Raw genomic sequence first — 110,678 nt, forward strand, 5'->3', positions numbered from 1 at the left:
GCCGCGATGATCGCGACCAGCTTCGTCCGGTTGCCGCCACCGCCGCCCTGCGGGGGCTGCGGCGCGCCGGCCGGTGCGGGAGTGCCCCACTGCGGCTGCTGCCCATAGGGGTTGGGCTGCTGATAGCCCGGCTGCTGGTACGGATTCGGCTGCTGGTACCCCGGCTGCTGGTAGGGGTTGTTCGTCTGCGGGTTCTGCTCGCCCCCGGGCGGCTGCTGTCCTGGCCACATGGGCAGCAACCCTAGCCGCGCCCAGGACACGATTCGGTCACCGCCCGTGGACGGAGACGTAGCAACCCGGTGGCGGGGCGGCGTGGAACGGGTGCGCGGGGGCGGATGCGGTGGTGGTCACACGGGCCTGGTCAGCCGCGACTACTCGTGAGTAACATGCGGCCCATGAGCGCAGACCAGATGTCCATCGGCGAGATGCTCGCCGCCACGGTGCCCATGGCCCGGACCCTGAACCTCGAGTTCCTGGAGACCACACCGGAGCGTGCGGTGGTGTCGCTTCCGGACCAGAGCGAGTACCACAACCACGTGGGCGGGCCGCACGCCGGTGCGATGTTCACGCTCGGCGAGTCCGCGAGCGGTGCGATCGTGCTGGCCGCGTTCGGAGACCAGCTCTCGCGGGCCGTGCCGCTCGCCGTCAGCGCCGAGATCTCCTACAGGAAGCTGGCGATGGGCGCCGTCACCGCCACGGCCACCCTCGGCCGCCCGGCCGCCGAGGTCGTGGCCGAGCTGGACGCCGGTGAGCGGCCCGAGTTCCCGGTGGCCGTCGCCATCCGGCGCGCCGACGGGGCCGTCACCGGCGAGATGACCGTCGTGTGGACCCTGCGCCCCAACGGCTGACCGGTCCGTCCCCCGGCGCGGAGCCCCGGCGTGGTGCCGGGGTCGGCGCGCCCGGCGGCACCGCGAAGGGTTGTTGGTCTCCGGCGTGCCGGCGTGCCGGCGGGCGCACGCCGTGGCCGAGGCCGAGCGGGTCGCCCACCGCGTCCAGTCGCAGGGTGCCCCCTCGGCGGGGTCCGCTGCCGGGACGTCACCAGGCCGGGTGGGCACCGCACTGCCGTGGCAAGGGGCAAGCGCGGGGCGGGCAGCCGGGGGAGGGGCGTCCACTCGGGCGGTCGTGGGTTCACCCGAGCCGTCCGTGGTGTCCGGCGGGGCACCGGGCCCCGCCGGGCCCATAGTGCGGTGCATGACCGACACCGCCCCCCGGTACCCCCGGCGCTCCGCCCTGCGTCTGCTCGGCGGCGCGATCGCCGTCACGGCCGCGACGCCGCTCAGCGCCCACGCGCGCGCGGCAAACGCCGTCCCCGCACCCGAGGGACAGGGCCCGCGCGGCACCGCCCGGGTCGAAGGGCTGCTCGCCCGCCTCACCCTGGACGAGAAGATCTCCCTGCTGCACGGCGCCACCGACCCGCGGCCGCTCGGGCAGGCGGGCTACGTCCCCGGCGTCGGCCGGCTCGGCATCCCGCCGCTGCGGCTCGCCGACGGCCCGGCCGGTGTCCGCGTCACCCGGCACGCCACGGCCCTGCCCGCGCCCGTGATGCTTGCCTCCGCCTTCGACCCCGGCCTGGCCCGGCGCTACGGCCGCGTCATCGGACGCGAGGGCCGCGCCCTCGGCCAGGACGTGCTGCTGTCCCCGATGGTCAACCTCATCCGCACCCCGTACGCCGGACGCAACTTCGAGACGTTCAGCGAGGACCCGCTGCTCACCGCCCACCTGGTCGCCGCCGAGATCGACGGCATTCAGGGCGAAGGACTCGTCGCGACGGTCAAGCACTTCGCGCTGAACAACCAGGAGCGCGACCGCATGTCGGTCGACGTGCGCGTCGACGAGCGGACCCTGCACGAGACCGAGCTGCGCGGCTTCGAAGCGGCCGTCGCCGCCGGAGCGGGCGCGGTGATGGGCGCCTACAACAAGGTCAACGGCACCTACGCCTGCGAGAACGAGCCCCTGCTCACGGGTGTCCTGCGTGAGCGGTGGGGCTTCACCGGCTTCGTGATGACGGACTGGTCCGCCGCGCACAGCACCCGCGCGGCCCTGCTGGCGGGTCTCGACATGGAGATGCCCGACGGCACCCACTTCGGCGCGCCCCTCACCTCTGCCGTGCGGGACGGGGAGGTGGCCGAGGCCCACGTCGACCGGGCCGTCCGTCGCGTGCTGACCGTCATGGAGCGGTTCGGGCTGCTCGACGGCACCGCCCCGCGCCGCCCGGACCGGGACGCCACGTCCGGGGCGGCCGTCGCCCGGGAGGTCGCCGAGGCGGGCGCCACCCTCCTGCACAACGCGCACGGCACCCTGCCCCTCACGCCAGGCGGCAGCGTCGCCGTCATCGGGCCGACCGGCGTACGCCCCCTGGTCAGCGGCGGTGGCAGCGCGCACGTCGTGCCCGAGCACGCCGACAGCCCCCTGGACGTCATCCGGCGGCGCGCCGCACGGGTCACCCACGCGCTCGGCGAGGACGCCTTCGGCACACCGCTCCCGGCGGGTGCGCTCGACCCCGCCTTCGGCACCGAGGCGCAGCGCGTCGAGGCCCGGAGCACATGGCGGTACGACGGCACGCTCACCGTCGCCACGACGGAGACCTGGACCCTCGTGCTGCACTACTCCGGCGCACCTCCGCTCCGCCCGCGGGTCCTCCTCGACGGCGAGGAACTGTTCCCGCTGACGCCCGGCTGGGACGAGTACTTCACCGGCGGCCTGCTCACCCACGCGGACGACGGCCTGTCCGTACGCCGCGCGACCGTGACGCTCACCCGGGGCGGTCACCGGCTGTCCGTCACGGCGCGAGGCGGAGAGACCGGCCAGGTGTTCCGGCTGCGGCACATCACGGAGGCGACGCGCGCCCGGGACGTGCGCGAGGCGGTACGAGCGGCGCGCGCCGCCCGGGACGTCGTCCTCTTCGCCTACGAGGACGCCATCGAGGGCCGCGACCGCACGTCCGTCGCCCTGCCCGGCAATCAGGACCGGCTCATCGAGGCCGTGACCGCGGCCAACCCGCGCACCACCGTCGTCCTCAACACCTCCTCCGCCACGTCGATGCCGTGGCTGGAGCGAACGGGCGCCGTCCTCCAGATGTACTACCCGGGGCAGGAGGGTGCCGCCGCCACCGCAGCGGTGCTGTTCGGCGACCGCGACCCCGGCGGACGCCTCACCCAGACGTTCCCGGCCGACGACGAGCACCACCCCGTCGCCGGCGACCCGCGCCGCTACCCCGGCGTCGACGGCACCGAGCACTACACCGAGGGCGTCCACGTCGGCCATCGCTGGTACGACGCGGAAGGCGTGCGGCCGCTGTTCCCTTTCGGGCACGGCCTGTCGTACACCTCCTTCGCCTACCGGGAACCCGAGGCGCGCTGGACGGGGGACGGCCTCGACGTCGCCTTCACCGTCCGCAACACCGGCGCGCGCGAGGGCGTGGACGTGCCGCAGGTCTACGCCGGCCCCTCCCCGGACCTCCCGCTCGACCAGCCGGTGCGCGTCCTGGCCGGGTACCGGCGGCTCGTGCTGCGGGCGGGGGAGGAGCGCCGCGTCACCGTACGGGTCGAGCGGCGGACCCTGTCCTGCTGGGACCCGGAGCGCCACGACTGGGTGCTCGGCACCGGCCCGCGCACCCTGTGGATCGGGGCGTCGTCACGGGACCTGCGGCTGCGTACCGGCGCACGGGTGGGTGGCTGAGACCGTACGGGGCCGACGCGTGGCCGAGAGGCGGCCGGCATCGAACCGGACCACACTGGTACTCCTCCTGGAGCCGTCGCAGAACCCAGGGAGTCACCCATGCCCGAGGCCCCGCGCCTGGACAGCACGACCACACCGACCGACGACGAACTGCGCACCCTGGACGCCCACTGGCGCGCCGCGAACTACCTGGCGGCCGGCCAGATCTACCTGATGGCCAACCCGCTGCTGACCGAACCGCTGCGGCCCGAGCACATCAAGCCCCGGCTGCTGGGGCACTGGGGCACCTCGCCCGGGCTGAACCTCGTGCACACGCACCTCAACCGGGTCATCGCACGGCGCGGTCTGGACGCCCTGTGCATCTGGGGGCCCGGCCACGGCGGGCCGTCGGTCCTGGCCAACTCCTGGCTGGAGGGCAGCTACAGCGAGAAGTACCCGGACGTGCCGCGGGACGCTGAGGGCATGGCGCGTCTGTTCCGGCAGTTCTCCTTCCCCGGCGGCGTGCCCAGTCACGTCGCCCCGGAGGTGCCCGGCTCGATCCACGAGGGCGGCGAACTCGGCTACTCCCTCGCCCACGCCTACGGCGCCGCCCTGGACAACCCGGACCTGCTGGTGGCCTGCGTGATCGGCGACGGCGAGGCCGAGACCGGCCCGCTCGCCGCGTCCTGGCACGCCAACAAGTTCCTCGACCCGGTGCACGACGGTGCCGTCCTGCCGATCCTGCATCTGAACGGCTACAAGATCGCCAACCCGACGGTGCTGTCCCGGCTGCCCGAGGCCGAACTCGACGATCTCCTGCGGGGGTACGGCCACGAGCCGATCCATGTCTGCGGCGACGAGCCCATGGCCGTCCACCGGGCGATGGCACAGGCGATGGACACCGCGCTGGACCGTATCGCCGCCTTCCAGCGCGCCGCCCGCGAGGAGGGCGCGGCCGAGCGTCCCCGCTGGCCGGTGATCGTGCTGCGCACGCCGAAGGGCTGGACGGGCCCGGCCGAGGTCGACGGGCAACCGGTCGAGAACACCTGGCGTGCCCATCAGGTGCCGTTGTCCGGGGTCCGGGACAACCCCGACCACCTGCGGCAACTGGAGCAGTGGCTGCGCTCCTACCGCCCCGAGGAACTGTTCGACGCCGAGGGCCGTCCCGTCGCGGACGTCCTGGCACCGATCCCCGAGGGCGACCGCAGGCTGGGCGCGACCCCGTACGCCAACGGCGGGCTCCTGCTGCGCGACCTGCCGGTCCCCTCCCTGGACGACTTCGCCGTGCCCGTGGACAAGCCGGGCACCACCCTCCACGAGCCCACCCGGGTCCTCGGCGACCTGCTCCAAGCCGTCATGCGGGACACCGCCGACCGCCGGGACTTCCGCCTGGTCGGCCCCGACGAGACCGCCTCCAACCGGCTCCAGGCCGTGTTCGACGCCAGCGGCAAGGCCTGGCAGGCCGGAACACTGGACGTCGACGAGCATCTGGACCCGCACGGCCGGGTGATGGAGATCCTCTCCGAACACCTCTGCCAGGGCTGGCTGGAGGGCTACCTCCTCACCGGCCGGCACGGGCTGTTCTCCTGCTACGAGGCGTTCGTGCACATCGTCGACTCGATGGTCAACCAGCACATCAAGTGGCTGCGCACCTCCCGCCGCCTGCCCTGGCGCGCGCCCATCGCCTCGCTGAACTACCTGCTGACCTCGCACGTGTGGCGCCAGGACCACAACGGCTTCTCCCACCAGGACCCCGGCTTCGTCGACCACGTCCTCAACAAGAGCCCCGAGGTCGTGCGGGTCTACCTGCCGCCGGACGCCAACACCCTGCTGTCGGTCGCGGACCACGCGCTGCGCAGCCGGGACTACGTCAACGTGATCGTGGCCGGCAAACAGCCCTGCTTCGACTGGCTCACCATGGACGAAGCCCGGGTGCACTGCGCCCGCGGCGCCGGCATCTGGGAGTGGGCCGGCACCGAGAACGGCAGTGAGCCCGACGTCGTCCTGGTCTGCGCCGGCGACGTCCCCACCCAGGAGACCCTGGCTGCCGCGCACCTGCTGCGCCGTTACCTGCCCGAGCTGTCCGTCCGCGTGGTGAACGTCGTCGACCTCGCCCGGCTGCTGCCGCAGGAGGAGCATCCGCACGGGATGAACGACTTCGAGTACGACGGCCTCTTCACCACCGACAAGCCGGTGATCTTCGCGTACCACGGCTACCCCTGGCTGATCCACCGGCTCGCCTACCGCCGCACCGGCCACCGGAACCTGCACGTCCGCGGCTACAAGGAGGCCGGTACCACCACCACGCCCTTCGACATGGTCGTGCGCAACGACCTGGACCGCTATCGCCTGGTCATGGACGTCATCGACCGCGTCCCGGGCCTCGCGGTGCGGGCCACGGCCGTGCGCCAGCGGATGGCCGACGCCCGGACCCGTCACCACGCCTGGATCCGCGAGCACGGCACCGACCTGCCCGAGGTCGCCGAGTGGAGCTGGAACGCCTGAGGCACGAGAGACGTCCTCCCAGCCGGTAGGCTTCCCGGGGCTCGCAGGGAAGCACAGGGAGAGGAACCGGCGTTGCACGTGCAGGAGTGGCTCGAAACCGTACCCGCGGTCGCCGTCTACGCGCTGGTGGGCGTGGTGATCGGCCTGGAGAGCCTGGGCATCCCGCTCCCGGGTGAGATCATCCTGGTCTCGTCCGCGCTGCTCGCCTCCCAGCACGGCGACATCGACCCCGTCGTCCTCGGCGCCAGCGCCACGGCCGGCGCGATCATCGGCGACTCGATCGGCTACGCCATCGGCCGCAAGGGCGGGCGGCCCCTGCTGGCCTGGCTGGGGGCGAAGTTCCCCCGGCACTTCAGCGAGGGCCACATCGCCACCGCCGAGCGCTCCTTCGAGAAGTGGGGCATGTGGGCCGTCTTCTTCGGCCGCTTCGTCGCCCTCCTGCGCATCTTCGCCGGCCCCCTCGCGGGTGTGCTGCGCATGCCGTACTGGAAGTTCGCCGTGGCCAACGTCCTCGGCGGCATCCTCTGGGCGGGCGGCACGACCGCCGTCATCTACTACGTCGGCGTCGTCGCGGAGTCCTGGCTCAAGCGCTTCTCGTGGCTGGGCCTGGTGGCGGCGGTCCTGGTCGGCCTCACGTCCATGCTGGTGATCAAGCGCAAGGCGAAGAAGGCGGGCCGGAACCTGGAAGCAGCGGCGGAACCGCAGGTTCCCTAGGGGCGACGGCGCGCTCGGCCTCCCGGGTGCCGCACCCGGGAGGCCCCCCTACGCATGCACCTCGCGATGTGCCTTCGCCAGCTCTGCGTACATCGTGCCGTTGAGGGTGACGCCCTGCCGCTCCTCCTCGGACAGTTCCCGCCGGACCTTCGCTGGCACCCCGGCGACCAGCGACCCCGGCGGCACGACCATCCCCTGCGGCACCAGCGCCTGCGCGGCGACCAGCGACCCGGCCCCGATCACGGCCCCGTTCAGCACCGTCGCCCCCATGCCGACGAGGCAGTCGTCCTCGACCGTCGCCCCGTGCACCACCGCGTTGTGCCCGATCGACACCCGCTCACCGACGCGCACGGGAAAACCCGGGTCGGCGTGGAGCGTGCAGTTGTCCTGCACGTTGCTGCTCGCCCCGACGGAGATCGACTCGACGTCCCCCCGCAGCACGGCCCCGTACCAGACGCTCGCGCCGGCCGCCAGGGTGACGCCCCCGACGACCGACGCCGTCGGCGCCACGAACGCCGACTCGTCGATCTCCGGCTCCCTGCCGCCGATGCCGGTGATCATCGCCCGCTGTGCCATGCCCGCCTCCCAGAGTTGTCGTGAACACCCCGCACCGTACGCCAACGCGGTAGGGCGAAGATCACAGGCCCTCGCCCCTTCGCGGGGGCGGCGCGCTGAGTACGGTGAGCTGGTGCCGAAGCGCAAGAACACGTTCTCATCCTGGCGGCGGGGCCTCACGCAGCGCGCCGTCCACGCGGGCTGGGCCTGGCTGCAGCGCACGGCGTCCGTGACCGCCGAGCACCCGGGGCGCTACCGGTTCGGCGCGATGGGAACAGGTACCAGGCTCGCCTTCCCTCTCGGCACGGTCTTCGGCGAGCCCTGGATCCACCTCGGCTCCCACTGCATCATCGGCGAGCAGGTCACCCTGACCGCCGGTCTGATGCCCGACCTCGACCTCGGCCCGGACCCCATCCTGCGCATCGGCGACGGGGTCGTGCTGGGCCGCGGCAGCCATGTCATCGCGGACACCGCCGTCACGATCGGCAGCGACTGCTACTTCGGGCCGTACGTGTACGTCACGTCCACGAACCACTCCTACGACGACCCGCACCAGCCCATCGGCAAGCAGTGGCCGCGCATGGAGCCGGTGGAGATCGGCACCGGCTGCTGGATCGGCACCGGGGCGGTGATCCTGCCCGGGGCCCGGATCGGCCGGAACGTGGTGGTGGCCGCGGGCGCGGTGGTGCGGGGCGCGGTACCGGACCACGCCGTGGTCGCGGGCGCGCCGGCCCGCGTCGTACGGCGCTGGACCCCCGCCGACGGCTGGCAGCCGCCGCTGCGCACCCCGGCGCCGGTGCCGATTCCGGAGGGCGTGACCCCCGAGCAGTTGCGGGCGCTGTCGGACCTCGACGAGGAGACGGCGGCCCGTCTGGCCGAGCTGGACGAGGAGGCGGCGGCCGGGCTGGCCGAGCTGGAGCCCGGTTCCTGAAGCGCGGGTCCGGCCGGGTCGAGTCCGGCCCCGAGCGCGGGGTGGCCGAGTCGGGCCCTGTTCCTCGAGTGCGGGTCCGGCCGATGCGGGCCCGGGTCCTGGAGTGCGGGTCCTGCCGGGTCGAGCCCGGTTTCCGACGTGCCGGTCGGGAGGGGCGGTGGAGCCCGATGTCCGACGTGCCGGTCCGGGCGGGCGGCGCCCGGTTTCCGACGTGCCGGTGGGGCCTGCCGGAGCCCGGTGTTCGAGGCCGTCGGTGCTGAGCCGCCGGGCTCAGCCCGACGCCAGCAGGACCGTCCCGACCAGGGCCAGCCCCGCGCCCGCGGCCTGGATCGCCCGGAGCCGTTCGCGCAGGAACCCGCGCGCGGCCACCGCCGTCACCACCGGGTAGAGCGAGGCGAGCACGGCCGCCACCGTGACCGGGCCCTGCTGCGCCGCGATCGCGTACGTGCCGTTGGCAGCGACGTCCGCGAGGCCGACGAAGGCGAGGGCCGGCAGAGTGCGCCACGGGAAGCCGTCTGCCGGGAGCGCGGGCGTCCCGCGCCGCACCGAGACGTACAGGGCCAGCCCGCCGGCGGCGACGTTGGTCACCCGCTGCACGAACAGGGCGAGGAACAGCCCCGTGAGGGTGCTCGACGCCTCGGCGATCAGAGCCATCACCGCGCCGAAGCCGAACGCCGCGAGCAGGGTCAGCGCGATGGCCTGGCGCTGCACCGGAGCGCCCCGGAACTGCGGGCCGCCCGCGAGGCAGACCCCGGCGACGGCGACCAGGATGCCGACGAACTGCAGCAGGCCGGGCCGCTCGCCCAGCACCAGCCCCACCCCGACCGGTACGGCCACGCCGATCGAGCCGAGCGGCGAGACCACCCCCATGGGGCCCAGCGCGAGGGCCTTGTAGAAGGCCAGCATCGCCACCGGCCCGACGAGACCCGCCGCCACGGCGAACCACAGCTGCGCTCCCACCTCGCTCCAGGCGCCGGCCGCAACGACGACCGCGCCCAGCACGGCCACCGCGATCGACTGCGACACGACGACCACCGTGAGCGCGGGGGTGCGGCGGGTCAGCAGCCCGCCGCCGAAGTCGGCCAGACCCCACAGCACGCTGGTGGCCAGGGCGAAGAGCGCTGTCATGGGACTCCGGCCTCGCAGTACAGTGCAGTGAACGATCAGGTCAACCACACCATAGTGCATTCTGCTGCACTGTGTCATACAGAATATTGGACGGAATGTGTCGGACCTCGACCTGCTGACCCAGTCCCTGGCGCGCAGCGTCAAGCACTGGCGCGCGGTGCGCGGCTTCACCCTGGACGTGCTCGCCGCCCGGGCGGGTGTCAGCCGCGGCATGCTCATCCAGATCGAGCAGGCCCGCACCAACCCCAGCCTCGGCACCGTCGTCAAGATCGGCGACGCGCTCGGCGTCAGCATCACCACCCTGCTGGAACACGAACATGGCCCGAACGTCCGCATCGTCCCCGCCGATCAGGCCGTACGGCTGTGGCACACCGACGCCGGCAGCTACAACCGGCTGCTCGCCGGCACCGAGGCGCCCGGCCCGCTGGAGATGTGGGACTGGCGGCTCATGCCCGGCGAGAGCAGCGCCTCGGACCCGCACCCGGCCGGCACGGCCGAACTGCTCCACGTCACGGCGGGCGAGTTGACGCTCACCGTCGACGGCGTCGAGCACCGCGTCCCCGCGGGCGCGACCGTCCACTTCGAGGCCAGCGTGGCGCACACCTACGGCAACACCGGCGACGTGCCGATGGAGATGGTCATGGCCGTGTCGGTGCCGCCCGTGCCCTGAGACACCGGCCCGCGGGCGGCCGGGAGTTGTTAGCGTGCGGCCATGCGCGCACCCATCGGACACTTCGGCGACGCCCGGCCGGCCCCCGACTGCCTCGACGAGCTCACCGGCCCGGTCGCCGACGCCGTACGCCACTGGCGGGGAGCCGTCCCGGCCGAGCGGATCCTCTACGTCGACACCGAACCGGAATGGGCCGACACCGCGACCTTCGTGGAGCACTACGGCCGGGACCTGCTGGAGCAGTCCGCGAACTGCGTGGTGGTCTCCGGCAAGCGCGGCGGCGAGGCCACGCTCGCGGCCTGCGTCGTGCTGTCCACCACCCGGGTCGACGTGAACAACGTCGTGCGCCGCCGGCTCGGCGCCCGCAAGGCATCCTTCGCCCCCATGGACACCGCGACCGGCGAGACCGGCATGGAGTACGGCGGCATCACCCCGCTCGGCCTGCCGGACGGCTGGCCCGTGCTGGTGGACGCCGCCGTCGTCGACCTGCCCTACGTGCTCGTCGGCAGCGGCCGGCGGCGCGGCAAGCTCCTGGTGCCGGGGAAGGCGTTCGCGGAACTCCCGGGCGCCGTCGTCGTGGAGGGGCTCGGGGTGTCCTGACCTACGCGGCCGTGTGGTGCGCCAGCGGCAGATGGGGGTCCGTCTCGCCGGGTGCCGGTGCCGGGTCCGCGTGCACCAGGGCCGCGGTGAGGCGGGGCACCGCGTGCAGCAGGGCGTGCTCGGCGTCGACGGTGATCCGGTGGGCCTCGCGCACCGTCACCTGGCCGTCCACCACCACCGCGACCTCGGCGCGCAGCCGGTGGCCGATCCAGCGCAGCCGCAGCTCACCCACACCGCGCACGCCCGGCACCCCGGCCAGCGCCCGCTCGGCCCGGTCGACCAGAGCCGGGTCGACGGCGTCCAGTACCCGCCGGAACACCTCGCGGGCCGCGTCCCGCAGGACCAGGGCGATCGCCGCGGTGATGGCCAGGCCGACGAGCGGATCGGCCAGGTGCCAGCCCAGCGCCGACCCGCCGGCGCCCAGCAGCACGGCCAGGGACGTGAAGCCGTCCGTGCGGGCGTGCAATCCGTCGGCGACCAGCGCCGCCGAGCCGATCGCGCGGCCGACGCGGATGCGGTACCGGGCCACCCACTCGTTGCCCGCGAACCCCACGAGTGCGGCCGCGGCGACCGCCGGGACGTGCGCCACCGGGCGCGGATCGAGGAGGCGGTCGATCGCCGCCCATCCGGCGAAGACCGCCGACGCGGCGATCGTCAGGACGATGACCAGGCCCGCCAGGTCCTCGGCCCGGCCGTAGCCGTAGGTGAAGCGGCGCGTGGCCGCCCGCCGGCCCAGCACGAAGGCGATCCCGAGCGGCACGGCGGTCAGCGCGTCCGCGGTGTTGTGCACCGTGTCCCCGAGCAGTGCCACCGAACCGGAGGCGGCCACCACGAACGCCTGCGCCAGCGCGGTCGCGCCGAGCACCGCCAGCGAGACCCACAGCGCTCGCATGCCGCGCGCCGAGGACTCCAGGGCGGAGTCGACCTTGCCGGCGGTCTCGTGGGAGTGCGGGGTGAGCAGGTGACCCAGGCGGTGGCGCAGGCCGGGCCGGTGGCCGTGGCCCGGGCCGTGGTCGTGGCCGTGGCCGTGGCCGTGACCAGGGTCGTCGTCATGACTGTGGCCACGGTGACGGCCGTGGTCATGGTCGCGGGGGTGGGAGTGCTCGTGCCGGTCGCTCACGGGGTTCCCTTCCGGGTGCGGGGCGGGTGGACGCGCGCGCGTCCCTGGCGCCATTATGTGCGTATGAGCGCACGCATGCACCTGTCACCTGCGCACGATGCGCACCCGCGCAGCCCCGGCGAGGAGCAGTTCGCGCTCGCCGCCGAACTCCTCGCGCTCCTCGGGGACCGGACGCGCCTCGCCCTGCTGCATGCTTTGACCGGGGGAGAGGCCGACGTCACGACCCTCACCGAGGCGTGCGGGGCGGCCCGGCCCGCCGTCAGCCAGCACCTGGCGCGCCTGCGTCTCGCGGGCCTGGTGAACACGCGGAAGGAGGGCCGCCGGGTCGTCTATTCACTCCACGACGGTCATCTGCGCCGGCTCGTGGACGAGGCACTGAACGTGGCCGACCACCGGATCGGCGACCGGCCTCCGCACGACTGAGTCAGTAGCGCGCGGCCGTCCCGAGGTACTGCTCGGCGAAGGCCGCCGCCGCGACGGGTGAGGTGAACAGGCGGCGCAGCCGGGCCAGCGTGGTGCCCGCGCGGAACGGATCGCCCGCCGCCGTGCCGTGGTACACCTCGGACAGCCACTGCGAGAACTCCTGGTAGTCCCACACGCGCCGCAGGCACGCCTCGGCGTAGCCGGCCAGGCCGCCGTCCTCGCCCCGGGTCAGGTGGTCCACCAGGGCGTCACCGAGCAGGAAGGCGTCGTGCAGGGCGAGATTCATGCCCTTGGCGGCGATGGGGGCGACCAGATGGGCCGCGTCGCCCGCGAGGAACAGCCGGCCGTGCACCATCGGCTCGACCACGTAGTCGTGCATGTCCAGCACGCGCTTCTCGATCAGCCGGCCCTCCGTCAGCGGGGGCGCCCCGGACGCCCCGAGCCGCTCCCGCAGCTCCGCCCAGACCCGGTCGTGCGGCCAGTTGCCGGGGTCGTCGCCCGGCGGGCACTGGAGGTAGTAGCGGGTCACCTCGGGGCTGCGCGGCATCTGCCCGGCGAACCCGCGGGCGTGACAGCCGAACAGCACGCAGTCCGCGGACGGCGGGGCCTCGGCGAGCAGCGCCAGCCAGCCGATGCCGTAGTCGTGCCGGGCGATGCGCACCCGCTCCGGGGGCAGTGACGCCCGGCTCACCCCGCGCGCCCCGTCGCACCCGGCGACGAAGTCCGCCCGGACCACCCGCCGTTCACCCGTGTCGGGACAGACGTACGAGACCGACGGCCGGTCGGAGCCGAGGTCGTGGAGCCGGACGTCGCTCACGCCGAAGCGGATCCGCCCGCCGCGCACGTCGGCGTACTCCCGGACCAGGTCCGTCACCAGCAGCGGCTGCGGATAGACGAAGTGGTGGCTGCCCGTCAGCTCGCCGTAGGAGAAGCGGTAGCGCTCCCCGCCGAAGCGGAACTCGCACGCGCTGTGCAGCTCCGCCCGGTCGAGCAGGTTGCGGGCCAGACCGCGCTTCTCCAGGGCGCGCACGGCCCACTCCTCGATGACCCCGGCCCGGGGCCGCTGCTCGATGAACTCCCGGGTCTCCGTCTCCAGTACCAGGCAGTCCACCGAGGCGGCCCGCAGGATGTTGCCCACCGTCAGTCCGGCGGGGCCGGCGCCCACCACGACGACCGGAAAGCGTTCGGATGCGCCGGAGTTCGCGGGCAGGGGGAGGTCGGCCATGCCGCTCATTATGGAGGCGGCGTCAGGGGGCGGGCACCCCCGCCGCGGCCGGAAGGGCGCACCGCCTCAGGGCCCGGCGGCGAGCAGCCGCGCCGGTCACCGCCCGAGCCGCGGGATCTCGATCGCCGGGCAGCGGTCCATCACCATCTCGAGACCCGCGGCCCGGGTCCGCTCGTACGCCGCCTCGTCGAGGACCCCCAGCTGGAACCAGACGCCCTTCGCGCCCTTGGCGACCGCCTCGTCCGCGACGGCGCCCGCCAGCTCGCTGTTGACGAAGACGTCCACGACGTCCACGTCGAAGGGAATGTCCGCCAGGCTCGCGTAACCCTGCTCGCCGTGCACCGTCTCGGCCTTCGGGTGCACCGGCACCACCCGCTTGCCGAAGCGCTGGAGCACGGCCGCGACCCCGTACGCCGCGCGCTGCCGGTTCGACGACAGGCCCACCACGGCCCAGGTGTCGCCGAGCCCGGTGAGAATCCTGCGGACCGCTGCCTCGTCGCCGTACACCGGCGGCCTCCTCGAGAACGTCGTGGACAAAGGGTGCTGTCCCGGCAACCACGCGGCACGCGCGGTGATTCCCCGGAACCCGCCGTGATAGCTTGCCGAGGCCAGTCGAACCCATGTACGTGGGTCAGGGAATCCGGTGGAAATCCGGAACTGACGCGCAGCGGTGAGGGGGACGGGCGGGGCCTCGGCCACTGGACTTCCGCTACGGACGTCCGGGAAGGCGCTCCGATCCGGGTGAACCCGAGTCCGAAGACCTGCTGGCGGCCCCCGCGGCCGGTGCGCGGCGGGGGAGCACCGTACGACCGGGCTCCGCGATCGGGCCCTCGACGACTGAGGACTGGTTCCCCGTGCCCCTCGCCCCATCCGCCCGTGCCGCCGTGCTGCTCGCGGCCGGCTCCCTGCTCCTCACCGGCTGCGGCGACCCGCAGCCCGCCCCGGCGAAGGCCGCCGTCACCCTCGACAACTGCGGCCACGCGGTGCGCGTCGAGACCCCGCCCGAGCGCGCCGTCTCCCTCAACCAGGGCACCACCGAGATCCTGCTCTCCCTCGGCCTCGCCGACCGCCTCGCGGGCACGGCCACCTGGACCGACCCGGTGATGAAGGGCCTGGCGAAGGCGAACGCGACGGTGCCGCGCATCGCCGACGACAACCCCTCCTTCGAACGGGTCCTGGACGCGGACCCGGACTTCGTGGCCGCCTCCTTCGTCTCCACCCTCGGCCGGGGCGGCGTCGCCACCCGCGAGCAGTTCGAGAAGCTCGGCGTCCCCACCTACGTCTCCCCGTCCGACTGCGCAGGGAAGGACAACTCCGGCGGTGGCGACGGTGCCCGCGACAAGGCCCTCGGCATGGACGCCGTCTACGGCGAGGTGCGCGACCTGGCGGCCGTCTTCGGGGTGCGGGAACGCGGCGACGCCCTCGTGGACTCGCTGCGCCGGCGCATGCGGAAGGCCACCGCGGGCATCGACGCCTCCGACGTCACCCTCCTGTACTGGTTCGCCAACTCCGAGTCGCCCTACATGGCGGGCTGTTGCGGGGCGCCCGGCATCATCACCCGCTCCCTCGGCGCGCGGAACGTCTTCGACGACACGCACCAGGAATGGCCGCAGATCAACTGGGAGACCGTCGCCGACCGCGACCCCGACGTCCTCGTCATCGGGGACCTCACCCGCAGGTCGCAGACCGCCGAGTCGGCCGCGAAGAAGATCGCCTTCCTCGAGTCCAACCCGGCCACGAAGAACATGGACGCGGTCCGGCACAAGCGGTACGTGCTGCTCAGCGGGCAGGCCATGAACCCGACCATCCGCACGGTCGAGGGCGTCGAACGGGTCGCCGCGGGCCTGCGCCGGTTCGGGCTGGTGAAGTGACCGCCCGGGACCCGCTGCCGGAGACCGGGGGCCGCCCGGCGGCCGTCTCCCTGCCCCGCCGCGGTACCGGGCTCGCGCTCGGCGCGGCCGGAGCGGTCGCACTCGTCGCCTCCCTCGCCGTGGCCATCACCATCGGCCCCGCCGACATACGCGTCGGGGACGTGTGGTCCGTGGTGGCCGCCCACCTCGGCCTGGGCAGCTCGGAGCTGACGCCGATCCGGGACGGCATCGTCTGGCAGCTGCGGCTGCCGCGCACCCTGCTCGCGGCCGTGTGCGGGGCCGGACTCGCCGTGTGCGGGGCGGTGATGCAGTCGCTGCTGCGCAACCCGCTGGCCGACCCGTTCGTGCTCGGGGTCTCCTCGGGCGCCTCCACCGGCGCGGTCGCCGTGGTCGTGCTGGGCGCGGGCGGCGGAGCGGTCTCCGTCTCCGCGGGCGCCTTCCTCGGGGCCCTGGTCTCCTTCGCGCTGGTGCTGCTGCTCAGCCACACCCTGGGCGGCACCACCGACCGGGTGGTCCTCGCCGGGGTCGCCGCCATGCAGCTGTTCTCCGCGCTCACCTCCTTCATCGTGATGACCTCCGCCGACGCGGAGACGACCCGGGGCGTGCTGTTCTGGCTCCTCGGCTCCCTCGGCGGCGTGGGCTGGACCGACGTGTGGCTGTGCCTGGCCGCGCTGGCCGTGGCCCTGGTGGTGTGCCTCGCCCACGCCCGCACCCTCGACGCCTTCGCCTTCGGGCAGGAGGCGGCGGCCGCGCTGGGCGTGTCCGTGGCCCGCACCCGTCTGGTGCTGCTGTGCGTCACGGCCCTGCTCACCGCGGCGCTGGTCAGCTCGGCCGGGGCGATCGGCTTCGTCGGCCTGGTCCTGCCGCACGCGGCCCGCGCGCTGTCCGGGCCCGGGCACGCCCGGCTGCTGCCCGTCACGGCACTGGCCGGCGCGGTCTTCCTGGTGTGGGTCGACACGCTGGCCCGGACGGTGCTGGAGCCGCGGGAGGTGCCGGTGGGTGTGGTGACCTCGCTCATCGGGGTGCCGGCGTTCGTGGCCGTGCTGTACCGGACGAGGCGGACGCGGTGAGCGGGGAGCGGACAGCGGCGGACGCCGGGGGCCGGCCGCCCGGGCGAACCGGCCGGGGTGCCGGGGGGTCGGGGGCGGAGGGGGCCGGCGGCGATGGCGGCGGGCTGAGGGCCGGCCGGGATGCGGGCGGCGATGGCGGTGGGTTGCGGACCGGCCGGGATGCGGGCGGGTCGCGGACCGAGCGGGATGCCCGTGGGTCGCGGGCCGGCCGGGGGACCGGTGGGTCGCGGGCCGACCGGGGTGTCGGCGGAACGGCGGCCGTCCGGGGGACCGGTGGGTTGCGGGCCGAGCGGGTCGGGCGGCTTGCCGGCGGGCGGCTCGTCCTCGACGGTGTCGTCCTCGCGCCGGAACCCGGTTCCACCCTCGGCGTCCTCGGCCCCAACGGCTCGGGCAAGTCCACGCTTCTGCGGTTGCTGGCCGGACTGCTCACGCCGACCGCCGGGGTCGTCACCCTCGACGGCACGCCGCTGGACGACCTGCCCCGGCGCACGGTCGCCCGCCGCCTCGCCGTCGTGGCCCAGCAGTCGGACACCCAGACCGAGCTGACCGTCCAGGACGTCGTACGGCTCGGCCGCATCCCGCACCGGCGGCCCTGGACGCCCGCCTCGGCGGAGGACGAGCGAGCCGTGCGGGACGCCCTGGAACGCACCGGCCTCGCCGACCGCGCGGGCCGGCTCTGGCACACCCTGTCGGGCGGTGAACGCCAGCGCGTGCAGATCGCCCGCGCGCTCGCCCAGGAACCCCGCGAGCTCCTCCTGGACGAGCCCACCAACCACCTCGACATCCACCACCAGCTCGACCTGCTCGCCCTGGTCAACCGGCTGCCGGTCACCACCGTCGTCGCCCTGCACGACCTCAACCTCGCGGCGATGTACTGCGACCGGGTCGTCGTGCTGTGCGCGGGGCGGGTCGTCGCGGGCGGCACACCGGCGGACGTCCTCACGGAGGAGCTCATCGCCGAGGTGTACGGGGTGCGGGCCCGCGTCCAGGCGGACGGGCCCGACGGGGTGCCCCACGTGCGGTACCTGGGCACGCTGCACTGAGCGGCGTCCCGCTCGTGCGGCGTCCTGCCGGCGCGGCGTCCCGTCCATGCGGCGCGGCGCGGCGCCACCAAGGCACCGCCGCCCCCAGGCACCGCCGCCCGGCCGTGACCCGAAAGCAGCGCGCATGACTGCGCGTCCCGGCCCGTCCGCCTACGCTCGCCTCGTGCTGCGCATCATCGACGCCCGTACCGGAGAGCCGGCCGACGCCGCCCCGGCCCGCCGGGGACTGACGAGGGTCGAGGCCCACGTGCCCGGCTCGGACACCACGGACCTGAGGGTGCTGCTCGTCGCCGACCTCCTCGTCCGGGCCCTGGAGATCGGCGGCACGCCGGTGTGGGCCCTGCTGCCGGGCGGCGGGCATCGCCGGGCGGAGCTGCGGGCCCGGGCCACGGCACTCGGCATCCACCCCTTCGAGGACGGTCCGGACGCCGGAGCGGGCCTCGGGCGGGCCCAGGCCGTGCATGTCGCGGCCGAGGGCGGCCCCGCACCGGACGGGATCCGCATCGCCGTCGCACCGGTACGGCCCGATCCGCCCGATGTCGCGGACCCCGCCGACCCCGCCGTCCTGCGTCTGGCCCTGCTCGCCCGGCACCACAGCGCCGGCGTCCGGCTGGAGGCGGCCGCACTGCACGAGGCCGGCGCCACCCTCGCCCGCTGGCGCTCCGCGGTCGCGCGGTGGGCCCGCCACCCGTCGCGGCCGGTCCCCGACGACGTGCGGACACGACTGCGCGACGCCTGGGAGGACGACCTGGACCTGCCCGGGGTACTCGGCGTCCTGCGCCGCGTGGAGCACGACCCGGACCTGCCGGACGGGGCCCGCTTCGAGACCTACGCCTACGCCGACCGCCTCCTCGGCCTCGACCTCACCCGCGACCTGGGAACCTCCTCATGATCGAACGCACCGGCGCCGGCCCCCTGCGCCGCCTGGTCGTGCTGCGGCACGCCAAGTCCGCCTGGCCCGTGGACGTCGCCGACCACGAGCGCCCGCTCGCCCCCCGCGGCCGCCGCGACGCCCCCGCGGCCGGCCGGGCCCTGGCCGCGGCCGACTGCCTGCCGGACCTCGCCCTGTGCTCCACCGCCGTCCGCGCCCGCCGCACCTGGGAGCTGGCCTCCGCCGAGTGGGGCACGCCCCCGCCGGTCCGCCACGACCGGCGCCTGTACGCCGCCGGCCCCGCGGGCCTGCTGACCGTCGTGCGCGAGACGCCCGCCGAGGTGGAGACCCTGCTGCTGATCGGCCACAACCCGGGCCTGGAGGAACTCGTCCTGGCCCTGGCGGGCGACGGCCTCGACGACACCCTGGAACGGGTCCGCACCAAGTTCCCCACCGCGGCGATCGCCGTCCTGTCCTGGCGCGGCACCGCCTGGCGGGACCTCGCACCCGGCGCCGCGCTGCTGACGTCCGTGACCGTGCCCCGGGGCGCGAAGAAGTAGCCACGGGCCCGCGCATAGGCTGGCCCGATGCAGGACGAATACCGCACGGTCGCCCGCGCGGGCGTGCACGAGACCGAGGTCAACCGCTCCCGCTTCCGGTGCGCCCTCGCCCCGGCTGCCACCGAGCAGGAGGCCCAGGAGTTCATCGCCGCGGTCCGCCGCGAGCACGCCGACGCCAACCACAACTGCTGGGCCTACGTCATCGGCGCCGACGCCTCGGTCCAGAAGGCGAGCGACGACGGCGAACCCGGCGGCACCGCGGGCGTCCCCATGCTCCAGATGCTGCTGCGCCGCGACATGCGGTACGTCGTCGCCGTCGTCACCCGCTACTTCGGCGGGGTCAAGCTCGGTGCGGGCGGTCTCATCCGGGCGTACGGCGGGGCGGTCGGCGAGGCCCTGGACGCGGTCGGCACCCGCACCCGCCGCAGGTTCCGCCTCGGCACGGTCACCGTGGACCACCAGCGGGCCGGGAAATTGGAGAACGAGCTGCGCGCGACCGGACGCGAGGTGCGGGACGTGCGCTACGGCGAGGAGGTCACCCTCGACATCGCCCTCCCGGACGCGGACGTCGAGCCCTTCCGGGCCTGGCTGGCCGACGTGACATCCGGAACGGCCCGCTTCACCCCGGGCGGGGAGGCGTACGGGGACGCCTGACGTTCCGGATCGAATCGGTCATAACGTCTGCTTTCGTGGCGGGAGATGACGGTCGATACGGGAGTAACCCCCCGTGCTGTCGGGGTCGGCGGTTAGTCTCGGGGGATCATGCGACTGCTGCACACCTCCGACTGGCACCTCGGCCGGGCGTTCCACCGGGTGAACATGCTCGGGGCCCAGGCCGACTTCATCGCCCACCTCGTCACGACCGTGCGGGAGCGGGCCGTGGACGCGGTGCTGGTGTCGGGAGACGTGTACGACCGGGCGGTGCCGCCGCTCGCCGCGGTCGAGCTGTTCGACGACGCCCTGCACCGTCTCGCGGACCTCGGTGTGCCCACCGTGATGATCTCCGGGAACCACGACTCGGCCCGTCGGCTGGGCGTCGGCGCGGGCCTGATCGGGCGGGCCGGCATCCACCTGCGGACCGAGCCGTCGGCGGCCGGCACCCCGGTGGTGCTGTCCGACGCCCACGGCGACGTCGCCTTCTACGGGCTGCCCTATCTCGAACCGGCCCTGGTGAAGGACGAGTTCGGGGTGGAGAAGGCCGGTCACGAGGCCGTGCTCGCCGCCGCCATGGACCGGGTGCGCGCCGACCTCGCCGCCCGCGCCCCGGGCACCCGTTCCGTCGTCCTCGCGCACGCCTTCGTCACCGGCGGCGAACCCAGCGACAGCGAGCGGGACATCACCGTCGGCGGCGTCGCCGCCGTCCCCGCCGGCGTCTTCGACGGGGTCGACTACGTGGCGCTCGGGCACCTGCACGGCTGCCAGACCCTCTCCGAGCGCGTCCGCTACTCCGGTTCCCCGCTGCCCTACTCCTTCTCCGAGGCGGCGCACCGCAAGAGCATGTGGCTCGTCGACCTCGCCGCCGACGGCGCGGTGACCGCCGAGCGTGTCGACTGCCCGGTGCCGCGCCCCCTGGCCCGGATCCGGGGCACCCTGGAGGACCTCCTCGCCGACCCGGAGCTGGACCGGCACGAGCAGGCGTGGGTCGAGGCGACCCTCACCGACCCGATCCGCCCCGCCGACCCGATGGCCCGGCTCGCCGCGCGCTTCCCGCACACCCTCAGCCTCGTCTTCGACCCCGACCGGACGGAGGACGAGTCGGAGGTGTCGTACGCCCGCCGTCTCGCCGGGCGCAGCGACCAGCAGATCGCCGAGGATTTCGTCGCCCATGTGCGCGGCGCCGGACCCGACCCCCACGAACAGGGTGTGCTGCGCGACGCCTTCGACGCGGTGCGCTCCGACGAGGCCGTGCGGGAGGTGGCCCGGTGAGGCTCCACCGGCTCGCGGTCACCGCCTTCGGGCCCTTCGGGGGCACCCAGACCGTCGACTTCGACGCCCTGTCGGCGGCCGGGCTGTTCCTGCTGCACGGGCCGACCGGCGCGGGCAAGACGTCCGTCCTGGACGCCGTGTGCTACGCCCTGTACGGCTCGGTCCCCGGTGCCCGGCAGGGCGGCGGGCCGGGAACCACCCTGCGCAGCGACCACGCCGCGCCCGCCACCCGCACCGAGGTCAGCCTCGAACTGACCGTCGCCGGACGCCGCCTGGAGATCACCCGCCAGCCGCCGTGGGAGCGCCCCAAGAAGCGCGGCACGGGCACGACGGTGGACAAGGCCCAGACCTGGCTGCGCGAGTACGACGCCACGGCCGGGAGCTGGAAGGACCTCAGCCGCTCCCACCAGGAGATCGGCGAGGAGATCACCCAGCTGCTCGGCATGAGCCGCGAGCAGTTCTGCCAGGTCGTGCTGCTGCCCCAGGGCGACTTCGCGCGGTTCCTGCGCGCCGACGCCGAGGCCCGCGGCAAGCTGCTGGGCCGCCTCTTCGACACCCGCCGCTTCGCCGACGTGGAGAAGCGCCTGGCCGAACGCCGCCGGGTCACCGAGACCCGGGTCCGTGAGGGCGACGCCGCCCTGCTCGCCGACGCCCACCGTATGCAGCAGGCCGCGGGCGAGGCCATGGAGCTGCCGGAGCTGGCCCCCGGAGAACCCGGACTCGCCGAGGCCGTGCTGAGCGCGGCGGCCGTCGCCCGCAGCACCGCCCGGGAGCAGCTCGCGGTCGCCGCGTGCCGGCTCACCGCCGCCGAGTCCGCGCAGGCCACCGCCGCCCGCACCCTGGACGACGTACGCGAACTGGCCCGCCTCCAGCGGCGGTTCGCCGAGGCCCGCGAGAAGGCGGCGCGTCTGGAGGAGGGCGCCGGGGCGTACCGGGAGGCACAGGCGCTGATGGAGCGGGCCCGCAAGGCCGAGGCGGTCGCGCCCGCCCTGGAGCTGCGGGAAGCCGCCGAGGCCGAACACCGCCGGGCCGCCGGCGCCGAGGCGCGGGCGCGTGCCCGGCTGCCCGAGAGGTTCGCGGACGCGGGCGCGGCCGGGCTCGCCGCGGCCGCGCGCCGCGCCGCCGAGGAACTGGGCGGGCTGGACTCCGCCCGCCGCGCCGAGCGGCGCCTGGCCGAACTCCTCGACGAGCGCACCGGCCTGGACCGCCAGGAGCGCGCCGACGCCGAACTTCTCCAGGAGGCCGAGGCCTGGCTCGACGGCTGGGAGGAGACCCGCACCGCCCTCCAGGAGCGGGTCGACTCCGCGCAGCGCGCCGCCGCCCTCGCCGAACAGCTCGCCGTGCGGCGCGAACCCGCGCGGCAGCGCCTGAAGGCGGCCCGGCTGCGCGACCAGCTCGCCGAGGACACCGACCGGACCGTCGAGCAGGCGCGCTCCGCACGGGAGGAGGCGCTGGGCGCCCAGCAGCACTGGCTCGACCTCAAGGAACAGCGCCTGACCGGCATCGCCGCCGAGCTGGCCGCCCAGCTCGCCGACGGTGAGCCCTGCGCCGTCTGCGGCGCCACCGAGCACCCCGCCCCCGCGCGCAAGGTCGCCGGGCACGTCGACCGCGAGGCGGAGGAGCGGGCGCTCGCCGCCTACCGAGAGGCCGACGCCCGGCGCGCCGAACACGAGCAGCGCCTCGGTGCCGTGCGCGAGGCACTGGCCGCCGCCACCGCCGAGGCCGGTGACACCCCCACCGGGCAGCTCGCCCGTGAGGCCGGGGAACTGGAGGAGCAGTACGCGCAGGCCCGTGGCGCCGCCGCCGGGCTGCACGCCGCGCAGGAGCGGCTGCGGCAGGCCGGGCAGGAGCACGAACGCCGCCTCGCCGCCCGGCAGGAGGCCGCCGTGCGCAGTGCCGCCCGGGTCGGTCACCGGGAGCGGCTCGACCGTGAACGCGCCGCCCTCCAGGAGGAACTGGACCGGGCGCGAGGCGCCCTGGACAGCGTCGCCGCGCGGGCCGCGCAGCTGGAGCGGCGGACGACGCTGCTCACGGACGCCGCCGACGCCGCCCGCGCCGCCGAGGACACCGCCCAGCGACTCAAGGACGCCGACGCCCGGCTCGCCGACGCCGCCTTCCGCGCCGGCTTCGAGACGCCGCAGGCCGCGGCCGACGCCCTCCTGGACGCGGCCGCCCACCGCGAACTGCAGCGCCGGCTCGACGCCTGGCAGACCGAGGAGGCCGCCGTACGGGCCGTCCTCTCCGAGGCCGACACGGTCGCGGCGGCGCAGGAGCCGCCGGCCGACGTCGAGTCGGCGCACCAGGCCGCCGACCTGGCCACCGGGCGGCTGCGCGACGCCGCCTCCGCCCACGACGCGGCCGTCCGGCGCTGCGCCGAACTGGACCGGCTCTCCGCCCGGGCGGCCGAAGCCGTGCGGCGGCTGGCACCCCTGCGCGAGGAGCACGACCGGGTCGCCCGCATGGCGGGGCTCACCGCCGGGACCGCCGCGGACAACGAACGCCGGATGCGCCTGGAGTCCTACGTCCTGGCCGCCCGGCTGGAACAGGTCGCCGCGGCGGCGACCGTGCGGCTGCGCCGCATGTCGTCCGGCCGCTACACCCTCGTCCACTCCGACGACCGGACCGGACGCGGCCGCAGCGGCCTCGGACTGCACGTGGTCGACGCCTGGACGGGCCGCGAACGGGACACGGCGACGCTGTCGGGCGGCGAGACGTTCTTCGCCTCCCTCGCGCTCGCCCTCGGCCTCGCGGACGTCGTCACGGACGAGGCGGGCGGGGTGCGGCTTGACACCCTCTTCATCGACGAGGGCTTCGGCAGTCTCGACGACCAGACCCTCGACGAGGTCCTCGACGTCCTCGACTCGCTGCGCGAACGGGACCGCAGCGTCGGCATCGTCAGCCACGTGCCCGACCTGCGGCGGCGGATCCACGCCCAGCTGGAGGTCGTCAAGGGGCGGTCGGGTTCGGTGCTGCGGCAGCGCGGCACCGGCTGAGTCAGCGGCCCAGGGGGCGCCGGGGCAGGGGCGAGGAGTACACGACGCTCGTCGTCACCGAACCCAGTGCCCCGATCCTCCCGGACACCTCCTCCAGGTGGCGCATCGACCGGGCCGTCACCTTGATGACGAAGCAGTCGTCGCCCGTGACGTGGTGCGCCTCCAGGATCTCCGGGGTGGCGGCGACGAGGTCGTGGAAGGGCTTGTAGTTGCCGGTCGGGTACCGCAGCCGCACGAACGCGAGGATCGGCAGCCCGAGCCGTTCGGGATCCACCACCGCCGCGTAGCCCTGGATGACCCCGGTCTCCTCCATCCGCCGCACCCGCTCGGTGACCGCGCTCGCGGACATGGAGACGGCGCGGGCCAGCTCGGCGAAACTGGCGCGGCCCTCGCGCTGGAGGACGTCGAGGATGCGCCAGTCGGTGGCGTCCGGGGAATACGCGGTCATTCCCGAGCAATAGCAGGGGAATCCCCGGCGGATCAAGCCGTACGCAGCGGATCGCTCCTTCAGGGCGCCGGTCCGCGGCCGTAGCTTTGTGGTCATGACCACCACCGTGAACTCCGTCCTGCGGGTCGCGCCCGCCACCCCGGCCGAGGCCGCCGCCCACTTCCGCGCCGGGCTCGCCTTCCACACCGACGTGTCGGACGTGGCCGCCGCGCTGGCGTCCGGCGGCGATCCCGGCTTCGTCCTCGTAGACTCCCGCTCCACCGAGGCCTGGGACCAGGGCCACGTCCCCGGCGCCCTGCACCTGCCGACCGCGCTCATGGCCGAGCAGGCGGGGCAGCTCCTCGACCGGTCCGTACCGGTCGTGACGTACTGCTGGGGTCCGGGCTGCGACGGTGCCGCGCGGGCGGCCCTCGCCCTCGCCGAACTCGGCTACCGGGTCAAGGAGATGCTCGGCGGCTTCGAGTACTGGGTGCGCGAGGGCTTCGCGTTCGAGACCGCCCGGGGCCTCGAACGCCGGGACCCGGACCCGCTGACGGCTCCCCTGGACACCGGCGCCTGCGGCTGCTGAACCCCCGTGCTTCCAACGTGAGTTGACCCTGTAGGTTCTTGCGCCATGGTGCGATACGCGGATCCGGGCGTCGTGGAGTGGGTGGAATCGGGCGGCGGGCCGCTGATAGCGGTGCCCGAGACGGTCCTGCCGTTCTGGGCGGGCGCCGACGGCGAGGAGACGGCCTCCGACTACGACCGGGCCTGCGAGGTGGACGGGCACGTCGGTCTGCTCCCGGTGGGCGACTCCACGGCCCTCGTGCTGGGCGACGAGCCCGCCGCGACCGCGTACCTGCCCGACCAGGCCGCCTTCGTCCGGTGGCGGGCCGGCGACTCCGAAGCCGGCCTGCTGGCGGGTGTGCCCTCGGCCATGGCGACCGCGGAGTGGGGGCCGGAGGTGCTGTGGGAAGTGCCCGGCACCGTCCTGCTGTTCGACGCGGCCTGGCCCGGCACGGCCCCGGCCGGAACGGAGCAGATCCGGGTCGCCCTGGAGCCCGGCCGCTACGCGGTCCGCGCGGCGCAGGCCCAGCCGGGCCCCGAGACCTGGCTGGGCCTGGTCCAGCTCCGCCTGCTGGCGCCGCGCCGGACGACACCACACCAGTAGTGCTCGGTCAGGTTCCGGTGGGGGATGCCCGGCGACCCCGCCCGCCCCACCGCCCGCCTCATCGCCCGGCTCGGCGACCGACGAGGCGGGCTGGATCACCGGCGAGGTCATCCACTCCGACGGCGGCTTCCCGCGCTGATCACAGGGCGGACAGCTCGTCCACCAGGTCGTCCAGCCCCAGCGAGCCCTGCGACAGCGCCGCCATGTGCCACGCCTTCGCGTCGAAGGCGTCCCCGTGGCGCTTGCGGGCGTTCTCGCGGCCCAGCAGCCAGGCCCGCTCGCCCAGCTTGTAGCCGATGGCCTGGCCCGGCATCGACAGGTAGCGGGTCAGCTCGCTCTCCACGAAGTCCGACGGCCGGCTGCTGTGCGCGCCGAAGAACTCCTGCGCCAGCGCGGGCGTCCAGCGCTCGCCGGGGTGGAAGGGCGAGTCGCCGGGGATCGTCAGCTCCAGGTGCATGCCGATGTCGATGATCACGCGCACGGCCCGCATCATCTGGGCGTCCAGGTAGCCGAGCCGTCGCTCGGGGTCCGTCAGGAAGCCCAGCTCGTCCATCAGCCGCTCCGCGTACAGGGCCCAGCCCTCGGCGTTGGCGCTCACCATGCCGACGCTCGCCTGGTAGCGGGAGAGGTCCTGCGCCACGTGCTTCCACTGGGCCAGCTGGAGATGGTGGCCGGGCACGCCCTCGTGGTACCAGGTCGACACCAGGTCGTAGACCGGGAAGCGGTCCTTGCCCATGGTGGGCAGCCAGGTGCAACCCGGGCGGGAGAAGTCGTCCGACGGGGGCGTGTAGTACGGGGCCGCCGCGCTGCCGGGAGGCGCGATGCGCGACTCGACCCGGCGCACCCGCTCGGCCAGGTCGAAGTGGGTGCCGTCGAGCGCGTCCATCGCCTCGTCCATCAGACCCTGCAGCCAGTCGCGCACCTCGTCGACGCCCTCGATGTGCGTCCCGTGCTCGTCGAGGTGCGCCAGCGCCACCCACGGCGTGGCCGCGCCCGGCAGGATCTTCTCGGCCTCCGTCTTCATCTCGGCCAGGAGACGGTGGTACTCGGACCAGCCGTAGGCGTAAGCCTCGTCCAGGTCGAGGTCCGTGCCGTTGAAGTGGCGGACCCAGAGGGCGTACCGCTCCCGGCCCACCACGTCCGGCGCGCCCTCGATCGCCGGCGCGTACACGTCCCGCATCCAGTCGCGCAGCCGCACCACGGCCTCGGTGGCCCCACGGGCCGCCGTGTCCAGCTCCGTGCGCAGCGACTCGGGGCCGGCGGCCGCGTACTGCTCGAACCAGCCGTGTCCCCGGCCGTCCGCGTCGGCCCACTCGCCGAGCTGCTCCACGAACGTGGCCGTGGCGCGGGGGCCGGCGTACAGCTTCCGCTCCAGGCCTTGCGCCAGGGACTCCCGGTAGCCCTCCAGGGCGGCCGGGACCGCGCGCAGCCGCTCGGAGATCGCCGCCCAGTCCTGCTCCGACCGCGCCGGCGTCACGGTGAACACCTGGCGCACCGCGTGCGCGACCGAGCTCAGGTTGCTGACCGAGCGCAGGCTCTCGTCGGCCTCGTGCACGGCCAGTTCGGCGGTGAGCCGCTCGCGCAGCAGCCGGGCGCAGCGCCGCTCGATGTCGCTGTCCGCGCCGGGCCGCCGCTCCGCCTCGTCCAGCCGGGCCAGCGTCCGGCGTGCCAGCTCCGCGAGCGCCTCCTGGCCCGCAGGGGAGGTGTCGGGCAGCTTGCCGGAACTCTCGGAGACGCCGAGGAAGGTGCCGGTGATCGGGTCGAGGGCGACGAGCTCGTCGACATAGGCGTCGGCGACCTCACGGGGCAGCGGGCTCTTGATCTCAGACATGCGGCCATCCTCGTACGGGGGACCGCGCACGTCACGCGGATTGAGCCGAGGGCGAAGGCGGCAGCAGCGGCCCGCACTCCCACTGCTGGAAGATCAGCCGGGTCTCCACCCGGGCGACCTCCCGCCGCGCCGTGAACTCGTCCAGCACGAGCCGCTGCAGATCCGCCATGTCGGCGACCGCGACGTGGACCAGGTAGTCGTCCGGCCCGGTCAGGTGGAAGACCGTGCGCGACTCGGGCAGCGCCCGGATCCGCTCCACGAACGGCCCGACCAGCTCCCGCCGGTGCGGCCTGACCTGCACCGAGAGCAGCGCCTCCAGGCCGCGCCCCAGCTTGGCCGGATCCAGCTCCAGCCGGTGCCCGAGGATCACGCCCGAGCGGCGCAGCCGGGCCACCCGGTCCAGGCACGTCGACGGCGCCACCCCGACCTGCGCGGCGAGATCCCGGTAGGTCGCCCGGGCGTCGTTCTGCAGCAGCCGCAGCAGATGGAGATCCACCGGGTCCAGTACGACAGAGTCCGCCATGCGCCGAACGTAGCACGGGGTTCACCGCCGCAGACCCGGCCGGTGTTCACCCTTCGGTCATGGACACAGCGAGCATGGGCGCCCACGACGACGTACCCACCGCACCGCGAGCACTCGCCACCGAGGCCGTGCACGCCGGGCGGGACGACCTGGCCCGGCAAGGGCTGCACGCCCCGCCGATCGACCTGTCCACCACCTACCCGTCCTACGACAGCCGCGGTGAGGCGGCCCGTATCGACGCGTTCGCCGCGACCGGTGCCGAGCCGGACGGCCCGCCGGTGTACGGGCGGCTGGGCAATCCGACCGTCGCCCGCTTCGAGACCGCCCTGGCCCGTCTGGAGGGCACCGAGGCGGCGGTCGCCTTCGCCAGCGGCATGGCCGCGCTGAGCGCCGTCCTGCTGGTGCGCGGCTCGATGGGCCTGCGCCACGTGGTCGCCGTGCGCCCCCTGTACGGCTGCAGCGACCACCTGCTGACCGCCGGGCTGCTGGGCTCGGAGGTGACCTGGACCGACCCGGCCGGGGTCGCCGACGCGCTGCGCCCGGACACCGGCCTGGTCCTGGTGGAGTCCCCGGCCAACCCCACCCTCGCCGAGGTGGACCTGCGGGCGGTGGCGCACGCCTGCGGCTCGGTGCCGCTGCTGGTCGACAACACCTTCGCCACCCCGGTCCTCCAGCGCCCGGCCGGGCAGGGGGCGCGGCTGGTGCTGCACAGCGCCACCAAGTACCTCGGCGGGCACGGGGACGTGCTGGCCGGCGTGGTCGCCTGCGACGAGGAGTTCGCGGGCCGGCTGCGCCAGGTGCGCTTCGCGACCGGCGGCGTCCTGCACCCGCTGGCCGGCTATTTGCTGCTGCGGGGCCTGTCCACCCTGCCCGTCCGGGTGCGGGCCGCGTCCGCCACGGCGGCCGAGCTCGCCCGGCGCCTGGCCGCCGACCCGCGCGTGGGCCGCGTGCACTACCCGCGCATCGGCGGCGCCATGGTCGCTTTCGAGGTCCACGGCGACCCCCACGAGGTCATCACCGGGGTCCGCCTCGTCACCCCGGCGGTCAGCCTCGGCAGCGTCGACACCCTCATCCAGCACCCGGCGTCCATCAGCCACCGCATCGTGGACGCGGAGGACCGCAGGGGAGCGGGGGTCAGCGACCGTCTGCTGCGCCTGTCGGTGGGGCTGGAGGACGTGGAGGACCTCTGGTCGGATCTCGACCAGGCCCTGAAGCGCCTCGAGACGGGTGCGGGGAACGGCGCGACCGGCCACCGCGCCTCCGCACCCGCCCACTGAAGCACGCCCCTACGGTGCGGAGGCGCTCCCCAGTTCCTCCGCACCGGCCGGCACCGCGGACTCCTCCAGCCGCGCCGTGATGACCAGCGTCCCTTCCTCGACCTGGTAGTCGAGCGGCAGCCCGAGCCCCCGCATCGCGGCGACCATCCCCGTGTTGGACGCCTGTGTCACGGCGTACACGCTGGCGCACCCCGCCTCGACGGCCATGGTCACGAGCCGCGCGAGCAACTGTGCGCCCACACCACGCCGTTGCCACGCGTCCTCCACCAGCAGCGCGACTTCCGTCTCGTCGCCGTCCCACAGGAGGTGGCCGAGCCCGACGATCCGCCCGGACGCGGTCTGCACGGCGAGCGTGCGGCCGAAGCGCGGGCTCAGCAGGTGGTTCAGATACCGGTCCGCGTCCCCGACCGGCCCGTGGTAGCGCAGCTTCAGCGTTCGCGGCGAGCACCGCTCGTGCATCGCCCGGGCCGCCTCCAGGTCCCGGGTGTCGGCCCGCCGGACGGTGATGTCGCTGCCCTCGGCGAGGGTCAGCACGTCCCGGCCGCGCGGGAGGCGCGGCCCGAGCCGGGCGTCCAGTTCGACCAGGGCCCTGGCCCGGGCGAACTCGGTCGGGGTGAACGGCAGATAGGGCCGCTCCACGATGATCGCTCCGCCCTCGGGGGCGCGCAGCCGCATCACCGTCTCGTCGAGGGCGCCCTCCACCCCGAGGCCGCCGGGGATCCGCTCGCCGCCGACCGGTGCGGGCAGCGACCGGATGGTGCACCTGCCCAGCAACTGGCGCAGCGCCAGAGGTAGTTCCGCAGCGTCCAGGGCGGTGCGGGCGGCCAGGGAGAGGACCCGGGTCGGCGCGTCCACCAGGTCGTGCGCGTCGGCCCGCTCGATCCAGGTGTCGCTGCCGCCGGCCGACGAGACCGCCGTGGTGATCACGGCGGCCGGCAGCTCGCCCGGGGCCCGCAGCAGGAACTCGTCCACCGTGCCCTCGGCCAGCGGATGCGTCTGCAGGCTGAGGATGTCGACGCGGTGTCCGGCCAGGGCCGCGCACAGCGCGGCCAGCGAGCCGGGTTCGTCCTTCACCGTGGTCCGCATCCGCCACAGGGTGTTCGCCCCCGGCACCGGCTGCGGTGCCGGGGACTCGGTATCACTCGCCGGCGGCGCGTGGTCGTGTCGCCGTGTTCGCCGGGCCCGGAACGCCTCGGCGAGCCGCTGCCACGGCGTGGCGGCACGGCGGTCGTCGTTCGGGTGCGGCACCTGGGTCACTTCTCGCGTCATGCACCCACTGTGACGGAATGGTGTTGCGCGATCGAGAACGCTTTGTGACCAGAGGGTAAAGGGCCCAGTTTCCCCCCTTTGTCGACCCTTCAAACGTTGCGCTCCGTGCCTACTGCCCGACCCGGCCCGGCTGCAGGACCTTCGTGTAGAGCACGGTGCCGTCCTGCTCGCGCAGACGCACCGTCAGCTCCCCGCTGCCGCCGTCGATGTCGACCTCGCCGAAGAACTGGTAGCCGCCGGCCGGTGAGACGTTGGCCGTGGTGGGGGCCTTCACGAAGACGCGTTCCGGACCGAAGGTGCCGTCCAGGGCACTGGCCGGGAAGGCACCGGCGTTGAGCGGCCCCGAGACGAACTCCCAGAACGGCTCGAAGTCGGTGAAGGCGGCCCTGGACGGCTGGTAGTGCTGCGCCGAGGTGTGGTGCACGTCGGCGGTCAGCCACACCGTGCCCGTGATCCGCCGGTGCTTGACGAACCGCAGCAGCTCGGCGATCTGCAGCTCACGGCCCAGCGGCTTGCCGGGGTCGCCCTGGGCGACGGCCTCGAAGTTCGGCCTGCCGTCACCGGTGTCCGGGACGACCAGGCCGATGGGCATGTCGGAGGCGATCACCTTCCACACCGCCCGCGAGCGGGACAGCTCCCGCTTGAGCCACTCCAGCTGCTCGCGTCCGAGGATGCCCTGCGGGTCGGCCGGCTGGTCGTCGGGGGAGTTGGCGTTGCGGTAGGTGCGCATGTCCAGGACGAAGACGTCCAGCAGCGGGCCGTGGTGCTGCACCCGGTAGACCCGGCCGTCGGGGCGGCGCAGCGTGGAGATCGGGAAGTACTCCGAGAACGCCCGGCGGGCCCGGGCGGCGAGGACGTCGACGCGCTTCTCGGTGTAGCGGGTGTCGGTGAGGATCTCGCCGGGGTACCAGTTGTTGGTGACCTCGTGGTCGTCCCACTGGACGATGGAGGGCACCCGGGCGTTGAAGGCGCGCAGGTTCTCGTCGAGCAGGTTGTAGCGGAAGTTGCCGCGGAACTCCCCGAGCGTCTCGGCGACCTTCGCCTTCTCCTCGGTGGTGACGTTCCGCCAGGTGCGGCCGTCGGGCAGGGCGACGGTCCCGGTGATCGGGCCGTCGGCGTAGATGTTGTCGCCGCTGCACAGGAAGAAGTCGGGGTCCAGGGCGGCCATCGCGTTGTAGATCGTGTAGCCGCCGAACTCCGGATTGATGCCCCAGCCCTGCCCGGCCAGGTCGCCGGACCAGACGAAGCGCACGCCGTCACGGCGCTTCACGGAGGCCGTGCGGAAGGTGCCGGTGACCGGCTCGCCGGTGCGGCGGGGGTCGTCCGGGTCGGCGAGCAGCACGCGGTAGTGGATCTGCTCGCCGGGCGGCAGACCGCGCAGCCGGGTCGTGCCCGTGAAGTCCGTGCCGGAGCCCAGCAGCGGGCCGTGCCATCTGCGCGGGTTGCGGAACGACTCGGTGGCCGACGTCTCGACGATCATGCGGGCCGGCCGGTCGGAGCGCACCCACACGAGCCCGGAGTCGCAGGTCACGTCGCCTGCCTGGACGCCCCACGCCGCGTTCGGGCGGCCCGAGCGCGCGAAGGCCGGCGCCGCGCCGAGCGCGGTGGGCAGGGACAGGGCCGCCGACGCGGCGAGGGAGCCGCGCAGGACGCTACGGCGCCCGGGGAAGGGACGGTGGGACATGGATACGCCTCCAGGGACGGGATCCGGCCAGTGTGCAGAGCCACACCTACTGGCACGCCGCAGCGCGCACACGAACCCCAAGTGAACAACCGGCCGCGGGGCGGGGGAACCCATGGGCGCGCCGCCCCGCGGCCGGTGGCCGCCCGTGCCGTCAGCCGGTGGCCGCCCGCGCCATCAGCCGTACGCCCTCGGCGATCCGGGCGGGCGGCAGGTGCGCGTAGCCCAGCACGAGCCGTACCTCCTTCGCCCCGGCGTCCCGGTCCGGGGCGTGGGCGCAGTCCGACAGGGGGCGGACCGCCACTCCGTCCGCCGCCACGCGTGCGAGGAACCGCTCCTCGGGGCCGTACCGCTCCGGCAGCGTGGCGATGACGTGCAGTCCCGCGGCGATCCCGGACACCCGGGAGCCGGGGAAGTCCGCCTCCAGGGCAGCGACCAGCGCGTCGCGCCGCTCGCGGTAGGCGCGCTGGCAGCGTCGGAGCTGGCGGTCGTAGTCGCCGCGCTCCAGGAAGTGCGCGAACAGCGCCTGGTCGAGGGCCGGGTGGCCGAGGTCCATGGTGCGCTTGCGTTCGACGACGTCGTCCGTCCAGGACTCCGGCACCAGCAGCCAGCCCAGCCGCAGTCCCGGGGCGAGCGACTTGCTCACCGAGCCCGTGTAGGCGACGTGGTCCGGTCCCAGGCCCTGGAGGGCGCCGACGGGGGCGCGGTCGTAGCGGAAGTCGCCGTCGTAGTCGTCCTCCAGGACGAGACCGTCCACGGCCCGCGCCCAGTCCAGCAGCGCGGCACGGCGGCCGGCCGAGTAGGCGATGCCGGTGGGGAACTGGTGGGCCGGCGTCGTCACCACGGCCCGCACGCCCGATGCCCGCAACCGCTCCGGGACGATGCCCTCGCCGTCCACGGGCACGGGCACGGCGGTGACCCCGGCCGCTCCGTACAGCGCGTCGTGCTGAGGGCTGCCGGGGTCCTCGACCCCGACCGTGCGCATCCCGCGCGCGTGCATCGCGAAACCGAGCAGGGTCGTCGCCTGGGCTACCCCGGAGACCACCACGATCCGCTCCGGGTCGGCGACCACGCCCCGCCGCCGGGCGAGCAGTTCGGCCAGCGCGGTGCGCAGCCGGGGCAGTCCCCGCGGATCGGGGTAGCCCAGCTCGCGGTGCGGCAGTTCCGCGAGCACCCCGCGCTGTGCGGCCGCCCACGCCGAGCGCGGGAACAGCGCCAGGTCCGGCGTCCCGGGCACGAAGTCCGCGCGGGCGCCCGGCGTGCGCGGAGCGAGGTCGTGCGCACGCGGCGGCGCCGCACGTACGGCCGCCCCCACCCATGTCCCGGCGCCCCGGCCGCTGCGCAGGTAGCCCTCCGCCGTCAGTTGCTCGTACGCCTCCGTGACGAGCCCCCGCGACACCCCCAGGTCCGCCGCCAGGTCACGGCTGGACGGCAGCCGGGTGCCCGGGGCCAGCCGGCCCGAGCGGACCGCCTCGCGCAGCGCCGCCTGAAGGGAGCGCCCACGCGTGCGTGCCGGAACGGCGACGGCGGGAAGCAGCAGCTCCCACGCGGCGGACGCGGCAACCGCGCCCGGTTCGCTCTGCGTCGGCCTCATGAGCAGAGACCTTAAGGGCTTTTGGGCGCGGGCGGCCGCCGCCCCGGTGTCAGCGGCTGCCGTCGAGCACCACCCGGGCCACCAGGGCCGGGTCGTCGTTCATCGGGACGTGACCGCAGCCGGGCAGGCGCACCAGCCGGGCCCGCGGGATGACGGTCTTGGCGCGCACGCCCTGGCGGGGGACGAGCAGCCGGTCCCGGTCGCCCCACGCCACGGTGACGGGCGGGCCCACGATGTCGTCGGTGAACCGCACGGTCCGGCCCGATCGGAGCGTCTCCGAGAAGCCCTGGGCACGGGCCAGCGCGAGCGTCTCGGCGACGACCGCCTCGGGTGAACGGCGGCCGGGCCGGGCGTAGATGGTGCTCGTCAGCACCGTCCGGCCGAGCGCGGGGCGCGCCAGCCGCTCGACCACGGGCGGCGGGATCCGCCGGGCGATCCGCCGCATCGCCGCCAGCACGGTGAAGGCGTAACGCCGTTCGGCGTCGTTCCAGAAGCCGGCGGGGGACAGGGCCGTGACCGAGCGGACCAGTCCCGTCCGGGCCAGGTCCAGGGCCAGCAGGCCGCCCAGCGAGTTGCCCGCCACGTGCGGCCGTTCGATCCGCAGCGCCGCGCAGAGCGCCACCAGCACGGCGTTCATCGTCGGCAGGTCGTGCGCCATGCCGTCCGGGAGCGCCGGCGACTCACCGCACCCCGGCAGGTCCACGGCGATGACGTCGCGTTCGGCCGCCAGCGCGGACAGCACCGGGTCCCACGCCTGCCGGTGGTGACCGATGCCGTGCAGCAGCAGGAGCGGTTCGCCGCCGCCCCGGCGCGTGTAGGCGAGGGTCACGGGCCGCTCGCCGCGCGCGGTGGCGACGTCGAAGGTGACGGTGGTGGGCATGCGGTGCTCCTCGTCTGGGCTCTCCGGCGGACGCTGTAGACAGCTTGTCAGCAAGTGCTACCGGTGGGTAGCCCCCGGAGCCCGCCGCCTTCACGGCCCCGACACGGCCCCCGGACACACGCAACGCGACCGGTCTGTCCGGGAAGGAGGGATTCCGCCTGGACAGGGCCACGGCCGTGGGCTGGGATGGGGCCGTGACCACCGAGACCGCCACCGACGTCTTCGAAGCCCACCGTCCCGTCCTGCTGGGCGTCGCCTACCGCATGCTGGGCCGCGTCGCCGACGCGGAGGACGTCGTCCAGGACGCCTGGCTGCGCTGGTCCGGCGCCGACCGCGCGGACGTGCGGGAACCGCGCGGCTATCTCGTCCGGATCACCACCCGCCTCGCCATCGACCGGCTGCGCCAGATCAAGTCCCGCGGCGAGACCTACGTCGGCCCCTGGCTGCCGGAGCCCTACGTCACGGACTTCGGCGCCACCGTGCCGGACACCGCGGAGCGGGCCGTGCTCGCCGACTCCGTCTCGTTCGCCGTCCTCGTCGTCCTGGAATCGCTGTCGCCGCTGGAGCGGGCGGTGTTCGTGCTGCGCGAGGCCTTCGGGTTCCCCTACGCCGACATCGCCGCCATGCTCGACCGCGGCGAACCGGCCGTCCGGCAGCTCGCCGGACGCGCCCGCAAGCACGTCGAGGAGGGCCGGCCCCGCTACGAGGTCGACCCCGCCCAGCGCCGGGACCTCACCGAACGCTTCCTCGCCGCCGCGGCCGGAGGGGACCTCGAAGGGCTGATGGAGCTGCTCGCCCCGGACGTCCGGCTGGTCGGCGACAGCGGCGGCAAGGCACGCGCCCCGCTGCGCGTGCTGGAGAGCGCCGACAAGGTGGGCCGCTTCCTGATCGGCGCCGCGCGCAAGGGCGTCCAGGACCTCTCGGTGCGGTTCCTGGAACTCAACGGCGGCCCGGCCGTGCTGATGCTGTCCGGCGGCACACCCGACGCGGTGTTCCAGCTCGACGTGGCCGGGGGACGCGTCCAGGCCGTCTACGTCGTCCGCAACCCCGACAAACTGCGGTCCCTGGCCCTCTGACGGAGGCCGCCCCGGCGTTCACGAAGCCCGCGTTGCCGTCCCGTGAACGTTCCCGGCATTGGTCTTGACCAAGGATCAGGGCCGCCCTATGGTCGCAGAGAAGTGAAACAACCTTTAATAAACAAGGGCGCTGAATCGCCGCCGACCACGGCTCTTGCGGAGGACAGGGTGGGGACCACGCAGCTGGAATCGGTGCCGGAACCGAAGTACTGGCATCTCAAGACCGTGCTCAGCCAAGCGCTCGACTCGGAGTTCTCGGTGGGGGAGATCCTGCCCAACGAGCGTGATCTGGCGGCCCGCTTCGGCGTCGCCCGCGCCACCCTCCGCCAGGCCCTGGAACAGCTCGAACTGGAAGGCAGGCTGCAGCGCCGCCGCGGCGTCGGGACCACCGTCGCCCCGCCCCGCATGGGCGTCTCCCTCGGCACCGGCCCGCACACCTGGCCGGGCGGCCCCGACGACGCCTGGCAGCCGGTCGACTGCACGGCGGCGGTGCCGCCCGCGGCCGTCGCCGACGCGCTGGAGACGGGCCGCGACGAGCCGGTGCACATCGTGCGCCGCTCGCGCGTCTCGCACGGCCGCCCGGTGGCCGCCGAACTGCTCTACGTCCCGGAGTTCTCGGTGCCCGAGCTGACCGGCATCGACGCGCCGTCGGGTGCGGCACGCGCGCGTGCGGTGCTGCGCGAACTGCAGCGCCGGGACCTGGAGCGGCAGGAGAACGCGGTCGAACTCGGCTCCGCCGGGGCGGACGACGCGAAGGAGCTGGACCGCCTGCCCGGGGCGCCCGTCCTGGTCGTCACGACCCGGTTCGTCGCCGCCGGGCGCACGGCAGCGCTGTCGGTGGCGACGTACCGCGCCGACACGTGCCGGCTGACCTTCGGTGACGCGGGAGGCGTGGAGATCCACGCCGGGCCGCAGCGGAAGGCGTCCTGAGCCGCCGCCGGAAGCGCCGGGGGCGCTGATACGCCGGCGGCGCCGATGTGCCCGGGGCGCGACAGGCCGGGAGCCTCAGAAGGGCGTCGCCCGGCCTTCCACCGTGAAGAGCTGCTCCTCGACGTGGTCCAGGGCGAGGCGCAGGGCGCCCGTCGCCACCGCCGCGTCGCCGAGGCGGGAGAGGGTCACCTGCGGCGGGCGCAGACAGTACCGGGCGAGCTCCCGGCGCAGGGGGTCCAGGACGCCGTCCAGGCCCGCCGCCCAGCCGCCGACGACGACGAGCTCCGGGTCCAGGGCGAGGGCGAGGGCCGCCACGTCGTGGACCAGGCGCTGGAGGAAGCGGTCGACGGCCGCCCGGGCCCGCTGGTCGCCCTCCCGGGCCTGGGCGAAGACCTCGGCGACCGCCTGCTCGTCGAGGGGGTGCAGGGGCTCGTCCGTGGTCGACAGCAGCGTCTCGGGCGTCACCTCCCGGCCCAGCAGGTGCAGTGCCCCGATCTCGCCGGCCGCGCCGCCGTAACCGCGGTGCAGCCGCCCGCCGATCAGCGAACCGGCGCCCGGGCTGAGCCCCGCCAGCACGAACACCACGTCGTCCGACTCGGTGGCCGCGCCCTTCCAGTGCTCGGCGACGACCGCCGCGTTGGCGTCGTTCTCCACCAGCACCGGGCACTTGAAGGACCGGCTGAGCCGCTCGCCCAGCCGCAGCCCAGTCCACCCCGGCAGCGCGGTCCCGAGCCGCACCGTGCCGTCCGCCTCGACGATCCCGGGCGTCGCCACGCCCACGGCCCGCAGCGAGCCCCGCGCGACCCCGGCCCGGCGCAGCAGTTCGGCGACGGCCCCGCGCAGCCGCTCCAGCCGCTCGTCGGCCTCCGCCGTCTCCGCCACGTCCTTGGCCTGGGAGCCGATCACCCGGCCGTCCAGGTCGGACAGGAGCACGGCCACCCGGCGCGCCCCGACCTCCACGCCGAGCAGATGCCCGGCCTCCGCCCGGAACCGGAACCGCCGCGCCGGCCGCCCCTGCCGCCGGGCCGCCCCCTCCTCGGCCGCCTTCTCGACGACCAGGCCGGCCTCGATGAGCCCCTCCACGACGCCCTCGACCGTCGGCCTCGACAGCCCCGTCACCCGGGTGATCTCGGTCAGCGTCGCGCAGTCCGTGGCACGCAGCGCGTGCAGCACCACCGCGGAGTTGATCCTTCGCAGCAGCGAGGGATCCCCGCCGGTCAGCCGCCCCACCGTCCGTCCTCCCAGGTCGTGCGCGTGTTGGCCGGATCGTACTTCGGCACGGCGCGCCCCGGCGAGGGGCGGGCACCGCGCCCCCGGGATCAGTCCGGTGCGACGAAGCCCGACTCGTAGGCCGCGATGACCGCCTGTGTGCGGTCCCGCGCCCCCAGCTTCGCCAGCACCGAGCTGACGTGCGACTTCACGGTCTCCGTCCCGACGGCCAGCCGGTCCGCGATCTCCGCGTTGGACAGGCCCCGTGCCATCAGCCGCAGCACCTCCTCCTCACGCCCGGTCAGCCGGGCCCGCTCCAGCACCGCCCGCGCCGCGCGGTTCCCGCCGCTGTCGCCGTACTCGGCGGCCAACTGCCGTACGGAGGCCGGGAACAGCAGCGACTCGCCCTCGGCGATCAGCCGCACCGCGTGCACGATCTCGGCGGGCCGGGCCCGCTTCAGCAGGAAGCCGTCGGCACCCGCGCGCAGCGCCTCGTAGACGTACTCGTCGTTCTCGAAGGTCGTCACCACGAGGATCCGCGGCGGTTCCGCCACCGTCCGCAGCAGCGCCCGGGTGGCCTCGATGCCGTCCAGCAGCGGCATCCGCACGTCCATGGCGACCACGTCCGGCCGCAGCCGCCGCACGAGCGGGATCACCGCCGCCCCGTCGGCCGCCTCTCCGACGACCTCGATGCCGGGCTGCGCCTCCAGCACGGCCCGCAGACCCGCGCGCACGAGGGGTTCGTCGTCGACGAGGAGAACGGTGACCGGCATCCGGCCAGCCTAGATCAACTCAGCGGCAGCTCGGCGTGAACCTGCCAGCCGCCCCCGTCGGGCCCGGTCCGGGCCCGTCCGCCGAGCAGGGCCGCGCGTTCGCGTATGCCCCGCAGTCCGCTGCCGCGACCGGGGACGGGTGTGCCGGCGGGCAGCGGATTGCGGACCGCGAGGACGAGCGTGCCGTCGGCGACCCGCACGCGGACCCGGACCGGGACCGCGCCCGCGTGCCGCAGGACGTTCGTCAGCGCCTCCTGCAGGATCCGGTAGCCCTCCCGGGACACCGGGCCGGGCACCGCGTCGAGCGGCCCGGTCACCTCGGCGTCGACCTCCGCGCCCGAGGCGCGCGCGGACTCCAGCAGCCGGCCGGCGTCCGCCAGCGTCGGTCTGCCGCTCACCGGCCTCTCCGACGCGCGCAGGACGCCCAGCACCCGCTCCAGGTCCTCCAGGGCGGCACGGCCGGTCTCCTCGATGGCGCTCAACGCCCGGTCGGTGAAGGCGGGATCGCCCGCCGCCCGCGCCGCGCCCGCCTGCACGACGGCGAGGGTCAGCGCGTGGCCGATCGAGTCGTGCAGTTCGCGGGCGATCCGGGTGCGCTCCAGGAGCTGCTCGGTGCGCTCCTCCAGCGCGGCGAGCCGCTCGGCCGGGGAGGGGCCCAGGAGCCGCACGGCCAGCGCGGTGACGAGACGGCCCGACCAGACGACGACCACGGGCAGCAGCAGCAGGGGAACGGGCGCGAGCAGGGCGTACCCCCAGCGGGGCACGCCGGCGGGCAGCGGCGCGCCGCCCACCGGCCCGGCGCCGAGCGCCGACGTCACCAGGTCGATCGCGAGGAGCGGCAAGTGCAGGGAGAGCAGAACCACGGCGTAGCCGACGACGAGCCGGGCCTCCAGCCACACCACGGTCCGGCCGCGGTCGGACCAGGTGGCCGACGGGGCCGCCACGATCTCCGCGCTCGCGCTGTCGTGCCGGTGACCGGTCAGCAGCAGCCGGGCCTGCAGTCCCTCCACGAGCCGCATCGCGGGCACCAGACCGGCCAGACCGAGCAGCACGGCCGCCGTGGCCTGCGTCCACCACGACTCCTCGACGAACAGCCACAGCGACGGCCACACGACGGCCATGGCGAGATGCAGCCATCGCGTGTACGTCACCGCCCGGGTCAACGGGCGCAGCACATGCACCATGACCTCATCGTGCCAACCCCCACTGACAGGCCACTTCGCGAACCCCCGCTCGTCTTCCGCGCCCTGCGGCCGGATCAGGCACTGACGGCCCGCCAAGTGTCAGTGGCGGCCGGTTTACTGAAGCCATGAACATCGCACAGCACATCGCCCTCATCGACGAGCTGTGCCACCGCCCCTTCCCGGCGGAGCACGGCCCGTCGGACGCCGGCGCCTCGGGGCCCGGCCGGCACGTCGCCGTGCTGGACGCCGCGGCGGACGACGACCCGGCGCGGTGGGGGGAGGTGGTGGACCAGTTGGAGAAGGAGCGGGACGCGGTCTGCGAGCTGCTGGCCTCGCGGTGGGGCGACACCCCGCCGTACAACCTGCAGACCGTCCTGCTGCGCGCGGAGCGGGAGGAGATACCCGTGCCGTGGCGCGAGTTGAGCGAGCGCGCGAGCCTCGCGTACGTGTGGGACGTCGAGGGCACCGGCCGCTGGGTCGCCGTCGCGGTGACCGACCGGGACGCCACGCAGGACGTCCGGCTGCTCGCCGTGGTGACGGAGACGGCCCCGCCGTGAGGGCCGGGGTGACACCCGCCGCCCTCTCCGGGGCCTTCAGCCCCCCGCAGCGCTCAGCCCTCGGCCGCTTCGCGCAGGCGGGCGAACTCCTCGGCCATCGTCTCGGCCGTCCAGTGCGCGTTCAGTCCGCTCGGATTGGGCAGCACCCACACCCGCGTGTCCCCGATCGTCCGCTCCTGCGGCCCCACCCGGGCCTTGCGGTCGTCGAACGCGGCGCGGTACGCGGTCACGCCCACGACCGCCAGCCAGCGCGGTCGCAGCCGGCTCACCTTCAGGGCGAGCAGCCGCCCGCCCTCCCGGTACTCCTCGGCGCTCAGTTCGTCGGCCCGGGCGGTCGCCCGCGCCACGACGTTGGTGATGCCGAGCCCGTACGACAGCAGTTCCCGCTGCTCGGCGGGCTTCAGCAGCCGCGGCGTGAACCCGGACCGGTGCAGCACCGGCCAGAAGCGGTTGCCCGGGCGGGCGAAGTGATGGCCCGTCGCGGCCGTCATCAGCCCGGGGTTGATACCGCAGAACAGCACCCGCAGGCCCTCCGCGACCACGTCGGGGACGACGCGGCCGCGGGCGGCCTGAAGCTCCTCGGGAGTGAAACGGGGCATCGCCGGCGGCGCGTCAGAGGATCGCGCCGGGCGTGTAACCGGCGGCCCGGGGATGCTGCTTGACGATCTCCTCGACCCGGGCGACGACCGTGGCGACCTGATCGCCCGCGGCACCGGTGAACGACAGCTTGTCGGCCATCAGCGCGTCCAGCCGGGCCCGGTCCAGCGGGATGCGGGTGTCGGCGGCCAGCTTGTCGAGCAGTTCGTTGCGCTCGGCGCCCTGCTCGCGCATGGCGAGCGCGGAGGCGACGGCGTTCTCCTTGATCGCCTCGTGCGCGAGCTCCCGGCCGACGCCCGCGCGCACGGCGCCCATCAGCACCTTGGTGGTGGCGAGGAACGGCAGGTAGCGGTCCAGCTCCCGGGCGACGACCGCCGGGAACGCGCCGAACTCGTCGAGCACCGTCAGGAACGTCTCCAGCAGGCCGTCCAGCGCGAAGAACGCGTCCGGCAGCGCGACCCGGCGCACCACCGAGCAGGACACGTCGCCCTCGTTCCACTGGTCGCCCGCCAGCTCGCCGGTCATCGAGGCGTAGCCGCGCAGGATCACCATCAGGCCGTTGACGCGCTCGCAGGAGCGGGTGTTCATCTTGTGCGGCATCGCCGAGGAGCCGACCTGGCCGGGCTTGAAGCCCTCGGTGACCAGTTCGTGCCCGGCCATCAGGCGGATCGTCTTCGCCAGCGAGGAAGGCGCCGCCGCCAGCTGCACCAGCGCGGTGACGACCTCGTAGTCCAGCGAGCGCGGGTACACCTGGCCGACCGAGGTGAAGGCCTGCGAGAAGCCCAGGTGCGCGGCGATCCGCTGTTCCAGGTCCGCGAGCTTCGCGGCGTCGCCGCCCAGCAGGTCCAGCATGTCCTGGGCGGTGCCGACCGGGCCCTTGATGCCCCGCAGCGGGTAGCGGCCCAGCAGCTCCTCGACGCGGCCGTAGGCGACCAGCAGCTCGTCGGCGGCGGTCGCGAAACGCTTGCCGAGGGTGGTGGCCTGCGCGGCCACGTTGTGGGACCGGCCGGCCATGACCAGCTCGCCGTACTCGCCGGCCAGCCTGCCGAGACGGGCCAGGACCGCCACCGTGCGGTCGCGCATCAGCTCCAGCGACAGCCGGATCTGCAGCTGCTCGACGTTCTCGGTGAGGTCGCGAGAGGTCATGCCCTTGTGCACGTGCTCGTGCCCGGCGAGGTCGTTGAACTCCTCGATCCGCGCCTTCACGTCGTGGCGCGTGACCTTCTCGCGCTCGGCGATGGAGGCCAGGTCGACGGTGTCGAGGACGCGCTCGTAGTCGGCGAGCGCCGCGTCCGGCACCTCGATCCCGAGGTCCTTCTGGGCGCGCAGCACGGCGAGCCAGAGCTGCCGCTCCAGCCTCACCTTCTGCTCGGGCGACCAGAGCGTGGCGAGCTCGGCGGAGGCGTAGCGTCCGGCGAGGACGTTCGGGATGCGGGGCTTGGCGGGAGCGGAAGTCACGTGGACGGATTCTACTGGCGATTCGTGCAGGCCAGCGCAACGGGTGCCTTCGTCGGAACCTACGAGACGCGGGCCACAGGGCGCCGGACGCGCCGCGGCGACCCCGGGCCCGGGAAGGCTACGCCAGCTCCTCGAAGGGCAGCAGGTCCGGCCGCTTCGGGGGCAGGCCGTCGCCCGAGGAGCGGCCCGTGAGCCGGCGGCCGATCCAGGGGAGCAGGTGCTGCCGTGCGAAGCGCACGTCCGCCACCCGGCGCATGACCCAGCCGGGCGGCAGCGTGGCCGGCATCGGCGCGTGCCAGTCGGCGTCCTCCGGCTCGTAGCCCAGCGCCTGCCACACCGCCTCCGCGACCCGGCGGTGACCCTCCGCCGTCAGGTGCAGCCGGTCCACGTCCCACAGCCGCGGATCGCTCAGCGAGGGCGCGCCGTACAGGTCCACGACGAGCGCGCCGTGCCGTGCCGCCAGGTCGTCGACGCAGGCGAACAGCTCCTCCATGCGCGGGCGGAACCGCTCCAGGACGGGCCCCTGCCTGCCCGGACTGCGCATCAGCACGAGCTGCCTGCACGCGGGGGCCAGCTTCTCCACGGCCTCCTCCAGCAGGGCGCGTACCCGGCCCATGTCGCACTTGGGCCGCAGGGTGTCGTTGAGCCCGCCGACCAGGGTGATCACGTCGGCGCCCATGGCCGCCGCGACGTCCACCTGCTCGTCGACGATCTGGCGGATCAGCTTGCCGCGCACCGCGAGGTTGGCGTACCGGAAGCCGGGCGTGCGGGCGGCCATGCGCGAGGCGAGCAGGTCGGCCCAGCCTCGGTAGGTGCCGTCGGGCAGCAGGTCCGACATGCCCTCGGTGAAGGAGTCGCCGAGGGCGACCAGGCTGCTGTAGGTGGGGTTCGTGTCCATGGCGGCGGAAATGATATCCCGTGCACATACCCAGCAGTCGGTCACCCGCCCCCGTCCCGGGCGGTGCCGGGGGCCGGGGGCGGGTGCCCGCCGGCTCAGGTCCGCTGCCCGAACAGCTCCCGCAGCACGTCCTCCATCGTCACCAGCCCGGCCAGCCGTCCGTCCGACCCGAGGACGGCCGCGAGGTGCGTCCGGCTGCCCCGCATGGCCGTGAGGACGTCGTCCAGGGGCGTGTGCTCCCGCACGCGCGCGATGGACCTCATGTCGCGCGGCCGGAACGGCACGTCACGCCCGAGGGCGTCCAGCGCGTCCTTCACGTGCAGATAGCCGACGATCCGCCGCCCCTCGTCCACCACCGGGAAACGGGAGAACCCGGACTCCGCCGACAGCCGCTCCAGTTGCTCCGGGGTGACGCCCACGCGCGCGTAGACCACGCGTTCCAGCGGCATGACCACGTCCCGCACCGGGCGCCGGCCCAGCTCCAGGGCGTCGTGCAGCCGCTCCTGGGCGCGGTCGTCGATGAGCCCCGCCTCGCTGGAGTCCTTCACGATCTGCGCGATCTCGGCGTCCGAGTAGGAGGCGGCGACCTCCTCCCGGGCCTCCACGCGCAGCAGCTTCAGCAGCGCGTTGGCGAAGGCGTTCACCGTGAAGATCACCGGCCGCAGCGCCCGGGACAGCGCCACCAGGGGAGGACCCAGCGCCAGCGCGCTGCGCACCGGCTCGGCGAGCGCGATGTTCTTCGGCACCATCTCACCGAGCAGCATGTGCAGATACGTCGCCAGGGACAGCGCGATGACGAAGGACACCGCGTGCCCTGCGCCCTCGGGCACGCCCATCGCGTGGAACGCCGGCTCCAGCAGGTGCGCGATCGCCGGCTCGGCCACCACGCCCAGTACCAGCGTGCACAGTGTGATGCCGAGCTGCGCGGCCGCCATCAGCGCGGACACGTGCTCCAGACCCCACAGGACGCTTTTCGCACGCCGGTCGCCCTGGTCGGCGTAGGGCTCGATCTGGCTGCGGCGCACCGAGATCAGCGCGAACTCGGCGCCGACGAAGAAGGCGTTGACGAAGAGCGTCGCCAGACCGATCAGCAGCTGCACGACGGTCACAGCTCCACCTCCTTCTCCGCGCGCCCGGCGCCCGGCTGCTCGTCGTCGAGGGGCGCGCGCAGCAGCACGCGGGCGGCCCGGCGGCCGGTGGCGTCCAGGACCTCCATCCGCCAGCCCGCGACCTGGAGGGTGTCACCGGCGGCCGGTATCCGGCCGAGTTCCGTCGCCACCAGTCCGGCGAGCGTCTCGTAGGGCCCCTCCGGTGCGCGCAGGCCGACGCGCTCCAGATGGTCCACGCGCGCGGAGCCGTCGGCCGAGAACAAGGGGTGCCCGGTCTCGTCCGTGCCGGCCGGGGCGAGGTCCGGCAGCTCGTGCGGGTCGTGCTCGTCGCGCACCTCGCCGACGACCTCCTCGACGATGTCCTCCAGGGTGGCGACGCCCGCGGTGCCGCCGTACTCGTCGATCACGACCGCCATGGTGCGCTTGCCGGAGAGCCGGTCGAGGAGCCGGTCGACGGTGAGCGTCTCGGGGACCAGCAGCGGCTCGCGCATCAGCTCGGAGACCGGGGTCCGGGGCCGGCGTTCGGCCGGCACCGCGAGCACGTCCTTCACGTGCGCCGTGCCGACGACCGAGTCGAGCGTGCCGCGGTAGACGGGGAACCGGGACAGGCCGGTCGCCCGGGTCGCGTTCGCCACGTCCTCCAGCGTCGCCTGCACCTCCAGGGCGACCACCTGCACGCGCGGGGTCATCACGTTCTCCGCGGTGAGGTCGGCGAGGTTCAGCGTCCGCACGAACAGCTCCGCGGTGTCGGCCTCCAGGACGCCCTCCTTCGCGGAGTGCCGGGCGAGGGCGGCCAGCTCCTGCGGTCCGCGCGCCGAGGCCAGCTCCTCGGCGGGCTCGACACCGATCCGGCGCACGACCCGGTTCGCCGTGTTGTTGAGGTGGGTGATGAAGGGCCGGAACGCGGCGCTGAACCAGCGCTGCGCGTTGCCCACCGTCTTGGCCACGGCCAGTGGCGAGGAGATCGCCCAGTTCTTGGGCACCAGCTCGCCGACGACCATCAGGAACACCGTCGACAGGGCGGTGCCGATGACCAGCGCCAGGCTGCGCGACGCCGAGTGCGAGACGCCGAGGTCCTCTAGCGGCCCGGCGATCAGCGCGGCGATGGACGGCTCGGCGAGCATGCCGACGACCAGGTTCGTGACGGTGATGCCCAGTTGCGCGCCGGAGAGCTGGAACGTCAGGTTCCGTACGGCCTTGAGCGCGCCCTGGGCGCCTCGTTCGCCGCGCTCCACCGCTCGTTCCAGCTCGGCGCGCTCGACCGTGGTGAGGGAGAACTCCGCCGCCACGAACGCGCCACAGGCCAGCGAGAGCAGGATCGCAGCCAGGAGCAGGAGCACTTCGGTCATCGGGTCACCCCCGTTCCATGGTCGTCCAGGACCGGACGGGGCGCGCGGTGCCGCGCGCTGGGAGGCTCGCCCATGGGCGGACGCTCACAACCTTTCATAGAGGACCGAGTGGCCATCCAAGAGTAAAGGATGTGCAAAGTCCTCCGGCCGGGTGCTCAGGGGGCAGTCGGTACCAGCCGGTAGGCGCCCCCGTGGGCGGCCACCCGGCCGCCGGTGGGCGGTGCGAAGTGGGTGCCCAGCAGGAGGGTCTCCGTACCGGCGAGGGAGCCGAGGAGCGCCCGCCGCGTGGCCTCGGCCCGCGCCGGGTCGATGTCGACGCAGGCCCCGATGCGGGGGTGGGCGAGCTGCACCGGGTGGTGCACGCAGTCGCCGGTGATCAGGGCCGTCCGGCCGCGGCTGGTCAGTTCGACGGCGAGGTGCCCCGGGGTGTGTCCCGGCGTCGGGACCAGGCGCACGCCCGGTGCGACGCGCAGGCCCTCCGCCGGCACGTCGAGCAGGTCGAGCAGCCCCGCCTCCTCGACCGGGTGGACGGAGTCGCGGAACATCTGCCGGCGTGCCTCCTCCATGGCGTACCCGGCCCAGAACTCCCGTTCCGTGCGGGAGGTCAGATGGCGGGCCCCGGGGAAGGTGGGCACCCACGCGCCGTTCTCCAGGCGGGTGTTCCAGCCGACGTGGTCGGCGTGCAGGTGCGTGAGGATCACCAGGTCGACCGAGTCCGGCGGGAAGCCGGCGGCGGTCAGGCGCCGGAGGTAGGCGGTGTCGAGGTCGTGCCAGGCGGGGTTGGCGCGCTGCTTGCCGTTGCCGATGCCCGTGTCCACCAGGACGCGCTGCCCGTCGACGGTGAACGCGAAGCTGTGGGTGTCGAGCCGCAGGACGCCGTGCTCGTCGGCGAAGTCGGGGAACAGCCAGGGCTCGGCCGACACCACCTCCGGCGTGGCGCCGGGCAGGAGCCAGGCTCCGGTGGCGGGTGGCGCGGGGGTCTCGTCGATGCGGTGGACGGTGATGTCGCCGACGGTCCAGGACGCGGGGCTGGTCACAGGGGGCTCCTTTCGAGGGAACAGCTTAAAGCAACTCGTTTGCTTTAACGGGAGGGTAGGCCCTAGGGTCCACTAACGCAAAGACTTAGCTTTTGCGTGTGGAGGAACACCCATGCCCGACCTCACGCCCGCCGAAGCGGCCCGCTGGGCCCGCCGCGCCGGGCTCGACCTGCCCGCCGAGCGCCACGCCGCCGTCGCGGCCGCCGCCGATCACATCCACTCCGTCGTGACCGTCCTGCGCGAGCTGGACCTCGGGGACACCCCGCCCGCTCCTGCCTACCGCGCCGTCCGGGAGACGCCCGATGCAGCCGTATGAACTGACCCTCGCCGCCGCCGCCGACGCCATCCGCGCCCGCCGGCTGTCCCCGGTGGAACTGCTGGACTCCGTCCTGGAACGGGCCGCGCGGGTCGAACCCCACCTCCGTGCCTACGCCGCCGTCCACGCCGAACGGGCCCGCCGCGCAGCGCGGCAGGCCGCGGACGACATCGCTGCCGGTCGTCACCGCGGGCCGCTGCACGGCATCCCGATGGGCCTGAAGGACCTGATCGACGTGGCCGGCCTGCCCACGTCCGCCGGGTCCGCGGTCCGCGCCGGCCACCGCGCGCGGGCCGACAGCGCCGTGGCCGCCCGTCTGGCGGCGGCCGGAGCGGTCCTGGTCGGCAAGACCCACACCCACGAGTTCGCCTACGGCCTGATCACGCCGCAGACGCGCAACGCCTGGCACCGCGGCCGGGTGGCCGGCGGCTCCAGCGGGGGATCGGCCGTCGCCGTCGCCGCGGGCACCGCCACCTTCGCCGTCGGCACCGACACCGGCGGATCCATCCGGGTGCCCGCCGCGCTCAACGGCGTCGTCGGCCTCAAGCCGACCTACGGCCTCGTGCCCCGCCACGGCGTGACATCCCTGTCCTGGTCGCTCGACCACGTCGGGCCCCTCACCCGCACCGTCGAGGACGCGGCTCTCGTCCTCGACGCCCTGGCCGGGCACGACCCCCGCGACCCCGCCTCCCTGACCGGGCCCCGGGGGAGCCACCGGCCGGCCGGCGGCACCGACCTGACCGGGCTGCGGATCGGCGTCCCGCGCTCGTACTACTTCGACCACGTCGACGCCGACGTGGAGTCCGCCGTCCGGCGCGCCATCGGGCGGCTCCAGGACCTCGGCGCGCGCCTCGTCGACGTCGAGATCCCCCTGGCCCGCCATGTGCGCGCCACCCAGTGGGGCCTGATGGTGCCCGAGGCGACCGCCTGCCACGAGGACACCCTGCGCGCGGTTCCGGAGCTCTACGGGGCCGACGTCCGCGTCCTGCTGGAGGCCGGCGCGCTGATGCCGGCGGTGGACTACCTGCGCGCCCAGCGGACCCGCGCCCTGATGCGCCGGGAGTGGGAGCGCCTGCTGGACGACGTCGACCTGATCGCCGCGCCCACCGTCCCGGTGACCGCGGTCGGGGCCGGACAGGAGACCGTCACCTGGCCGGACGGCACCGTCGAAGGCGTCACCGACGCGTACGTGCGGCTCTGCGCCCCCGCCAACATCACCGGCGTGCCGTCCCTGTCCCTGCCGGCCGGGCACGACACGGCCGGCCTGCCGGTCGGCATGCAGCTCCTCGGCCGGCCACGCGCGGAAGGCCTGCTCCTGCGGGTCGGGCACGCCTGGGAACAGACCCTGCCCGCACGCCCGCTCGCACCGGCGGCCCCCACGCCGGACGCGACACCCGCGCTCTAAGGTGTCAGGCGTGAGCAGACAGATGGTGCGCCCCGGCGGCCGCAGCGCCCGCGTCCAGGCGTCCGTCCACGCCGCCGTGCGCGACCTCGTCGCCGAGGTGGGCCGGGACGCCCTGACGGTGCCGCTGGTCGCCCAGCGGGCGGGCGTGACGCCGTCGACGATCTACCGCCGCTGGGGAGACCTGCAGGAACTGCTGTCGGACGTGGCGGTCGAGCGGCTGCGCCCCGACACGGACCCCGCGGACCACGGCGCCCTCGCGGCCGACCTGGCGGCCTGGGCCGAGCAGTTCCTCGACGAGATGGCCTCGCCCACCGGCCGCGCCTACATCCGCGACGCCCTCCTCGGCGACCCGGACGGCGGCAACGCCGGCCAGTGCTCGGCCTACGCCGCCGAGCAGATCACCGTCGTCCTCGACCGCGCGCGGGAGCGGGGGGAGCGGACGCCGGACGCCGAGACGGTGCTCGACCGGGTCGTGGCGCCGCTGATGTACCGCATCCTGTTCCGCCCGGACGGCCTCGACGCCGCCTACGCCCGGCGCCTCGTGACCGCGCTCCTCGCCCCCTGAGCCCGCCGTTCGCAGGGCGGCGCCGGCGAGGTCACCGGCCGGTGAGCGGCTTCACCCAGCGGCGCCACTGCTCCTCGGCCGTGTACCCGGCCGCGCCCCACGCGCGGTGCGCCGTCTCGTTGCGGGTGAGGACCATCGCGTCCGCGCGCCGCCCGCCGAGCGCCGCGAACCGGTCCTCGGCGGCCGCGAGCAGCGCGGAGGCGATGCCCCGGCGGCGCCGCTCCGGATGCACGGCCAGCCGGTACAGATGGCAGCGCCAGCCGTCGAACCCGGCGATGACCGTGCCGACCAGCTCGCCGTCCCGCTCGGCCAGCACGAGCGCCTCGGGATCGCGGGCCAGGAGCCGCTCCACGCCGCCCCGGTCGTCGCTGATGCTCGTGCCCTCGGCGGCCACCTTCCAGAAGGCCAGCACGGCGTCGAGGTCGTCGGGCGTCGCGGCCCGGATACGCAGTTCGGTCATACGGTGATCACACCACCGGCCGCGCGGGACGGCGGTCCGTTTCCAGGATGCGGACACCACGGCCGGGCCTCCCGCCATGACCGGCTCGGCTCGCTCCGAGGCGACTCGCGCGCCCCGCCGGGCGCTCCCGTCACTCGTGCGCGATGGCCGCCAGCACGTTCAGGCGCGAGGCGCGCAGCGCCGGCAGCAGCGCCGCCACCACGCCCACCACGGCCGACCCCACCACCACCGCGACGATCGTGAACCACGGGATCGCCAGCGCCGTCATCCCCTGCAACGCCAGCACCTGATGCATGCACAGGCCCCACACCAGCCCCAGGGCGAGACCCAGGACCGCGCCGAACACCGCGATCACCACCGACTCCAGCCGGATCATCCGGCGCAGCTGCCGCCGGGCCAGCCCGATGGCCCGCAGCAGCCCGATCTCCCGGGTGCGTTCGACGACCGACAGGGCGAGCGTGTTGACGACGCCGAGCACCGCGATGATGATCGCCAGCCCGAGCAGCGCGTACACGAGGTACAGCAGCACCGAGATCTGGTCGCGGACCAGCTGCTTGTAGTCGGCCAGGTCCCGCACCTGGACCTGCGGGTAGCGGTCCAGGGTCTGCTCCAGACGGGCGCGCAGCGCGTCGTCGCCCGTGCCCGGTGCGGCGTTGACGTACAGCGCGGAGTCCTGTCCGCCCGGCGCGTACCGCTCCAGCGTGGCCAGCCCGAAGTAGAGGCCGCCCTGCGTTCCGAAACCCTCGGCCGCGTCCTGGTCGGTGAGCGCGCCGACCGTCAGCCGGGCGGTGCGCCCGCCCTGGAACGTCACCGGGAGCGTGGTTCCCGGCCGCACCCCGTGGTCGCGCGCGAAGTCCCGGTCCATGGCCAGCCGGCCCGGCGCGAGCGCGGAGGCGGTGTTCCCCCGCACGTAGGTGATGTCGGCGACCTCGTCCAGCCGCGGATCGTAGCCCGCGGCCGTCGTCTCCACGCGCTCGCCGTCCGGCAGCCGCACCGCCACCGGCGTGAACCGCCCGCGCACGACCAGCCCCACCCCCTCGGTGCCGCGCACCGCGTCGGTCACCTCCCGCGGGAACGGCAGGAAGCTGGTGTTCTGCACGACGAAGTCGGCCCCCAGCGTCCGGTCGATCTGCCGGTCGAAGGACCGGGTCATCGACTCGCTCGCCATCGACATCCCGCCGACCAGCGCGATGCCCACCATCAGCGCGGCCGCCGTCGCCCCCGTACGGCGCGGATTGCGCAGGGCGTTGCGCAGGCTCATCCGGCCGACCGGCCCGAACAGGGCGGGGAACGCCGCGCCGAGAACCCGGATCACCGGGCGGACCAGCAGCGGACCGGCGATCACGGCCGCGACCAGGGTCAGCACCACCCCGAGTCCCAGCAGGGACGCGGCAGGCGCCGTCCGCCCGGACGCCGCGCAGCCCGCGAGCGCCGCCGCGCCGGCCGCCCCCACGACCGCGCCCGCCACCGCACGCGTCCGCAGCGGCCGCCCCACCCCGGCGACCTCGGCGTCCGCGAGCGCGGCCATCGGTGAGACGCCCGCGGCCCGGCGCGCCGGGAGGTACGCGGCGACGAAGGTGACGCCCAGCCCGACGGCGTACGCCGCGACCGGAGTCGTCCGGCCGATGACCATCTCGCCCGCGTCGATGTTCGTGCCGAACCGGCCCAGCAGCGCGATGAGCCCGGCCGCGAGCGCGATACCGGCGGCGAGCCCCAGCGTCGCCCCCACCAGGCCGAGCAGCAGGGCCTCGGTGAGGACGGAGCGACGGACCTGGCGCCGGTCGGCGCCGAGAGCCCGCAACAGGCCCAGCTCACGGGTGCGCTGGGCGATGAGCATGGAGAAGGTGTTGACGATCAGGAACACGCCGACCAGCACGGCGACCCCGGCGAAGCCGAGCATCACGTACTTGATGACGTCCAGGAACCCGCCCAGCCGCTCGACGTCCGACTCGGCCTGCTCGTCGGCCGTCCGGACGTCGTAGCCGTCCGGGCCGAGGGCGGCGGCCACGCGGCCCTTGAGCCGCTGGTCGGCCACGCCGTCCGCCGCGTCGACCGCGATGGCCGTGGCGGCCCCCGGGGCGCCCAGCAGTCTCGTCCGGGCGGTGGGGGCGTCGAAGTAGATGCGGGCGGCACCGGGGTTGGTCGTGGTGAAGGTGACGATGCCGGTGACCCGGACCCGGAACGAACCGGGCGGTGCGATCACGGTGAGCGGGTCGCCGACGCGCACGTGCTCGCGCCCGGCGGTCTCCGAGTCGAGCAGGGCCTCGGCGGGCCCGCGCGGGACACGGCCCGAGGTCAGCTCCACGGGGCTGCGCGGGCCCGGGAGCCAGGCGCTGCCCAGGGTGGGAGCGCCCGTGGTGGGGCTCACCGGCTCGTCGTCCGCGTCGGTGACCGTGAGACCGGCCACCTCCACCTCGGCGCGGGCCGCCGCGACCCCGTCGACCCGGCGCAGCCGCTCGGCCAGCGCGGCCGGCAGGGTCGCCGTCCGCCCGGACGGCACTGCCTCGTCGAGGCCCTCCTTCGGGCTGACCGTGACATCGGCCGCGGTCGAGGCGAAGAGCCGGTCGAAGGTACGGCCGACCGTGTCGGAGAAGATCAGGCTCCCCGTGACGAACGCGACCGACAGCAGGACGGCGAGCGCCGAGAGCAGCAGCCGCCCCTTGTGTGCCAGGAAGCTCCGCAGGGTCGCCCTGAGCACCGGGTCAGTTCCCCTCGGCCGGGTCGTCCTCGGACCGGGTGCGGATCACGTCGAAGCGCTTCATGCGTTCCAGTACGGCCTCCGCGGTCGGCCGCCGCATCTCGTCGACGATCCGGCCGTCCCCGAGGAAGAGCACCAGGTCCGAGTGGGCGGCGGCCCCCGGGTCGTGGGTGACCATGACCACGGTCTGCCCGAGCCGGTCCACGGCCTCGCGCAGGAAGCCCAGCACCTCCAGTCCGGCGCGCGAGTCGAGGTTGCCCGTCGGCTCGTCCGCGAAGATCAGTGCGGGCCGCGAGGCCAGGGCCCGCGCACAGGCCACGCGCTGCTGCTGGCCGCCGGAGAGCTGCGAGGGCCGGTGCCGGAGCCGGTCGCGCAGGCCCAGCGTGTCGATGACCCGGTCGAGCCACTGAGCGTCGGGCTTGCGGCCCGCGATGTCCATCGGCAGGGTGATGTTCTCCAGGGCGTTCAGGGTCGGGATGAGGTTGAACGACTGGAACATGAACCCGATCCGGTCCCGGCGCAGCCGCGTCAGCTCACGCTCCCGCAGACCCGTGATCTCCACGTCACCGAGCCAGACCCGCCCGGCCGAGACCGTGTCGAGCCCGGCCAGGCAGTGCATCAGCGTGGACTTGCCGGAGCCCGAGGGCCCCATCACCGCGGTGAACCGGCCGCGGACCACGTCCACGTCCACCGCGTCGAGGGCGAGCACGGCCGTCTCGCCCGACCCGTAGGCCTTGGTCAGACCGCGGGCCCGGGCCGCGATCCCGTCGGCCGGCGCGAGGCCGGGTGCGTGCTCCGCGGCAGGTGTGGACAAGGCCGCCTCCTCGGGTGGGCGTCGGGACCTCCTGGCTCTGCCCGAGGGTAGTGTGACCGGTGCCACATCCGGCATCCTCCGTGGGTCGGACTCCCGCCCGCGCCGGTGCCGGCACCCGCGCGCCGGACAGGACACCGGCTCCGCCGGAGGAGCTCGCGCCCGACGGCCCGGACGGACGCCTCGCCGCCGCCGTCAGACGCGGGCCCCCGGCCGCCACGCCGTGCCCAGCACGCAGTACGACGTCGGCAGCACCGGCCCCCGCTCCGGCATCAGCACCCGCCGGTAGGGGCCGAGTTCGAAACCGGCGTCCCGCAGCGCCCGCACCGGCTCACGGGACAGGTGGCAGCCGCCGCTCAGCAGCGGCCACACCGTGCGGTCCAGCGCGTGCTGCGTCGCGGCCATGGCCCGGCCGCCGCCCCGGCCGTGCTCGAAGAACCGCACCTCGCCGCCCGGCCGCAGCACCCGCCTCAGCTCCCCGAGCGCCCGGGGCACGTCCCGCACGCTGCACAGCACCAGCGACAGCACCGCCGCGTCGAACCCCTCGCTCTTGACCGGCAGCGCCTCGGCGGCTCCCGGCACCACGTCCACCGGCACCTCGGCGCGCAGCGCCGCCTCCACGGCCAGCCGGCGCAGCCGCCGCTCGGGTTCGATCGCCACGACCTCCGCCACGGTGCCCGGGTAGTGCGCGAAGTTCAGGCCGTTGCCCGCGCCGATCTCGATCACCCGGCCGGACAGTCCGCCCAGCAGTCCGCCGCGCACCCGGCCCATGCCCATCCGGGTCTCGGCGGTGACGCTGACCCGGGCGTAGTACCGGGCGAACAGCGGATGGCGCACGGCATCGCGCGGCACCGCGCGGGAGCGGAGCGGCATGGGGACCTCCCGGACCGAGTCGGGCCTCACCGCGATTGTCCCCCGGACGGCCCCGGCCCACCCCTGCCGTGCCGGGCGACGGGCCGGCCTCCCCGCTGCGCCGCGGCCGGCGGGAGGGGCCCGGCCCGCGCCCTCCCGGCTATCGCAGGCGGACCCGCCCCAGCACCGGCCGATGGTCGCTGCCCGTGGGACCCAGGGCCGTCACCCGGGTCACCTCGACGCCCCGTCCCAGCACCTGGTCGATCCGCGTCACCGGCAGGGCGGACGGCCAGCTGAACGCGAACCCCGCGGCCGGCGCGGCCAGCTGCGAGGTGAGCGGGCCGAGCCCCCGGTCGTGCAGCGTGCCGTTGAGGTCGCCCAGGAGCAGCAGCCGGCCGGCCGGGTCGTCCGCGATCCGGGCGCCGAGCAGGGCGGCGCTCTCGTCCCGGGCCGCCGACGCGAGCCCGGTCGCCCCCAGACGGACGGACGGCAGGTGGGCGACGTACACCGCGATCCGGCCGCCCGGCGCGGAGACCGTGGCCCGCATACCGCGCCGCCAGCTCCCCGGGAAGCCCTCGGGCCGGATGTCCACGGGCCGCACGTCCGACAGCGGCCAGGCCGACCAGAGACCGACCGTGCCGCGCACCGCGCGGTGCGGGTGCGAGGCCCCCAGGACGTCCTCGTACCGCGGGCGCGCCGCGGGCGTCAGCTCCTGGACGGCCACCAGCCCGGCGCCCGAGGCGAGCAGCGCGCGGGCCGTGCCGGCGGGGTCGGCGTCGTCGTCGGCGACGTTGTGCTGGACGACCAGCAGGTTGTGCGGCCCCGGGGACGAGGCGAACCAGAGCCCGCCGAACATCCAGCACCAGACCAGCGCGGGCGCCAGGCAGGCGAGCAGCCCGGCACCCGACCGGGCGAGAAGGGCGCCGACGCCGAGGACCGGCACGGCCACCCCGAGCCAGGGCAGGAACGTCTCGACGAGGCTCCCCAGGCGCCCGACCGCGTTGGGCACGACGGAGTGCAGGGCCATCAGCCCGGCGGCACCGGCCGCGCCGGCGACCAGGCGGGCGTCCCACGGCGTCCGGCCCCGCAGCCTCACGCTAGGCGAGTTCCGCCGCCAGCAGCGCGGCCGTCCTGGCCACGAGCGGGTTGTCGGCCGGGGCGTCCTCCTCCGGCTGGGTCGTCAGCACCGACATCACGATCGGCGGACCGTCCGGCGGCCAGGTGACGCCCACGTCGTGGTTGCCGCCGTACCGCCCGCCGCCGGTCTTGTCGGCGATCAGCCAGTCGGCGGGCAGGGCCTTGCGGAACTTCTCGTCGCTCGTGGTGTTGCGCAGCAGCCAGTCCGTCAGCCGGGCCCGGTCCCGCGGCGCCAGCGCGTCCCCCAGCACGAGCCGGGCGTAGGTCAGGCCGATGGCGCGCGGCGTGGTCGTGTCGGTGACGCGCCACGGCTCCGCGCTGTTCAGCTCGGGCTCCCAGCGGTCCAGCCGGGTGACCCCGTCGCCGACCGAGCGGGCGAACCGCGTGATCGCGGCCGGTCCGCCCAGCTCTTTCAGCAGCAGGTTGCCGGCGGTGTTGTCGCTGAAGCGGATGGTGGCGTCGCACAGTTCACCGACGGTCATGCCGGTCGCGACGTGCTGCTCGGTGATCGGGGAGTATCCGGACCGCTTCACGTAGGCCTCGGTGTACTGGACGCGCCGGGCCAGGAACGCGCCGTCGCGGTCGAGGTCGCGCAGGACGGCGGCGGCGGCGAGCGTCTTGAACACCGAGGCCATCGGGAAGCGTTCGTCGGCCCGGTACGCCACGGTCCGGCCCGTGCGCACGTTGCGGGCGTAGACGCCCAGCCGGGCGGTGTGCTCGGTCTCCAGCTTCCGCAGCCGCGCGGTGATGCCGCCACTGCCGGGGACCGCGTGGGCGGTGCCGCCGCCCAGCGCGAGCGCGGCGGCCGCGCCCAGGACGAGAGCCGCGCGGCGGGAGGGACCTGGCTGTTCGGTGTGCACGGTGTTCCCTTCGGAGGTGATCGTGTACGAAGGTCGACACGCGAGGAAGGGCCGCGCCGGTTTCACCCCGCGCGGACCTTCCCGGACGAACCTCAGGACGCTCCGGGTGCCTCCCGCGTGCGGAACGCCTCCGCGTCCCACGTGCCGTCCAGCCGGGGTGCCAGCCAGTGCGGGGCCGAAGTCCGGAAAGCGGCGGGGGAGAGGGCCGCCGCCCCGGCGGGCACGGCCCCCAGCAGCGGCGCCTCCGCCACGTCCGGCAGATCGGCGAGGTTGCAGCGGGCCGCCAGGTCCGGCGCGGCGGGCCAGCTCCCGATCACGACGCCGGCCAGGTTCAGCCCGCGGTAGCGCAGTTCACGCGCCGTCAGCTCCGTCGCGTTGAGGGTGCCCAGGCCCGCCGGGGCCACGACCAGCACGGACGCCGCCAGCAGCCCGGCCGCGTCCGCCAGTGTGCCGCCGGCCGCGTCGAACCGTACGAGCAGTCCGCCCGCCCCCTCCACCAGCACGAGGTCGTGCTCGGTGGCCAGCTTGGCGGCGGCCTCCGCGACCTCGTGCGGATGCACCGGGGCCCGGCCGGCCCGGCGCGCGGCCGTGGCCGGGGCCAACGGCTCGGGATAGCGGGCCAGTTCGGCCGCCGTCACCGGGCCGGCGAGGCGCGCGACCTCCGCCGCGTCCCCCGGCTCGCCCGGGAGCACACCCGTCTGCGCGGCCTTGAGCACGGCCACCGAACGGCCCGCCGCCAGCGCCGTCGCGGCGACGGCCGCGGTCACGACCGTCTTGCCGACCTCCGTGCCCGTACCCGTGATCACCAGTACCGTCATGTCATCCCTCCCGCGCCGCCGCGCACACGGCCCGTGCGATGCGCGCCAGGTCCGCGTCGCCCGTGACGTACGGCGGCATGGTGTAGATCAGATCGCGGAACGGCCGCAGCCACACGCCCTCGCGCACGGCCGCCGCCGTCGCCGCCGCCATGTCCACGGCGTGGTCCAGCTGCACGACCCCGATGGCGCCGAGGACCCGCACGTCCTTGACGCCGGGCAGGTCCGCGGCCGCGGCGAGCCCGTCGCGCAGCCCCGACTCGATCCGCACGACCTCCGCGCGCCAGTCCTGGCCGAGCAGCAGCTCGATCGAGGCACAGGCCACGGCCGCCGCCAGCGGGTTGCCCATGAAGGTCGGGCCGTGCGCGAGCACCGGCACCTCGCCCCGCGAGATGCCGTCGGCCACCCGGGCGGTGCACAGCGCCGCCGCCATCGTCAGATAGCCGCCGGTCAGCGCCTTGCCCACGCACATCACGTCGGGCGTCACCGCCGCGTGCTCCGCCGCGAACAGCGCGCCCGTGCGGCCGAAGCCGGTGGCGATCTCGTCGAAGACCAGCAGCACGCCGTGCGCGTCGCACGCCTCGCGCAGCACCCGCAGGTAGGCGGGGGAGTGGAAGCGCATCCCGCCCGCGCCCTGCACCACGGGCTCGACGATCACCGCGGCCAGCTCGTCGGCGTGCCGCCCGATCAGCGACCGCAGGTGCCCGGCGTAGGTCTCGTCGTACTCCGCCGGGGGCGGGTCGGCGAACACCTGGCGCTGGAGCACCCCGGTCCACAGCTCGTGCATCCCGCCCTCGGGGTCGCACACCGACATGGGCTGCCAGGTGTCCCCGTGGTAGCCGCCGCGCCAGGTCAGCAGCCGCTGCTTGCCGGGGCGGCCGAGCGAACGCCAGTACTGCAGGCACATCTTGACCGCGACCTCGACCGACACCGAACCGGAGTCGGCGAGGAAGACGTGCTCCAGCCCGTCCGGCGACATGTCGACAAGGAGCTTCGCCAGGCGTACGGCGGGCTCGTGGGTGAGCCCGCCGAACATCACGTGGCTCATCCGCCCGAGCTGCTCGCGCGCGGCCTCGTTCAGCACCGGGTGGTTGTAGCCGTGGATCGCCGACCACCAGGACGACATGCCGTCGACCAGCTCGCCCGAGCCGTCCGCGAGCCGCAGCCTGACCCCGCTCGCCGACTCCACGACGAGCGGTTCCTGCCGTCCGGGCATCGGGCCGTACGGGTGCCACACGTGCCGCCGGTCGAGCTCCAGCAGCTCGGCGACCGCCGGCTCAGGCATTGGGCGCGAGGTCCGTCCCGGCGCCCCGGCGGCGCACGGCGACCAGGTCGGTCCGGGGCCCGGCGGGCTGCGCGGCCGGCGCGGAGCCGCACACGCCGCCCTCCTCGGAGCCCTCCGGGCCGCAGCCGCCACCGCCGCCGCAGCAGCCGCCCGCGGCCCGGTGCTCGGGCAGCGTCACCTCGCCGGTGCCCTCCACCTCGAACCCGGCGTCCGCGATCATCTCCAGGTCGGCCTTGCCCGCCTGGCCCTCGCTGGTGAGGTAGTCGCCGAGGAAGATGGAGTTGGCCAGGTGCAGCGCGAGCGGCTGCATCGTGCGCAGATGGACCTCGCGCCCGCCCGCGATGCGGACCTCCACGTCCGGGCAGACGAACCGGACCATCGCCAGGATGCGCAGGCACCGCTGCGGGGTCAGGTTCCACTCCTTGCCGAGCGGGGTCCCCTCGAACGGGATCAGGAAGTTGACCGGGACCGAGTCCGGGTCCAGCTCACGCAGCGAGAAGACGACGTCGACCAGGTCCTCGTCCGTCTCGCCCATGCCGGCGATCAGCCCGGAGCAGGCGGACAGACCGGCCGCGTGCGCCTTGTTCACCGTGTCGACGCGGTCGGCGTAGGTGTGCGTGGTGGTGATCTCGCCGTACGTCGCCTCGGACGTGTTGAGGTTGTGGTTGTAGGCGTCGGCGCCGGCCTCGCGCAGCCGCTCCGCCTGGCCGTCGGAGAGCAGGCCGAGGCAGGCGCACACCTCGACGCCCTCGTTGCTCTCCTTGATCGCCTTGATGGTCTCGGAGACCCGGTCCACGTCACGGTCGGTGGGGCCGCGTCCGCTGGCCACCAGGCACACCCGCTTGGCGCCTCCGGCCACCCCGGCCGCCGCCGCGTCGGACGCCTGGTCCGGTTTGAGCCAGGTGTACTTCAGGATCCCGGCCTCGGAGCCGAGCCGCTGCGAACAGTACGAGCAGTCCTCGGGGCACAGGCCCGACTTCAGGTTGACGAGATAGTTGAGTTTCACCCGCCGGCCGAACCAGTGCCGGCGCACCTTCCCGGCCGCGGCCACCACATCGAGCAGGTCGTCGTCGGACGTCGCGAGGACGGCCAGTGCCTCGTCCCGGGTCGGCAGCTCGCGCCGAAGCCCCTTGTCCACCAGCGTGTTCAGCAGGTCCATGAGAGCCGATCCTGTCCTACGGAAGCGGTCCGGGCCAAGGAGACTTCACACAACAGACCCGCTTCGAGGTGTGGGTATTGCCACACACTGACCTGCTGGTCGTCCCGCTAGTGTCTGTGCACTGCCTACAAATTCCGCGGAGGACCATCCATGGCGTTCGGCTGGATCGACGAGCAGGCGGAGCTGCGCCGCCGCGCCGGGCTCGTACGGACGCTGCGGCCCCGCCCGCCGGCTTCCCCGCTCCTGGACCTGGCGAGCAACGACTACCTGGGGCTGGCCCACCACCCGGAGGTCACCGAGGGCGCGGCCCGCGCGGCGAGGACATGGGGCGCGGGCGCCACCGGCTCCCGGCTCGTCACCGGCACCACCGAACTGCACACCGAGCTGGAACGGGAACTGGCCGAATTCTGCGGGTTCGAGGCGGCTCTGGTCTTCTCCTCCGGCTACGCCGCGAACCTCGCCGCGGTCACCGCGCTGGCGCCGCACGGCTCCCTGATCGTCTCCGACGCGGGCAACCACGCCTCGCTCATCGACGGCTGCCGGCTGGCCCGCGGCACCACGCAGGTCGTGGCGCACGCCGAGCCGGATGCCGTGCGCAAGGCGCTGGCCGGCCACGAGGGCACGGCGATCACCGTGTCCGACACGGTCTTCTCGGTCGACGGCGACGCGGCCCCGCTCGCCGGGCTCGCCGAGGCCTGCCGGGAACACGGCGCCGGGCTCGTCGTGGACGACGCCCACGGCCTGGGCGTCCTCGGCGACGGCGGCCGCGGCGCCCCGCACGCGGCCGGACTCGCGGGCGCGGACGACGTCGTCACGACCGTCACGCTGTCCAAGTCGCTCGGCAGCCAGGGCGGAGCCGTCCTGGGGCCCGCCCGGGTCGTCGACCACCTGGTCAACGCGGCCCGGACGTTCATCTTCGACACGGGCCTGGCTCCCGCCGCGGCCGGAGCGGCCCTCGCGGCCCTGCGGCTGCTGCGCCGCGAGCCCGAGCGGGCGGGCCGGGCCCGCGCGGTGGCGGACGAGCTGTACGCACGCCTGACCACCGCGGGTCTGGAAGCGGTGCGTCCGGACGCCGCGGTGGTCTCGGTGCGGGCGCCCTCTCCCGAGGACGCCGTGCGCTGGGCGGCCGGGTGCCGCGCGGCGGGCCTGGCCGTGGGCTGTTTCCGCCCGCCGTCCGTGCCGGACGGCATCTCACGGCTCAGGCTGACCGCCCGCGCGGACCTGACCGGTCAGCAGATCGAACGCGCTGTACGGCTGATCGGCGAGACGCGGCCATGAGTCGGCGTGACACGGCCGTGCGTCGCACGATGACGGACTGATCAGGAGAGGTTCACAGACGGTCGATCCCGGCCGTGAAGTCGGCCCAGCTCTGCGCGGAGAAGAGCAGGGCCGGCCCGTCCGGGGCCTTGGAATCGCGCACGGCGAGCAGTCCGGCCCAGGGCGGGGTGTCCGGACAGGCGGTCTCGACGCAGTTGTTCGCGCCGGTGCTGTAGCTGCTGCGCAACCACGGCACACCGTGCAGTTCGCTGCTTGAGGGGACATGACGAGGCAGTGCACGCATGGTGCCTCCTTACGCGCCGGCGGCTGTCCCGGCGATGAAATCCAACGAGTCCTCGGGCGAAAGGGCGTGGATCTGAAGGGCGTTGAAGGCCTCCGTGTAGGCCTGGAGGTCTTCTTTCCGTTCGAGGTAGAGGCTACTCGTCAAGTGGTCGAGAACAACCACATCCAGATCAGAAGTGCTCGAAAATGACAAGATAACGAAAGGTCCGGTCACCCCGATGTGCGCTCCGGCGGCGAACGGCAGCACCTGCAGGCGCACTTGGGGCAGCCGCGCCGCCTCGATCAGCCGCTCCAGCTGCCGGGTCATGACACCGGGCCCGCCCACCTCCCGCCGCAGCACCGCTTCGTCCAGCACGGCGCTCAGCTCCAGCGGCGGGTCCGCGCGCAGCACGTCCTGCCGGGCCAGCCGCACCTCCACCAGGGTGTCCAGCCGGTCCTCGGACAGCCCTTCCACGGCGGCCCTCGTCACCGCGCGCGCGTACTCGGGCGTCTGGAGCAGGCCCGGGACGACGGTGGTCTCCAGGGTGCGCATCGCGCCGGCCTGCGACTCCAGGCTGATGAAGTCCCGGTAGGTCGGGGGCAGCACCCCGCGGTAGGCGTGCCACCAGTGATGCCGGCCGCCGCTGTCGTCCGACCCCGCCAACACCATCAGCAATTCGCGCAGTTGGGTCTCCCGCACGCCGTAGGCGTCCAGCAGTAACCGCACATCGGCCGGTTTCACCCCGCTCGTGCCCGTCTCGATCCGGCTGACCTTGGACTGGTGCCAGCCCACCAGCCGGGCCGCCTCGCCGCTGGTGAGCCCCGCTGCGGCGCGCAGCGCGCGCAGTTCGGCGCCCAGCTTCCGGCGGCGCACCGCGGGACCGTGCTGCATGGGCTCCTCCTTACTCCTTCCGTGCCACCCACATACGGTCTCGCGTTGCAGAGTTCACCGCATCGAGCGACAGATATATGCATATCTTGGTGGATCGCCGCCCTTCGTGGGTGATTCGGTGGCAGTCTGGCGGACGAAGCACCAGTCCGGGACCGTACTCGAACCATCCGCTCCGTGTCGGACTGCGGTCCCGTGGGAAAGGGACGACGTCGCCATGGCAGACCATCTGGAAGCATCCGTCACTCTGCCGAGCGATCCGGCCTCGGTCTCCGCAGCGCGCGCCTACGTGGTGGGCACGCTGGCGGAATGGGGGCTGCCGGCGGACACGGAGGTGTCCGACACCATCCGGCTGATCGTCTCCGAACTGGCCACCAACGCCGTCCAGCACACCTTCGGCCAGTCGCCGACCTTCACCGTGGACGTCGCGCTCGACCGCGAGGAGCAGTTGCGTGTCGGCGTCACGGACAGCCACCCGCGCTTCCCCAGACGCCTGCCCGCCGCCGTCCAGCAGGACAACGGCCGCGGACTGGTCATCATCCGCTGGCTGGCCGCCGAGTGCGGCGGCCGACTCAGGATCCGCCCGACCCGTGAGGGCGGCAAGACCATCTCGATCGAACTGCCGTGGTCGATCCCGGCCCAGCCGGTGCCGACGGCGGTCCGCCGGGAGCCGTGACGGCCCTCACCGGTGCCGGGCCGAAGCCTCCCGGCGCGGTGCCGGCCCGGACAGCCCGGACGGCTGCCCCACGGTGCGCCGCAGCGGCGCGGGCACGCGCGCACCCTCCCGGGGCCCGGCCTCCGGGGCGTGCTCCACGTCCTCCTCCTCACGCGGCCCCGCCCGTCGCACGAGCCGGGGGAGCAGCCCCCACAGGCCGACGCAGACCAGGAACGTGCCCGCACTCGCGGCGAGGCCGCCGGCCCGGCCCGTGGTCACGTCGACCACCAGCAGCACCGAACCGCTGAACGCGAACACCAGGACCACCAGACCGGCGGTGGCCAGACGCGAGGAGACCTGCACGATGCGGGGCTTGGCGCCCTGCTGGAAGAGCGAGCGGTGCAGCGCGGCCGGCGCGGTGAACAGGGCCGCGGCCAGGACCGCCAGCAGCAGCGTGACGACGTAGGTGACACGCTGGACCGAGTCGAGGTCCTCGAAGCGCGAGGTGAAGGCGAGCGACAGCAGGAACGCGAACAGGATCTGTACGCCCGTCTGGGTGACGCGGAGCTCCTGGAGCAGCTCGACGAAGTTGCGGTCGGCTCGTTGCAGCGGAGTCTCGTTGCGCGCGGTGCAGGGACGGTGCTCGGCCATGGGGAGACGGGTATCCACCGGAGCCCGGGTCACGCTCCGGCGTGCGGCGGCGCGTCAGGACGCCGCCGCACGCCGGAGGATCACTTCACGCGCCCGTACCAGACGCTCTTGGTCCAGATCTTCTGCAACCGCACGACGTCCCCGCTCTTCGGCGAGTGCCAGAGCTTGTTCTTACCCGCGTAGATGCCCACGTGGTAGACGTTGCTGCCCGAGTGGAAGAACACCAGGTCTCCGGCCTTGCGGTTCTTGGCGGAGATGTGGCGCGTCTTGTTGTACTGCTGGGCAGCCGTGCGCGGGAGCTTCTTGCCCGCCTTCTTGAACGCGTACAGCGTCAGTCCGGAGCAGTCGAACCGGTGCGGCCCGGTGGCGCCGTACTTGTAGGGCGAACCCTTCTTCGAGGCCGCGATCTGGAGCGCCTTGGTCGCCGGCGTGGCAGCCGCCGCTTCGGACGAGAAGCCGGGGGCCACGATCGAGCCGCCCACGGCGGCGATGGTGAGGGCCGAGGCCGTACCGGCCCGAACCATCAGCGACGGGACACGATTGAGCGCAGTCATGCGCAACCCTTCGTCAGCCGCCTGTGAAGGATGACCTGTCGGATTCGGGCTGGCGAAGTTGCCCGGCCGCTGACGCGGCTTCACCCCAAGGGCTGCTCGGACCCGGTCATGGCGTGACCGTCCCGGCGACCCGTCGTGCTTGGGTCCTCCACTCCTGCCGATCCACTCCTGTCGACCGGTCATCCGGGCGGCGGCAGGACTCGGCGTCCGCCCGGATCGCCCCGCCGCCGTGGCGGGGGCTTGTCGTCAGACAGGGATCTTGGCGCATGGTTGTCCGGAAATCCCAACGGAACCTGGGATTTGTGTTGTTACTCACCACTCACCCGTTCGGGTGGACACGTCTGTGTTCGACCGGCTGTCCACCCCTTCGCGGACCGCCGGACCAGCGGTGGAACGCCCCATTCCGTCCCATGGCAGGCGCGTTGCGCAAGTTCGGGGGGCCGAAAAAAGGACCCCCGTCTACTCCGAACAGGGGTACGTCGTTCGGGCCGTTTCGACTCAGGCCCGGACGTCCCGGCGTCCCGGCGGGTGCCCGGGCCGCCGGGACGCCGTCAACTCGCCGCGTCGGGGGGCAGCGTGACCCGCGCCGTGCGGCGCTCGCCGTCCAGCACCCGCAGGGCCCGGGCCAGGGTGCCGGCGTGCAGTTCCGTCTCGCCCCGCTGGTGCATCACGGCCAGCGCGTCGCGCAGCGCGGTCGCCTTGCCGACCAGGGCCTGGGCGGCGCGCAGTCCGCGGTAGGTGTCGCCGTCCAGTGCGGGGTTGATCCGGCCGAGCAGGTCGACGACGTCCAGGTAACGGTCGATCAACTCGGCCTCCGCCCGCGTCAGGGCGGGCAGCGGCGGCAGTTCGGGAGGCAGCACGGATGCCTCACCGTCCCGTCGGCGCGGCCGGGCCGGACGCGCGGTCGGGCATGATCCGGTCCACCAGGCCGTACTCCACGGCGTCCTGGGCGGTGAGGATCCTGTCCCGTTCGATGTCCGCGCCGACCTGCTCCCGGCTGCGGCCGGTGTGCCGCGCGAGCAGCTCCTCCATCCGGCTCCGGACGCGGGTCAACTCGCCGGCCCGGATCGCCAGGTCGCTCGCCTGCCCCCGGACGGGCTCGGGCAGTGCGGGCTGATGGAGCACCATGCGGGCGTCCCGCAGCGCGTATCGCTTGCCCGGGGTGCCGGCCGCCAGGAGCACCGAGGCGACCGCGCCCGCCCGGCCCAGGCAGATCGTCTGCACGTCGCAGGAGACGTACTGCATCGTGTCGTGGATGGCCGCCATCGCGTGGAAGCTGCCGCCGGGGGAGTTGATGCAGAGGGAGATGTCGCGCTCCGGGGCCCGGTGCTCCAGGTACACCAACTGGGCCGTGACGTCGTTCGCCGAGGTCTCGTCCACCGGCGTTCCGAGGAAGACGATCCGCTCCTCCAGGAGCGTGGAGTACGGGTCCGTCGTCCGTGGCCCGGCCCCGGTGCGTTCGGTGAACCCGGGCAGCACGTGACGGGCGGGCGGTCGGGTCATGGCGAACCCCTCCTCGCGGGCAGGGCTGTCTCCACTGACAGCTGACTCCGTAAAAAATGTACAGGATGTACGTGACGTTATGATGGGGTCATGGCCTACGAGATTCCGGTGACGCAAGCCAGGGCTGAACTCGCCGACCTGATCAACCGCGTGGTGTACGCCGGCGAGCGCGTCGTCGTCACCCGCCACGGCAAGCCCCTCGTCGCCCTCGTCTCGGCCGATGACCTGCGGCGGCTGGAGGAGGCCCAGGAGCGTGCGGAGCCGGCCGACGAGCAGGTGATCAGCGCGGTGTCCACCGTCCGCGAGGTCGCCTCCGCCCGCGGCGAACGGCAGCGCTTCGGGATCGCGGCGCAGCACCGGGGGACCGGCCCGGCCTGACCCGCCACCGGCACGACGGAGGACCGTGCACCCCCGTCCGCTACAGCGGGGGTGCACGGTCGTTCCCGCGCGGGCCGCGTCCGCGGCCCGGCTCGTGGGGTGCCGGCTAGCCGACGGTGGACAGCTCCCGCGTGCCGGCCGCGGACGCGCGGGCCCGCTTCCGCGCCCGCAGTGGACCACCGAGCAGGACCGCGCCCAGCCCCAGGGCCGCCCACCAGGTGAGGGTCAGGGCGGGACCGGTCGCCGCCGCGCCGTCGAAGTAGGCCACCGAGCGCAGCAGGGTCGTACCCGCGCCCGGCGGCAGCCACTGGCCGATCGCGCCGGCCGGCTCGGGCAGCAGCTGCGGTGCCGACGCCGCGCCGGAGAAGGGGTTGCCGAGCAGCATCACCACGCCGCCGGCGATCCCGATGCCCGCGGGGCCCGTGAGGGCGGCGAGTCCGGCGACGGCGCCGCTGACGGCCAGGGACGACAGTCCGAGCACGGCGGCCTCCGCCCACCAGTCGCCCGTGAGGACCCCGAGCCAGCTGTGCGCGATCCCGGCCGCGGCCAGGCCCACCAGGGCGGAGGCGCCGAGCAGCGCCACCACGGCACGCGGCCCGCGCAGCCCCAGGACGGTGACGACCGCGCCCGCCACGATGCCGGCCAGTGCGAGGGGCAGGACCGAGGCGTTGAACGCGGCGCCCCGCGGATCGCCCGGCGGGGTGGCCACGACGTCGACCGTCCTGACCCGTGTGCCGTCCGCTGCGGCCTGCCGTGCCACGGCCTGCTGGAGCAGCTGGGCCACGGCCGGTCCCGCGGCGGAGGCGGTGAGCAGCACCGGTCCCTGCGGAGTGACGACGACCGCGCCGTACACCGTCCGGTCCTCGACGGCGTCCCGGGCGGCGGCCTCGTCGGCGTAGCGGTGGATCTCGAAGGCGCCGTCCTGCCCCTCCAGCCTCCGCTCCACCTGGGCCGCCGCGGCGGCCGGGCCGGCGACGCCGAGCGGCAGGTCGCGCGGTGCGGTACGGGCGGCCGGCCAGGCGAAGGCCCACAGGGCGAGGGCCGCGAGGACGGGCACGAGGACGACGACCGCGATCAACCGGCGGTCGGGGGTGTGGGACATGAGATCTCCTGCGGGCGGCGGACCGGCTGATGGGAGTCGGCGGTAAAAAGAAGGATCGTTCGTTTTGCTTTGTCACCACCGTGCTCCGCCGGGCTGCCCCTTGTCAAGAATGAATATTCGTTTTACTTTGTGGACATGGCCCGCGTGACCCAGGAACACCTCGACGCCCGCCGCCGCCAGATCCTCGACGGCGCCGCGGTCTGCTTCGCCCGCAACGGCTTCCACGCCACGTCCATGCAGGACGTGCTGAAGGAGGTCGGCCTGTCCGCGGGGGCGGTCTACCGCTACTTCAGCGGCAAGGAGGAACTCATCGGCGCGATCGTCGGCGAGGTGCTCGGCTCGGTGCGCGGTGCCTTCGAGGAGGCCTCGCGGCAGAGCCCGCCCCCACCGCCGGACGAACTCGTCGCGTCCGTCCTCGGCACGGTGTTCGCCGCCCGCGAGTCCCTGCTCCTCGACGGCAGGCCCGCGTTCCCGCGGCTCGTCATCCAGGTGTGGCCGGAGACCCTGCGCAACGAGGAGCTGGCGGCCGTCCTGCGCGAGGGCTACGGCTCCGTCCGTGCGGCCTGGGCGAAGATCGTCGAGGGCTACCAGCGGGCCGGGATGATGCGGCCCGACGTCGAGCCGGACCACGTGGCCCGCACGATGATCGCCGTCGTGCTCGGCTTCATCGCCCAGCAGTCCCTCTTCGGACCGGCCCCGGTCGAGGTCCTCCGCGACGGTCTGCGGGCGCTGACGAGCATGGGAGGCGGCCGGAGCGCACCCGAGGGGTCACAGCGTGGTTAACGTGCCCGAAACGCGGTCCAACTAGCCTGCCGTCCCACGCCACCTGGCACTTTGCCCCGTGGCCGCGGCAACCGGGCCCCGCACGGTCCGGAGCGAGGACTGTGAGGTGGGACGTGCAGCTGACCCCGCACGAGCAAGAGCGACTGCTGATCCACGTGGCGGCCGACGTGGCCGAGAAGCGCCGGGCCCGCGGGCTCAGGCTCAACCACCCCGAGGCGGTCGCCCTCATCACGTCGCACATCCTCGAAGGCGCCCGCGACGGCCGTACCGTCGCCGAACTCATGTCCTCCGGCCGCACGTTGCTCACCCGGGACGACGTCATGGAGGGGGTCCCGGAGATGATCCACGACGTCCAGGTCGAGGCCACCTTCCCGGACGGCACCAAGCTCGTCACCGTCCACGAGCCGATCGTCTGAGGAGGCCCCGATGATCCCCGGAGAGATCCTCTTCGCCGACGAGCCGGTCGCCTGCAACGAGGGCCGCGAGGTCACCCGGCTCACCGTGCTCAACGCCGCCGACCGGCCCGTCCAGGTCGGCTCCCACTACCACTTCGCCGAGGCCAACCCCGGCCTGGAGTTCGACCGGGCGGCCGCGCGCGGCAAGCGGCTGAACGTCGCCGCCGGCACGGCCGTCCGCTTCGAGCCCGGGATCCCCGTCGACGTCGAACTCGTTCCGCTCGCCGGCGCCCGTGTCGTGCCCGGTCTGCGCGGGGAGACCGGAGGTGCCCTCGATGCCTGAGATCTCGCGTGCCGCCTACGCCGACCTGTTCGGCCCGACCACCGGTGACCGGATCCGGCTCGCCGACACCGATCTGCTGGTGGAGATCGAGGAGGACCGCTCCGGCGGTCCCGGACGCGCCGGTGACGAGGCCGTGTTCGGCGGCGGCAAGGTCATCCGCGAGTCCATGGGCCAGTCCCGCGCCACGCGCGCGGAGGGCACCCCGGACACCGTGATCACCGGCGCGGTGATCATCGACCACTGGGGGATCGTCAAGGCCGACGTCGGCATCCGCGACGGGCGGATCACCGGCATCGGCAAGGCCGGGAACCCCGACACGATGGACGGCGTCCACCCGGACCTGGTCATCGGCCCGGAGACCGAGATCATCGCGGGCAACGGGCGGATCCTCACGGCCGGTGCCATCGACGCGCACGTCCATTTCATCTGCCCGCAGATCGCGGACGAGGCCCTGGCGTCGGGCGTCACGACCCTGGTCGGCGGCGGCACCGGCCCGGCCGAGGGCTCCAAGGCGACCACCGTGACCCCCGGCCCCTGGCATCTGGCCCGGATGCTGGAGGCCATGGAGGCCTACCCGCTCAACATCGGGTTCCTCGGCAAGGGCAACACCGTCTCCCACGAGGCGATGCTGTCGCAGATCCGGGGCGGGGCGCTCGGCCTGAAACTGCACGAGGACTGGGGCTCCACCCCGGCCGTCATCGACGCCTCGCTGACCGTCGCCGAGCAGACGGGCATCCAGGTCGCCATCCACACGGACACCCTCAACGAGGCCGGGTTCGTCGGCGACACCCTCGCCGCCATCGCCGGACGGGGCATCCACGCGTACCACACCGAGGGCGCGGGCGGCGGGCACGCGCCGGACATCATGACCGTCGTCTCCGAGTCCCACGTGCTGCCCAGCTCCACCAATCCGACCCGGCCCTTCACCGTCAACACCGCCGAGGAACACCTCGACATGCTGATGGTGTGCCACCACCTCAACCCGGCCGTGCCGGAGGACCTGGCGTTCGCCGAGTCCCGGATCCGCCCCTCCACCATCGGCGCGGAGGACGTGCTGCACGACCTCGGCGCGATCTCCATCATCTCCTCCGACTCGCAGGCGATGGGCCGCGTCGGCGAGGTCGTCCTGCGCACCTGGCAGACCGCCCACGTGATGAAGCGCCGGCGCGGCGCCCTGCCCGGTGACGGACGGGCCGACAACCACCGGGTGCGCCGCTACGTCGCCAAGTACACGATCAACCCCGCGCTCGCGCAGGGCCTCGCCCGCGAGATCGGGTCGGTGGAGAGCGGCAAGCTGGCCGACCTGGTGCTGTGGGAGCCCGCGTTCTTCGGCGTCAAGCCGCTCCTGGTCGTCAAGGGCGGGCAGATCGCGTACGCGCAGATGGGCGACGCGAACGCCTCCATCCCGACCCCGCAGCCGGTCCTGCCGCGGCCGATGTACGGCGCGACCGGCCGGGCCCCCGCGGCCAACTCCGTCAACTTCGTCGCGCCGCTGGCCGTCGAGGACGGGCTCCCGGAGCGTCTCGCGCTCGGCAAGCGCTTCGTGGCCATCGAGTCGACCCGCTCGGTCACCAAGGCCGACATGCGCGAGAACGACGCGCGGCCCGAGGTGCGCGTCGACCCCGACAGCTTCGCCGTGCACATCGACGGGGAGCTCGTCGAGGCGACGCCCGCGGCCGAGCTGCCCATGGCGCAGCGCTACTTCCTCTTCTGAAGGCGAGGTCGCGATGTCACGGGCGGCACTGCTCGTCCTGGCCGACGGCCGGTTCCCCGCCGGAGGCCACGCGCACTCGGGCGGGGCCGAGGAGGCCGTCAAGGCCGGGCGGATCAGCGGCGCGGCGAGCCTGGCGGCGTTCTGCCGGGGGCGGCTGCACACGGCCGGGCTGGTGTCGGCGTCCCTCGCGGCGGCCGCGGCGCTCGGCATCGACCCCGTCGCGCTGGACGGCGCGGCGGACGCCCGCACCCCCTCGCCCGCGCTGCGGGCCGCCGCGCGCAAGCTCGGACGGCAGCTCACGCGGGCCGCGCGCACCACCTGGCCGTCCGCCGAACTGGACGCGCTCGGACGCGAGTTCCCCAAGGGAGCGCATCAGCCGGTGGTCCTCGGCCTGGCGGCGCGCGCGGCAGGCCTGGGGCCGGTGGACGCGGCCTACTGCGCCGCGTACGAGAGCGTGAGCGGGCCGGCCACCGCGACGGTGCGGCTGCTGAGCCTGGACCCCTTCGACGCCACCGGCGTGCTCGCCCGGCTTGCGCCCGAGATGGACCGGGTCGCGGACCGGGCGGTGGAGGCGGCACGCCGGGTCGTCGACGAGGGCGTCGACGCGCTGCCCGCCGCGTCCGCGCCCCTGCTGGAGATCGGGGCGGAGGCGCATGCGGGGTGGCCCGTACGGCTGTTCGCCTCGTAATGACCCGGCCGACCCTCAAGGGCGCGGGGAACGGCGCGACCGGCCCCCGCCCACCACCTCCCGCGGCAAGCCCCGCCACCCCGTACCCGATCGCCCGCACTCCCGGGCCCGCCCCACCAGGAGCCGCACATGCACCTCGACCATCACCACGACGGCCCCTCCGCCGTCGGTGCCGACGCACACCGCCCCGACGGCAGCCGCCGTGCCCTGCGGATCGGCCTCGGCGGCCCCGTGGGCTCGGGGAAGACCGCCACGGTCGCCGCACTGTGCCGGGCCCTGCGTGACGAGTTGTCGCTCGCCGTCGTCACCAACGACATCTACACCCGGGAGGACGCCGAGTTCCTGCTGCGCGAGGCCGTCCTGCCGCCCGAGCGGATCACCGCCGTCGAGACCGGGGCCTGCCCGCACACCGCCATCCGGGACGACATCTCCGCCAACCTGGAGGCGGTGGAGGACCTGGAGGACGCGGTCGGCCCGCTGGACCTGATCCTCGTGGAGTCCGGCGGGGACAACCTCACCGCGACCTTCTCCAAGGGGCTCGTCGACGCGCAGATCTTCGTGATCGACGTGGCCGGTGGCGACGACATCCCGCGCAAGGGCGGACCGGGGGTCACCACCGCCGACCTGCTGGTCGTCAACAAGACCGACCTCGCCCCGTACGTCGGATCCGACCTGGCCCGCATGGCCGCCGACGCCAAGGCGCAGCGGGCGGAACTGCCGGTCGTCCTGCAGTCGTTGCGCAGCGAGGCCGGAGTGGCCGACGTCGCCGCGTGGGTACGCGAGCGGCTCGCCGCCTGGGCGGCCTGAGCGTGGGCGGCTCCGCGGGCGTGCGGTCCGTCGCCAGGATCCTGGCCCGGGACGACGGGCGGGGCGGCACCAGCCTGCCCGTGCTGGAGAGCGACGGGCCCCTGGCGCTGCGGCGCACCCGGTCCGGCGGCGGCGAGGCGCGGGTCATGCTGGTCGGTGCGATGAGCGGACCGCTCGGCGGCGACCACTTCACCGTGGAGGCCCGGGTGCAGGAGGACGCGCGGCTGTCCGTCGGATCGGCCGCCGCCACCCTCGCGCTGCCCGGGCAGGCGAAGGGCGAGGCACGCTACGACGTCCGGCTCCATGTCGCCGACCGCGCGGAACTGCACTGGCTGCCCGAGCAGTTGATCTCCGTCCACGGCAGCGACCTGTACGTCACGACGCGCGTCGACCTCGCCGCCACGGCCCGGCTCGTCCTGCGCGAGGAACATGTGCTCGGACGGTCCGGTGAGGGACCGGGACGGCTGACGAGCCGTCTGACCGTGCGGGTCGACGGGCGGGTGGTGCTCGACCAGGAACTGGCGTGCGGTCCCGGCGCGCCGGGCGGCTGGGACGGACCCGCCGTGCTGGCGGGGCACCGGGCGGTGGGACAACTCGTGGTCGTACGACCCGAGTTCGCCGCCGAACCGGTGACGGTCCTGCCCCTGGGGGAGGGGGCCTGTCTGCTGCCGCTCGCCGGGCCCGCCGCGCTGGTGTCCGCGGTGGCCCCGGACGCCCTCCGGCTGCGGCGGCTGCTCGACGAGGCGCTGGACCGTCTCGCGTAGCCGTCCGTAGAGCAGACGCGCTTCTCCGTTTATCGGATTGGCAAAATAGACCACCGCCCCCTGTTCTCCGGCACCTCGCACCCGCGAGGATCCCCCGTACTGATCGCAACTGAGCACGGGGAGGTCCCCCTTGAGGGGTACGCAACCGAAGAGGCGGGTGGCGGCGCTCGGTTCGGCCGGCGCGCTCGTCACGGCCACGCTGATAGCCGGCGCCGTCGCCGCGCCCACGGCGAACGCCAGCGCGGGCAGCGGCCCGGGCCGGGACCGCGAGGCGCGCGGCGTCGCGATCGCCGCAGACCGGGCAGCGAAGTCCGGCATCGACTGGCAGGACTGCCCCGCCGACTGGAACCTGGCCAAGCCGATCCAGTGCGGGTACGTCACCGTGCCGCTCGACTACGCCAAGCCGTACGGCAAGCAGATCAAGCTCGCCGTCGACCGGATCGGCAACACCGGCACCAAGGACGAGCGGCAGGGCGCGCTCGTCTACAACCCCGGCGGCCCCGGCGGCTCCGGACTGCGCTTCCCGGCCCGGGTCACGAGCAAGAACCCGATCTGGGCCAACGCGGCCAAGGCGTACGACTTCGTGGGCTTCGACCCGCGCGGCGTCGGCAAGTCCACGCCCATCTCCTGCGTCGACCCGCAGGAGTTCGTCAAGGCGCCCAAGATGGACCCGGTGCCCGACTCGGAGGCCGACAAGCTCGCCCAGCGCAAGCTGGCCCGCGAGTACGCAGAGGGCTGCCACGAGCGCAGCGGCTGGATGCTGCCGCACATGACCACGCCGAACACCGCGCGCGACCTGGACGTCATCCGCGCCGCCCTCGGCGAGAAGAAGCTCAACTTCCTCGGCGTCTCCTACGGCACCTACCTCGGCGCCGTCTACGGCACGCTGTTCCCGGGCCATGTGCGCCGCATGGTCGTGGACAGCGTCGTCAACCCCTCGCGCGAGAAGATCTGGTACCAGGCCAACCTGGACCAGGACGTCGCCTTCGAGGGCCGCTGGAGGGACTGGCAGGACTGGGTCGCGAAGAACGACGCGACCTACCACCTGGGCGACACCCGCGCCGAGGTCCAGGAGCAGTGGCTGAAGCTGCGCGCCACCGCGAAGAAGAGCCCGCTCGGCGGGGTCGTCGGACCGGCCGAGCTGATCTCCTTCTTCCAGAGCGCCCCGTACTACGACTCTCAGTGGGCCCCGATCGCCTCGGTGTTCAGCAAGTACGTCGCCGGGGACACCCAGGCGCTGATCGACGCGGCCGCCCCCGACCCGTCGGACACCGCGGGCAACGCCGCCTCCGAGAACGGCAACGCCGTGTACACGGCCGTGGAGTGCGCCGACGCCAAGTGGCCCACGAGCTGGCAGCGGTGGGACCGCGACAACACGCGGCTGCACCGGGACCACCCGTTCATGACCTGGGCCAACGCCTGGATGAACCTGCCCTGCGCGACCTGGCCGGTCAAGCAGCAGACGCCGCTGGACGTGAAGACCGGCAAGGGCCTGCCGCCGGTGCTGATCGTGCAGGCCGAGCGCGACGCGGCCACCCCGTACGAGGGTGCCGTCGAACTGCACCAGCGGTTCAAGGGATCGCGCCTGATCACCGAGAAGGACGCCGGCTCCCACGGCGTCACCGGTCTGGCCAACCCGTGCATCAACTCCCGGGTGGACAGCTACCTGCTCACCGGTGAGCTGGACGGCGCGGACGTGACCTGCGCGCCGCACGCGACGCCGAAGCCGTAGGCACACCGTACGGCGGTGAGGGCGGCCGGGGAACCGGCCGCCCTCACCCTTTCCGCCCCCGGCCGCCCCGGCACCGCTCCCGCCCTCCGTTCACGCACGGCGCCCGGCGAGCCAGGCGTCCTCCGCCGCGTAGTCGAAGAGGTCCGGGTAGATCCGCGCGAGGGAGGGGAACGCCTCCCGCCAGTCGCGCCCGGCCAGCCGGCGGGTCAGCTCGTCGACGGTCTCCGGGAGGCTGCCGGCGTAGGACACGACCGGCCGGTAGCCCAGCTCCCGTCCGGCCGCGGACATGTCGCACACCACGGGCCGCTCCACCGACCAGGGCGAGCTGCCCACGGACGGCGACGGGGCAGGCCCGTCGAGCAGGACGGTCTCCGTGCGCACTCCCATCACCGCGTCGATCGCCGCCCCGATCCGCGCGACCGTCGGCGGCTCGGGATCACAGGCGTTGAGGACCCGGGAGCCCGGCCGGGCCGCCGCCAGCCGGACGAGCTCGGCGATGTTGCGGGCGGCCGCGGTGTGGAACAGGCTCTCACCACGGAAGGCCAGCACCCTGCGGCGGCGGCCGTCGAGGTTCCGCTTCACGAAGTACAGCTCGCGGGGGAGCGGGCTGTGCGGGCCGTGGACCGCGCCCGCGCGCAGCAGCGTCGTCGGCAACCGGTCGCCCGCGGCCAGGAGTTCCCGCTCCAGCGCGGCCTTGCCGGTGCTGTACGTGCCCTCACCCGGCGCGACCGTCGGCTGGTCCTCGGTGATCGGCACCGGATAGCGCGGGAGGCCGCCCGGCTCGCCCATCGTGTCGAAGCCCCGGCCCTCGCCGTCCTCGTACACCGACACCGTGGAGACCACCACCGCCGAGCCGATGCGGCCGGCGAGGGCGGTCAACTGCCGCGCGTGCCGCGCGCCGTAGGCGACGATGTCGACGACGAGGTCGCAGCCGTCGCCGATCAGCGCCCCCAGGGCCGCGTCGTCCTCCCGGTCCAGCCGCTCCGCGCGTACCTCACCGGGCCAGTCCTCGTCCCGGCCGCCGCCGCGCGAGGCGGCCGTCACGGCCCAGCCGTCCCGGGCGAGCGCCGCCACCGCCGGCCGGCCGATCTGCCCGCCCGCTCCGATCACCACAGCACGTCTCATGCCGCGACCGTAGGGCGTCCCGCCGGGCCCACGGAACGTCTTCTGCCGACGGCAGAGGTCACCGCCGCGGCAGGCGCGGGAACCTGCGCTCCCTCGCGGCGGCCTCCTCGGCCTTCACCACGGCCGCGTACTGGTCGACGTACTCCTGCTCGGACAGCGAGAGGATCGCGTACATGATCTCGTCGGTGATGGCGCGCAGGACGGCCTTCTCGTTCTCCATCCCCGCGTAGCGGGAGAAGTCGAGGGGCTCGCCGAAGCGGATCATGACGGGGTGGATGTTGGGGATCACCTTGCCGGGCGGCTGGGCCTCGAAGGTGCCGATCATCGCGCAGGGCACGACCGGGACACCGGCCTTGAGGGCCATCACCGCGACACCGACCTTGCCCTTGTAGAGCCGGCCGTCGTGCGAGCGGGTGCCCTCCGGGTAGATGCCGAGCAACTCGCCCTTGGACAGGACGCCGAGGCCCTCGCGGATCGCCGCCTGGCCCGCGTCCTTGCCGGAGCGGTCGACCGGGATCTGCCCCGCGCTGCGGAAGAAGAAGGCCGTCAGGCGGCCCTTGACGCCCGGACCCGTGAAGTACTCGGCCTTCGCGAGGAAGGTGATGCGCCGTTTCAGGATCGCCGGCATCAGGAAGTGGTCCGAGAACGACAGATGATTGCCGGCGATGATCGCGGCGCCCTCCGCCGGGACGTGCTCCAGGCCCTCTATTCGCGGCCGGAAGACCAGTCTCAGCAGCGGACCCAGCAGCACGTATTTCAGCAGGTAGTAGAACAAAGCGGGTGCTCCTCGACTCTCGCGGTGGGCTCAACCGCCGCGTTCCAGCAGGTCAACCGGCATGTCGTGGGGTGCCAGTGTAGGTGCAGGGGCAGGTGCCGGGCACCTCGTGCGACGGGGCCGCGCCGATCCTTCACGGTTTGACTGACGGTCAGTCAGGCGGGTGATTCCTTGTGGTGCGCGTGCGGCCGGGGAGCATCGCGGGACCAGGGTGCTGCTCCGCACGGGTGACCGGCAAGCCGGACGGGCGGGCATGACCGGATCCGGGGGCGGCCCGTCCGGTCGCCGGCTCGTGCGGCCCGGCCGAGTAACCTGCGAGGCATGCGCATCTCTGTTTCCTCGGACATGGACGAGCCCGTCGCCCGCTCCCTCGTGGCCGCGCTGCGCGACCGGGGGCACGAGGTGCTCCCGCACGGCGCGCTGCTCCCCGGGGACGACCCGCAGTGGGCGGTGTGCTCCGAGGCCGCGGCCCGCGAGGTCGCCGACGGGACGGCCGACCAGGCCGTGGTGTGCTGCTGGACCGGCACCGGTGCCTCGATCGCCGCGAACAAGGTGCCCGGTGTCCGGGCCGCCCTGTGCACGGACGCCTACACGGCGGACGGGGCCCGTCGCTGGAACGACGCCAACGTGCTGGCGCTCAGCCTGCGGCTGACGTCCGAGCCGCTGCTGCAGGAGATCCTCGACGCCTGGTTCGGGGGAGTGCCCAGCACGGACGCCGAGGACCGGCAGAACGTGGACCGGGTGCGCCTGCTCGACCACGGCAAGAACCGGATGTGACTCACAGCCGCACGATGATCAGGGCCGTGTCGTCCGTGGCGCCGCCGGACGGCAGCAGTTCCAGCAGGACGGTGTCGGCGAGGGTCTCGGGATCCTGGTCGCGGTGGCGGCGCAGCGCGTCGGCGAGCCGGTCCAGACCCGCGTCGATGTCCTCGCGGCGCCGTTCGACCAGGCCGTCGGTGTACAGCACCAGTGTCGCCCCCGGCGTGAACACGGTCTCGGCCTGCGGCCGGGGAATCGGATCGGGCCGGGCGTCCAGCGGCGTGTCCGTGGCCCGGTCGAGGAACTGCGTACGGCCGTCCGGGTCCATCAGCACGGGCGGCAGGTGCCCCGCGCTGCTGTAGGTGATGGTGCGCCGGTCGAAGTCGATGAAGGTCGTCACCGCCGTGGCCGACTCCGCCCCGTCGACGACGTGGGCATAGCGCCCCAGCACGTCCAGCGCCTGCGCCGGCCCCGCGGCGACCCGGGAGGCCGCGCTGAGCGCGCTGCGCAGCTGACCCATGACGCCGGCCGCCGCCAGGCCGTGTCCCACGACGTCGCCCACGGACACGCCGATCCGGCGCCCGCCGACCAGGTCGACCAGGTCGTACCAGTCCCCGCAGACGTTGAGCGCGCCCACGGCCGGGCGGTAGCGGACCGCCGCCCGGTGGAGGTGGTTGACCTCGCGCCGGGCGGGCAGCATCGCCTCCTGCAGCGCCAGCGCCACCTCCCGGTCCCGGGAGTGCGCCCGCCGCAGCCGCTCGTTGAGCTCCTGGAGCTCACGGGCGCGGGTGTACAGCTCCGCCTCCAGCACCCGCGCGCGGCCGTCACGGCCTCCGGCGCGGTCCCGGGCCCTGATCAGCTCGGTGACCTCCTCGACGCGGTGCACGATCAGCGCCACCTTCCCGTCGGGGCCGAGGACCGGCGCGTTCACCGGACTCCAGTAGCGCTCCTCCCACTCCCCGGGCCGCTCCGGGTCCTGGATGTCGTAGCGCTGCAGCGCCATCGCGTCGCGCTCACCGGTGGCCAGGACGCGGTACAGCGAGGCCTGCAGGTTGCGCATGCCCGTCGCGGCCGGGTCGTCGGGGTTGTCCGGGAAGACGTCGAACACGTGGCGGCCGACCAGTTGCTCACGCGAGCGGCCGGTGCCGCGGACGAACTCCTCGTTCACGTCCGCGTACACCAGCTCCGGCGTCAGGAGCGCCACCATGCCGGGCAGGGACTCGAACACCGCCGCGTAGTCGATCGCCGCATCCGTCATGGCCGCCGCCTCACCAACGCCGGGATCACACCAGTTTCGCACGGTATGGGGGAACGTCACCCGGGTGTCATTCGGAGGAGCCCGCCAGCGGCTGCTCAGCCCAGATGATCTTGCCGTCGGGGATGAACCGCGTGCCCCACCGCTGGGTGAGCTGGGAGACCAGCAGCAGCCCGCGGCCGCCCTCGTCCGTGGTCCGGGGGTGGCGCAGATGGGGCGCGGTGGCGCCACCGTCGAAGACCTCGCACACCAAAGCGCGCTCGCGGATCAGCCGGAGCCGGATCGGGCCTTCGGTGTACCGGATGGCGTTGGTGACCAGCTCGCTCACCACCAGCTCCGTGGTGAAGACCAGCTCGTCCAGGCCCCAGAGCACCAGCTGCCGGGTGGCCGTGCGGCGGGCGTCGGCGACGACGGCCGGATCACAGCGCAGCTCCCAGGCGGCCACCTGCTCGCTGCCGAGACGTTTCGTCCGGGCCATCAGCAGCGCCACGTCGTCGTACGGGCGGGCCGGGACCAGCGCGTCGACCACGGTCCGGCAGTACGCGTCGAGCGGACCCGCATCCTCCAGCGCCCGGCGCAGCCGCTCCCGGCCGGTGTCGACGGCCCACGTCTCGGCCCGGGCCAGCAGCCCGTCGGTGTGCAGGGCCAGCGTGCTGCCCTCCTCGAGGGTCAGCTCCACCGCCTCGAAGGGCGGGCCGCCCACGCCGAGCGCCGGGCCCTGCGGCAGCTCGACGAACGTGACGGAACCGTCCGGCCGCACGACCGCCGGGGCCGGCTGGCCCGCCGCGGCCATCGCGCACCCGCCGTCGACCGGGTCGTAGACGGCGTACAGGCAGCCCGCACCCACGGACTGCCCGCCGCCGGCGTCCGACGCCCCCGGCTCGGCCCCCTGCTCCCGGGCCGCTCGCGCCACCAAGTCGTCCAGGTGGGCCAGCACCTCCTCGGGCGGCAGGTCCAGCGCCGCCAGGGTCCGCACGGCGGTCCGCAGCTGTCCCATGGCGGCCGCGGCGTCGATGCCGTGCCCGGGCACCTCGCCCACGACGAGCGCGACCCGCGCCCCGGAGAGCGGGATGAGGTCGTACCAGTCGCCGCCGAGGCCGGTCAGCTCGTCCGCCGGCCGGTAGCAGGCGGCCACCTCGACGGCGTCCTGCTCGGGCAGCCGGCGCGGCAGCAGACTGCGCTGCAGGACGAGCGCGGCGTCGCGCTCGCGGGTGTAGCGATGGGCGTTGTCCAGGCAGACGGCCGCGCGGGCGACGAGGTCCTCCGCCAGGCGCAGGTCCTCCGCGTCGAAGGGTTCCCGGTGAATGTGGCGGAAGAAGCTGGTGAGGCCCAGGGTGGTGCCCCGCGACCGGATCGGCACGGTCATCACACTGTGCAGCCCCAGTTCCCGGAAGGTGGCCCGCCGGCCGCCCGGGGCGTCGGTCGTCCAGTCCCGGGCCGACGGGTCGAGCCGTTCCGCGCGCCAGGACCGGCCCGACGTGAGGCAGCGGACCGGGGGCGACCCGGCCGGATAGGTCGCCACGTCACCGACGGCGACGACCACGGCCGGCAGGTCGTCGTCCGCCGACCGGTGGCCCGCGCGGCGCAACGCCACCGGCTCCGCCGTGTCCGGCAGCGGCCCGGGCGTCAGCTCGCCGCCGCGCAGCACCGTCTCCAGCAGGTCCACGGAGGCGAAGTCGGCCAGTCCCGGCACCGCCACGTCGGCCAGCTCCTGCGCGGTGCGCATGAGGTCCAGGCTCCGGCCGATGTTCTCACCGGCCCGGTCGAGCAGCGCCAGCCGCTGCCGGGCCCGGTGCCGCTCGGTCATGTCGACGACCGTGTAGTAGACGCCGATCGGGTTGCCCCGGTCGTCCTCGAGCCGGGTGAAGGAGAGCATGTGCGCCGTCTCCCGCAGGGGCGCGGACCGCAGGTGCCCCACGTGCTCGTAGCCGACGACCGCCTCGCCGGTCTCCAGCACGTGCCGCATCTGCGCCTCGACCGCCTGGGCGTCCAGGCCCGGCTGGACGTCCGCGAACCGCAGCCCGAGCCGGCTCGGGGCCGGCCCGCCGCCGAACTGCTCCAGAGCGGCGTTGGACCACACGAACCGCAGATCCGTGTCCACGATCGCGATGCCGACCGGGGCGTCGGAGACCATCCGCTCCAGTACCGCGCGGCTCATGTCCCAGCCCGGCGCGCCGGCCAGCTCCGACAGCAGCAGCAGCCAGCGCGAGCCGCCGCGGGCCTCCTCGGCCGGGGCGATCCGGGCCGCGACCCGCACCGGCCGCCCGTCCTTGCGGCGGACCGTCAGCAGCCCTTGCCACCCGCCGTCCCTGGCGCACCGCTCGACCAGGTCGGGCACCCGCTGCGCGTCCTCGGCGACCAGCAGGTCGGCGAGCTTCCTGCCCACCGCCTCGGCCGCCGGGTACGCCAGCAGGCGCCGGGCGCCGTCCGTCCAGCCCGTCACCACGCCCCGCGGATCGAGCAGCAGGGGCGCCGCGTCGGCCACGTCGAACTGCTGCCGGGCAGTGCCGTACTCCTCGTCTGCGCCCACGGCCGACCTCTCTGTCGCTGAGAGTGGTCTACCACCTCTTGCCCCCATCTTCACCCTTCCGGTGACCGGCGGCGGCTCGGGCGGGGCCGGTCGGGGCGGCGGGGGCCGGCCGGCCGCTCGCCCGGCCCCCGCCCGGGCCCCTTATCCGAGGACCTTCTCCAGCGCCCCGAGCGCCCCCCGGAGCTCCTCGCCGGTGATGGTCAGCGGCGGTGCCAGGCGGATCGTCGACCCGTGGGTGTCCTTCACGAGGACCCCCTCGCGCATGAGGCGCTCGCTGATCTCGCGGCCGGTGCCGAGCGCGGGGTCGACGTCGACGCCCGCCCACAGGCCGCGCGAGCGGAAGCCGACCACGCCCTTGCCGACCAGGCCCGCCAGACCCTCGCGCAGGATGACGCCCAGTTCGGCCGCGCGGCGCTGGAACTCGCCCGTCTCCAGCAGTTCGACGACCGCCGTGCCGACCGCGGCCGCCAGCGGGTTGCCGCCGAACGTCGAGCCGTGCTCGCCCGGGTGCAGCACCCCGAGCACGTCCCGCCGCCCGACCACCGCCGACACCGGCACGATGCCGCCGCCCAGCGCCTTGCCCAGCAGCACCACGTCCGGCACCACCGACTCGTGCTCGACGGCCAGGGTGCTGCCCGTGCGCCCCAGCCCGGACTGGATCTCGTCCGCGACGAACAGGCAGCCCTCCCGCCGGGTCAGCTCACGCACGCCGGCCAGGTAGCCGTCGTCCGGGACGATCACCCCGGCCTCGCCCTGGATCGGCTCGATCAGCACCGCCGCCGTCGTCTCGTCGACGGCCGCCTCCAGCGCGGCCAGGTCGTTGTACGGCACGATCCGGAACCCCGGGGTGAACGGCCCGAAGCCGGTCCGGGCGGTCTCGTCCGTGGAGAAGCTGACGATCGTCGTCGTACGGCCGTGGAAGTTGTCCGCGGCCACCACGATCGTGGCCCGGTCGGCCGGGACGCCCTTGACGTCGTAAGCCCACTTGCGGGCCACCTTCACCCCGCTCTCCACCGCCTCCGCGCCGGTGTTCATGGGCAGCACCATGTCCTGCCCGGTCAGCGCGGCCAGCCGCTCGGCGAACTCCGCGAGCCGGTCGTTGTGGAAGGCCCGCGAGGTCAGGGTCAGCCGGTCGAGCTGGCGGTGGGCCGCCTCGATCAGCGCCGGGTGCCGGTGGCCGAAGTTGAGCGCCGAGTAGCCGGCCAGCATGTCGAGGTAGCGGCGGCCCTCCACGTCCTCCACCCAGGTGCCCTCGGCGCGGGCGACGACCACGGGCAGCGGATGGTAGTTGTGCGCGAGCACCGGCTCCTCCGCCCGGATGAGCTCCTCGGAGCCGCGGCCGCCCCGCGGGCCGTGGTTCTCCTGCGGGTCACGGGTGGTGACGGGTGCGGTCATGAGCGGTTCTCCCGGATCTCCTGGGTGCAGCACTTGATGCCGCCCCCGGCCTTGCGGAACTCGGACAGGTCGACGGGGACGGGGACGTAACCGCGGCCGGCCAGCTGCCCCGCCAGGTCAGTCGCCCCGGGTGAGATGAAGACGTGGCGCCCGTCGGAGACGGAGTTCAGCCCGAACGCCATCGCGTCCCCGCGGGTGGCGAGCACCGCGTCCGGGTACAGCCGGGCCAGCACCTCACGACTGCCCGGCGAGAACGCCTCGGGGTAGTAGGCGATGTTCTCCTCGTCGAGGACGAACAGCGCCGTGTCCAGGTGGTAGAAGTACGGGTCCACCAGCGTCAGGGCGATCACCGGCAACCCGAAGAACTCCTGCGCCTCGGCGTGGGCCTCCCGGGTCGTGCGGAAGCCCGTGCCGGCGAGGATCCAGCGCCCGGCGGGCACCAGGTCGCCCTCGCCCTCGCAGACCGACTCGGGGTGGTAGACCTCGTATCCCTCGGTCTTGAACCACGCCTCGTACGGCACGGACTCCGGGCGGCGCTCCGGCGCGTGGAAGAGGGAGCCGAAGACACGCCCCTCGACGACGACCGCCGCGTTCGCGGCGAAGACCATGTCGGGCAGTCCATGAACGGGCTTCACACTCTCCACGGTATGGCCGTGGGCACGGTAGGTGTCGACCAGTGCCTGCCACTGGTCCAGGGCCCGGATCACGTCGACGGGTTCGTCGGGGTGCATCCAGGGGTTGATCGCGTACTGCACGGCGAAGTGTCTGGGTTCGCAGACGAGGTAGCGCCGCCGGCGCGGCACACGGGAGTCGGGCACGAAGGGGTCCCTCCGCTTCCTCACGGTGTGTGACTGGGGGTTGACACAACGGTAGGAACTGACGGTGGGGGACGACAAGAAACAAAGCTTGCGCGTTCACGCAGGATCGCTGCGTCATGCGGCCGGTCAGCGCACGTCTGCTGCGCCGCCTCTCCTACTCCTCGGGCGCCGGATGGGTGACCCCCGCCTCCGGGCTCTCCGGCAGCAGATGGGACAGCACCATCACGCTGATCGTCTTGCGGATGAACGGCTCCTGCCGGATCCGCTCCAGCACCTCCTCGAAGTGCTCCACGTCCCGCGCCCGCACGTGCAGCAGCGCGTCGGCGCCGCCGGTCACGGTCATCGCCGCGGCGATCTCCGGATAGTCGCGCACCACCTCGGCCAGCCGCCGCGGCGGCGCGGCGCCCTCGCAGTACACCTCGACGTAGGCCTCCGTGCGCCAGCCCAGCGCCGACGGCTTGACGGTCGCCGTGAACCCGGTGATCACGCCCGTCTCCCGCAGCCGGTCGACCCGGCGCTTGACCGCGGTGGCCGACAGCCCGATCGCGGTGCCGATCTCCGCGAACGACGTCCGGGCGTTGGCCATCAGTGCGGTGACGATCTTCCGGTCGAGTTCGTCGAACGCCGTGGACCTGCTGCTCATGCGGGCACTGTAGCCACCGGCCCTCCGGCCCTCCGGCCCGCGCCCCGCGCCGGCGAGGGGCGCGGCGAACGTTCCCCCGGCACGTGTCCAGACGTGCGGATCGCCCCTACACTCCACGTTCATGCTGCGCGCCCTGGCTGTCGACGACGAACGCCCCTCGCTGGAGGAGCTGCTCTACCTGCTGCGGGCCGACCCCCGCGTCGGCAGCGCGGAGGGCGCCGGCGACGCGACCGAGGCGCTGCGCCGCATCAACCGCGCCCTGGAGTCCGGCCCGGGCGGACCCGAGGCCATCGACGTCGTCTTCCTCGACATCCAGATGCCGGGCCTCGACGGGCTCGACCTGGCCCGGCTGCTGACCGGGTTCGCCCGGCCGCCGCTCGTCGTGTTCGTCACCGCCCACGAGGACTTCGCCGTGCAGGCCTTCGACCTCAAGGCCGTCGACTACGTGCTCAAACCGGTCCGCAAGGAACGCCTCGCCGAGGCCGTCCGCCGAGCCGCCGAACTGCGCGGCGCCACCCCGCGCATACCCGTGAGCGAGCCCGACCCGGACCACATACCCGTCGAGCTGGGCGGCGTGACCCGCTTCGTCGCCGTCGACGACATCACCCACGTCGAGGCCCAGGGCGACTACGCCCGCCTGCACACCGACAAGGGCAGCCACCTGGTCCGCATCCCGCTGTCCACCCTGGAGGAGCGCTGGCGCTCGCGCGGCTTCGTCCGCATCCACCGCCGCCACCTCGTCGCCCTGCGCCACATCGGCGAGCTGCGCCTGGACGCCGGCACCGTCAGCGTCCTCGTCGGCGGCGAGGAACTCCAGGTCAGCCGCCGTCACACCCGCGAACTGCGCGACCTGCTGATGAGGAGGCCGTGACGGTGCCCCAGGACCACGCCGAACGCCGCGTCGTCGTCACCGGCCCGCCCCGCCGCACCCGCAGGGCCTCGGGCTACTACCGCCCGCGCACCGAGATCGACGAGCAGACCACCCTCGGCCACACCTACGTCCGCTCCCTGATGCGCACCCAGCTGCGCGCCGCCCTCACCGTGTTCGCGGTCCTCGGCCTGCTCGTCGGGCCGCTCCCGCTGCTCTTCGCGGCCCTGCCCGGCGCCCGCCGCCTGGAGTGGGCCGTGCTCGGCTTCGGCCTCTACCTGCCCCTGGTCCTGCTCGCCCGCTGGTACGTCCGGCGCGCCGAGCGCAACGAGCGCGACTTCGTCCGTCTCGTCGAGGACCGCTGACCCCGCACGCCCATGAACTCCAGCTACGCCGTCCCCGCCGTCGCCCTGGTCGTCGTCGCCACGGTCCTGGTCGGCGCCTTCGGCCTGCGCATCTCCCGCACCACCTCCGACTTCTACGTGGCCTCCCGCACGGTCGGGCCCCGCCTGAACGCCGCCGCCATCAGCGGCGAGTACCTCTCCGCCGCCTCCTTCCTCGGCATAGCGGGCCTGGTCCTGGTCCAGGGCCCGGACATGCTCTGGTACCCGGTCGGCTACACCGCCGGGTATCTCCTCCTGCTGCTCTTCGTCGCCGCGCCCCTGCGCCGCTCCGGCGCCTACACACTGCCCGACTTCGCCGAGGCCCGCCTCGCCTCCCAGGCCGTGCGGCGGCTCGCCGGGGCCTTCGTCGTCGGCGTCGGCTGGCTGTACCTGCTGCCCCAGCTCCAGGGCGCCGGCCTCACCCTGACCGTGCTGACCGGGGCGCCCGACTGGCTGGGCGGCGTGACCGTCGCCGTCGTCGTCACCGCGACCGTCGCCGCCGGCGGCATGCGCAGCATCACCTTCGTCCAGGCCTTCCAGTACTGGCTGAAGCTCACCGCGCTGCTCGTCCCCGCCCTCTTCCTGGTCCTCGCCTGGCAGAGCGACGGCGCCCCGCGGCACGCCTTCGACGAACCGGCCACCTTCCGTGAGCAGCGGGCCGTCCGCGTCGACGACAGCGTCGACCTGAAGCTGGAGCGCCCCCTGAGCGTCACGGTCACCGGCACCGTCGACGGCCGCACCCACACCGCGGCCCGCCTGAACCTGCCCGCCGGCATCCACCACATCGAAGGCGGCACCCGCCTCACCTTCGCCGCCGGAGCGCCCGTGCCGGAGGCCGAACGGGAAGGCGCCGGCGACCTGTCCCCGTCGCAGGCCGAGAGCCGCGCGGAACGCCCCCTGTACGCCACCTACGGGCTGATCCTCGCCACGTTCCTCGGCACCATGGGCCTGCCCCACGTCGTGGTCCGCTTCTACACCAGCCCGCACGGCGTCGCCGCCCGCCGCACCACCGTCGCGGTGCTCGGCCTGATCGGCGCCTTCTACCTCCTGCCCCCCGTCTACGGCGCCCTGGGCCGCCTCTACGCCCCGGAACTGACTCTCACCGGGGACCCCGACGCAGCCGTCCTGCTGCTGCCCGACAGGATGATCGGGGGAGTGGGCGGCGATCTTCTCGGCGCCCTGGTCGCGGGCGGCGCCTTCGCCGCGTTCCTGTCCACGGCCTCGGGCCTGACCATGGCGGTGGCGGGCGTCCTCACCCAGGACGTGCTGCCCTCCCGGGGCGTGCGGCACTTCCGGCTCGGGACGGTCCTGGCCATGTCCGTGCCCCTCGTGGCGAGCGTCCTGGTCGGCGGGCTCCCGGTCGCCGACGCGGTCGGGCTCGCCTTCGCCGTGTCGGCGTCCTCGTTCTGCCCGCTGCTCGTCCTGGGCATCTGGTGGCGGCGGCTGACCCCGCCCGGCGCCGCCGCCGGGATGCTCGTCGGGGGCGGCTCCGCCCTGCTGGCGGTCGCCGCGACCATGGCGGGCTACCCGGGTGAGGGCGCCGCCCTGCACGCCCTGCTGGCCTGGCCCGCCCTGTGGTCGGTGCCGCTGGGCTTCCTCACCATGATCCTGGTGTCCCTCGCCACCCCCGGCCGCGTCCCGCCGGGCACGGCCGCGGTCCTGGCCCGCTTCCACCTGCCCGAGGAACTGCGCACGGAGGCGACGGCATGAGCGACTTCCTCGCGGGCCTGTGCGTCGCCGTGCTCCCGGTCCTGGCGCTCGGCGTCTGGCTCGGCCGGCGTACCGCCCGGGCCAAGAGCCTCGCCGGTCTGGGCACCCCCGTCGAGCACGCCACCTTCGAGACCCTGCACACCGCCTCCCTCGCCGCGCCCCCGCTGCGTGCCGGGCTGACCGAGGAGACCGCCCGCAAGTCCGCCCGCAAACTGCGCTCCCTGCTCGGCACGGACGCCCTCTGCCTCACCGACCGGGCACAGGTCCTGGTCTGGGACGGCGACGGCGCCCACCACCGCACCGAGATCATGGAGCGCCTCGCGGGCCCCCTGGACACCGGCCGCGGCGAGGCCTTCCGGCTCACCTGCGACCGCCTGGACTGCTCGGTGCGCTGGGCGGTCGTCGCCCCGCTCACCGTCGACGACCGGGTGCACGGCGCCCTGGTCGCCTGCGCGCCCCGCGAGTCCGCCGTGCTGGTCCGGGCCGCCGGCGAGGTCGCCCGCTGGGTCTCCGTGCAGCTGGAGCTGGCCGACCTCGACCAGTCGCGCACCCGCCTGATCGAGGCCGAGATCAAGGCGCTGCGCGCCCAGATCTCCCCCCACTTCATCTTCAACTCGCTCGCGGTGATCGCGAGCTTCGTCCGCACCGACCCCGAGCGCGCCCGCGAGCTGCTGCTGGAGTTCGCCGACTTCACCCGCTACTCGTTCCGCCGGCACGGCGACTTCACCACCCTCGCCGACGAGCTGCACGCCATCGACCACTACCTGGCCCTGGTCCGGGCACGCTTCGGGGAGCGCCTCTCGGTCACCCTGCAAATAGCCCCGGAGGTGCTGCCCGTGGCCCTGCCGTTCCTGTGCCTGCAACCGCTGGTCGAGAACGCCGTCAAGCACGGCCTGGAGGGCAAGGCCGTCTCCTCCGGCACGTGCCGCATCCAGATCACCGCGCAGGACGCGGGGGCCGAGGCCCTGGTCGTCATCGAGGACGACGGCGCGGGCATGGACCCGGAACTGCTGCGCCGCATCCTCGCCCGCGAGGCCAGCCCCTCGGGCGGCATCGGCCTGTCCAACGTCGACGACCGGCTCCGCCAGGTCTACGGCGACGACCACGGCCTCGTCATCGAGACCGCGGTCGGCGCCGGCATGAAGATCACCGTCCGGCTCCCGAAGTACCAGCCGGGCGTGCACTCGGCGGGCCGGCTGACCCGGGAGTGAGCCGTCAGGTGCTGCGTGTGGTGACCACCATCCCCAGGGTGATCAGGCCCAGGACGACCCAGCCGAACCACAGCCAGCCGTTGCTGCCGAGCGCCACCGTGTAGGCCGTCACCACGACGAGGCCGCCCATGGTGAGCGCCCCCATGGTCTTCGTCCCGTTGTCACCGCTGGAACCGTGCGTGGAACCGGGCATCGCGACACCCTCCTCGTGGTCCGGTCCCTCCATGGTGCCCGGCCGACGCCCGGCGCGCACCGTCCCTGCGCGAGCCGGTTTCAGCGCCCCTGCGTGTTCAGCGAGGCCAGATAGGCGTTGTACGCCTCCAGCTCCTTGTCGCCGTCCCGGTCGGCGGCCCGGTCCGTGCGCCTGGCCTGCCGCTGCTCGGAGCCGTACCACTGGAACAGCAGCGCGATCAGCACCAGCACGGACGGGACCTCGCTGAACGCCCAGGCGATGCCGCCCGCCGCGTTCTGGTCGGACAGCGCCTCGATGCCGAGGGAGGCGGGCGGGTTCTCGAAGGTCGCGACCATCGGCTGGGACGCCATCATCAGCGCGATGCCGAAGAACGCGTGGAACGGCATGCCCGCGAACAGCTCCAGCATCCGCATCAGGTAGCCCGGCCGGTGCGGGCCCGGGTCCACGCCCATGATCGGCCAGAAGAACACCAGGCCGACGGCGAGGAAGTGCACCATCATCGCGATGTGCCCCACCCGGGAACCCATCAGGGTGTCGAAGATCGGGGTGAAGTACAGCCCGTACAGGCTCGCGATGAACAGCGGGATGGTGAAGGCCGGATGCGTGACGATCCGCATGTACCGGCTGTGCAGGAACATCAGCAGCAGCTCACGCGGCCCCTTGCGGCCCCGGCCCGCCGTCGGCAGCGCCCGCAGCGCCAGCGTGATCGGCGCCCCGAGCAGGATCAGGATCGGCGAGACCATGCTGATCACCATGTGCTGCACCATGTGCACGCTGAACATGACCATGCCGTAGTCGTTCAGGCGGGTGCACATCATGAGCATGATGCTCAGCACGCCCAGCGTGTAGGCGACGGTCCGGCCCACCGGCCACTTGTCCCCGCGCCGCACCAGCCGCACGACGCCCCAGCCGTACAGGGCCAGCCCCGCCAGGCAGGCGACGAGGAAGAACGGGTCCGCCGACCACTCCAGACCTCGCCCCAGCGTGAACGGCGGCAGATCCATGGTCATGCCGTGCCCGCTGTGATCCATTCCGCCGGCTCCTGTTTCGTGGGGGTGTGCAGCAAGTTGTCCGCCCACAAGAGTAGAACCGCCCCCGGCCACACAGGTGACCGGGGGCGAGGTTCCACAGGCGCGGCACCCTCAGAGAACGGTCTCCGCCTCCTCGTACCGCTCGTCCGGCACGGTCTTCAGCGTCTCCACGGCCTCCGCCAGCGGCACCATCACGATGTCGGTCCCGCGCAGCGCGGTCATCTGCCCGAACTCACCCCGGTGCACGGCCTCCACCGCGTGCCAGCCGAACCGCGTGGCCAGCACCCGGTCGTAGGCGGTGGGCGTACCGCCGCGCTGCACGTGCCCCAGGATCACCGGCCGCGCTTCCTTGCCCAGCCGCCGCTCCAGCTCCACCGACAGCTGCCGCGCGACGCCCGCGAACCGCTCGTGCCCGTAGATGTCCTTGCCGCCCTCGTCGAACTCCATCGTCCCGGCCCGGGGCTTGGCCCCCTCCGCCGCGACCACGATCGCGAAGCGCTTGCCCGCCTCGAACCGCTCACCGACCCGCCGGGTCAGCTCCTCTATGTCGAAGGGCCGCTCGGGCACCACGATGGCGTGCGCACCGGCCGCCATGCCGGAGTGCAGCGCGATCCAGCCGGTGTGCCGGCCCATGACCTCCACCACGAGGACCCGCTGGTGGGACTCGGCCGTGGTCTTCAGACGGTCCAGCGCCTCGGTCGCCACTCCGACGGCCGTGTCGAAGCCGAAGGTGACGTCCGTGACCGCGATGTCGTTGTCGATCGTCTTCGGCACACCCACCACGGGCAGGCCGCTGTCCGACATCAGCCGCGCGGCCTTGAGCGTGCCCTCGCCGCCGATCGGGATGATCGCGTCGAGACCCAGCTCCTGGACATGGCCCCTGGCCCGCTCCACACCGTCCCGCAGATGCGAGGGCTGGACCCGGGAGGAACCGAGAATCGTGCCGCCGCGGGCGAGGATGCCGCCCACCGCGTCGAGGTCGAGCTTGAGGTAGTCGCACTCCAGGAGGCCCTTCCAGCCGTCCCGGAAGCCGATGACCTCGTCGCCGTGGTCGACGACGGCGCGGTGCACGACGGACCGGATGACGGCGTTCAGGCCGGGGCAGTCGCCGCCGGACGTGAGGACACCAATGCGCATAGCCCGAGAAACCTTATCGACGTGGGCCTGGACCGGACCGCGTCGTCCGGCTGGAATCCCCGCCACCCTAGCGGCTCCGGGGGGCCGGACCGAAGCACGCGTCCGCCTGCTGGACGACCCCGCTCACCTGTGCGGACGGGCCGTCATACGGGCTGTTGACCAGCAGGTTGACGCGCGCCCCGGGCACGCTGCGGCGCTGTGCCTACGCGGGCTGCTGAGCAGCGGCGATGCGCTCGTTGCGCAGCGCCTCGTACCAGTGGTCGTCGGTCGGCGGCAGCGCGTTGACGTCGAGGGCCAGCTTCAGCAGCAGGTCCGCGATCAGCGGGTTGCGCGCGAGCACCGGCCCGTGCATGTACGTGCCGAAGACCGTGTCGTTGTACGCGCCCTCCGTGCCGTCGCCCGTGCCGTTGCCGTTGCCGAAGCGGACCTGGGCGAGCGGGCGGGCGGTGGGGCCGAGGTGGGTGACGCCCTGGTGGTTCTCGAAGCCGGTCAGCGGGGGCAGGCCGAGGCGCGGGTCGACGTCGCCGAGCACGTCACCGACGCACCGCGCGCCCTCGCCGCGCACCGAGACCACGTCCAGCAGCCCCAGCCCGGGCTCGCGCTGGCCGAGGTCGTTGATGAACTCGTGGCCGAGGATCTGGTAGCCGGCACACACGGAGAACACGATGGCGCCGTTCTCCACGGCCCGGGTCAGACCGCCGTCCCGGCGCAGCCGCTCGGCCGCGAGCCGCTGCGGCCGGTCCTCGCCGCCGCCGATCAGGTAGATGTCCCCGGAGGTCGGGATCGGCTGGTCGCTGCGCACGTCCAGCCGGGCCACGTCCAGGCGGCGCTGCCGCGCCCGGCGCTCCACGACGAGGACGTTGCCCTGGTCGCCGTAGGTGCTGAGCAGGTCGGGATAGATCCAGACGATGCGCAGTTGGTTGTCGCTCACAAAAGTCCCCTGACGTCTCGTGCTCAGTTGCCGACGCGGCGGCGGAGGTCCTGGAACGCCGTGTAGTTGGCGATGACCTCGATACGGCCCGGCGGGCACGCGGCCACGGCCTGGTCGAGGTTGTCGTAGACCTGGAAGTGCTGGTCGGCGACCTCCAGACGCACCGCCAGATCCAGCCGCCGGTCGCCGACCACGCAGATCGGGTGGCCGGTCAGGCGCGTGTAGTCGACGTCCCACAGCCAGGAGGTGTCGGTGCCGTCGGCGGAGCGCGCGTTCACGGACAGGATGACCGGCGCGGGCGGCGGGTCGATCAGGGAGAACGTCTCCAGCCAGCCGGCCGGGTTCTTCGCGAGCAGCAGGCGCAGGTCGCGGCCCTGGAACTGGACGACGTCGTACCGTCCGGCCACCGCCTGCACCTGGTACATGCGCTCCAGCGCGACCTGCGGCGGCACCCCGAACACCGCGGCGACGGCGGCCGAGGAGGCGGCGTTGGCCTTGTTGGCGCGGCCGGGCAGCTGGAGGTGGATCGGCCAGGCCGAGCCGTGCGGGTCGAGGACGTGGTCGCCGGAGAGCGCCCAGCTCGGCGTCGGACGGCGGAAGCCGCACTCACCGCAGAACCAGTCGTCGCCCGGGCGCTGCATCACGCCGCCGCACGAGGGGCAGGACCAGGCGTCGTCCTTCCACATCTGGCCGGCGGCGACCCAGATCACGTTGGGGGAGGAGGACGCCGCCCACACCACCAGCGGGTCGTCGCAGTTGGCCACGACCACGGCCTTGGAACCGGCGAGCCCCTCGCGCCAGTTCTCGGCGAGCATGCGGGTCTCCGCCGCGCGGTCGAGCTGGTCACGGGAGAGGTTCAGCAGCGCGATGCACTTCGGGTCGGTGTCCCGGGCGACGCCGGCCAGGTACTTCTCGTCGACCTCGATGACGCCGTACCGGGCGTCCGAGCCGCCGGCGAGCGCCGAGGTGATGCCGGCCGGCATGTTGGCGCCGAGCGCGTTGGAGACGACCGGACCGGCCGCGCGCAGGGCCTCGGCGATCAGCCGGGTGGTCGTGGTCTTGCCGTTGGTCGCCGAGACCAGGATCACGTCCAGGTTCTGCGCCAGCCGGGCGAGGAGGTCGGGGTCGAGCTTGAGCGCCACCCGGCCGCCGATGACCGATCCGCTGCCGCGACCCGCCGCGCGGGACGCCGCCGCGACCGCCTTGCCCGCCGTCACGGCCAGCTTGGCCCGCGGCGAGAGCGGGTCCGAGTTGCCTGCCATCAGTTCTCGATCCTCCTTGCGTACGCGCCGCGCCTTGAAGCCTGACGGCCACGTGGTGTGGACCTCAGCCTATCGAGATCCCTTCGCACTCCCGAACCGCGGCACTGTGGCGAACTCGTGTGGGAGGCGCGCACCGACAGGACCTTACTCTTGCGGCCATGCGACAGAGTCCCATCCCCGGTGCCCGCGGCCGCGTGAGACCCCTCACCCTGCACGGCGACCCCGTCCTGCACACGCCCTGCGCGGAGGTCACCGACTTCGGCCCCGAACTGGCCGGGCTGGTCGAGGACTTGTTCGCGACCATGTACGCCGCCCAGGGCGTCGGCCTGGCCGCCAACCAGATCGGCGAGCCGCTGCGGGTGTTCGTCTACGACTGCCCCGACGACGAGGACGTCCGCCACCTCGGCCACGTGGTCAACCCCCGCCTCGTCGCGGCGGACGGCGTGGTGATCCGCGGCCCGGAGGGCTGCCTGTCGCTGCCGGGCCTGGAAGCGGGCACGGAACGGCACGACCACGCGGTGGTCGAGGGCCTCACGATGACCGGCGAGCCCGTCACGGTCCACGGCACGGGCTTCTTCGCCCGCTGTCTGCAGCACGAGTGCGACCACCTGGAGGGCCGCGTCTACGCGGACCGCCTGACGGGCTGGCGCCACCGCAGACTGATGCGGCAAGCCGCCCGGGCTCCATGGCGCCGAGGGGGTGAGTGACCCAGGGGCGCGGGCAACTGCGCGACCAGCCCTCACCGGCCCGCAGGGCAGCGCGCGACGGTCAGAAGCCCGGGCCTCCCACCCGGTCCCCCGCAGCCGCCAGCCGGCCCCACAGCAGGTCGGCGAGGCTGCGCACCAACTCCTCGCGGGAACAGGGCCGTTCCCCCAGCCACCAGTCCCCGGCGGCATGCATCATGCCGACGATCCCGTGCCCCCAGACGCGCGCCAGCTGCTGCCCGCCCGGCCCGAGGTCCAGCCGCTCCTCGATGACCTGCGCCAGTTCCTCGCCCATCCGACGCAGCAGCGGCGCACTGTGCTTGCCGACGTCGAATCCCTGGTCGCCCGGCTGGCTCCCCTCCGCCGGGTGCATCAGGAACCGGTACACCTGCGGCCGCGCCTCGATCGCCGCGAGGTAGGTGCCGAGTGTCGCCTCGACCCGCTCGCGGCGGTCCGCCGGCGCGTCCAGCGCCGCACGCAGCGAGTCCAGCAAGGCGTCCGTGTGCCGCTTGGCGAGGGCCGCGTACAGTCCGCCCTTGTCACCGAAGTGCCGGTAGAGGATCGGCTTGGTGATGCCGGCCTCCGCCGCGATCGCGTTCATCGAGGCCTGCGGGCCGTCGCGCAGCACCACCCGGTCGGCGGCCTCCAGCAGTTCACGCCGTCGGCGGTCGGCGGACCGTTGCTGGTCGGTCCGCTGCGTGGTGTCCATGTGCTCTCCCCACCCGTGATGTTTCGATGACGCTTGCGCAAACTAACACTGAAGCACGCTCCGGACGCCGGACGGGTGCCGGCCGGCCGGGAGGAGTTGACGCGGACTACCGATCGGTAACAGACTGCGGTTACCGCAAGTAACATGCACGTGCCGCTGGAGGGGACCGACATGGCCGAGTTCACCATGGAGCTCAACGACGAACAGAAGGAGGTCCGTGACTGGCTCCACGGCTTCGCCGCCGACGTGATCCGGCCCGCGGCCGCCGAATGGGACGAGCGTGAGGAGACTCCCTGGCCGGTCATCCAGGAGGCCGCCAAGGTCGGCATCTACTCCCTGGACTTCTACGCCCAGCAGTACTTCGACCCCACCGGCCTCGGCATCCCCATGGCGATGGAGGAGCTGTTCTGGGGCGACGCGGGCATCGCCCTGTCCATCGTCGGCACCGGCCTCGCCGCCGTCGGCGTCCTCGCCAACGGCACCGAGGAGCAGATCGGCACCTGGATCCCCCAGATGTACGGCGACGCCAACGACGTCAAGGTCGCCGCCTTCTGCTCCTCCGAGCCCGACGCCGGCTCCGACGTCGCCTCCATGCGCACCCGGGCCGTCTACGACGAGGCCAAGGACGAGTGGGTCCTCAACGGCACCAAGACCTGGGCGACCAACGGCGGCATCGCCAACGTCCACGTGGTGGTCGCGGTCGTCGACCCGGACCTCGGTTCCAAGGGCCACGCCTCCTTCATCGTCCCGCCGGGCACACCGGGCCTGTCCCAGGGCCAGAAGTTCAAGAAGCACGGCATCCGCGCCTCCCACACCGCCGAGGTCATCCTCGACAACGTGCGCGTCCCGGGCTCCTGCCTGCTCGGCGGCAAGGAGAAGCTCGACGAGCGGCTCGCCCGGGCCCGCGAGAAGGCCCGGCAGGGCGGGGAGCGCGTGAAGAACGCGGCCATGGCCACCTTCGAGGCCTCGCGCCCGGCCGTCGGCGCCATGGCGGTCGGCACCGCCCGCGCCGCCTACGAGGTCGCCCTCGACTACGCCACGACCCGTGAGCAGTTCGGCCGGCCGATCGTGGACAACCAGGGCGTGGCGTTCCAGCTCGCGGACATGCGCACCTCCATCGACGCGGCCCGGCTGCTGGTCTGGCGCGCCTCCTGGATGGCGATCAACGGCAAGCCGTTCACGGCGGCCGAGGGCTCGATGTCCAAGCTGTTCGCCAGCGAGACCGCCAAGAAGGTCACCGCCCAGGCCATCCAGATCCTCGGCGGCAACGGCTACACCCGGGAGTACCCGGTGGAGCGCATGCACCGCGACGCGGCGATCTACACGATCTTCGAGGGCACGAGCGAGATCCAGCGCCTGGTCATCGCCCGCACCCTCGCCGGGGTGCCCATCCGCTAACGGTGCCGCAGCGGCGTCAGCTGCTCGATGTCGTACCGCGCCCGGAGCTCCTCGATGGCCGCGTGGTCCGGCGGGCCCCCGCCGCCGAGGATCTCCAGCAGTTCCTCGAAGTACCGCTCGTGGTCCGGCGGCGGGCTCGCCTGGAAGAACATCTTCGCGGGCTCGTCCGTCGGATTGGCGAAGGCGTGCGGGCACCCCGGGGGCACCACGATCACCGTGCCCGGCGTGGCCCGCACCACCCGGTTGCCGGAAGCGGACTCCCAACCCCGCCAGGTGTCGGGGGTACGGACCCGCGGCTCGAAGGCGAGCACGTCCAGCTCGCCCTCCAGGACGTAGAACAGCTCCTCGCTGCGGGTGTGCACATGGGCCCCGACGTCGAAGCCCGGGGGCACCACCACCTCGAAGGTGGAGGCCATACGCGAGTGGCTGCCCGTCACCTTGAAGGTCACCTGCTGCGCGGGGGCCTGCACGACCCGGCCGTGACCGGGCGGGACGAGCAGGCCTTCCGTCGCCGTCATCGCCGTCTCACCACGTCACGGGCAGGGCCTCGGGCCCGCGGATCAGCGCGCCCTTCTTGAAGGGCACGTCCTCGGCCGGCACGGCCAGCCGCAGACCCGGCACGCCGTCGAGGAGCGCGTCGACCAGGAGCTCCGACTCCAGCCGGGCCAGCATGCCGCCCGGGCAGTAGTGCGGCCCGAAGCCGAACGAGACGTGCGGGTTCGGGCTGCGGGAGAAGTCGATGGTCTCCGGGTCGGGGAAGACGTCCGGGTCGCGGTTGGCCGCCAGGTACGACACGTAGATCGCATCGCCCCGGCGGATCCGCACGCCCTGGATCTCCACGTCCTCCAGGGCGATCCGCGACAGCCCGACCGCGTTGCGGTGGGGGATCCAGCGCAGCAGCTCGTCGATGGCCCGGGGGCGGATCTCCGGCTCGGCCCGCAGCCGCTCGGCGAGTTCCGGGCGGGTCAGCAGCACGTAGAACATCTGGCCGCTGTTGTTGGTGACCGCCTCGCCGCCGATCTGCAGGAGCACGGCGAGTCCGACCGCCTCCTCCAGGGTGACCTCGCTCCGGCCGACCGCGGCGCCGAGCAGCGAGGTCACGTCCTCGCCGGTGCTGCCCTCGCGCAGACCGATCAGGTCGGCGAAGTAGGCGCCCATCTCCTTCTTGGCCTTCTCGCTGACCTCGGCGCCGTGCGCGGAGGACAGGATCAGCTGCGTCCAGGTGTGCATGTCGTGCCGGTCGGCGGCCGGGACCCCCATGAGCTCGCAGATCACCGCGATGGGGAACGGGCTGAGCACCGCCTCGGTGAGGTCCGCGGGCGGGCCGTCCTGGAGCATCTCGTCGACCAGCTCCGCCAGCATCCCGCGGGACCGCTCGCGCACCCGCTCCACCCCGCGTGCCGTGAACGCGGCGGCGACGCTGCGCCGCAGCCGGGTGTGGTCCGGCGGGTCGAGGAAGCCGACCGCGCCCCGGGACGGGATGAAGTGCGGGGCCAGCCGCGTGACCTGCCGGTCCATGACCGCCTCGCGGCCGAAGCGCGGGTCGTTGGTCACCGTCCGCACGTCGTCGTAGCGGGTGACCAGCCAGGCCCAGCCCTCGCCGTTGGGCAGCTTGATGCGGGTGACCGGGCCCTCGTCCATCAGCTCCCGCAGGACCGGGTCGAAGTCCGCGCCGGACAGGTCCAGCGCGGGCCAGTCCCGGACCGGGGGCGGCGTCTGGGTGATCGTCTCTTCGCTCATCTCACTTCGTCTCGTCCGCGCGGTGCCAGCGGCCCAGGGCCATCTCGGCGGTGATACCGGGTCCGAACCCGGCCAGCAGCCCGCGTGCCCGGTGCTCGGGCCCGCCCTCGTCGAACAGCCGGCGCAGCGCGTCCAGGACGACGGCGCTGGCGATGTTGCCGTACTCGGTGAGCGTGGCCCGGCTGAAGCGGAAGGCGTGCGGGTCGACGTGCAGGAAGGTGCTGAGGTCGTCGAGGATGCGGGGCCCACCCGCGTGGACTATGTAGAAGTCCAGGTCGGAGGCGTCCCAGCCGTGGTTTCCTGCCAGGTCCTTCAGCGCCGGCGCCAGCGGCTCCATGGTGGCCGGGACCCGCTTGTCCAGCAGGAAGTGGAAGCCCGTGGCCTTCACGTCGTACATGATCCACTCTTCGGTCTTGGGGATCAGGTACGAGCCGTTGCGCTCCAGCACGACGCCCTCGCCGCCCCGGCCGCGGACCGCGGCGGCGGCGATGCCGTCGCCGAACAGCCCGTTGGACAGCAGCGAGCCGACGCCGATGTCGGTGGGCTGGTAGCACAGCGAGCAGAACTCGCAGGCCACGATCAGCGCGTTGGCGTCGGGGTAGGCCGTGCAGAAGTCGTGGGCCCGGTTGATCGCCGCGCCGCCGGCCGCGCAGCCCAGCTGGGCTATCGGCAGTTGCCGGGTGGTCGGGTCGAAGCCCATCTCGTTGATCAGCCACGCCGTGAGCGAGGGCATCATGAAGCCCGTGCACGACACGTAGATGATCAGATCCACGTCGGTGGCCAGCAGCTCCGCGTCGTCGAGCGCCCGCTGGATGACCGCGGGCACCCGCGCCTTGGCCTCCGCCTCGTAGAGCTTGTTGCGGTCCTCGAACCCGGGGTGCTTCAGGGTTTCCTCGATGGGTTGCACGATGCGCCGCGTGCGCACACCGGTGTTCTCGATCAGCCGGAGGGCCAGCGGCAGTTGGGGGTGGTCGGCGTGGCGCTCACGCGCCAGCTCCAGCGTCTCCTCCATCGTGATCACGTGCTCTGGAACGGACACCGAGGGTCTGCACAAAGTCGCCATGAACCGTGCCTGCTTTCGCCTCCCGGAAGGCCCTTCGCCCCCCGGTCAGAAGGTGGTTCACCTCTAGGGGCGTCACCTGTGTCACCTCTAGAGGTGGTCCACCCACGATCACCCGCCGGCAGGCGGAGTTCGCGCGGGACTACTCCGTACCGGGGACGGCGTGCCAGTCTCGACCCGACACCCTCACGACGGAGGACGCGATGACACCCGGCCCGGGACCTACTGCGCACGACCACGGCGGCCCTCGCTCCGGACCCGGACGCCAACCCCCTGGTCCCCCGGATCGCCGCCGGCACGGCACCCCGCGCCACCCTCGCCGCGCTCGCCCTGGAACAGGGCTGGGTGATCCCCGCGGACCGCCGCGCGTTCGAGCACCTGGCGGTCCGCTCCGAGGCGACCGACCCGGAGTGCGCGGCCTTCTTCACGGCCCTCGCGGAGGGCGAGGCGCTGGCGGGGGACCGGCTGGACGCTTTCGCGCGGGCCTGCGGGGCCCGGGAGGCGTCGTACGAGCCGCTCGCCGGCTGCCAGGCGTACCCCGCGTACGTGGCCTGGCTGGCCCTCAACGCCGCACCGGCGGACGCGGTCCTGGCCCTGACGGCCAACTTCTCGGCGTGGGGCGGCTATTGCGCGGCCATCGCCACGGCACTGCGCGAGCACTACGGCCTCACCGACGAGGCCTGCGCCTTCTTCGACTTCTTCGCCGAGCCGTCACCCGACCTGGACCGGCTGGCGGAACGGGCCGTGGGGGCGGCCCTGGACGAAGGGCGCCTCGACGAGCGGCGGGCACGCACCTACGGCCGTCTCCTGCAGCAGTACGAGGCGAGCTTCTGGACGGCACTGAGCGGGACGACGGCCTGACAGCGCGGGACGACGGCCTGACCTAGCGGGACGAGGGTCCGGGCGCGCGGGGGAGCTACGTCGCGGTCCCACTGCTGTGCGCGATGCAGGCCACGTCGATACGGTCGGCCAGCTTCGCCAGCTCGATCGTCAGGGCCGCCACCGTGTCCTCGTCCAGTCCCGACTCCCCGCCCTCCACCAGCCGCACCCACCGCCCCCCGACGGTCCGCAAGAGCTTGCTGACATCCGCGGCAGCCACCTGCAAGGTCCCGCGGTCGTCGACGATCAGAGGCAGAGTCACTTCGCGGTTCACAGACGGGATCGTAGCCCCGCAACACTCACGCACCATGCCAAACAGTGGTGATGTTGCAGAACTCGCGGATTCCGTGCCCGGACAGCTCACGCCCGTACCCGGAGCGCTTCACGCCGCCGAACGGGAACGCCGGATGGGAGGCCGTCATGCCGTTGAAGAACACGCCCCCGGCCTCCAGGTCCCGGGCGAACCGTTCCACCTCGGCCTCGTCGTGCGTCCAGACGTTGGAACTCAGCCCGAAGGGCGAGTCGTTCGCGAGCAGCACGGCCTCGTCCAGGTCGGCCACCCGGTACAGCGTGGCGACCGGCCCGAACGCCTCCTCCCGGTGGATCCGCATCTCGCGCGTGATGCCGGCCAGGATCGTCGGCGTGTAGTACCAGCCGGGCCCCTCCGGCCGTTCGCCACCGCACAGCACCTGAGCCCCGCCGCGCACCGCGTCGTCGACCAGTTCCTCCAGATCGCGCAGCCCCTGCTCGCTGGCCAGCGGCCCGACCTCGGTGTCGTCGGACAGGGGGTCGCCGACCTTCAGCGCCCGCATCCCCTCGGTGAACCGCTCGGCGAAGGCGTCGTAGACGTCCGCGTGCACGATGAAGCGCTTCGCGGCGATGCAGGACTGCCCGGTGTTCTGCACCCGCGCGGTCACCGCCACCTGCGCGGCCCTGTCGAGGTCGGCGGAGGGCATCACGACGAACGGGTCGCTGCCGCCCAGCTCCAGCACCGTCTTCTTGATCATCTCCCCGGCGGTGGAGGCGACCGCGCGGCCCGCGGGCTCGCTGCCGGTGAGCGTGGCGGCCTTCACCCGCTCGTCGCGCAGGATGTCGTCCACCGCGGCGGAGCCGATCAGCAGCGTCTGGAAGCAGCCCTCGGTGAAGCCCGCCCGGTGGAAGAGGTCCTCCAGGTACAGGGCGGTCTGCGGGACGTTGGAGGCGTGCTTGAGCAGGCCGACGTTGCCCGCCATCAGCGCGGGCGCCGCGAAGCGCACCACCTGCCACAGCGGGAAGTTCCACGGCATGACCGCGAGCACCGGGCCGAGCGGGCGGTAACGGACCCGCACGCGCGAGGCGCCGGAGTCCTTGACGTCGGCCCCGGACGGTTCCTCGTCGGCCAGCAGCTCCTCGGCGTGGTCGGCGTACCAGCGCATCGCCTTGGCGCACTTCGCAGCCTCGGCCCTGGCCTGCTGGATCGGCTTGCCCATCTCGGTGGTCATCACCCGGGCGATGTCCTGCTGGTCCTCGTCGAGGAGGTCGGCGGCCCGGTGCAGCAGCCGGGCCCGCTCGGCGAAGGCCGTCGTCCGGTACGTGCGGAACGTGGCCTCCGCGAGCCGGAGCCGCCGCTCGATCTCCTCCTCGCCCATGGCCTGGTACGTCTTGAGCGTCTCGCCGTTCGCCGGGTTGACCGTCGCGATGGGCATGGCTGACCTCCCTGGGAGCGGGCTGTGTCTCGACCTTCCCGCGCGGCGGAGGGGACCGCAACGCGGGAGCGTCTCCTCAGGGCGAGTGCTCCGCCAGGCGGTCGAGAAACGCCGCCTGGGCCTTGACGATCACCTCGCGGGCCCGGTCGAGTCCGAACCAGGCCACCCGGTCCAGCTCGGGGAACTCCTGGAGCCGCCCGGAGCGAGGCGGCCACTCCATCCGGAACGTGCCGGGCACGATCGCCGCCGGGTCGAGGTCCGCCTCGATCGCCCAGACCGTGACGATCTTGCCGTTGGTCTGCCGGACCTCGCCCAGGTCGATGGCCTCCCCGTCGGGCGGCGGCAGCCCCAGTTCCTCCTGGAACTCCCGGCGGGCGGCCTGCCAGGCGGGCTCGTCCGGTTCGTACTCGCCCTTGGGCACGGTCCACGCCCCCGCGTCGCGCCGGGCGAAGAACGGGCCGCCCATGTGACCCAGCAGGACTTCGGGGCCGTGGCCCGAGGGGCGGAAGAGCAGCAGGCCCGCGCTGCGCTTCACGGCCTGACCTCCGGGTGGGCGGCCAGCAGCGTCTCGACCGTGTCGGCGTCCTCGGGGCGCTTGTCCTCGCGGTAGCGGATCACGCGGGCGAAGCGGAGGGTGACGCCGGCCGGGTAGCGGGTGGAGCGCTGGAGCCCGTCGTAGGCGATCTCGACGACGAGTTCCGGGCGCACGGTCACCACGTGGCCGTCGTCGTCGACGGCGATCTGCCGCAGCCGTTCGGTCTGCCAGGTGAGCATCGCGTCGGTCATGCCCTTGAAGGTCTTGCCGAGCATGGCGAGGCCGCCGTCGGCGGTGCGGGCGGCGAGGTGCAGGTTGGAGAGCTTGCCGGTGCGGCGGCCGTGGCCCCACTCGGCGGCCAGCACGACCAGGTCGAGGGTGTGCACCGGCTTGACCTTCAGCCAGGACGCGCCGCGCCGGCCCGCGCTGTAGGGGGCGTCGAGGGACTTGGCGACGACGCCCTCGTGGCCGCGCCCGATGGTGCCGGCCAGGAACTCCTCCGCCGTGTGCGTCTCGTCCGGCCCGGACACCAGGGTGCGCCGCACCCGCATCGGCTCGGGGACGAGCCGGGCCAGCTCGGCGTGCCGCTCGGCGAACGGCAGGTCGAGCAGGTCGCGGCCGTCGACGGACAGGGCGTCGAAGAAGACGGGGGAGACCGGGACCGCCCGGGCGGCCGTCGCCACGTCCGTGCGGGAGCCGACCCGCCCGGCGGTCTCCTGGAACGAGCGGGGCCGCCCGTCCTCGCCGAAGGAGATCACCTCGCCGTCCAGGATGAACCGCTCGCCGCGCAACTCCAGGGCCGCCGCCGTCACTTCGGGCAGCCGGTCGGTGATGTCGTCGAGGGTGCGGGTGTACACGCGCACGGCGGCGCCGTCGCGGTGCACCTGGACGCGGATGCCGTCCAGCTTCTCCTCCACCGCGCAGGCACCCAGCTTGTCCACCGCCTCCGCCACCGAGGAGGCGCTGTGCGCCAGCATCGGCAGCACCGGGCGGCCGACGGTGAGCCGGAACCGGTCCAGGGCGGCCGGGCCGTCCGCGAGCAGGGCCTCGGCGACCGTCTGGAGGGAACCGGCGAGCATCACGGCCCGCCGCACGTCCGTGCCCGGCGCCCCGGTCGCCTGGGCCAGGCCCTCGACCGCGACCGCGTCCAGCGCGCCCTGCCGGACCTCGCCGGTGAGCAGCCCGAGCAGGAACCGCTGCTCGTCCTCGGTGGCCGCGCCCATCAACTCCCCGACCAGCCGCGTGCGCTCCGCCTGGGATCCGGGGCCCGACACCTTCGCGAGCTGCGACAGCCGGGCGTCGACGTCCCGCACGGTCAGGCCCGGCTCCGGCGCCGGGGCGACCGGGCGGCCCAGCACCTTCCAGCCCACGCCGATCCGGCCCTGCGGCAGCCGCCCGGCCAGGTAGGGGATGACGATCGGCACGTCCTCCGCCTCGGCGTCCCGGAAGAGCTCCGCGAGCAGAGCCGTCTTCCGGGACCGCGCCGAGGTGGCGGCGACCTCCTGGGACACACGGGCCAGCCGGTGCAGCAGCATGCAGTCATGGTGCACCGCAGGCCCGGTCCCTACACCTGGACGGCCGCGTCCAGGTCCGTCATCAGCAGGTCTCCGACGATCGCCGACGCGGCCCGGTAGCCGCCGCTCGCGGCGTGCACGACCTGCTCGGCGAAACCGATCGCGTTGCCCGCGGCCCACACGCCCGGCACGGTCGTCAGGCCGGTCGCGTCGACCACCGGGTACGCGCCGAACGGCGTCTCGTGCAGCTCGGCGCCCAGCCGCTCCAGCAGGCCGGTCTGCGGCACGGGACGCGGGGCGGCGAACAGCACCGAACGGGCGTGCGCCGAACCGTCCGCGAGCCGGACCCCGGTGAGCCGGTCGTCCTCGACCACCAGCTCCGCAACCTCGCCGGGCACCACGTCCACCCGGGCCGCGGCGAGCCGGCGCAGGTCCTCGTCGGACAGCTCCGCCTCGTCGACCGTGTGCAGGAAGAGCCGCACGTCCTTCGACCACTGCGACACCATCAGCGCCTGGTGCACGCTCGCCGGGCTGGTCGCGAGCACCCCGAACGGCTGGTCGCGCACCTCCCAGCCGTGGCAGAACGGGCAGTGCAGCACGTCCCGGCCGAACCGCTCGGCGACCCCGGGCACCGCGGGCAGCTCGTCCTTCAGCCCGGTCGCGACGACCAGCCGCCGGGCCCGCACGGTCCGGCCGCCGGCCAGCACCACGGCGAAGTCCTCGCCCCGCTCGACGTCCACCACCCGGTCGCGCACCAGCTCGACGCCGTAGCGCGCGATCTCCTCCCGGCCCGCCGCCAGGAACTCGGCGGGCGGCATGCCGTCCCGCGACAGGTAGCCCTGCATGTGCGCGGCGGGCGCGTTGCGCGGCTCGCCCGCGTCGACGACCAGCGTGCGGTGCCGGGCCCGGCCCAGCACCAGCGCCGCGGAAAGACCCGCCGCGCCCCCGCCGACCACCACCACTGCGTACTTCTCGGTCATGTGACCACCTCCGCCGCCGAGCGTCGCTCCGGCGGTACGGGATTGACAAACAAGTTTGCCGAAACTGCAATACGACCATGACCACCGACGAGGTACTCGCGGGCGTCGGGCCCCGGCTGCGGCAGATGCGGAAGGACCGGGAGGTGACCCTGGCGGAGCTCTCCGAGAGCACGGGCATCTCCGTCAGCACCCTGTCGCGGCTGGAGTCCGGGCTGCGCAAACCCAGTCTGGAGCTGCTGCTGCCGATCGCGCGCGCCCACCAGGTGGCGCTCGACGACCTGGTCGGCGCCCCGCCGTCCGGCGATCCCCGGGTGCGCGCCAAGCCGATCGAGATGTACGGCCGCACCCACTGGCCCCTCACCCGCCAGCCCGGTGGCCTCCAGGCCTACAAGGTGCTCGAACCCCAGCGCAGACTGGAGCCCGAACCCCGCACCCACGAGGGCTACGAGTGGCTCTACGTGCTGTCCGGGAAGCTGCGGCTGGTGCTGGGCGAGCACGACGTGGTGCTCACGGCCGGGGAGGCCGCCGAGTTCGACACCCGGGTGCCGCACTGGTTCGGGTCGACGGGGGAGGGGCCCGTGGAGTTCCTCAGCCTGTTCGGGCCGCAGGGGGAGCGGATGCACGTGCGGGCTCGGCCGAAGCGGTCGTGACGCACGCGATAGGGGACGGCGGGACTCTTCCGCAGAAGACGGTTCCCTGATCGGCAAGCGACCGCTTAGTATGCGAACCGACCCCGGCCAGACGAAGCAGTCCCCCGTGGAGGCACCGCATGCAGGCATGGCACGTGCACGAGAACGGCGAGCCGAGCGAGGTGATGCGGCTCGAGGAGGCGGAGCCGCCCACGCCCGGCGCGGGCCAGGTCCTGCTGAAGGTGCGCGCCGCGAACGTCAACTTCCCCGACGCCCTGCTGTGCCGCGGCCAGTACCAGGTCAGGCCGCCGCTGCCGTTCACGCCGGGCGTGGAGATCTGCGGCGAGACCGAGGACGGCCGCCGGGTGATCGCCAACCCGGCGCTGCCCCACGGCGGCTTCGCCGAGTACGCCCTCGCCGACTCCGCCGCCCTGCTGCCCGCACCGGACGCCCTCGACGACGCCGAGGCCGCCGCCCTGCACATCGGCTACCAGACCGGCTGGTTCGGCCTGCACCGCCGGGCCGCCCTGCGGGCCGGGGAGACCCTGCTCGTCCACGCTGCCGCAGGAGGGGTCGGCAGCGCGGCCGTGCAGCTCGGGAAGGCCGCCGGCGCCACCGTCATCGGTGTCGTCGGCGGCTCCGGGAAGGCGGCCGTCGCCAAGGACCTGGGCTGCGACCTCGTGATCGACCGGCGCTCCGAGGACGTCGTCGCCGCCGTCAAGGAGGCCACCGGCGGCCGGGGCGCCGACGTGATCTACGACCCGGTCGGCGGCGCGGCGTACACCCAGTCCGCCAAGACCGTCGCCTTCGAGGGCCGGATCGTCGTCGTCGGCTTCGCCAGCGGCACCATCCCCAGCCCCGCCCTGAACCACGCCCTGGTGAAGAACTACTCGATCCTGGGCCTGCACTGGGGCCTGTACAACACCAAGGACCCCGAGCTCGTCCGGCACTGCCACGAGGAACTCACCGGACTGGCCGCCCGGGGCGCGATCAAGCCGCTGGTCAGCGAGCGTGTGCCGCTCGGCGAGGCGGCAGGCGCCGTGCAGAAGGTGGCGGACGGTCTGACCACCGGCCGGATCGCCGTCGTCATGGAGGAGGCAGCATGACCACCACCGAGGAACTGCGCGACAAGACCCGGGAGTTGCTGGCCGCCCATCCGCCGGCCTCCACCGGCCGCCTGGACTTCCTGCGGGCCCGCTTCGACGCCGGACTCGCCTGGGTGCACTTCCCCCAGGGCCTCGGCGGACTCGGCGCGGCCCGCTCCCTCCAGGCCGTCGTCGACGCCGAACTGGCCGCCGCGGGGGCGCCCGACAACGACCCCCGGCGCATCGGGATCGGCCTCGGCATGGCCGCGCCGACGATCCTCCAGTACGGCACCGAGGAGCAGCAGCGGCGCTACCTGCGGCCGTTGTGGACGGGGGAGGAGGTCTGGTGCCAGCTGTTCAGCGAGCCGGGCGCCGGCTCCGACCTGGCCGCGCTGGGCACCCGGGCCGTGCGGGAGGGCGACCACTGGGTGGTCAACGGGCAGAAGGTCTGGACGTCGAGTGCGCACGTCGCCCGCTGGGCCATCCTCATCGCCCGCACCGACCCGGACGTGCCCAAGCACCGCGGCATCACCTACTTCGTGTGCGACATGACCGACCCGGGCGTCGAGGTGCGCCCGCTGCGGCAGATCACCGGCGAGGCCGAGTTCAACGAGGTGTTCCTCACCGACGTCCGCATCCCCGATTCCCGGCGCCTCGGCGGGATCGGTGAGGGATGGAAGGTCGCGCAGACCACCCTCAACAACGAGCGCGTGGCCATCGGTGGCATGCGGCTGCCCCGCGAGGGCGGCATGATCGGCCCCGTCTCGAAGACCTGGCGCGAGCGTTCCGAACTGCGCACCCACGACCTGCACCAGCGGCTGCTGAAGCTCTGGGTGGAGTCCGAGGTCTCCCGCCTCACCGCCGAGCGGCTGCGCCAGCAGCTCGTCGCCGGCCAGCCCGGCCCCGAGGGCGCCGGCATGAAACTGGCCTTCGCCCGCCTCAACCAGGAGATCAGCGGCCTGGAGGTGGAACTCCTCGGCGAGGAGGGCCTGTTGTACGACGACTGGACCATGCGGCGCCCGGAACTGGTCGACTTCACCGGCCGCGAGGCCGGCTACCGCTACCTGCGCTCCAAGGGCAACAGCATCGAGGGCGGGACCACCGAGATCCTGCTGAACATCGTCGCCGAGCGCGTCCTCGGACTGCCCCCCGAGCCGCGCACCGACAAGGACGTCGCCTGGAAGGACCTGGCCCGATGAGCGATCTGCTGTACTCGGAGGAGGAAGAGGCGCTCCGCGCCGCCGTCCGCGACCTGCTCACCGACCACTGCGACGCCCCCGGCGTCATCGCCCGCGCCGAGTCGGACACCCCGCACCACCGCGCCCTGTGGAAGGCCCTCACCGACGGCATGGGCCTCGCCGGACTGCTGGTGCCCGAGGAACTCGACGGGCAGGGCGCCACCCACCGCGAAGCCGCCGTGGTGCTGGAGGAACTGGGCCGCGCGGTCGCGCCCGTGCCGTACCTGACGAGCGCGGTCGTCGCCACCGAGGCGCTGCTGGCCTGCGGCGCCGACGACCTGCTGCGCGCGCTCGCGGCCGGGACGACGATCGGCGCCCTCGCGGTCGCCCTGAACGTCGCGCCGGGCGCGGCCCACCGGACCGTCCGGCAGGAGAACGGCCTGCTGCACGGCGAACTGACCGGCATCGCCGACGCCGCCGTCGCGGACGTCCTGCTCGTGCCCGCCTACGACGGCCGCCTGTACGCGGTCGACGCCACCGCCGCGACCGTCACCCCGCAGACCTCGCTGGACCTGACCCGGCCGCTCGCCACGGTCACCCTGGACGGGGCCCGCGGCACGCTGCTGGGCGACGCCGAACCCGCCGTGGCCCGGGCCCTGCGCGCCGGGGCCGGACTGCTCGCCTCCGAGCAACTCGGCCTGGCCGAGTGGACGCTGACGGAGACCGTCCGCTACCTGAAGGACCGCAAGCAGTTCAACCGCCCCGTCGGCGGCTTCCAGGCGCTCAAGCACCGCCTCGCCCAGCTCTGGCTGGAGGTCGTGAACCTGCGCGCCGCCGCCCGCAACGCCGCCGACGCCCTGACGACCGGCGAGGACGCCGACGTGGCCGTCACGGTCGCCCAGGCCTACGCGGCGCCCGTGGCCGTCCACGCCGCCGAGGAGGCCGTGCAGTTGCACGGCGGGATCGGCATGACGTGGGAGCACCCGGCCCACCTGTACCTGAAGCGGGCGAAGGCCGACTCGATCGCCTACGGCACCGCGGGCGCCCATCGCGAGGCGCTCGCCCGCCTGGTGGACCTCCAGGCTCCCTGACGCCCACCTGACCGGCGACCGGGAACCTCCGGCCGGCCCGCGCGTGAAGCCCGTCCCACCTGGGGCGGGCTTCTCGGTGCGCCATGCCCCGGTGAAGTGAACGCACGGCGGCGGTCCGGCCAACTCCGCGTCCGGGCCTGCCTCCTGAAGCTGCCGCGACCCCATACTCACAGGGTTCCCGTACGGCACCTCCAGGGAGGCAGAGCATGGCCCTCACCACCCGTCGCAGAGCCCTCACCACCCTCGGCGCGGCCCTCGCGGGCTCGATCGCCGTTCCCGCGGCCCCCGCCCTGGCCGGTGAACGCGGCCACCGGCCGCGCCCGTTGTGGCGCGCCCACGCCCACAACGACTACGAGCACCCGCGCCCGCTGTTCGACGCCCTCGACCACCGCTTCGGCAGCGTCGAGGCCGACATATACCTCGTCGGCGACCGGCTCCTCGTCGCCCACGACCCGGAAGACCTCGACCCCTCCCGCACGCTGGAGTCCCTCTACCTCGACCCGCTCGCGGCCCGCGTCCGGGCCAACCACGGCTCGGTGTACCGGGGCCACCGCGGCTCACTGCAACTGCTGATCGACATCAAGACCGAGGGCTCGTCGACGTACCTGGAGCTCGACCGGCATCTGCGGCGCTACCGGCACCTGTTCACCACCTGCGCCCACGGCCGCGTCCACCGCGGACCGGTCACCGCCGTGATCTCCGGTGACCGCGCCGCACGTGCCCCCATGGAGGCCCAGCGCGTCCGGCGCGCCTTCTACGACGGCCGCCTCGCCGACCTCGGCAGCCCGGCCCCGGCCTCCTTCATCCCGCTCGTCAGCGACAACTGGACGCTCAACTTCACCTGGCGGGGCGTGGGCGCGTTCCCCGACGCCGAGCGGCAGAAACTGCGGAGCATCGTCGACGCCGCCCACCGGCGGGGTCAGCGGGTGCGCTTCTGGGCGACCCCGGACCAGCCCGGACCGGCCCGCGAAGCGCTGTGGGGCGAACTGCTCGCCGCCGGTGTCGACCACCTCAACACCGACGACCTGGCCGGACTGGAGGCGTTCCTGGACGCCCGCCGGGCGGAGTAGGGAACGGCACCCGACACCACACGTTCGGCGGACAGCTCAGCCGCCCGGACGAACCCTCCGCTACGCCACACTTGCGGCCGAACGCCGTGAACCGGACAAGGCGGCGTGGCGGAGGAGTCGACGATGGCCATTTCCATCTCTGTGGTGCTGCTGCTCGTGATCCTGGCGGTGATCTTCCTGCGTAACGGCGGGCTCAAGGTCTCCCATGCGCTGGTCTGCCTGCTGCTCGGCTTCTACCTGGCGAGCACCAGCATCGCCCCGACCATCCACAGCGGCCTCACCGCGACGGCGGACATCGTCAGCAGCCTGCGGCCCTGACCGCGCCCGCCCCCTGTCCCTCACGCCCCCGAGAACACGCCGATGCCGTTCGGCACGGCCCGTTCGGCGCCGCCGCTGGGATGGTTGCGGACCGAGACCGCGCTCGCGCCAGCCTTCCGGGCGACCAGCGTCGACGAGCCGCCGCCGTCCAGGCTGAACGCGTCGTCCGCGCCCAGCTTCCGCATCGTGTCGGCCACTTCGGCGATGGTCAGACCGCTGCGGTAGGCGGCGGCCCCGTCGAGTGCCAGCAACAGCACGCGCCGTCCGCCGTCGGCGATCCCCACGGCCGTACGGACGGCCGACGCCGTGTCGTCCAGCCCCGCGAGCGGCTGCCCGCCCCTGAGGACCGGGTAGCCACCGAGCGCGAGGCGGTACGCGGCGCCGTCCGAGGCCGCCACCAGACGGTGCTCGACCTCGACCGCCTCACCGGTGGAGAGCTTGCGCAACTGCTGGGCGCCCGCCTCCCGCCCGACCAGCACGGTGGTCCCCGCGGCGATGGCACCGCTGCCCGGCTTGTCGGCCGCCGAGACGACCTTGCCGTCGCGGACCGTCACCTCGTACGTGTCCGTGCTGCACGGCGCGGCCCGGTCCGAGTCCGTCCCGCACGTGGCGCGCACCCGGGAGACGCTGCCCCACTCGGACGTGAACGCCCCGACCGAACCCACCGGCAGCGCGTACTGGTTGAGCCCGCCCAGCGGCAGCTGCCCCGCGGCCGTCCGCACCGAGCCGTCCAGCGCCAGCCGGTCCAGCCGTGCCACGCCGTCGGTGCCGACACCGAACACGTCCTCGGTCGTCGTGCCGGGCGGCAGCGCCGGCCCGAACCGCTGGCCCTTCGGCACCGCCGCTTTGAGCGTCCGCCCGGCGGCGATCGCCGGACCCACGCTCGCCCCCGTCACCTCGACGCCCGGGTGCTGCGCCTCGCTGATGTTGAAGAAGTCGCCGTTGACCCCGGCGACCGCCCCCTGGGCATCGGCCATCCGCGAGACCTGCGCCCGGGAGGCCACCACCCCGGGGTACAGCAGATCCACCTTCACCTGCGGGTGGCCCAGGTCGGCCCGCACCACGTGCGCGTGTGTCACCCCCTTCGCCGCCTTGATGTCGAACTGCTCGTACGTGACGCCCGGCGCGACCCGCACGGTCTTCTGGACGGCACCGGCCGGAGCCGCCCCCGCCAGGGCCGCACCCGCCAGCGCTCCGAACGCCGTGAGGAACGCCAGTACCGCTCTGCCCGCACCGCGTCTGTGACGGTCTGCCACCGTGCCCCCTGATGTCTCGTCAGATGTTCCGACACTCACAGGCAGTGCACCAGACCGCACGGGCCGTCAGGGTGGCCGAGCGCCGACAACGCGGGAACGGCTGAAAAAACGCACCCCTCCGGGTGCTTCAGCGCTCGCCCGTTCCGGTGCCGTACGGCGTGAACCGCGCGGGCGCGTGGTCGATCGGCAGATCCGGACGCCAGGCGGTGAGGGCCTGGGCGCTGCACACGAAGAGCTGCTCCGGCAGCCGGTCCGGCGCGAACCAGCGCCGGCGGCCCACGCTCTCCCCCGGCTGGTCCGCGGGCTCACCCCGCCAGGCGGTGACCCTGGCGGCCACGGTCACCCGGGCCACGCCGCCCGCGTCGTCCAGCAGCGTCCCGAGCAGCCGGACGTCCTCCGGCCGCGCCACCAGACCCGTCTCCTCGCCGAGCTCGCGCACGACCGCCTCCTCCAGGGACTCGCCGGGTTCCACCGTCCCGCCGGGCAGCTCCCACGTCCCGTGCCGGTGCCGGCCCAGCAGCAGGCCGCGCGGCCCGTGCAGGATGGCGCCCACCCCGAGCGCCGCGTGGGCCACGGGCGGCTTCGCGGTACGCGGCCGGGAGGAGACCCGAGCCGGCCGCGTCACGCGGAAGAGCCGGTAGGACGCCCGGTTGCCCGGCTCGGGCACGTCCAGCACGTCGACGTGCTCCACGCGCAGCCCGTGCTCGGTGAGCAGGGCTGTCCACACCTCGGTCGTGAGGACCCACATGTGCACGGTGAGCTCGCCGCCGCCGGCCAGCCGCAGGACCTCGGGCCGGGCGGCGACCCGGTCCGACGGCCCGTCACCCCGCGCGTTGGTGTGCAGCACCGTGAAGCAGAACCTGCCGCCCGGCTTGAGCGCCCCGGCCAGGACGGGCAGCAGCCGGTGCGGATCGATGTACGGGACGGCGTTGACGGAGTAGACGACGTCGTACGGCTCCGCCGCGCGCAGGTGGTCCACCGCGTCGGCCAGGACCAACCGCAGCCCGGGCAGGGAGCCGTACCGGGCGCGGGCCCGCTCGTACTGGCCGGCCGCGGCGTCGACCGCGTCCACCAGCGCGCCGTGAGCCCTGACCAGGTGGGCGGCGTGCCGTGCCGGACCGCACCCGAGGTCCAGCACCCGCCGCCCGGCGAGCTCCCCGAGCACCTCCACTCCCGGCCCGCCGCCCTCGAAGGCCCAGTCGACGCGCGCCGCTTCGGGCAGCGCCGTGCCGCGCGCCAGGTGGTGGGTGCCGTACCTGTGCCAGGCCT

The 110,678-nt window shown here is 73.9% G+C and carries 110 protein-coding genes, 1 pseudogene and 2 riboswitches (2 of these 113 running past the window's edge); of the genes and pseudogenes, 50 read left to right on the plus strand and 61 right to left on the minus strand.

What is annotated here, in order from left to right; all coding sequences use genetic code 11:
* Positions 1-230 carry the 5' portion of a hypothetical protein gene (locus ACF07N_RS00285; RefSeq protein WP_392106440.1) on the minus strand. 781 nt of this gene lie to the left of the window's left edge, so only the first 230 of its 1,011 coding nucleotides appear in the window; the start codon lies at positions 228-230; the stop codon falls past the left edge of the window.
* A 165-nt stretch (positions 231-395) separates the two neighbouring features.
* On the opposite strand from ACF07N_RS00285, the gene ACF07N_RS00290 reads away from it, so the two are divergent.
* The 4 genes from ACF07N_RS00290 to ACF07N_RS00305 all read left to right on the plus strand — a co-directional run bounded on the left by ACF07N_RS00290 (position 396) and on the right by ACF07N_RS00305 (position 6,876).
* The gene (locus ACF07N_RS00290) at positions 396-848 is read left to right on the plus strand and encodes a DUF4442 domain-containing protein (protein ID WP_383332922.1); all 453 of its coding nucleotides are present in this window, start codon (positions 396-398) and stop codon (positions 846-848) included.
* Positions 849-1,191: 343 nt separating this feature from the next.
* Positions 1,192-3,678 carry a beta-glucosidase gene (locus ACF07N_RS00295; protein WP_392106443.1) on the plus strand — a complete coding sequence of 829 codons (2,487 nt, stop codon included), beginning with the start codon at positions 1,192-1,194 and terminating at the stop codon, positions 3,676-3,678.
* Between the two features lie 99 nt (positions 3,679-3,777).
* Entirely contained in the window at positions 3,778-6,162 is a 2,385-nt protein-coding gene (locus ACF07N_RS00300; protein WP_392106446.1) for a phosphoketolase, read from the plus strand.
* A gap of 72 nt (positions 6,163-6,234) precedes the next feature.
* On the plus strand, positions 6,235-6,876 hold the full coding sequence (locus tag ACF07N_RS00305) for a DedA family protein (protein WP_383343473.1): 642 nt from the start codon (positions 6,235-6,237) through the stop codon (positions 6,874-6,876).
* 48 nt (positions 6,877-6,924) lie between these two features.
* On the opposite strand, the gene ACF07N_RS00310 is transcribed toward ACF07N_RS00305, so the two are convergent.
* Entirely contained in the window at positions 6,925-7,452 is a 528-nt protein-coding gene (locus ACF07N_RS00310; RefSeq protein WP_383332914.1) for a gamma carbonic anhydrase family protein, read from the minus strand.
* Between the two features lie 112 nt (positions 7,453-7,564).
* Between ACF07N_RS00310 and ACF07N_RS00315 the strand changes: the two genes are divergently transcribed.
* Positions 7,565-8,362: an acyltransferase gene (locus tag ACF07N_RS00315; RefSeq protein ID WP_383332912.1), complete on the plus strand. Its 798-nt coding sequence runs from the start codon at positions 7,565-7,567 to the stop codon at positions 8,360-8,362.
* 270 nt (positions 8,363-8,632) lie between these two features.
* On the opposite strand, the gene ACF07N_RS00320 is transcribed toward ACF07N_RS00315, so the two are convergent.
* Positions 8,633-9,490 carry an EamA family transporter gene (locus tag ACF07N_RS00320; protein ID WP_392106450.1) on the minus strand — a complete coding sequence of 286 codons (858 nt, stop codon included), beginning with the start codon at positions 9,488-9,490 and terminating at the stop codon, positions 8,633-8,635.
* A gap of 97 nt (positions 9,491-9,587) precedes the next feature.
* On the opposite strand from ACF07N_RS00320, the gene ACF07N_RS00325 reads away from it, so the two are divergent.
* Together ACF07N_RS00325 and ACF07N_RS00330 are read left to right on the plus strand one after the other, a co-directional pair.
* Positions 9,588-10,160 (plus strand): helix-turn-helix domain-containing protein, encoded by a 573-nt coding sequence (locus ACF07N_RS00325; protein ID WP_392106453.1) that lies wholly within the window; start codon positions 9,588-9,590, stop codon positions 10,158-10,160.
* A gap of 42 nt (positions 10,161-10,202) precedes the next feature.
* Positions 10,203-10,760: a YbaK/EbsC family protein gene (locus ACF07N_RS00330; protein WP_392106456.1), complete on the plus strand. Its 558-nt coding sequence runs from the start codon at positions 10,203-10,205 to the stop codon at positions 10,758-10,760.
* 1 nt (position 10,761) lies between these two features.
* Here ACF07N_RS00330 and ACF07N_RS00335 read toward each other — a convergent pair whose 3' ends face one another.
* Positions 10,762-11,880: a cation diffusion facilitator family transporter gene (locus ACF07N_RS00335; protein WP_392106459.1), complete on the minus strand. Its 1,119-nt coding sequence runs from the start codon at positions 11,878-11,880 to the stop codon at positions 10,762-10,764.
* Between the two features lie 63 nt (positions 11,881-11,943).
* On the opposite strand from ACF07N_RS00335, the gene ACF07N_RS00340 reads away from it, so the two are divergent.
* The gene (locus tag ACF07N_RS00340; RefSeq protein WP_383343459.1) at positions 11,944-12,303 is read left to right on the plus strand and encodes an ArsR/SmtB family transcription factor; all 360 of its coding nucleotides are present in this window, start codon (positions 11,944-11,946) and stop codon (positions 12,301-12,303) included.
* Position 12,304: 1 nt separating this feature from the next.
* Here the strand turns inward: ACF07N_RS00340 and ACF07N_RS00345 are convergent, their stop codons facing one another.
* Positions 12,305-13,528 (minus strand): 4-hydroxybenzoate 3-monooxygenase, encoded by a 1,224-nt coding sequence (locus tag ACF07N_RS00345; protein ID WP_392106462.1) that lies wholly within the window; start codon positions 13,526-13,528, stop codon positions 12,305-12,307.
* Positions 13,529-13,624: 96 nt separating this feature from the next.
* Positions 13,625-14,035 (minus strand): CoA-binding protein, encoded by a 411-nt coding sequence (locus tag ACF07N_RS00350; RefSeq protein ID WP_383332898.1) that lies wholly within the window; start codon positions 14,033-14,035, stop codon positions 13,625-13,627.
* Between the two features lie 85 nt (positions 14,036-14,120).
* A riboswitch (cobalamin riboswitch) is annotated at positions 14,121-14,312 on the plus strand.
* Positions 14,313-14,382: 70 nt separating this feature from the next.
* Here ACF07N_RS00350 and ACF07N_RS00355 point away from each other — a divergent pair.
* The 8 genes from ACF07N_RS00355 to ACF07N_RS00390 all read left to right on the plus strand — a co-directional run bounded on the left by ACF07N_RS00355 (position 14,383) and on the right by ACF07N_RS00390 (position 23,862).
* On the plus strand, positions 14,383-15,399 hold the full coding sequence (locus ACF07N_RS00355) for an ABC transporter substrate-binding protein (RefSeq protein WP_392106465.1): 1,017 nt from the start codon (positions 14,383-14,385) through the stop codon (positions 15,397-15,399).
* 50 nt (positions 15,400-15,449) lie between these two features.
* Positions 15,450-16,469 (plus strand): FecCD family ABC transporter permease, encoded by a 1,020-nt coding sequence (locus ACF07N_RS00360; RefSeq protein ID WP_392108697.1) that lies wholly within the window; start codon positions 15,450-15,452, stop codon positions 16,467-16,469.
* 278 nt (positions 16,470-16,747) lie between these two features.
* Positions 16,748-17,512: an ABC transporter ATP-binding protein gene (locus ACF07N_RS00365; protein ID WP_392106468.1), complete on the plus strand. Its 765-nt coding sequence runs from the start codon at positions 16,748-16,750 to the stop codon at positions 17,510-17,512.
* 124 nt (positions 17,513-17,636) lie between these two features.
* A complete protein-coding gene (locus ACF07N_RS00370) occupies positions 17,637-18,404 on the plus strand; it encodes a hypothetical protein (RefSeq protein ID WP_392106471.1) in 768 nt (255 codons plus the stop codon).
* A complete protein-coding gene (locus ACF07N_RS00375) occupies positions 18,401-18,943 on the plus strand; it encodes a SixA phosphatase family protein (RefSeq protein WP_392106474.1) in 543 nt (180 codons plus the stop codon). Before ACF07N_RS00370 ends, ACF07N_RS00375 begins: the two co-directional genes overlap by 4 nt.
* 27 nt (positions 18,944-18,970) lie before the next feature.
* Positions 18,971-19,597 carry a YigZ family protein gene (locus ACF07N_RS00380; RefSeq protein WP_383332886.1) on the plus strand — a complete coding sequence of 209 codons (627 nt, stop codon included), beginning with the start codon at positions 18,971-18,973 and terminating at the stop codon, positions 19,595-19,597.
* Positions 19,598-19,705: 108 nt separating this feature from the next.
* Positions 19,706-20,869: an exonuclease SbcCD subunit D gene (locus tag ACF07N_RS00385; protein ID WP_392106477.1), complete on the plus strand. Its 1,164-nt coding sequence runs from the start codon at positions 19,706-19,708 to the stop codon at positions 20,867-20,869.
* Positions 20,866-23,862, plus strand: coding sequence for an AAA family ATPase (locus tag ACF07N_RS00390; RefSeq protein ID WP_392106480.1), 2,997 nt, complete (start codon positions 20,866-20,868; stop codon positions 23,860-23,862). Before ACF07N_RS00385 ends, ACF07N_RS00390 begins: the two co-directional genes overlap by 4 nt.
* Position 23,863: 1 nt before the next feature.
* On the opposite strand, the gene ACF07N_RS00395 is transcribed toward ACF07N_RS00390, so the two are convergent.
* Entirely contained in the window at positions 23,864-24,310 is a 447-nt protein-coding gene (locus ACF07N_RS00395) for an Lrp/AsnC family transcriptional regulator (protein ID WP_392106482.1), read from the minus strand.
* A gap of 94 nt (positions 24,311-24,404) precedes the next feature.
* Between ACF07N_RS00395 and ACF07N_RS00400 the strand changes: the two genes are divergently transcribed.
* Positions 24,405-24,878, plus strand: a complete 474-nt coding sequence (locus ACF07N_RS00400; protein ID WP_383343417.1) for a rhodanese-like domain-containing protein — start codon at positions 24,405-24,407, stop codon at positions 24,876-24,878.
* 45 nt (positions 24,879-24,923) lie between these two features.
* Positions 24,924-25,460, plus strand: coding sequence for an immunity 21 family protein (locus ACF07N_RS00405; RefSeq protein WP_383332876.1), 537 nt, complete (start codon positions 24,924-24,926; stop codon positions 25,458-25,460).
* A 139-nt stretch (positions 25,461-25,599) separates the two neighbouring features.
* Here the strand turns inward: ACF07N_RS00405 and ACF07N_RS00410 are convergent, their stop codons facing one another.
* Both ACF07N_RS00410 and ACF07N_RS00415 read right to left on the minus strand, forming a co-directional pair.
* A complete protein-coding gene (locus tag ACF07N_RS00410) occupies positions 25,600-27,291 on the minus strand; it encodes a DUF885 domain-containing protein (RefSeq protein ID WP_392106486.1) in 1,692 nt (563 codons plus the stop codon).
* A gap of 31 nt (positions 27,292-27,322) precedes the next feature.
* Complete coding sequence (locus ACF07N_RS00415; RefSeq protein ID WP_383332872.1) at positions 27,323-27,814, minus strand: Lrp/AsnC family transcriptional regulator; 492 nt, start codon at positions 27,812-27,814, stop codon at positions 27,323-27,325.
* 59 nt (positions 27,815-27,873) lie between these two features.
* Between ACF07N_RS00415 and ACF07N_RS00420 the strand changes: the two genes are divergently transcribed.
* Positions 27,874-29,091 carry a trans-sulfuration enzyme family protein gene (locus tag ACF07N_RS00420; protein ID WP_392106490.1) on the plus strand — a complete coding sequence of 406 codons (1,218 nt, stop codon included), beginning with the start codon at positions 27,874-27,876 and terminating at the stop codon, positions 29,089-29,091.
* A gap of 9 nt (positions 29,092-29,100) precedes the next feature.
* Here the strand turns inward: ACF07N_RS00420 and ACF07N_RS00425 are convergent, their stop codons facing one another.
* From ACF07N_RS00425 to ACF07N_RS00440, 4 genes are all read right to left on the minus strand, one after another.
* Positions 29,101-30,360, minus strand: a complete 1,260-nt coding sequence (locus ACF07N_RS00425) for a GNAT family N-acetyltransferase (protein ID WP_392106492.1) — start codon at positions 30,358-30,360, stop codon at positions 29,101-29,103.
* A 109-nt stretch (positions 30,361-30,469) separates the two neighbouring features.
* Positions 30,470-32,044 carry an alkaline phosphatase D family protein gene (locus ACF07N_RS00430; protein WP_392106495.1) on the minus strand — a complete coding sequence of 525 codons (1,575 nt, stop codon included), beginning with the start codon at positions 32,042-32,044 and terminating at the stop codon, positions 30,470-30,472.
* A gap of 151 nt (positions 32,045-32,195) precedes the next feature.
* Complete coding sequence (locus tag ACF07N_RS00435; RefSeq protein ID WP_392106498.1) at positions 32,196-33,635, minus strand: PLP-dependent aminotransferase family protein; 1,440 nt, start codon at positions 33,633-33,635, stop codon at positions 32,196-32,198.
* A 49-nt stretch (positions 33,636-33,684) separates the two neighbouring features.
* Positions 33,685-34,515 (minus strand): alpha/beta fold hydrolase, encoded by an 831-nt coding sequence (locus ACF07N_RS00440; RefSeq protein WP_392106501.1) that lies wholly within the window; start codon positions 34,513-34,515, stop codon positions 33,685-33,687.
* Between the two features lie 194 nt (positions 34,516-34,709).
* On the opposite strand from ACF07N_RS00440, the gene ACF07N_RS00445 reads away from it, so the two are divergent.
* Both ACF07N_RS00445 and ACF07N_RS00450 read left to right on the plus strand, forming a co-directional pair.
* Positions 34,710-35,591: an RNA polymerase sigma-70 factor gene (locus ACF07N_RS00445; protein ID WP_392106504.1), complete on the plus strand. Its 882-nt coding sequence runs from the start codon at positions 34,710-34,712 to the stop codon at positions 35,589-35,591.
* 168 nt (positions 35,592-35,759) lie between these two features.
* Positions 35,760-36,521 (plus strand): GntR family transcriptional regulator, encoded by a 762-nt coding sequence (locus tag ACF07N_RS00450; protein WP_383332858.1) that lies wholly within the window; start codon positions 35,760-35,762, stop codon positions 36,519-36,521.
* Positions 36,522-36,596: 75 nt separating this feature from the next.
* Here the strand turns inward: ACF07N_RS00450 and ACF07N_RS00455 are convergent, their stop codons facing one another.
* The 3 genes from ACF07N_RS00455 to ACF07N_RS00465 form a co-directional block, all read right to left on the minus strand.
* Positions 36,597-37,751 carry an ROK family transcriptional regulator gene (locus ACF07N_RS00455; RefSeq protein WP_392106507.1) on the minus strand — a complete coding sequence of 385 codons (1,155 nt, stop codon included), beginning with the start codon at positions 37,749-37,751 and terminating at the stop codon, positions 36,597-36,599.
* A gap of 89 nt (positions 37,752-37,840) precedes the next feature.
* Positions 37,841-38,503: a response regulator gene (locus tag ACF07N_RS00460; RefSeq protein ID WP_392106510.1), complete on the minus strand. Its 663-nt coding sequence runs from the start codon at positions 38,501-38,503 to the stop codon at positions 37,841-37,843.
* A gap of 14 nt (positions 38,504-38,517) precedes the next feature.
* Positions 38,518-39,687 carry a sensor histidine kinase gene (locus ACF07N_RS00465; protein ID WP_392106513.1) on the minus strand — a complete coding sequence of 390 codons (1,170 nt, stop codon included), beginning with the start codon at positions 39,685-39,687 and terminating at the stop codon, positions 38,518-38,520.
* 125 nt (positions 39,688-39,812) lie between these two features.
* Between ACF07N_RS00465 and ACF07N_RS00470 the strand changes: the two genes are divergently transcribed.
* Positions 39,813-40,244: a hypothetical protein gene (locus tag ACF07N_RS00470; RefSeq protein WP_392106516.1), complete on the plus strand. Its 432-nt coding sequence runs from the start codon at positions 39,813-39,815 to the stop codon at positions 40,242-40,244.
* 53 nt (positions 40,245-40,297) lie between these two features.
* On the opposite strand, the gene mug is transcribed toward ACF07N_RS00470, so the two are convergent.
* The 6 genes from mug to ACF07N_RS00500 form a co-directional block, all read right to left on the minus strand.
* Complete coding sequence (gene mug, locus ACF07N_RS00475) at positions 40,298-40,843, minus strand: G/U mismatch-specific DNA glycosylase (RefSeq protein ID WP_383343390.1); 546 nt, start codon at positions 40,841-40,843, stop codon at positions 40,298-40,300.
* Positions 40,844-40,856: 13 nt separating this feature from the next.
* Complete coding sequence (purB, locus tag ACF07N_RS00480) at positions 40,857-42,299, minus strand: adenylosuccinate lyase (protein ID WP_392106519.1); 1,443 nt, start codon at positions 42,297-42,299, stop codon at positions 40,857-40,859.
* Between the two features lie 118 nt (positions 42,300-42,417).
* The gene (locus tag ACF07N_RS00485) at positions 42,418-43,197 is read right to left on the minus strand and encodes an SGNH/GDSL hydrolase family protein (RefSeq protein ID WP_392106522.1); all 780 of its coding nucleotides are present in this window, start codon (positions 43,195-43,197) and stop codon (positions 42,418-42,420) included.
* A 95-nt stretch (positions 43,198-43,292) separates the two neighbouring features.
* Entirely contained in the window at positions 43,293-44,306 is a 1,014-nt protein-coding gene (locus ACF07N_RS00490) for a hemolysin family protein (protein WP_392106525.1), read from the minus strand.
* Positions 44,303-45,655 (minus strand): hemolysin family protein, encoded by a 1,353-nt coding sequence (locus tag ACF07N_RS00495; protein ID WP_383332839.1) that lies wholly within the window; start codon positions 45,653-45,655, stop codon positions 44,303-44,305. Before ACF07N_RS00495 ends, ACF07N_RS00490 begins: the two co-directional genes overlap by 4 nt.
* 155 nt (positions 45,656-45,810) lie before the next feature.
* Positions 45,811-46,692: an MBL fold metallo-hydrolase gene (locus tag ACF07N_RS00500; RefSeq protein ID WP_392106528.1), complete on the minus strand. Its 882-nt coding sequence runs from the start codon at positions 46,690-46,692 to the stop codon at positions 45,811-45,813.
* A gap of 112 nt (positions 46,693-46,804) precedes the next feature.
* Here ACF07N_RS00500 and ACF07N_RS00505 point away from each other — a divergent pair, with 112 nt between their 5' ends.
* From ACF07N_RS00505 to ACF07N_RS00515, 3 genes are read left to right on the plus strand one after another with little or no spacing between them, the layout of a single operon-like run.
* Complete coding sequence (locus ACF07N_RS00505; RefSeq protein ID WP_383332835.1) at positions 46,805-47,008, plus strand: hypothetical protein; 204 nt, start codon at positions 46,805-46,807, stop codon at positions 47,006-47,008.
* Positions 46,995-48,413: an amidase gene (locus tag ACF07N_RS00510; protein WP_392106531.1), complete on the plus strand. Its 1,419-nt coding sequence runs from the start codon at positions 46,995-46,997 to the stop codon at positions 48,411-48,413. The genes ACF07N_RS00505 and ACF07N_RS00510 overlap by 14 nt, the downstream gene beginning before the upstream one ends.
* A 22-nt stretch (positions 48,414-48,435) precedes the next feature.
* Positions 48,436-48,978, plus strand: a complete 543-nt coding sequence (locus ACF07N_RS00515) for a TetR/AcrR family transcriptional regulator (protein WP_383333039.1) — start codon at positions 48,436-48,438, stop codon at positions 48,976-48,978.
* A gap of 31 nt (positions 48,979-49,009) precedes the next feature.
* Here ACF07N_RS00515 and ACF07N_RS00520 read toward each other — a convergent pair whose 3' ends face one another.
* From ACF07N_RS00520 to bioB, 9 genes are all read right to left on the minus strand, one after another.
* On the minus strand, positions 49,010-49,516 hold the full coding sequence (locus ACF07N_RS00520) for a GNAT family N-acetyltransferase (RefSeq protein WP_383343372.1): 507 nt from the start codon (positions 49,514-49,516) through the stop codon (positions 49,010-49,012).
* Between the two features lie 52 nt (positions 49,517-49,568).
* Complete coding sequence (locus ACF07N_RS00525) at positions 49,569-52,136, minus strand: ABC transporter permease (protein ID WP_392106535.1); 2,568 nt, start codon at positions 52,134-52,136, stop codon at positions 49,569-49,571.
* Positions 52,137-52,140: 4 nt separating this feature from the next.
* Positions 52,141-52,950 (minus strand): ABC transporter ATP-binding protein, encoded by an 810-nt coding sequence (locus ACF07N_RS00530; RefSeq protein WP_392106538.1) that lies wholly within the window; start codon positions 52,948-52,950, stop codon positions 52,141-52,143.
* A gap of 192 nt (positions 52,951-53,142) precedes the next feature.
* Entirely contained in the window at positions 53,143-53,820 is a 678-nt protein-coding gene (locus tag ACF07N_RS00535; protein ID WP_392106541.1) for a class I SAM-dependent methyltransferase, read from the minus strand.
* A gap of 139 nt (positions 53,821-53,959) precedes the next feature.
* Positions 53,960-54,889, minus strand: coding sequence for an endonuclease/exonuclease/phosphatase family protein (locus ACF07N_RS00540; RefSeq protein WP_392108701.1), 930 nt, complete (start codon positions 54,887-54,889; stop codon positions 53,960-53,962).
* A gap of 7 nt (positions 54,890-54,896) precedes the next feature.
* Positions 54,897-55,796 (minus strand): class A beta-lactamase, encoded by a 900-nt coding sequence (gene bla / locus ACF07N_RS00545; RefSeq protein WP_392106544.1) that lies wholly within the window; start codon positions 55,794-55,796, stop codon positions 54,897-54,899.
* 92 nt (positions 55,797-55,888) lie between these two features.
* A complete protein-coding gene (gene bioD, locus ACF07N_RS00550) occupies positions 55,889-56,614 on the minus strand; it encodes a dethiobiotin synthase (RefSeq protein WP_392106547.1) in 726 nt (241 codons plus the stop codon).
* Position 56,615: 1 nt separating this feature from the next.
* On the minus strand, positions 56,616-57,896 hold the full coding sequence (locus ACF07N_RS00555; RefSeq protein ID WP_392106550.1) for an adenosylmethionine--8-amino-7-oxononanoate transaminase: 1,281 nt from the start codon (positions 57,894-57,896) through the stop codon (positions 56,616-56,618).
* Positions 57,889-59,055 carry a biotin synthase BioB gene (gene bioB / locus ACF07N_RS00560; protein ID WP_392106553.1) on the minus strand — a complete coding sequence of 389 codons (1,167 nt, stop codon included), beginning with the start codon at positions 59,053-59,055 and terminating at the stop codon, positions 57,889-57,891. The genes ACF07N_RS00555 and bioB overlap by 8 nt, the downstream gene beginning before the upstream one ends.
* 150 nt (positions 59,056-59,205) lie before the next feature.
* Here bioB and ACF07N_RS00565 point away from each other — a divergent pair, with 150 nt between their 5' ends.
* Positions 59,206-60,333: an 8-amino-7-oxononanoate synthase gene (locus ACF07N_RS00565; RefSeq protein WP_392106555.1), complete on the plus strand. Its 1,128-nt coding sequence runs from the start codon at positions 59,206-59,208 to the stop codon at positions 60,331-60,333.
* A 52-nt stretch (positions 60,334-60,385) separates the two neighbouring features.
* On the opposite strand, the gene ACF07N_RS00570 is transcribed toward ACF07N_RS00565, so the two are convergent.
* Both ACF07N_RS00570 and ACF07N_RS00575 read right to left on the minus strand, forming a co-directional pair.
* The gene (locus ACF07N_RS00570; RefSeq protein WP_383343354.1) at positions 60,386-60,616 is read right to left on the minus strand and encodes a DUF397 domain-containing protein; all 231 of its coding nucleotides are present in this window, start codon (positions 60,614-60,616) and stop codon (positions 60,386-60,388) included.
* Positions 60,617-60,625: 9 nt separating this feature from the next.
* Positions 60,626-61,486, minus strand: a complete 861-nt coding sequence (locus ACF07N_RS00575) for a helix-turn-helix domain-containing protein (RefSeq protein WP_392106558.1) — start codon at positions 61,484-61,486, stop codon at positions 60,626-60,628.
* A 214-nt stretch (positions 61,487-61,700) separates the two neighbouring features.
* Here ACF07N_RS00575 and ACF07N_RS00580 point away from each other — a divergent pair, with 214 nt between their 5' ends.
* On the plus strand, positions 61,701-62,159 hold the full coding sequence (locus tag ACF07N_RS00580) for an ATP-binding protein (protein ID WP_383332809.1): 459 nt from the start codon (positions 61,701-61,703) through the stop codon (positions 62,157-62,159).
* Between the two features lie 6 nt (positions 62,160-62,165).
* Here ACF07N_RS00580 and ACF07N_RS00585 read toward each other — a convergent pair whose 3' ends face one another.
* From ACF07N_RS00585 to ACF07N_RS00600, 4 genes are all read right to left on the minus strand, one after another.
* Positions 62,166-62,789 carry a DUF6328 family protein gene (locus ACF07N_RS00585; RefSeq protein ID WP_392106561.1) on the minus strand — a complete coding sequence of 208 codons (624 nt, stop codon included), beginning with the start codon at positions 62,787-62,789 and terminating at the stop codon, positions 62,166-62,168.
* Between the two features lie 80 nt (positions 62,790-62,869).
* The gene (locus ACF07N_RS00590; RefSeq protein ID WP_383332805.1) at positions 62,870-63,343 is read right to left on the minus strand and encodes a C40 family peptidase; all 474 of its coding nucleotides are present in this window, start codon (positions 63,341-63,343) and stop codon (positions 62,870-62,872) included.
* A 3-nt stretch (positions 63,344-63,346) separates the two neighbouring features.
* Positions 63,347-63,559: riboswitch (cyclic di-AMP (ydaO/yuaA leader) on the minus strand.
* Positions 63,560-63,894: 335 nt separating this feature from the next.
* The gene (locus ACF07N_RS00595) at positions 63,895-64,203 is read right to left on the minus strand and encodes a hypothetical protein (RefSeq protein WP_383332803.1); all 309 of its coding nucleotides are present in this window, start codon (positions 64,201-64,203) and stop codon (positions 63,895-63,897) included.
* 7 nt (positions 64,204-64,210) lie between these two features.
* Positions 64,211-64,846: an ATP-dependent Clp protease proteolytic subunit gene (locus tag ACF07N_RS00600; protein ID WP_392106566.1), complete on the minus strand. Its 636-nt coding sequence runs from the start codon at positions 64,844-64,846 to the stop codon at positions 64,211-64,213.
* A gap of 90 nt (positions 64,847-64,936) precedes the next feature.
* Between ACF07N_RS00600 and ACF07N_RS00605 the strand changes: the two genes are divergently transcribed.
* Positions 64,937-65,224, plus strand: a complete 288-nt coding sequence (locus ACF07N_RS00605; RefSeq protein ID WP_383343345.1) for a type II toxin-antitoxin system Phd/YefM family antitoxin — start codon at positions 64,937-64,939, stop codon at positions 65,222-65,224.
* Positions 65,225-65,330: 106 nt separating this feature from the next.
* Here the strand turns inward: ACF07N_RS00605 and ACF07N_RS00610 are convergent, their stop codons facing one another.
* Positions 65,331-66,326 carry an ABC transporter permease gene (locus tag ACF07N_RS00610; protein WP_392106569.1) on the minus strand — a complete coding sequence of 332 codons (996 nt, stop codon included), beginning with the start codon at positions 66,324-66,326 and terminating at the stop codon, positions 65,331-65,333.
* A 135-nt stretch (positions 66,327-66,461) separates the two neighbouring features.
* Between ACF07N_RS00610 and ACF07N_RS00615 the strand changes: the two genes are divergently transcribed.
* The 8 genes from ACF07N_RS00615 (at position 66,462) to ACF07N_RS00650 (ending at position 73,552) form a co-directional block, all read left to right on the plus strand.
* Complete coding sequence (locus tag ACF07N_RS00615; protein WP_392106572.1) at positions 66,462-67,109, plus strand: TetR/AcrR family transcriptional regulator; 648 nt, start codon at positions 66,462-66,464, stop codon at positions 67,107-67,109.
* A 113-nt stretch (positions 67,110-67,222) separates the two neighbouring features.
* On the plus strand, positions 67,223-67,525 hold the full coding sequence (locus ACF07N_RS00620; RefSeq protein WP_010041087.1) for an urease subunit gamma: 303 nt from the start codon (positions 67,223-67,225) through the stop codon (positions 67,523-67,525).
* 10 nt (positions 67,526-67,535) lie between these two features.
* A complete protein-coding gene (locus tag ACF07N_RS00625) occupies positions 67,536-67,847 on the plus strand; it encodes an urease subunit beta (RefSeq protein ID WP_392106577.1) in 312 nt (103 codons plus the stop codon).
* Positions 67,840-69,561 carry an urease subunit alpha gene (locus tag ACF07N_RS00630; RefSeq protein ID WP_392106580.1) on the plus strand — a complete coding sequence of 574 codons (1,722 nt, stop codon included), beginning with the start codon at positions 67,840-67,842 and terminating at the stop codon, positions 69,559-69,561. Before ACF07N_RS00625 ends, ACF07N_RS00630 begins: the two co-directional genes overlap by 8 nt.
* A gap of 13 nt (positions 69,562-69,574) precedes the next feature.
* Complete coding sequence (locus ACF07N_RS00635; RefSeq protein WP_383332789.1) at positions 69,575-70,249, plus strand: urease accessory protein UreF; 675 nt, start codon at positions 69,575-69,577, stop codon at positions 70,247-70,249.
* 129 nt (positions 70,250-70,378) lie between these two features.
* Positions 70,379-71,056, plus strand: coding sequence for an urease accessory protein UreG (ureG, locus tag ACF07N_RS00640; RefSeq protein WP_383332787.1), 678 nt, complete (start codon positions 70,379-70,381; stop codon positions 71,054-71,056).
* Positions 71,020-71,820: an urease accessory protein UreD gene (locus ACF07N_RS00645; protein ID WP_392106585.1), complete on the plus strand. Its 801-nt coding sequence runs from the start codon at positions 71,020-71,022 to the stop codon at positions 71,818-71,820. Before ureG ends, ACF07N_RS00645 begins: the two co-directional genes overlap by 37 nt.
* A gap of 130 nt (positions 71,821-71,950) precedes the next feature.
* The gene (locus ACF07N_RS00650) at positions 71,951-73,552 is read left to right on the plus strand and encodes an alpha/beta hydrolase (RefSeq protein ID WP_392106588.1); all 1,602 of its coding nucleotides are present in this window, start codon (positions 71,951-71,953) and stop codon (positions 73,550-73,552) included.
* 90 nt (positions 73,553-73,642) lie between these two features.
* Here ACF07N_RS00650 and ACF07N_RS00655 read toward each other — a convergent pair whose 3' ends face one another.
* The gene (locus ACF07N_RS00655; protein ID WP_392106591.1) at positions 73,643-74,677 is read right to left on the minus strand and encodes an NAD-dependent epimerase/dehydratase family protein; all 1,035 of its coding nucleotides are present in this window, start codon (positions 74,675-74,677) and stop codon (positions 73,643-73,645) included.
* 58 nt (positions 74,678-74,735) lie between these two features.
* A complete protein-coding gene (locus ACF07N_RS00660) occupies positions 74,736-75,452 on the minus strand; it encodes a lysophospholipid acyltransferase family protein (RefSeq protein WP_392106593.1) in 717 nt (238 codons plus the stop codon).
* Positions 75,453-75,773: 321 nt separating this feature from the next.
* On the opposite strand from ACF07N_RS00660, the gene ACF07N_RS00665 reads away from it, so the two are divergent.
* The gene (locus ACF07N_RS00665) at positions 75,774-76,229 is read left to right on the plus strand and encodes an RpiB/LacA/LacB family sugar-phosphate isomerase (protein WP_383332777.1); all 456 of its coding nucleotides are present in this window, start codon (positions 75,774-75,776) and stop codon (positions 76,227-76,229) included.
* 1 nt (position 76,230) lies between these two features.
* Here ACF07N_RS00665 and ACF07N_RS00670 read toward each other — a convergent pair whose 3' ends face one another.
* The 5 genes from ACF07N_RS00670 to ACF07N_RS00690 all read right to left on the minus strand — a co-directional run bounded on the left by ACF07N_RS00670 (position 76,231) and on the right by ACF07N_RS00690 (position 82,852).
* Positions 76,231-77,469 carry a PP2C family protein-serine/threonine phosphatase gene (locus tag ACF07N_RS00670; protein WP_392106596.1) on the minus strand — a complete coding sequence of 413 codons (1,239 nt, stop codon included), beginning with the start codon at positions 77,467-77,469 and terminating at the stop codon, positions 76,231-76,233.
* 67 nt (positions 77,470-77,536) lie between these two features.
* Positions 77,537-79,996, minus strand: coding sequence for a SpoIIE family protein phosphatase (locus ACF07N_RS00675; protein WP_392106599.1), 2,460 nt, complete (start codon positions 79,994-79,996; stop codon positions 77,537-77,539).
* A gap of 141 nt (positions 79,997-80,137) precedes the next feature.
* Complete coding sequence (gene rocD, locus ACF07N_RS00680; RefSeq protein WP_392106602.1) at positions 80,138-81,391, minus strand: ornithine--oxo-acid transaminase; 1,254 nt, start codon at positions 81,389-81,391, stop codon at positions 80,138-80,140.
* Complete coding sequence (ddaH, locus tag ACF07N_RS00685) at positions 81,388-82,209, minus strand: dimethylargininase (RefSeq protein WP_392106604.1); 822 nt, start codon at positions 82,207-82,209, stop codon at positions 81,388-81,390. The genes rocD and ddaH overlap by 4 nt, the downstream gene beginning before the upstream one ends.
* A gap of 154 nt (positions 82,210-82,363) precedes the next feature.
* Positions 82,364-82,852 (minus strand): Lrp/AsnC family transcriptional regulator, encoded by a 489-nt coding sequence (locus ACF07N_RS00690; RefSeq protein WP_383332769.1) that lies wholly within the window; start codon positions 82,850-82,852, stop codon positions 82,364-82,366.
* 121 nt (positions 82,853-82,973) lie between these two features.
* On the opposite strand from ACF07N_RS00690, the gene ACF07N_RS00695 reads away from it, so the two are divergent.
* Genes ACF07N_RS00695 through ACF07N_RS00710 form a run of 4 tightly spaced genes read left to right on the plus strand, consistent with a single transcriptional unit; the run spans position 82,974 to position 87,024 of the window.
* Entirely contained in the window at positions 82,974-83,723 is a 750-nt protein-coding gene (locus tag ACF07N_RS00695; protein WP_383332767.1) for a LytR/AlgR family response regulator transcription factor, read from the plus strand.
* Between the two features lie 2 nt (positions 83,724-83,725).
* Entirely contained in the window at positions 83,726-84,085 is a 360-nt protein-coding gene (locus ACF07N_RS00700; RefSeq protein WP_383333035.1) for a hypothetical protein, read from the plus strand.
* Positions 84,086-84,097: 12 nt separating this feature from the next.
* The gene (locus ACF07N_RS00705) at positions 84,098-85,813 is read left to right on the plus strand and encodes a cation acetate symporter (RefSeq protein ID WP_392106609.1); all 1,716 of its coding nucleotides are present in this window, start codon (positions 84,098-84,100) and stop codon (positions 85,811-85,813) included.
* The gene (locus ACF07N_RS00710; protein WP_392106612.1) at positions 85,810-87,024 is read left to right on the plus strand and encodes a sensor histidine kinase; all 1,215 of its coding nucleotides are present in this window, start codon (positions 85,810-85,812) and stop codon (positions 87,022-87,024) included. Before ACF07N_RS00705 ends, ACF07N_RS00710 begins: the two co-directional genes overlap by 4 nt.
* Before the next feature lie 4 nt (positions 87,025-87,028).
* On the opposite strand, the gene ACF07N_RS00715 is transcribed toward ACF07N_RS00710, so the two are convergent.
* From ACF07N_RS00715 to ACF07N_RS00735, 5 genes are all read right to left on the minus strand, one after another.
* On the minus strand, positions 87,029-87,217 hold the full coding sequence (locus ACF07N_RS00715; RefSeq protein WP_383332761.1) for a hypothetical protein: 189 nt from the start codon (positions 87,215-87,217) through the stop codon (positions 87,029-87,031).
* An 80-nt stretch (positions 87,218-87,297) separates the two neighbouring features.
* A complete protein-coding gene (locus ACF07N_RS00720) occupies positions 87,298-88,248 on the minus strand; it encodes a cytochrome c oxidase assembly protein (RefSeq protein WP_392106615.1) in 951 nt (316 codons plus the stop codon).
* Positions 88,249-88,359: 111 nt separating this feature from the next.
* Positions 88,360-89,385 (minus strand): 6-phosphofructokinase, encoded by a 1,026-nt coding sequence (locus tag ACF07N_RS00725; protein WP_383332757.1) that lies wholly within the window; start codon positions 89,383-89,385, stop codon positions 88,360-88,362.
* A gap of 202 nt (positions 89,386-89,587) precedes the next feature.
* Positions 89,588-90,316 (minus strand): type 1 glutamine amidotransferase, encoded by a 729-nt coding sequence (locus tag ACF07N_RS00730; RefSeq protein WP_392106618.1) that lies wholly within the window; start codon positions 90,314-90,316, stop codon positions 89,588-89,590.
* Between the two features lie 23 nt (positions 90,317-90,339).
* On the minus strand, positions 90,340-91,578 hold the full coding sequence (locus ACF07N_RS00735) for a MurT ligase domain-containing protein (RefSeq protein ID WP_383332752.1): 1,239 nt from the start codon (positions 91,576-91,578) through the stop codon (positions 90,340-90,342).
* A 158-nt stretch (positions 91,579-91,736) separates the two neighbouring features.
* Here ACF07N_RS00735 and def point away from each other — a divergent pair, with 158 nt between their 5' ends.
* Positions 91,737-92,285, plus strand: a complete 549-nt coding sequence (def, locus tag ACF07N_RS00740) for a peptide deformylase (RefSeq protein WP_392106621.1) — start codon at positions 91,737-91,739, stop codon at positions 92,283-92,285.
* 61 nt (positions 92,286-92,346) lie between these two features.
* Here def and ACF07N_RS00745 read toward each other — a convergent pair whose 3' ends face one another.
* The gene (locus ACF07N_RS00745) at positions 92,347-92,991 is read right to left on the minus strand and encodes a TetR family transcriptional regulator (RefSeq protein WP_383332748.1); all 645 of its coding nucleotides are present in this window, start codon (positions 92,989-92,991) and stop codon (positions 92,347-92,349) included.
* Between the two features lie 171 nt (positions 92,992-93,162).
* Between ACF07N_RS00745 and ACF07N_RS00750 the strand changes: the two genes are divergently transcribed.
* A complete protein-coding gene (locus ACF07N_RS00750; RefSeq protein ID WP_383333033.1) occupies positions 93,163-94,389 on the plus strand; it encodes an acyl-CoA dehydrogenase family protein in 1,227 nt (408 codons plus the stop codon).
* Here the strand turns inward: ACF07N_RS00750 and ACF07N_RS00755 are convergent.
* The 3 genes and pseudogenes from ACF07N_RS00755 to ACF07N_RS00765 all read right to left on the minus strand — a co-directional run.
* A complete protein-coding gene (locus tag ACF07N_RS00755) occupies positions 94,386-94,907 on the minus strand; it encodes a cupin domain-containing protein (RefSeq protein WP_392106624.1) in 522 nt (173 codons plus the stop codon). The genes ACF07N_RS00750 and ACF07N_RS00755 overlap by 4 nt on opposite strands.
* Before the next feature lie 7 nt (positions 94,908-94,914).
* On the minus strand, positions 94,915-96,129 hold the full coding sequence (locus ACF07N_RS00760) for a cytochrome P450 (RefSeq protein ID WP_383332744.1): 1,215 nt from the start codon (positions 96,127-96,129) through the stop codon (positions 94,915-94,917).
* Position 96,130: 1 nt separating this feature from the next.
* A pseudogene (locus ACF07N_RS00765) lies at positions 96,131-97,198 on the minus strand (type III polyketide synthase); the annotation flags it as partial.
* Between the two features lie 336 nt (positions 97,199-97,534).
* Here ACF07N_RS00765 and ACF07N_RS00770 point away from each other — a divergent pair.
* Positions 97,535-98,050 (plus strand): transcriptional regulator, encoded by a 516-nt coding sequence (locus ACF07N_RS00770; protein WP_392106628.1) that lies wholly within the window; start codon positions 97,535-97,537, stop codon positions 98,048-98,050.
* Positions 98,051-98,105: 55 nt separating this feature from the next.
* On the opposite strand, the gene ACF07N_RS00775 is transcribed toward ACF07N_RS00770, so the two are convergent.
* The 5 genes from ACF07N_RS00775 to ACF07N_RS00795 form a co-directional block, all read right to left on the minus strand.
* A complete protein-coding gene (locus ACF07N_RS00775; protein WP_383332740.1) occupies positions 98,106-98,342 on the minus strand; it encodes a DUF6213 family protein in 237 nt (78 codons plus the stop codon).
* Positions 98,343-98,367: 25 nt separating this feature from the next.
* On the minus strand, positions 98,368-99,753 hold the full coding sequence (locus ACF07N_RS00780; protein WP_392106631.1) for an NADP-dependent succinic semialdehyde dehydrogenase: 1,386 nt from the start codon (positions 99,751-99,753) through the stop codon (positions 98,368-98,370).
* 76 nt (positions 99,754-99,829) lie between these two features.
* Positions 99,830-100,288: an NUDIX domain-containing protein gene (locus ACF07N_RS00785; protein ID WP_392106634.1), complete on the minus strand. Its 459-nt coding sequence runs from the start codon at positions 100,286-100,288 to the stop codon at positions 99,830-99,832.
* Positions 100,285-101,823 (minus strand): ATP-dependent DNA ligase, encoded by a 1,539-nt coding sequence (locus ACF07N_RS00790; RefSeq protein ID WP_392106637.1) that lies wholly within the window; start codon positions 101,821-101,823, stop codon positions 100,285-100,287. Before ACF07N_RS00790 ends, ACF07N_RS00785 begins: the two co-directional genes overlap by 4 nt.
* A 29-nt stretch (positions 101,824-101,852) precedes the next feature.
* Entirely contained in the window at positions 101,853-102,782 is a 930-nt protein-coding gene (locus ACF07N_RS00795; RefSeq protein ID WP_392106640.1) for an NAD(P)/FAD-dependent oxidoreductase, read from the minus strand.
* A 77-nt stretch (positions 102,783-102,859) separates the two neighbouring features.
* On the opposite strand from ACF07N_RS00795, the gene ACF07N_RS00800 reads away from it, so the two are divergent.
* The 6 genes from ACF07N_RS00800 (at position 102,860) to ACF07N_RS00825 (ending at position 108,153) form a co-directional block, all read left to right on the plus strand.
* On the plus strand, positions 102,860-103,432 hold the full coding sequence (locus ACF07N_RS00800; RefSeq protein WP_392106643.1) for a helix-turn-helix domain-containing protein: 573 nt from the start codon (positions 102,860-102,862) through the stop codon (positions 103,430-103,432).
* A gap of 119 nt (positions 103,433-103,551) precedes the next feature.
* Complete coding sequence (locus ACF07N_RS00805; RefSeq protein WP_392106646.1) at positions 103,552-104,517, plus strand: NADPH:quinone oxidoreductase family protein; 966 nt, start codon at positions 103,552-103,554, stop codon at positions 104,515-104,517.
* On the plus strand, positions 104,514-105,695 hold the full coding sequence (locus ACF07N_RS00810) for an acyl-CoA dehydrogenase family protein (protein ID WP_392106649.1): 1,182 nt from the start codon (positions 104,514-104,516) through the stop codon (positions 105,693-105,695). Before ACF07N_RS00805 ends, ACF07N_RS00810 begins: the two co-directional genes overlap by 4 nt.
* On the plus strand, positions 105,692-106,765 hold the full coding sequence (locus ACF07N_RS00815) for an acyl-CoA dehydrogenase family protein (RefSeq protein ID WP_392106652.1): 1,074 nt from the start codon (positions 105,692-105,694) through the stop codon (positions 106,763-106,765). Before ACF07N_RS00810 ends, ACF07N_RS00815 begins: the two co-directional genes overlap by 4 nt.
* A gap of 206 nt (positions 106,766-106,971) precedes the next feature.
* Positions 106,972-107,835 (plus strand): phosphatidylinositol-specific phospholipase C/glycerophosphodiester phosphodiesterase family protein, encoded by an 864-nt coding sequence (locus tag ACF07N_RS00820; protein ID WP_383332722.1) that lies wholly within the window; start codon positions 106,972-106,974, stop codon positions 107,833-107,835.
* Positions 107,836-107,958: 123 nt separating this feature from the next.
* Entirely contained in the window at positions 107,959-108,153 is a 195-nt protein-coding gene (locus ACF07N_RS00825) for a hypothetical protein (protein WP_031114944.1), read from the plus strand.
* Between the two features lie 20 nt (positions 108,154-108,173).
* Here ACF07N_RS00825 and ACF07N_RS00830 read toward each other — a convergent pair whose 3' ends face one another.
* Positions 108,174-109,409, minus strand: coding sequence for a phosphodiester glycosidase family protein (locus ACF07N_RS00830; protein WP_392106657.1), 1,236 nt, complete (start codon positions 109,407-109,409; stop codon positions 108,174-108,176).
* Positions 109,410-109,536: 127 nt separating this feature from the next.
* Positions 109,537-110,678, minus strand: partial view of an NUDIX domain-containing protein gene (locus ACF07N_RS00835; RefSeq protein ID WP_392106660.1) — the 3' portion only. 34 nt of this gene lie beyond the right edge of the window; 1,142 of the gene's 1,176 nt are visible here — the last part of the coding sequence; its start codon lies beyond the right edge, outside the window; its stop codon occupies positions 109,537-109,539.

It is taken from the genome of Streptomyces sp. NPDC015242 (assembly GCF_043079125.1).
Taxonomy (GTDB): domain Bacteria; phylum Actinomycetota; class Actinomycetes; order Streptomycetales; family Streptomycetaceae; genus Streptomyces.

Excerpts from the sequence above, each read along its gene's own strand:
- ACF07N_RS00505 (WP_383332835.1), top strand. The coding sequence starts at position 46,805 with ATGCCCGACCTCACGCCCGCCGAAGCGGCCCGCTGGGCCCGCCGCGCC.
- ACF07N_RS00580 (WP_383332809.1), top strand. The coding sequence starts at position 61,701 with ATGGCAGACCATCTGGAAGCATCCGTCACTCTGCCGAGCGATCCGGCC.
- ureG (WP_383332787.1), top strand. The coding sequence starts at position 70,379 with ATGCACCTCGACCATCACCACGACGGCCCCTCCGCCGTCGGTGCCGAC.
- ACF07N_RS00590 (WP_383332805.1), bottom strand. The coding sequence starts at position 63,343 with ATGACTGCGCTCAATCGTGTCCCGTCGCTGATGGTTCGGGCCGGTACG.
- ACF07N_RS00735 (WP_383332752.1), bottom strand. The coding sequence starts at position 91,578 with ATGGCAGGCAACTCGGACCCGCTCTCGCCGCGGGCCAAGCTGGCCGTG.
- ACF07N_RS00615 (WP_392106572.1), top strand. The coding sequence starts at position 66,462 with ATGGCCCGCGTGACCCAGGAACACCTCGACGCCCGCCGCCGCCAGATC.
- ACF07N_RS00825 (WP_031114944.1), top strand. The coding sequence starts at position 107,959 with ATGGCCATTTCCATCTCTGTGGTGCTGCTGCTCGTGATCCTGGCGGTG.
- ACF07N_RS00565 (WP_392106555.1), top strand. The coding sequence starts at position 59,206 with ATGGCGTTCGGCTGGATCGACGAGCAGGCGGAGCTGCGCCGCCGCGCC.
- ACF07N_RS00555 (WP_392106550.1), bottom strand. The coding sequence starts at position 57,896 with ATGCCTGAGCCGGCGGTCGCCGAGCTGCTGGAGCTCGACCGGCGGCAC.
- ACF07N_RS00430 (WP_392106495.1), bottom strand. The coding sequence starts at position 32,044 with ATGTCCCACCGTCCCTTCCCCGGGCGCCGTAGCGTCCTGCGCGGCTCC.
- def (WP_392106621.1), top strand. The coding sequence starts at position 91,737 with ATGCGACAGAGTCCCATCCCCGGTGCCCGCGGCCGCGTGAGACCCCTC.
- ACF07N_RS00385 (WP_392106477.1), top strand. The coding sequence starts at position 19,706 with ATGCGACTGCTGCACACCTCCGACTGGCACCTCGGCCGGGCGTTCCAC.
- ACF07N_RS00760 (WP_383332744.1), bottom strand. The coding sequence starts at position 96,129 with ATGAGCGAAGAGACGATCACCCAGACGCCGCCCCCGGTCCGGGACTGG.
- ACF07N_RS00670 (WP_392106596.1), bottom strand. The coding sequence starts at position 77,469 with ATGACGGATGCGGCGATCGACTACGCGGCGGTGTTCGAGTCCCTGCCC.
- ACF07N_RS00600 (WP_392106566.1), bottom strand. The coding sequence starts at position 64,846 with ATGACCCGACCGCCCGCCCGTCACGTGCTGCCCGGGTTCACCGAACGC.
- ACF07N_RS00400 (WP_383343417.1), top strand. The coding sequence starts at position 24,405 with ATGACCACCACCGTGAACTCCGTCCTGCGGGTCGCGCCCGCCACCCCG.
- ACF07N_RS00570 (WP_383343354.1), bottom strand. The coding sequence starts at position 60,616 with ATGCGTGCACTGCCTCGTCATGTCCCCTCAAGCAGCGAACTGCACGGT.
- ACF07N_RS00715 (WP_383332761.1), bottom strand. The coding sequence starts at position 87,217 with ATGCCCGGTTCCACGCACGGTTCCAGCGGTGACAACGGGACGAAGACC.
- ACF07N_RS00820 (WP_383332722.1), top strand. The coding sequence starts at position 106,972 with ATGGCCCTCACCACCCGTCGCAGAGCCCTCACCACCCTCGGCGCGGCC.
- ACF07N_RS00665 (WP_383332777.1), top strand. The coding sequence starts at position 75,774 with ATGCGCATCTCTGTTTCCTCGGACATGGACGAGCCCGTCGCCCGCTCC.
- ACF07N_RS00790 (WP_392106637.1), bottom strand. The coding sequence starts at position 101,823 with ATGCTGCTGCACCGGCTGGCCCGTGTGTCCCAGGAGGTCGCCGCCACC.
- ACF07N_RS00720 (WP_392106615.1), bottom strand. The coding sequence starts at position 88,248 with ATGGATCACAGCGGGCACGGCATGACCATGGATCTGCCGCCGTTCACG.
- ACF07N_RS00340 (WP_383343459.1), top strand. The coding sequence starts at position 11,944 with ATGAGCGCACGCATGCACCTGTCACCTGCGCACGATGCGCACCCGCGC.
- ACF07N_RS00405 (WP_383332876.1), top strand. The coding sequence starts at position 24,924 with ATGGTGCGATACGCGGATCCGGGCGTCGTGGAGTGGGTGGAATCGGGC.
- ACF07N_RS00805 (WP_392106646.1), top strand. The coding sequence starts at position 103,552 with ATGCAGGCATGGCACGTGCACGAGAACGGCGAGCCGAGCGAGGTGATG.
- ACF07N_RS00610 (WP_392106569.1), bottom strand. The coding sequence starts at position 66,326 with ATGTCCCACACCCCCGACCGCCGGTTGATCGCGGTCGTCGTCCTCGTG.
- ACF07N_RS00485 (WP_392106522.1), bottom strand. The coding sequence starts at position 43,197 with ATGGACACGAACCCCACCTACAGCAGCCTGGTCGCCCTCGGCGACTCC.
- bioD (WP_392106547.1), bottom strand. The coding sequence starts at position 56,614 with ATGACGGTACTGGTGATCACGGGTACGGGCACGGAGGTCGGCAAGACG.
- ACF07N_RS00415 (WP_383332872.1), bottom strand. The coding sequence starts at position 27,814 with ATGGCGGACTCTGTCGTACTGGACCCGGTGGATCTCCATCTGCTGCGG.
- ACF07N_RS00795 (WP_392106640.1), bottom strand. The coding sequence starts at position 102,782 with ATGACCGAGAAGTACGCAGTGGTGGTGGTCGGCGGGGGCGCGGCGGGT.
- ACF07N_RS00460 (WP_392106510.1), bottom strand. The coding sequence starts at position 38,503 with ATGCCGGTCACCGTTCTCCTCGTCGACGACGAACCCCTCGTGCGCGCG.
- ACF07N_RS00380 (WP_383332886.1), top strand. The coding sequence starts at position 18,971 with ATGCAGGACGAATACCGCACGGTCGCCCGCGCGGGCGTGCACGAGACC.
- ACF07N_RS00655 (WP_392106591.1), bottom strand. The coding sequence starts at position 74,677 with ATGAGACGTGCTGTGGTGATCGGAGCGGGCGGGCAGATCGGCCGGCCG.
- ACF07N_RS00695 (WP_383332767.1), top strand. The coding sequence starts at position 82,974 with ATGCTGCGCGCCCTGGCTGTCGACGACGAACGCCCCTCGCTGGAGGAG.
- ACF07N_RS00440 (WP_392106501.1), bottom strand. The coding sequence starts at position 34,515 with ATGCCCACCACCGTCACCTTCGACGTCGCCACCGCGCGCGGCGAGCGG.
- ACF07N_RS00630 (WP_392106580.1), top strand. The coding sequence starts at position 67,840 with ATGCCTGAGATCTCGCGTGCCGCCTACGCCGACCTGTTCGGCCCGACC.
- ACF07N_RS00750 (WP_383333033.1), top strand. The coding sequence starts at position 93,163 with ATGGCCGAGTTCACCATGGAGCTCAACGACGAACAGAAGGAGGTCCGT.
- ACF07N_RS00800 (WP_392106643.1), top strand. The coding sequence starts at position 102,860 with ATGACCACCGACGAGGTACTCGCGGGCGTCGGGCCCCGGCTGCGGCAG.
- ACF07N_RS00300 (WP_392106446.1), top strand. The coding sequence starts at position 3,778 with ATGCCCGAGGCCCCGCGCCTGGACAGCACGACCACACCGACCGACGAC.
- ACF07N_RS00625 (WP_392106577.1), top strand. The coding sequence starts at position 67,536 with ATGATCCCCGGAGAGATCCTCTTCGCCGACGAGCCGGTCGCCTGCAAC.
- ACF07N_RS00395 (WP_392106482.1), bottom strand. The coding sequence starts at position 24,310 with ATGACCGCGTATTCCCCGGACGCCACCGACTGGCGCATCCTCGACGTC.
- ACF07N_RS00425 (WP_392106492.1), bottom strand. The coding sequence starts at position 30,360 with ATGACGCGAGAAGTGACCCAGGTGCCGCACCCGAACGACGACCGCCGT.
- ACF07N_RS00345 (WP_392106462.1), bottom strand. The coding sequence starts at position 13,528 with ATGGCCGACCTCCCCCTGCCCGCGAACTCCGGCGCATCCGAACGCTTT.
- ACF07N_RS00535 (WP_392106541.1), bottom strand. The coding sequence starts at position 53,820 with ATGCCGCTCCGCTCCCGCGCGGTGCCGCGCGATGCCGTGCGCCATCCG.
- ACF07N_RS00575 (WP_392106558.1), bottom strand. The coding sequence starts at position 61,486 with ATGCAGCACGGTCCCGCGGTGCGCCGCCGGAAGCTGGGCGCCGAACTG.
- ACF07N_RS00375 (WP_392106474.1), top strand. The coding sequence starts at position 18,401 with ATGATCGAACGCACCGGCGCCGGCCCCCTGCGCCGCCTGGTCGTGCTG.
- rocD (WP_392106602.1), bottom strand. The coding sequence starts at position 81,391 with ATGACCGCACCCGTCACCACCCGTGACCCGCAGGAGAACCACGGCCCG.
- ACF07N_RS00295 (WP_392106443.1), top strand. The coding sequence starts at position 1,192 with ATGACCGACACCGCCCCCCGGTACCCCCGGCGCTCCGCCCTGCGTCTG.
- ACF07N_RS00810 (WP_392106649.1), top strand. The coding sequence starts at position 104,514 with ATGACCACCACCGAGGAACTGCGCGACAAGACCCGGGAGTTGCTGGCC.
- ACF07N_RS00465 (WP_392106513.1), bottom strand. The coding sequence starts at position 39,687 with ATGGTGCATGTGCTGCGCCCGTTGACCCGGGCGGTGACGTACACGCGA.
- ACF07N_RS00515 (WP_383333039.1), top strand. The coding sequence starts at position 48,436 with ATGGTGCGCCCCGGCGGCCGCAGCGCCCGCGTCCAGGCGTCCGTCCAC.
- ACF07N_RS00420 (WP_392106490.1), top strand. The coding sequence starts at position 27,874 with ATGGACACAGCGAGCATGGGCGCCCACGACGACGTACCCACCGCACCG.
- ACF07N_RS00690 (WP_383332769.1), bottom strand. The coding sequence starts at position 82,852 with ATGAGCAGCAGGTCCACGGCGTTCGACGAACTCGACCGGAAGATCGTC.
- ACF07N_RS00290 (WP_383332922.1), top strand. The coding sequence starts at position 396 with ATGAGCGCAGACCAGATGTCCATCGGCGAGATGCTCGCCGCCACGGTG.
- ACF07N_RS00370 (WP_392106471.1), top strand. The coding sequence starts at position 17,637 with ATGACTGCGCGTCCCGGCCCGTCCGCCTACGCTCGCCTCGTGCTGCGC.
- ACF07N_RS00635 (WP_383332789.1), top strand. The coding sequence starts at position 69,575 with ATGTCACGGGCGGCACTGCTCGTCCTGGCCGACGGCCGGTTCCCCGCC.
- bioB (WP_392106553.1), bottom strand. The coding sequence starts at position 59,055 with ATGGACCTGCTGAACACGCTGGTGGACAAGGGGCTTCGGCGCGAGCTG.
- ACF07N_RS00410 (WP_392106486.1), bottom strand. The coding sequence starts at position 27,291 with ATGTCTGAGATCAAGAGCCCGCTGCCCCGTGAGGTCGCCGACGCCTAT.
- ACF07N_RS00815 (WP_392106652.1), top strand. The coding sequence starts at position 105,692 with ATGAGCGATCTGCTGTACTCGGAGGAGGAAGAGGCGCTCCGCGCCGCC.
- ACF07N_RS00510 (WP_392106531.1), top strand. The coding sequence starts at position 46,995 with ATGCAGCCGTATGAACTGACCCTCGCCGCCGCCGCCGACGCCATCCGC.
- ACF07N_RS00755 (WP_392106624.1), bottom strand. The coding sequence starts at position 94,907 with ATGACGGCGACGGAAGGCCTGCTCGTCCCGCCCGGTCACGGCCGGGTC.
- ACF07N_RS00495 (WP_383332839.1), bottom strand. The coding sequence starts at position 45,655 with ATGACCGAAGTGCTCCTGCTCCTGGCTGCGATCCTGCTCTCGCTGGCC.
- ACF07N_RS00705 (WP_392106609.1), top strand. The coding sequence starts at position 84,098 with ATGAACTCCAGCTACGCCGTCCCCGCCGTCGCCCTGGTCGTCGTCGCC.
- ACF07N_RS00435 (WP_392106498.1), bottom strand. The coding sequence starts at position 33,635 with ATGAGGCCGACGCAGAGCGAACCGGGCGCGGTTGCCGCGTCCGCCGCG.
- ACF07N_RS00745 (WP_383332748.1), bottom strand. The coding sequence starts at position 92,991 with ATGGACACCACGCAGCGGACCGACCAGCAACGGTCCGCCGACCGCCGA.
- ACF07N_RS00585 (WP_392106561.1), bottom strand. The coding sequence starts at position 62,789 with ATGGCCGAGCACCGTCCCTGCACCGCGCGCAACGAGACTCCGCTGCAA.
- ACF07N_RS00725 (WP_383332757.1), bottom strand. The coding sequence starts at position 89,385 with ATGCGCATTGGTGTCCTCACGTCCGGCGGCGACTGCCCCGGCCTGAAC.
- ACF07N_RS00780 (WP_392106631.1), bottom strand. The coding sequence starts at position 99,753 with ATGCCCATCGCGACGGTCAACCCGGCGAACGGCGAGACGCTCAAGACG.
- mug (WP_383343390.1), bottom strand. The coding sequence starts at position 40,843 with ATGCCCCGTTTCACTCCCGAGGAGCTTCAGGCCGCCCGCGGCCGCGTC.
- ACF07N_RS00330 (WP_392106456.1), top strand. The coding sequence starts at position 10,203 with ATGCGCGCACCCATCGGACACTTCGGCGACGCCCGGCCGGCCCCCGAC.
- ACF07N_RS00470 (WP_392106516.1), top strand. The coding sequence starts at position 39,813 with ATGAACATCGCACAGCACATCGCCCTCATCGACGAGCTGTGCCACCGC.
- ACF07N_RS00320 (WP_392106450.1), bottom strand. The coding sequence starts at position 9,490 with ATGACAGCGCTCTTCGCCCTGGCCACCAGCGTGCTGTGGGGTCTGGCC.
- ACF07N_RS00520 (WP_383343372.1), bottom strand. The coding sequence starts at position 49,516 with ATGGCGGGAGGCCCGGCCGTGGTGTCCGCATCCTGGAAACGGACCGCC.
- ACF07N_RS00605 (WP_383343345.1), top strand. The coding sequence starts at position 64,937 with ATGGCCTACGAGATTCCGGTGACGCAAGCCAGGGCTGAACTCGCCGAC.
- ACF07N_RS00710 (WP_392106612.1), top strand. The coding sequence starts at position 85,810 with ATGAGCGACTTCCTCGCGGGCCTGTGCGTCGCCGTGCTCCCGGTCCTG.
- ACF07N_RS00310 (WP_383332914.1), bottom strand. The coding sequence starts at position 7,452 with ATGGCACAGCGGGCGATGATCACCGGCATCGGCGGCAGGGAGCCGGAG.